At 57.1% G+C, this 88029-nt stretch carries 85 protein-coding genes, 1 tRNA gene and 4 pseudogenes; 36 read left to right on the forward strand and 54 right to left on the reverse strand.

Going from position 1 to position 88029, the window contains the following annotated elements:
- From AC1D19_RS25995 to AC1D19_RS26045, 11 genes are all read left to right on the forward strand, one after another.
- Positions 1-673 (forward strand): DUF2345 domain-containing protein (locus tag AC1D19_RS25995; RefSeq protein ID WP_477765004.1); only part of this gene is annotated, 673 nt, incomplete at its 5' end.
- A gap of 32 nt (positions 674-705) precedes the next feature.
- Positions 706-3369, forward strand: coding sequence for a hypothetical protein (locus tag AC1D19_RS26000; protein WP_477765005.1), 2664 nt, complete (start codon positions 706-708; stop codon positions 3367-3369).
- On the forward strand, positions 3351-3923 hold the full coding sequence (locus AC1D19_RS26005; protein WP_477765006.1) for a lysozyme inhibitor LprI family protein: 573 nt from the start codon (positions 3351-3353) through the stop codon (positions 3921-3923). The genes AC1D19_RS26000 and AC1D19_RS26005 overlap by 19 nt, the downstream gene beginning before the upstream one ends.
- Before the next feature lie 428 nt (positions 3924-4351).
- Positions 4352-5458 (forward strand): hypothetical protein, encoded by a 1107-nt coding sequence (locus AC1D19_RS26010; protein WP_477765007.1) that lies wholly within the window; start codon positions 4352-4354, stop codon positions 5456-5458.
- A 9-nt stretch (positions 5459-5467) separates the two neighbouring features.
- Positions 5468-8848: an ImcF-related family protein gene (locus tag AC1D19_RS26015; RefSeq protein ID WP_477765008.1), complete on the forward strand. Its 3381-nt coding sequence runs from the start codon at positions 5468-5470 to the stop codon at positions 8846-8848.
- Entirely contained in the window at positions 8845-10431 is a 1587-nt protein-coding gene (tssA, locus tag AC1D19_RS26020) for a type VI secretion system protein TssA (protein ID WP_477765009.1), read from the forward strand. The genes AC1D19_RS26015 and tssA overlap by 4 nt, the downstream gene beginning before the upstream one ends.
- Positions 10432-10454: 23 nt before the next feature.
- A complete protein-coding gene (tssF, locus tag AC1D19_RS26025; protein ID WP_477765010.1) occupies positions 10455-12224 on the forward strand; it encodes a type VI secretion system baseplate subunit TssF in 1770 nt (589 codons plus the stop codon).
- Positions 12188-13285, forward strand: coding sequence for a type VI secretion system baseplate subunit TssG (gene tssG, locus AC1D19_RS26030; protein ID WP_477765011.1), 1098 nt, complete (start codon positions 12188-12190; stop codon positions 13283-13285). Before tssF ends, tssG begins: the two co-directional genes overlap by 37 nt.
- Positions 13266-13802: a type VI secretion system lipoprotein TssJ gene (gene tssJ / locus AC1D19_RS26035; protein WP_477765012.1), complete on the forward strand. Its 537-nt coding sequence runs from the start codon at positions 13266-13268 to the stop codon at positions 13800-13802. The genes tssG and tssJ overlap by 20 nt, the downstream gene beginning before the upstream one ends.
- Positions 13803-13805: 3 nt before the next feature.
- On the forward strand, positions 13806-14246 hold the full coding sequence (gene tssE, locus AC1D19_RS26040) for a type VI secretion system baseplate subunit TssE (RefSeq protein WP_477754939.1): 441 nt from the start codon (positions 13806-13808) through the stop codon (positions 14244-14246).
- A 29-nt stretch (positions 14247-14275) separates the two neighbouring features.
- Positions 14276-15436 (forward strand): OmpA family protein, encoded by a 1161-nt coding sequence (locus AC1D19_RS26045; protein WP_477765013.1) that lies wholly within the window; start codon positions 14276-14278, stop codon positions 15434-15436.
- 307 nt (positions 15437-15743) lie between these two features.
- Here AC1D19_RS26045 and AC1D19_RS26050 read toward each other — a convergent pair whose 3' ends face one another.
- From AC1D19_RS26050 to AC1D19_RS26070, 5 genes are all read right to left on the reverse strand, one after another.
- Positions 15744-16811, reverse strand: a complete 1068-nt coding sequence (locus AC1D19_RS26050; protein ID WP_477765014.1) for an alpha/beta fold hydrolase — start codon at positions 16809-16811, stop codon at positions 15744-15746.
- A 164-nt stretch (positions 16812-16975) separates the two neighbouring features.
- Positions 16976-18334, reverse strand: a complete 1359-nt coding sequence (locus AC1D19_RS26055; protein WP_477765015.1) for an ATP-binding protein — start codon at positions 18332-18334, stop codon at positions 16976-16978.
- Positions 18310-18975 carry a response regulator gene (locus AC1D19_RS26060; protein ID WP_477754943.1) on the reverse strand — a complete coding sequence of 222 codons (666 nt, stop codon included), beginning with the start codon at positions 18973-18975 and terminating at the stop codon, positions 18310-18312. Before AC1D19_RS26060 ends, AC1D19_RS26055 begins: the two co-directional genes overlap by 25 nt.
- Positions 18976-19058: 83 nt before the next feature.
- Entirely contained in the window at positions 19059-19493 is a 435-nt protein-coding gene (locus AC1D19_RS26065; protein ID WP_477765016.1) for a hypothetical protein, read from the reverse strand.
- 27 nt (positions 19494-19520) lie between these two features.
- Positions 19521-20285, reverse strand: a complete 765-nt coding sequence (locus AC1D19_RS26070; RefSeq protein ID WP_477765017.1) for a COG4705 family protein — start codon at positions 20283-20285, stop codon at positions 19521-19523.
- A gap of 217 nt (positions 20286-20502) precedes the next feature.
- On the opposite strand from AC1D19_RS26070, the gene AC1D19_RS26075 reads away from it, so the two are divergent.
- Positions 20503-21012: a cupin domain-containing protein gene (locus tag AC1D19_RS26075; RefSeq protein ID WP_477754946.1), complete on the forward strand. Its 510-nt coding sequence runs from the start codon at positions 20503-20505 to the stop codon at positions 21010-21012.
- Between the two features lie 209 nt (positions 21013-21221).
- Here AC1D19_RS26075 and AC1D19_RS26080 read toward each other — a convergent pair.
- Positions 21222-22276, reverse strand: a protein-coding gene (locus AC1D19_RS26080) for an IS3 family transposase (protein WP_477765018.1) whose coding sequence is annotated in 2 segments (ribosomal slippage) — positions 21222-22051 and positions 22051-22276 — 1056 coding nt in all. Because the reading frame shifts where the segments join, the coding sequence is not laid out codon by codon here.
- A 545-nt stretch (positions 22277-22821) separates the two neighbouring features.
- Between AC1D19_RS26080 and AC1D19_RS26085 the strand changes: the two genes are divergently transcribed.
- Both AC1D19_RS26085 and AC1D19_RS26090 read left to right on the forward strand, forming a co-directional pair.
- Positions 22822-22897 (forward strand) — tRNA-Phe (locus tag AC1D19_RS26085).
- Between the two features lie 496 nt (positions 22898-23393).
- A complete protein-coding gene (locus AC1D19_RS26090) occupies positions 23394-23720 on the forward strand; it encodes a hypothetical protein (RefSeq protein ID WP_477765019.1) in 327 nt (108 codons plus the stop codon).
- Here the strand turns inward: AC1D19_RS26090 and AC1D19_RS26095 are convergent.
- The 3 genes from AC1D19_RS26095 to AC1D19_RS26105 all read right to left on the reverse strand — a co-directional run bounded on the left by AC1D19_RS26095 (position 23623) and on the right by AC1D19_RS26105 (position 25516).
- A complete protein-coding gene (locus AC1D19_RS26095; RefSeq protein WP_477765020.1) occupies positions 23623-23973 on the reverse strand; it encodes a MerR family transcriptional regulator in 351 nt (116 codons plus the stop codon). The genes AC1D19_RS26090 and AC1D19_RS26095 overlap by 98 nt on opposite strands.
- A gap of 266 nt (positions 23974-24239) precedes the next feature.
- Positions 24240-24746, reverse strand: a complete 507-nt coding sequence (gene msrA / locus AC1D19_RS26100; protein WP_477765021.1) for a peptide-methionine (S)-S-oxide reductase MsrA — start codon at positions 24744-24746, stop codon at positions 24240-24242.
- A gap of 173 nt (positions 24747-24919) precedes the next feature.
- The gene (locus AC1D19_RS26105) at positions 24920-25516 is read right to left on the reverse strand and encodes a DJ-1/PfpI family protein (protein WP_477765022.1); all 597 of its coding nucleotides are present in this window, start codon (positions 25514-25516) and stop codon (positions 24920-24922) included.
- Positions 25517-25681: 165 nt separating this feature from the next.
- Between AC1D19_RS26105 and AC1D19_RS26110 the strand changes: the two genes are divergently transcribed.
- Entirely contained in the window at positions 25682-26338 is a 657-nt protein-coding gene (locus AC1D19_RS26110) for a CHAD domain-containing protein (protein WP_477765023.1), read from the forward strand.
- 134 nt (positions 26339-26472) lie between these two features.
- Here the strand turns inward: AC1D19_RS26110 and AC1D19_RS26115 are convergent, their stop codons facing one another.
- Positions 26473-27246, reverse strand: a complete 774-nt coding sequence (locus AC1D19_RS26115; RefSeq protein ID WP_477765069.1) for a ParA family protein — start codon at positions 27244-27246, stop codon at positions 26473-26475.
- Between the two features lie 178 nt (positions 27247-27424).
- Between AC1D19_RS26115 and AC1D19_RS26120 the strand changes: the two genes are divergently transcribed.
- Both AC1D19_RS26120 and AC1D19_RS26125 read left to right on the forward strand, forming a co-directional pair.
- Positions 27425-27712 (forward strand): hypothetical protein, encoded by a 288-nt coding sequence (locus AC1D19_RS26120; protein WP_477765024.1) that lies wholly within the window; start codon positions 27425-27427, stop codon positions 27710-27712.
- A 114-nt stretch (positions 27713-27826) separates the two neighbouring features.
- Entirely contained in the window at positions 27827-28006 is a 180-nt protein-coding gene (locus tag AC1D19_RS26125; protein WP_477765025.1) for a hypothetical protein, read from the forward strand.
- Positions 28007-28027: 21 nt separating this feature from the next.
- Here AC1D19_RS26125 and AC1D19_RS26130 read toward each other — a convergent pair whose 3' ends face one another.
- The 3 genes from AC1D19_RS26130 to AC1D19_RS26140 all read right to left on the reverse strand — a co-directional run bounded on the left by AC1D19_RS26130 (position 28028) and on the right by AC1D19_RS26140 (position 29216).
- On the reverse strand, positions 28028-28231 hold the full coding sequence (locus tag AC1D19_RS26130; protein WP_477765026.1) for a hypothetical protein: 204 nt from the start codon (positions 28229-28231) through the stop codon (positions 28028-28030).
- Between the two features lie 41 nt (positions 28232-28272).
- Positions 28273-28704 (reverse strand): NUDIX hydrolase, encoded by a 432-nt coding sequence (locus tag AC1D19_RS26135; protein ID WP_477765027.1) that lies wholly within the window; start codon positions 28702-28704, stop codon positions 28273-28275.
- Between the two features lie 296 nt (positions 28705-29000).
- Entirely contained in the window at positions 29001-29216 is a 216-nt protein-coding gene (locus tag AC1D19_RS26140) for a hypothetical protein (protein ID WP_477765028.1), read from the reverse strand.
- 411 nt (positions 29217-29627) lie between these two features.
- Here AC1D19_RS26140 and AC1D19_RS26145 point away from each other — a divergent pair, with 411 nt between their 5' ends.
- Positions 29628-30494, forward strand: a complete 867-nt coding sequence (locus AC1D19_RS26145) for a patatin-like phospholipase family protein (protein ID WP_477765029.1) — start codon at positions 29628-29630, stop codon at positions 30492-30494.
- Positions 30495-30859: 365 nt separating this feature from the next.
- Here AC1D19_RS26145 and AC1D19_RS26150 read toward each other — a convergent pair whose 3' ends face one another.
- Positions 30860-32755 carry a sigma-54-dependent Fis family transcriptional regulator gene (locus AC1D19_RS26150; RefSeq protein WP_477765030.1) on the reverse strand — a complete coding sequence of 632 codons (1896 nt, stop codon included), beginning with the start codon at positions 32753-32755 and terminating at the stop codon, positions 30860-30862.
- A 245-nt stretch (positions 32756-33000) separates the two neighbouring features.
- On the opposite strand from AC1D19_RS26150, the gene AC1D19_RS26155 reads away from it, so the two are divergent.
- A complete protein-coding gene (locus tag AC1D19_RS26155; protein ID WP_477765031.1) occupies positions 33001-34824 on the forward strand; it encodes an NAD(P)-binding domain-containing protein in 1824 nt (607 codons plus the stop codon).
- Positions 34825-35537: 713 nt separating this feature from the next.
- On the opposite strand, the gene AC1D19_RS26160 is transcribed toward AC1D19_RS26155, so the two are convergent.
- Positions 35538-36155, reverse strand: coding sequence for a nucleoside/nucleotide kinase family protein (locus AC1D19_RS26160; protein ID WP_477765032.1), 618 nt, complete (start codon positions 36153-36155; stop codon positions 35538-35540).
- On the reverse strand, positions 36076-36318 hold the full coding sequence (locus tag AC1D19_RS26165; protein ID WP_477754948.1) for a hypothetical protein: 243 nt from the start codon (positions 36316-36318) through the stop codon (positions 36076-36078). The genes AC1D19_RS26160 and AC1D19_RS26165 overlap by 80 nt, the downstream gene beginning before the upstream one ends.
- A 130-nt stretch (positions 36319-36448) precedes the next feature.
- Between AC1D19_RS26165 and AC1D19_RS26170 the strand changes: the two are divergent.
- Positions 36449-36550, forward strand: a pseudogene (locus tag AC1D19_RS26170) (cupin); the annotation flags it as partial.
- Positions 36551-36602: 52 nt separating this feature from the next.
- Here the strand turns inward: AC1D19_RS26170 and AC1D19_RS26175 are convergent.
- From AC1D19_RS26175 to AC1D19_RS26190, 4 genes are all read right to left on the reverse strand, one after another.
- Complete coding sequence (locus AC1D19_RS26175) at positions 36603-37502, reverse strand: LysR family transcriptional regulator (protein WP_477765033.1); 900 nt, start codon at positions 37500-37502, stop codon at positions 36603-36605.
- 114 nt (positions 37503-37616) lie between these two features.
- Entirely contained in the window at positions 37617-38759 is a 1143-nt protein-coding gene (locus AC1D19_RS26180) for an FAD binding domain-containing protein (RefSeq protein WP_477765034.1), read from the reverse strand.
- 53 nt (positions 38760-38812) lie between these two features.
- Positions 38813-39925 (reverse strand): alkene reductase, encoded by a 1113-nt coding sequence (locus tag AC1D19_RS26185; RefSeq protein ID WP_477765035.1) that lies wholly within the window; start codon positions 39923-39925, stop codon positions 38813-38815.
- Between the two features lie 37 nt (positions 39926-39962).
- A complete protein-coding gene (locus AC1D19_RS26190; protein WP_477765036.1) occupies positions 39963-40607 on the reverse strand; it encodes a DsbA family oxidoreductase in 645 nt (214 codons plus the stop codon).
- 286 nt (positions 40608-40893) lie between these two features.
- Here AC1D19_RS26190 and AC1D19_RS26195 point away from each other — a divergent pair, with 286 nt between their 5' ends.
- The 3 genes from AC1D19_RS26195 to AC1D19_RS26205 are packed head-to-tail and all read left to right on the forward strand — an operon-like array spanning position 40894 to position 44881.
- On the forward strand, positions 40894-42159 hold the full coding sequence (locus tag AC1D19_RS26195; protein ID WP_477765037.1) for a cytochrome c: 1266 nt from the start codon (positions 40894-40896) through the stop codon (positions 42157-42159).
- Positions 42160-42164: 5 nt separating this feature from the next.
- On the forward strand, positions 42165-42629 hold the full coding sequence (locus AC1D19_RS26200) for a (2Fe-2S)-binding protein (RefSeq protein ID WP_477765038.1): 465 nt from the start codon (positions 42165-42167) through the stop codon (positions 42627-42629).
- The gene (locus tag AC1D19_RS26205) at positions 42626-44881 is read left to right on the forward strand and encodes a xanthine dehydrogenase family protein molybdopterin-binding subunit (RefSeq protein ID WP_477765039.1); all 2256 of its coding nucleotides are present in this window, start codon (positions 42626-42628) and stop codon (positions 44879-44881) included. Before AC1D19_RS26200 ends, AC1D19_RS26205 begins: the two co-directional genes overlap by 4 nt.
- 231 nt (positions 44882-45112) lie before the next feature.
- Here AC1D19_RS26205 and AC1D19_RS26210 read toward each other — a convergent pair whose 3' ends face one another.
- The 13 genes and pseudogenes from AC1D19_RS26210 to AC1D19_RS26270 all read right to left on the reverse strand — a co-directional run bounded on the left by AC1D19_RS26210 (position 45113) and on the right by AC1D19_RS26270 (position 58265).
- Positions 45113-46450 (reverse strand): OprD family porin, encoded by a 1338-nt coding sequence (locus AC1D19_RS26210; protein ID WP_477765040.1) that lies wholly within the window; start codon positions 46448-46450, stop codon positions 45113-45115.
- A gap of 136 nt (positions 46451-46586) precedes the next feature.
- Positions 46587-48242 carry a cation acetate symporter gene (locus tag AC1D19_RS26215; RefSeq protein ID WP_477765041.1) on the reverse strand — a complete coding sequence of 552 codons (1656 nt, stop codon included), beginning with the start codon at positions 48240-48242 and terminating at the stop codon, positions 46587-46589.
- Positions 48239-48601, reverse strand: a complete 363-nt coding sequence (locus AC1D19_RS26220; RefSeq protein WP_477760246.1) for a DUF485 domain-containing protein — start codon at positions 48599-48601, stop codon at positions 48239-48241. Before AC1D19_RS26220 ends, AC1D19_RS26215 begins: the two co-directional genes overlap by 4 nt.
- Before the next feature lie 31 nt (positions 48602-48632).
- On the reverse strand, positions 48633-49853 hold the full coding sequence (locus AC1D19_RS26225; RefSeq protein ID WP_477765042.1) for an FAD binding domain-containing protein: 1221 nt from the start codon (positions 49851-49853) through the stop codon (positions 48633-48635).
- Entirely contained in the window at positions 49850-50332 is a 483-nt protein-coding gene (locus tag AC1D19_RS26230; protein ID WP_477757014.1) for a VOC family protein, read from the reverse strand. The genes AC1D19_RS26225 and AC1D19_RS26230 overlap by 4 nt, the downstream gene beginning before the upstream one ends.
- A 289-nt stretch (positions 50333-50621) precedes the next feature.
- Positions 50622-51227: a TetR/AcrR family transcriptional regulator gene (locus AC1D19_RS26235; protein WP_477765043.1), complete on the reverse strand. Its 606-nt coding sequence runs from the start codon at positions 51225-51227 to the stop codon at positions 50622-50624.
- A 205-nt stretch (positions 51228-51432) separates the two neighbouring features.
- Positions 51433-52350 (reverse strand): LysR family transcriptional regulator, encoded by a 918-nt coding sequence (locus tag AC1D19_RS26240; protein WP_477765044.1) that lies wholly within the window; start codon positions 52348-52350, stop codon positions 51433-51435.
- Between the two features lie 115 nt (positions 52351-52465).
- Complete coding sequence (locus AC1D19_RS26245; RefSeq protein ID WP_477765045.1) at positions 52466-53677, reverse strand: MFS transporter; 1212 nt, start codon at positions 53675-53677, stop codon at positions 52466-52468.
- A 514-nt stretch (positions 53678-54191) separates the two neighbouring features.
- Positions 54192-55382 (reverse strand): MFS transporter, encoded by a 1191-nt coding sequence (locus AC1D19_RS26250; RefSeq protein ID WP_477765046.1) that lies wholly within the window; start codon positions 55380-55382, stop codon positions 54192-54194.
- A 115-nt stretch (positions 55383-55497) separates the two neighbouring features.
- Positions 55498-55686, reverse strand: a pseudogene (locus tag AC1D19_RS26255) (SAM-dependent methyltransferase); the annotation flags it as partial.
- A gap of 83 nt (positions 55687-55769) precedes the next feature.
- Positions 55770-55896: pseudogene (locus tag AC1D19_RS26260) on the reverse strand (hypothetical protein); the annotation flags it as partial.
- Positions 55897-55970: 74 nt separating this feature from the next.
- The gene (locus tag AC1D19_RS26265; protein WP_477760242.1) at positions 55971-56588 is read right to left on the reverse strand and encodes a LysE family translocator; all 618 of its coding nucleotides are present in this window, start codon (positions 56586-56588) and stop codon (positions 55971-55973) included.
- A 249-nt stretch (positions 56589-56837) separates the two neighbouring features.
- A complete protein-coding gene (locus AC1D19_RS26270) occupies positions 56838-58265 on the reverse strand; it encodes a GGDEF domain-containing protein (protein ID WP_477765047.1) in 1428 nt (475 codons plus the stop codon).
- 346 nt (positions 58266-58611) lie between these two features.
- Here AC1D19_RS26270 and AC1D19_RS26275 point away from each other — a divergent pair, with 346 nt between their 5' ends.
- Positions 58612-58971 carry an NAD(P)-dependent oxidoreductase gene (locus AC1D19_RS26275; protein WP_477765048.1) on the forward strand — a complete coding sequence of 120 codons (360 nt, stop codon included), beginning with the start codon at positions 58612-58614 and terminating at the stop codon, positions 58969-58971.
- Between the two features lie 147 nt (positions 58972-59118).
- Positions 59119-59307 (forward strand): CopG family transcriptional regulator, encoded by a 189-nt coding sequence (locus tag AC1D19_RS26280; protein ID WP_477757018.1) that lies wholly within the window; start codon positions 59119-59121, stop codon positions 59305-59307.
- 21 nt (positions 59308-59328) lie between these two features.
- Here AC1D19_RS26280 and AC1D19_RS26285 read toward each other — a convergent pair whose 3' ends face one another.
- Complete coding sequence (locus AC1D19_RS26285) at positions 59329-60990, reverse strand: SulP family inorganic anion transporter (RefSeq protein WP_477760240.1); 1662 nt, start codon at positions 60988-60990, stop codon at positions 59329-59331.
- 175 nt (positions 60991-61165) lie between these two features.
- Between AC1D19_RS26285 and AC1D19_RS26290 the strand changes: the two genes are divergently transcribed.
- The 4 genes from AC1D19_RS26290 (at position 61166) to AC1D19_RS26305 (ending at position 64470) form a co-directional block, all read left to right on the forward strand.
- Positions 61166-61396, forward strand: coding sequence for a hypothetical protein (locus AC1D19_RS26290; protein WP_046043128.1), 231 nt, complete (start codon positions 61166-61168; stop codon positions 61394-61396).
- 243 nt (positions 61397-61639) lie between these two features.
- A complete protein-coding gene (locus AC1D19_RS26295) occupies positions 61640-62584 on the forward strand; it encodes a chromate resistance protein ChrB domain-containing protein (protein ID WP_477765049.1) in 945 nt (314 codons plus the stop codon).
- Positions 62577-63935 carry a chromate efflux transporter gene (gene chrA / locus AC1D19_RS26300; protein ID WP_477765050.1) on the forward strand — a complete coding sequence of 453 codons (1359 nt, stop codon included), beginning with the start codon at positions 62577-62579 and terminating at the stop codon, positions 63933-63935. Before AC1D19_RS26295 ends, chrA begins: the two co-directional genes overlap by 8 nt.
- 82 nt (positions 63936-64017) lie before the next feature.
- Positions 64018-64470, forward strand: coding sequence for a chromate resistance protein ChrB domain-containing protein (locus AC1D19_RS26305; RefSeq protein WP_477765051.1), 453 nt, complete (start codon positions 64018-64020; stop codon positions 64468-64470).
- Between the two features lie 20 nt (positions 64471-64490).
- Here AC1D19_RS26305 and AC1D19_RS26310 read toward each other — a convergent pair whose 3' ends face one another.
- The 6 genes from AC1D19_RS26310 to AC1D19_RS26335 form a co-directional block, all read right to left on the reverse strand.
- The gene (locus AC1D19_RS26310) at positions 64491-65645 is read right to left on the reverse strand and encodes a nickel/cobalt efflux protein RcnA (protein ID WP_477765052.1); all 1155 of its coding nucleotides are present in this window, start codon (positions 65643-65645) and stop codon (positions 64491-64493) included.
- A 7-nt stretch (positions 65646-65652) separates the two neighbouring features.
- Positions 65653-65946 (reverse strand): metal-sensing transcriptional repressor, encoded by a 294-nt coding sequence (locus tag AC1D19_RS26315; protein WP_477756175.1) that lies wholly within the window; start codon positions 65944-65946, stop codon positions 65653-65655.
- A gap of 276 nt (positions 65947-66222) precedes the next feature.
- The gene (locus AC1D19_RS26320) at positions 66223-66954 is read right to left on the reverse strand and encodes an MBL fold metallo-hydrolase (protein WP_477756176.1); all 732 of its coding nucleotides are present in this window, start codon (positions 66952-66954) and stop codon (positions 66223-66225) included.
- Positions 66955-66962: 8 nt separating this feature from the next.
- Positions 66963-67721, reverse strand: coding sequence for an amino acid ABC transporter ATP-binding protein (locus AC1D19_RS26325; protein WP_477765070.1), 759 nt, complete (start codon positions 67719-67721; stop codon positions 66963-66965).
- Positions 67722-67770: 49 nt separating this feature from the next.
- Positions 67771-68451, reverse strand: coding sequence for an amino acid ABC transporter permease (locus AC1D19_RS26330; RefSeq protein WP_477765053.1), 681 nt, complete (start codon positions 68449-68451; stop codon positions 67771-67773).
- Between the two features lie 11 nt (positions 68452-68462).
- The gene (locus AC1D19_RS26335; protein WP_477756179.1) at positions 68463-69284 is read right to left on the reverse strand and encodes an ABC transporter substrate-binding protein; all 822 of its coding nucleotides are present in this window, start codon (positions 69282-69284) and stop codon (positions 68463-68465) included.
- Between the two features lie 137 nt (positions 69285-69421).
- Here AC1D19_RS26335 and AC1D19_RS26340 point away from each other — a divergent pair, with 137 nt between their 5' ends.
- Together AC1D19_RS26340 and AC1D19_RS26345 are read left to right on the forward strand one after the other, a co-directional pair.
- The gene (locus tag AC1D19_RS26340; RefSeq protein ID WP_477760236.1) at positions 69422-70327 is read left to right on the forward strand and encodes a LysR substrate-binding domain-containing protein; all 906 of its coding nucleotides are present in this window, start codon (positions 69422-69424) and stop codon (positions 70325-70327) included.
- 434 nt (positions 70328-70761) lie between these two features.
- Positions 70762-71667: a LysR family transcriptional regulator gene (locus AC1D19_RS26345; protein WP_477755691.1), complete on the forward strand. Its 906-nt coding sequence runs from the start codon at positions 70762-70764 to the stop codon at positions 71665-71667.
- Between the two features lie 8 nt (positions 71668-71675).
- Here AC1D19_RS26345 and AC1D19_RS26350 read toward each other — a convergent pair whose 3' ends face one another.
- The 3 genes from AC1D19_RS26350 to AC1D19_RS26360 form a co-directional block, all read right to left on the reverse strand.
- Positions 71676-72098 (reverse strand): VOC family protein, encoded by a 423-nt coding sequence (locus AC1D19_RS26350; RefSeq protein ID WP_477765054.1) that lies wholly within the window; start codon positions 72096-72098, stop codon positions 71676-71678.
- A 69-nt stretch (positions 72099-72167) separates the two neighbouring features.
- Positions 72168-72887 (reverse strand): hypothetical protein, encoded by a 720-nt coding sequence (locus AC1D19_RS26355; protein ID WP_477765055.1) that lies wholly within the window; start codon positions 72885-72887, stop codon positions 72168-72170.
- A 188-nt stretch (positions 72888-73075) separates the two neighbouring features.
- On the reverse strand, positions 73076-73606 hold the full coding sequence (locus AC1D19_RS26360; protein WP_477755686.1) for a DMT family transporter: 531 nt from the start codon (positions 73604-73606) through the stop codon (positions 73076-73078).
- Between the two features lie 580 nt (positions 73607-74186).
- Between AC1D19_RS26360 and AC1D19_RS26365 the strand changes: the two genes are divergently transcribed.
- Positions 74187-74501, forward strand: coding sequence for a hypothetical protein (locus AC1D19_RS26365; RefSeq protein ID WP_477765056.1), 315 nt, complete (start codon positions 74187-74189; stop codon positions 74499-74501).
- Between the two features lie 25 nt (positions 74502-74526).
- Here AC1D19_RS26365 and AC1D19_RS26370 read toward each other — a convergent pair whose 3' ends face one another.
- Entirely contained in the window at positions 74527-75096 is a 570-nt protein-coding gene (locus tag AC1D19_RS26370) for a DJ-1/PfpI family protein (protein ID WP_477765057.1), read from the reverse strand.
- Positions 75097-75457: 361 nt separating this feature from the next.
- Positions 75458-76363, reverse strand: a complete 906-nt coding sequence (locus tag AC1D19_RS26375) for a hypothetical protein (protein WP_477765058.1) — start codon at positions 76361-76363, stop codon at positions 75458-75460.
- Positions 76364-76930: 567 nt separating this feature from the next.
- On the opposite strand from AC1D19_RS26375, the gene AC1D19_RS26380 reads away from it, so the two are divergent.
- Positions 76931-77983: an alpha/beta hydrolase family protein gene (locus tag AC1D19_RS26380; protein ID WP_477765059.1), complete on the forward strand. Its 1053-nt coding sequence runs from the start codon at positions 76931-76933 to the stop codon at positions 77981-77983.
- Positions 77984-78134: 151 nt separating this feature from the next.
- On the opposite strand, the gene AC1D19_RS26385 is transcribed toward AC1D19_RS26380, so the two are convergent.
- Entirely contained in the window at positions 78135-78476 is a 342-nt protein-coding gene (locus tag AC1D19_RS26385; protein ID WP_401116737.1) for a winged helix-turn-helix transcriptional regulator, read from the reverse strand.
- A gap of 97 nt (positions 78477-78573) precedes the next feature.
- Between AC1D19_RS26385 and AC1D19_RS26390 the strand changes: the two genes are divergently transcribed.
- Complete coding sequence (locus tag AC1D19_RS26390) at positions 78574-78900, forward strand: nuclear transport factor 2 family protein (protein ID WP_477765060.1); 327 nt, start codon at positions 78574-78576, stop codon at positions 78898-78900.
- A complete protein-coding gene (locus AC1D19_RS26395; RefSeq protein WP_477765061.1) occupies positions 78900-79679 on the forward strand; it encodes an SDR family oxidoreductase in 780 nt (259 codons plus the stop codon). The genes AC1D19_RS26390 and AC1D19_RS26395 overlap by 1 nt, the downstream gene beginning before the upstream one ends.
- Positions 79680-80026: 347 nt before the next feature.
- On the opposite strand, the pseudogene AC1D19_RS26400 reads toward AC1D19_RS26395, so the two are convergent.
- The 7 genes and pseudogenes from AC1D19_RS26400 to AC1D19_RS26430 form a co-directional block, all read right to left on the reverse strand.
- Positions 80027-80155 (reverse strand): annotated as a pseudogene (locus AC1D19_RS26400) (arginine N-succinyltransferase); the annotation flags it as partial.
- 115 nt (positions 80156-80270) lie between these two features.
- Positions 80271-81209: a citrulline utilization hydrolase CtlX gene (gene ctlX / locus AC1D19_RS26405; RefSeq protein WP_477765062.1), complete on the reverse strand. Its 939-nt coding sequence runs from the start codon at positions 81207-81209 to the stop codon at positions 80271-80273.
- Positions 81210-81443: 234 nt separating this feature from the next.
- Complete coding sequence (locus AC1D19_RS26410; protein WP_007974731.1) at positions 81444-81923, reverse strand: Lrp/AsnC family transcriptional regulator; 480 nt, start codon at positions 81921-81923, stop codon at positions 81444-81446.
- 12 nt (positions 81924-81935) lie between these two features.
- Positions 81936-82697, reverse strand: a complete 762-nt coding sequence (locus AC1D19_RS26415) for an ABC transporter ATP-binding protein (RefSeq protein ID WP_477765063.1) — start codon at positions 82695-82697, stop codon at positions 81936-81938.
- A 56-nt stretch (positions 82698-82753) separates the two neighbouring features.
- Positions 82754-83464 (reverse strand): ABC transporter permease, encoded by a 711-nt coding sequence (locus AC1D19_RS26420; protein ID WP_477765064.1) that lies wholly within the window; start codon positions 83462-83464, stop codon positions 82754-82756.
- The gene (locus AC1D19_RS26425) at positions 83461-84186 is read right to left on the reverse strand and encodes an ABC transporter permease (RefSeq protein WP_477765065.1); all 726 of its coding nucleotides are present in this window, start codon (positions 84184-84186) and stop codon (positions 83461-83463) included. Before AC1D19_RS26425 ends, AC1D19_RS26420 begins: the two co-directional genes overlap by 4 nt.
- 59 nt (positions 84187-84245) lie before the next feature.
- On the reverse strand, positions 84246-85025 hold the full coding sequence (locus tag AC1D19_RS26430) for a transporter substrate-binding domain-containing protein (RefSeq protein ID WP_477765066.1): 780 nt from the start codon (positions 85023-85025) through the stop codon (positions 84246-84248).
- 530 nt (positions 85026-85555) lie between these two features.
- On the opposite strand from AC1D19_RS26430, the gene AC1D19_RS26435 reads away from it, so the two are divergent.
- Positions 85556-86602 carry an ornithine cyclodeaminase gene (locus AC1D19_RS26435; RefSeq protein ID WP_477765067.1) on the forward strand — a complete coding sequence of 349 codons (1047 nt, stop codon included), beginning with the start codon at positions 85556-85558 and terminating at the stop codon, positions 86600-86602.
- A 144-nt stretch (positions 86603-86746) separates the two neighbouring features.
- On the opposite strand, the gene AC1D19_RS26440 is transcribed toward AC1D19_RS26435, so the two are convergent.
- Positions 86747-87859, reverse strand: a complete 1113-nt coding sequence (locus AC1D19_RS26440; protein WP_477765068.1) for a CapA family protein — start codon at positions 87857-87859, stop codon at positions 86747-86749.
- Positions 87860-88029 lie beyond the last annotated feature (170 nt).

The raw sequence follows: 88029 nt of genomic DNA on the forward strand, positions 1-88029 counted from the left end.
CAAAGCCCAGGGCCAGGTGCTGGACATGGCCGCCGCCGTCGGCCGCCTGCAACAGGCCGGCGAACAACTGCAACAGCTGTCCACGGACGCCCAAACCGCCCACGCCGACCCCGCGGATGTGCCCGCGCAACTGGCGCTGATGCGCCAACAACTCGACGAACTGAAAGCCGCAGTGCTGCTGCTCAGCGCGCCCCAGGGCATCGCCCTGACCAGCGGCCAGCACCTGCAACTGGCCGCACACGACAACCTGATGCTCAACGCCGGCGGCCAAGCCGACCTCAGTGTGGTCAAGCGCCTGTTCATCGGCGTGGGCCAGGGCCTGAGCCTGTTCGTGCGCAAGCTCGGCTTCAAGCTGATCGCCAACCAGGGCCCGGTCAGCGTGCAGGCGCAAAACGACCGCCTGGAACTGATCGCCCGGCATGGGCTGGACATCACCAGCACCGAAGATGAAATCCACATCACCGCGAAAAAGAAAATCGTCCTCAACGGCGGCGGCAGCTACCTGCGCCTGGAGACGTGTGGCATCGAGTCGGGGACCGCCGGCGATCACAAGGTCAAGGCGGCGCACTTCGAGTACAGCGGAGCGGCCAGTCAAACACTGGAAATGCCGGTGCAATCTCGATTGACCGAGCACCCAACCACGTCCTCGGACCTTTCGGATTTTTCTGCCTGATCCCTTTTGCATAACAAGGAGCGACATACAACATGGCCAGCTTGCTTGCCCGACTGTTCGGCCTGCACAGGTATTCGCAGCCTACGCTGCCTGCGGTACCCCGCGCACCCATTCTGCCGACGCCCGATACCCGGTTCGTTGCAACGCCCGCGAGCCCGGTGCCGCTGAAAAACTGGTGCCATCCGTTCAAGGACAAGCAGCGGTCCAAGGACACCCGTAACCCACTGGAGCAGCTGACTCACCTGGCCAAGGCCGCCGGCGGTTACTACCCGGTCGGCCGCAGCGGCCTGTTCCACGGCGGCATCCATTTCGACGGGGGCACCGCCGGCACCCTGGATCAGTCCAGCGTGCGGTGCCTGGCCGACGGTGAAGTGGTGGCGTACCGCATCGACACGCACGCGCCGACTACGCGTTATTACGTTGGTCAAATGACCGTCGACAAACCCTTCTCGCGCAATTTCGTCCTGGTGCGCCATCGCCTGCAGCCACCCAGGATTGAAGGCAGCGCGGACATACCGCCCAGCCTGACTTTCTACAGCCTGTACATGCACCTGCAGGATTGGGCGAAATACGAGAAAGATGACGCCCTCGAGCGCCCGGCGTACTGGCCCGCGAGTCCGATCCTGCGGGTCCCGCAGACCGCCAAAGACATTCGCCCCGGCACGCTGGAATACGGCTTGAACGTGCGTCACCAACCTTCACAAGGCAAGGTCATTGACTTCCTGCCGCGCGGTGCAGAAGTGTCCGTCAGCGGCACGGGGGCTTACCGCCGCCTGGAAAACCGCCAGGGTCCCGCCAAGTTGATCACTGCCGAGGGCTCACTGGCGGGTTACCTCGCCGCCAGCCTGCTGCAACCCGTCGGCGGCAGCGAGTACCGCGTCACCTCGTCGCAACCGTCGGTGAATGTTCGCGCGCAGCCAAGCCTAACCAGTGAGGTCCTTTTACAGCTGCCGACCGGCTCGGTCGTCACGGTCAGCGGCGAAGGGGATTTCCGCAAGCTGGAGCGCGTCAACCAATACGTGCATTTCGCCTCCCTGGAAAGCGAGCTCGCTCCGCAGGCCACGGACCGCATCGTGGTGCTCGACCAGCCGGTGCCGATCCAGGCCGGCGCCTTGATCGGGCACCTCGGCGAGTATCAGGACATGCGCGCGGAGCGACCCGAGGAAAAACTGCACCTGGAAGTGTTCACCGGCGATGACGTCGATCTGTTCCTCGACGCCAGTCGGGCCTGGGCCGAGCGCCTGCCGGCGAAAGAGCGCACCTGGCTGAAGCTGGTCGAGGGCACGCCGGTGGTGCCGCATGAAGAGCCGGCCACGGCCGCCCGCCTGCAGGCATCGAGTGACGCCAGCCCACGCAGCGCCGCCGACCTGCTAGTCCCCAAGAGCGTGCTCGACAGCCTGCCGTCCGAGGGCAAAATCCACGTGCCGGCGACCGGGTACCGTAAGGCCCGCAACTGGTATCGCCTGAACCGGCTGCTGCACGATGCGGACCATAACCTGCTCGATGGCTGGGTGTGCGAAGAAGTTGGCGTCACCCCGTGGCTCAGCCCGTGGTCGTGGGAAGGTTATGGCGTGATTTTCGACTACAGCACGCCGCGCCACGAAATGGCCTCGTTTTTCAGTGCCGTCGGCCGCTTCAACGACGCACAACGCGAGCGCTTTCGGCCCCTGGCCGAGAAAAACAACCAAGGGCCGATGAAAAGCCGTCTGTACGCCATCATCGACCGCAACCGCGACGGCAAGATCACCGCCGAAGAACTGCAGGCAGCCCTGCGCCTCCCGGCGCTGGCCCAAGCCATCTCGCAGATGATCCTGCGCAAGGAAAGCGAGTGGTTTCACCAGACGCCGAAATGGGACGCACTGGATGAACTGCTCGGCCACAGCGGCTCGACGCCGCACTGGAACTGGGAGGCGGAGAAGCAGCGGATCGAGCAGATCAGTTGGTGGGGTGAGGTGGCGCAGACCGTGGGGTTGCCGGCGTGGGGGAGGCCGTATCACTTTCATCCGGTTGGGTTGGCAGTTAGGTTTAAAGGTGAATGTCCTAAAGAATGTACTGTTGAAACCTACAAGCTGGAGAGCGCGGATGGTTTACTTGTAGTCTCTAAAGAGTCATTTGAGTTGATTTTGGAACAGGAGGGATATAGTGAATATCCCTATGTGCCAGCAGGTGCAAGTGGAGTTACTGTTGGCTATGGATATGACTTGGGGCAGCAAACGATAGCGCAAGTTCGTCATGATCTTGCTGACGTCTATAGTCAGTTGGATATTGAGGCTTTGATAGCTGTTGTCGGAAAGCAAGGTGAGCAAGCTAGGAGCGCGTTGGGCTTTGTTGGTCATATATCAATAAGTAAAGAAAATGCCCTTGTTCTTGCAGTAAGAATGAAAAGGCGTTATGCGCAGTTGGTGATAAGTGTTTACCCCGGCGTATTGGCCTTGCATCCGCATTGTCAAGGCGTACTTCTATCTATTGTGGTTAATAGGGGGAATTCTTTCACTCAGCCAAATGCCGATTCCCGTTTGGAGATGAAACAGATAAGTGATGACTTATTGGGCCTTGTTCCAGAGAAAATTCCATTTAGGATTCGTTCCATGAAAAGACTATGGGAAGGAAAGGTGGGGCTGAGAGGTTTGATAGTTCGTAGAGAAGAAGAAGCTAAACTTTTTGAGAGGGGCTTGAAATGCGACTGCTGGGATTGATGGTGTGTTGTGCTGCTATGTATTGGGCTTCGCTGGCTAATGCTGATAGCGACTGCAATCCAAATAGTTCACTAACCAGAGAGATTTTGAAGTGCGCAACTGCCTCATATAAGCGAATTGATGAGAAGCTTAATGAGCAATACAGGATTTTGGTGTCGAGTCCTCAGTTTGTAAATAAAAAATTGCTTTTGGAAGGGGAGCGAGCGTGGATTAAATATAGAGACTTCAATTGCAGTAGCGCTTATGGCTCTTTCTCTCTGGGTGAAGAGTCTGAAATTGAGAAAGTAGGGTGTCTTGTTTCCTTGACGTCATCAAGGTTGGTGGAGCTGATTTACTTGGAGATAGGTACGGTAGGTGATGGTTTCTATAGTTCGCTCTCTATAATTGGCGGGATTTCCTCAAGGACGAGGGAGGAGGTTTTGTCATATATTGAAGCTTATGATTGTTCTCCTGAAGAGGTCGGATATTATGAAAAGAACTGTGAATTGACGGAGGTTGTTTATGCGGAAGAAAAAAGGAGCTGCTTGGCTCGTATGAAGTTTCAAGCAATGTAAAAAATAAAGTTGGTTGGTTAAGTGGGCGGGGTGTTGTGAGGGGTGTTGTTTGTTTTGAGGTCGGTGTGAGTGGGTCGCTGATAGGGGGTTCGCTAAGTGTTTGGATTTTAAGTGTGTGGTTGTGTGGTTAAGCACAGTGTTGAGTTTTTTTGAAAGGAGTAATGTATGAAAGGAAAATCTGCATTGGTGACAATCATCACCAAGGGTCACGCCGTGTCTAAAGACAACTCTTCGACTATGTGTGATGGTCATTCTTGCTCCAGTTGCTCTGCATTAATGTCCTTGCTACCTGACGCAGGGGTAAGTTAATCATGTCCGTCAGACTGGATAATCTACCGCCTCCCGCGCTACGCCCTGCACGACCTCGCCTCTGGCTTTGGCTCGGTTTGCTTTTACTGTGTCTTTTGCTCGGAGTGGGAGGGAGCTTGTTGTTCGGCGACGAACCATGGCGTCAGCGGCCTTATGATTTCTGGAGCCAGGCCTTAGGCCTGTCGTTCCTGGGCTGGAGTGTACTGGGCTTCGGGCGAGTGCTATTACATATCGGCGAACAGGCTGCTGCCGATGGTTGGGATGACGCCCGCGAAAAAGACCTGAGCCGCAGGCTTCGTAAAGGTCGACGCTCGCAGCAGGTTTTAGGGGTGAGCTATTACACCGCACTGCGGGATCCAGCGGCCGAGCCCGCGTCGCAACTCGACGCATTGCGGAGCGGGACAGAGGCGCTGAAAGCGCAACCGTTCAGGATGGGCGGTGCACCGTTGAGGCACAGCCGTTTGCTTGAAGACCCGGATGAAGACCTCGAAGCGGTGTTCTTGAGTGTATTGACCCAGGCGCTCGCTGACTTGGCACAAATCCTTTCACAAGCGCCTGACGATAAGCCTCTGGCCCTGTTATTGGAGGTCGACTGCAGATTGCCCGAGGACCAATGGCGTCCAGCATGGCAAAAGGCATGGCGAGAGTCCGGCATCCGTCAATCGACGGTCCCCGTCGAGGGCAGTGGATTGGCCGCGGTGGATCGCTGGCTGGATCAGCGCATTGACGATCAGGCGTTGCTGATGGTGTTGGCAGTGCAGCTCGCACCGGACCAGCCCGAAGGCACGGCAGAAGTGGCCGTTGGGCTGTTGTTCGGCAACCGGCTTACGCAGTCGGTCTTACCGCCTGTTGCCTATCTCCACCGCCCTGAACAGCAGCGCGAGCCCACCGATGCCGGTTTGCTTGGTTCCGCGCGTCAGGCCCTCGACTGGGTGCCGCTGCAAGCACACTCGATCGAACAGGCCTGGCGGGCTGGGGTAGGCGCGCCACGCCATGTCGAGAGCGTGATGCTTGACGTCCCCATGCCGGTCAAGCCGCCGCAGAATTTTTGCAACCTCGACACGTTGCTTGGACAAGCGGGGAAAGCATCACCTTGGCTGGCTGTTGCCGCCGCGGCGCAGACCATTGAGCGCGGCGCCGGACCGCAGTTCATTTTCAGTGGCGGTGCTGCCGCCGATGGCCTTTGGAGCACGGTGTTGATGCCCGTGTCACCCCTTTTGAAATAGGAATATCGAATGCAGTTTCGACGCTCTGTAGGGTTGGGTGTGCTGGTGAGTGTGTTGTTGCTCGCTGGAGTGGTCTTGAGTGTGCTGCTCTGGCGTCACCCCGAGTCGTTGGGCATGGCATCGGGTAGTACCCGGCAAACACTTTGGCTTTCGGTAAGCTCGGCGACCACCCTTGTCGTGATGGTGTTCCAGGGTGGGTATCATTTGTTTGGCCAGTGGATAGGGAGTGCTTCTTATCAACCGTTTGAGTCGGATGATGTGCCCCAGCCTGGGCAAATGCCTTCTGCAAATTCGACTGGCGCTCAGGACAAACAATGGTCTGCCAGGATTAGAGCCTCGCTGCGGGCGCGCCACGGCCGCTTCTGGCGCCAAAAAATCCGCCTCCTGCTGATCGTCGGCGAACCCGAGCAGATCGACGCCATCGCCCCCGGCTTGACCCGCGACCATTGGCTGGTTGACCAGAACACCGTGCTGCTCTGGGGCGGGAGTGTGCAAAATAAACTGGACGATGCGGTGCTTGAGCGCTGTCGCGTCTTGACCCGCTGGCGTGCTCTCGACGGCGTGATCTGGGCGCTCAACACCGCGCAGAGCGCCGACGACGGGTCGATGCGTCGCGGCGTGAATCACCTGCAGGGCCTGGCGCGCACCCTGGGCTGGTCGTTGCCGCTGCACCTGTGGCAGGTCTGCGCCAGTGGGTGGAAGCAGGACCAGCGCCCGAGCCAGGCGGTCGGCTGCGCGCTGCCGTCACGCCTGAGCGCGCAGGCCCTGGAAACGTCGCTGCACAGTCTGCTTGCGCCGCTGCGCAGCGAAGGCTGGGCGCAGATGAACACGCGACCCGATCATGATTTCCTGCTGCGCTTGGCGCGAGACCTGCAGGTCGAAGGCGTGGCCCGTTGGCGCCAGGCACTGGCGCCATGGTTCGGCAGCTTCCGGCAGGATGTGGCGTTGCGTGGGCTGTGGTTCAGTCTGCCGTTGCCCGGTAAAACCCAGGGCACGGAAGAGCACTTCTGGCCCATGGACCCGGCCTGGCACGGCGTGCTCGGCGAGCAAAAACTGCCGAGCCGTCGTCTGGGCTGGAGCACGCCGCGCGTGGCTTATGGATTGGCACTGGCCGTGGCCCTGGTCTGGGGTGCCGGCCTGTTGTTGTCGTTCATCGGCAACCGCCTGCACATTGCCCAGGTGCAGACCGCGTTGGTCTCTCTCGAACAGTCGCAGAGCCCCGACGAACAACTGCTGGCGTTCAACGAGTTAACCCGTGAACTGGGGCGCCTGGACTACCGCGCCGCGCACGGCGCGCCCTGGTATCAGCGCTTTGGCTTGAATCAAAACGATGTGCTGCTGGCCGTGCTGTGGCCGCGCTACGTCGAGGCCAACCAGCGGCTGCTGCGCGACCCGGCCGTGACCAAGCTGCAGCAGCAACTCAAGGCTCTGATCCAGCTGCCACCCGCCAGCCCCGAACGCGCCAAGCGTGCCCCGGCCGCCTACGCGCAGCTCAAGGCCTACTTGATGCTGGCGCGCCCGGAGAAAGCCGACGCGGCTTTCCTCGCCAAGGTGCTGGTCGAGACTCAGGCGCAGCGCGCCGACATGACGCCGGGGCTCTGGCAGGGCCTGTCACCCGGCCTCTGGCAGTTTTATGCCGAGCACCTGGCGGCCCATCCGGCCTGGCGCATCGAGGCCGACCCGACACTGGTGGCCCAGGCCCGCCAGGTACTGCTCGGCCAGTTGGGCCAGCGCAATGGCGAAGCCAGCCTGTACCGCCGGGTGCTCGATGCGGCGGCCAATCACTACCCGGCCCTGGGCTTGCAGCAGATGGTCGGCGACTCCGACGCCCGCGCTCTGTTCGCCACCACGGCCAGCGTGCCCGGGGTGTTCACCCGCCAAGCCTGGGAGGGCCAGGTCCGCCAAGCCATCGACGAGGTCGCTGAGGCTCGCCGCGAGGAGATTGACTGGGTGCTCAGCGACAATCCCGCCAGCCTCGCCGCCGACTTGAGCCCGGAGCAACTCAAGGAACGCCTGACCGAGCGCTACTTTCAGGACTACGCCAGCGCCTGGCTGGACTTGCTCAATCGCCTGAACTGGCAACCGACAGGCAGCCTGGATCAGGTGATCGACCAGTTGACCCTGATGAGCGACGTGCGCCAGTCGCCGCTGATCGCGCTGATGAACACCTTGGCGTACCAGGGCCAGGCCGGCACTCGCGGCCCGGCCCTGGGCGCGTCGTTGATCCACTCCGCGCAGAAACTGATAGCCCAGGACAAGGTGCCGCTGATCGACCAACAGGCCCCCGGTGCGAGCGGCCCGCTGGACGCCACCTTCGGTCCGCTGCTGGCCCTGTTGGGCAAGGAGGCCGAAGGCAAGAACGACAACGACCGGCTGAGCCTGCAGGCCTTCCTCACCCGCGTCACCCGGGTACGCCTGAAACTGCAGCAGGTGAGCAACGCCGCCGACCCGCAGGAAATGACCCAGGCCCTGGCACAAACCGTGTTCCAGGGCAAAAGCGTCGACCTCACCGACACCCGCGCCTACGGCAGCCTGATCGCCGCCAGCCTGGGGGCGGAGTGGGGCGGGGTCGGCCAGACCCTGTTCGTGCAGCCGTTGGAACAGGCCTGGCAACGGGTGTTGCAACCGTCGGCGGCGAGCCTCAACCGCCAGTGGCAACGGGCGATCGTCAGCGACTGGCACGGCGCGTTTGCCGGGCGTTATCCGTTCGTGGCGACCACCAGCGATGCGTCATTGCCGATGCTGGGGCAAATGATCCGTGCCGACTCCGGACGCATCGAGCAGTTCCTGCAACAGCAACTGGGCGGTGTGTTGCGCAAGGAAGGCCAGCGCTGGGTGGCCGATTCGCGGCACAGCCAGGGCCTGCGCATCAACCCGCAGTTTCTCGCGGCGCTCAACCAACTCAGCCACCTGGCCGATGTGCTGTTCACCGACGGCGGCCTCGGCCTGGGGTTCGAACTGCGGGCCAAGCCGGTGCGCGACGTGGTGCAGACCACCTTCATCCTCAACGGCGAAAAACACCACTACTTCAACCAGAAGGAAAGCTGGCAGCGCTTCAGCTGGCCAGGCTACAGCGACCGTCCGGGGGTGAGCCTGACCTGGACCAGCGTGCAGGCCGGCGAGCGTCTGTTCGGTGACTATCAGGGCACCTGGGGCTTGATCCGCCTGCTGGAACAGGCTCGGGTTACCACGCTGGACGACGGCGACAGCCACTACCGCATGGTGCTCAAGGCCCCGGACGGCCTGGGCCTGACCTGGCACCTGCGCACCGAACTGGGCGCGGGACCGCTGGCGCTGCTCAAGTTGCGTGGCTTCAAGCTGCCGACGCAGATTTTTCTCGGCGAGGGCAACAACGCCGAGCCTTATGCACAGAACGGGGAGGTGCCATGAGTTTGCAAGGATTGATCAGCAGTTGCCTGGGCGAGCGCGATGCCCTGGCACTGGCCCGGGAAACTTCAGGGCGCTGGCAAGCCTGGTTGCAACCCATCAGCGCAGATGCCCCTGTGGGTGAAGATCCCGGTTACGACGATGATTTCCAGCGCATGCGCGAAGAGGTCAACAAGTTGTCCGGCGCGGACGCCGAGCGGGTGGCGCAACTGGCTGAAAAACTTCTGCGGCAAAGCTGCAAGGACCTGCGCGTCGCCACTTACTACCTGTGGGCCCGCTTGCACAAAGACGGCGAGGCCGGACTCGCCGATGGCCTTGGCCTGCTGGCCGCGCTGGTCGGGCATTACCCGCAGCAGGTGCTGCCTGTGCGGGCCAACAGCCGCAAGATGGCCCTGGAGTGGCTGGCCGGCAGCAAGGTGCTGGACAGCCTGTCGCTGTATCCGGAGGTTGTGCGCAGTGAAGCTGAGCGCACGGTCGCGGCGCTGGCCTGGCTGGAGCAGGGGCTTGACGCTTGGCCGCAGGATCAGCGCCCGGCCTTGGGCGCGCTGTATGCCGCGTTGTCTGCACGGTTGGCGCAGTCCGGCGGGGTGGATGCTCTGGTGCCGCAGAACAGTGCCAGTCATGAAGCAAACACCCCATCGGATGTGCCGGGTGTCACGTCCATCAAGTCCGGGCGCGATCTGTTGGACAGTGGCCGGGCCCTGGCGGGCTATCTGCGTGAACAACCCCAGGGCTGGCTGGCGGCCCATCGGCTGATGAAAAGCCTGCGCTGGGACACGCTGCATCAGCCGCCGCCTCAGGACATCAACGGCAATACCCGTCTGGCCCCCCCACGTGGTGACTACAAGGCACAGCTCAAGCGACTGCACCTGCAGCAGAACTGGCAGGAACTGCTGGATCAGGTCGAAGGGATGTTCGCCGAGGGCGTGAATCATTTCTGGCTGGATCTGCAGTGGTATGTGTACCAGGCGTTGAGAAAGCAATCCGCGCCGCTGGACAGCTGGGCCGATGTGGCCAAGCGCGACCTGGGGATGTTCCTTGAGCGGCTCCCGGGCCTGGAAGCCCTGTGCTGGAGCGACGGCACACCGTTCGCCGACGAGACCACTCGCGAGTGGATCGCTCAGCATGTCAGCGGTAATCAGACCCAACAGTGGTTGCCTGCTCCGGCGACGACAGCCATCGAGGCAGATACCGGGATCCTGTCCCTGGAAGCCCAGGCTCTGGCGCACGCCGACAGCGATGGGGTGGAGGCGGCGCTGGCCTGGCTGGCCGCACGGCCCGACGTGCACACAGGCCGTCAGCGCTGGCTGCTGCGCCTGTTGATGGCGCGGGTGGCCGAGCAGTACGGCAAGAGCGACCTGGCCATTCACCTGCTGGGTGAACTGGATGCCATCGCCCAGCGCCAGGCTCTGGCGGAGTGGGAGCCGGACCTGAACTTTGAGGTCAAGGCCCGTCTGCTCAAATTGCTGCGCCTCAAAGCGCAACGCAATGACGCGGATAAACCCGCGCTGGCCCGGCGCATGGACGCGTTGCTAGCGGCGCTGGTAGCCATCGATCCGGTACGCGCCGCAGTGCTCTGCGGCTGAACCTCATTTATCAGGATTTATTTGTGAACACGGAAAATCTGACGCTGCGTTATTTCGACGCGGAGATGCGTTACCTGCGCGAGGCCGGCAAGGAGTTCGCAGAGGCGTTCCCCGACCGGGCCGCGCAACTGAACCTGGATAAACCAGGGGCGCAAGACCCTTATGTGGAGCGTCTGTTCGAAGGCTTTGCCTTCCTCATGGGACGGCTGCGTGAAAAACTCGACGATGACTTGCCGGAGTTGACCGAAGGGCTGGTCAGCCTGCTGTGGCCCCATTACCTGCGCACCATCGCTTCGTTGTCGATCGTCGAACTGGCGCCGGAGCTCGCACAGATGAAGCTCAGCGAACGAATCGGCAAGGGCTTTGAAGTGCTGTCGCAGCCCATCGGACCGCAACGCACCCGATGCAGTTACACCACCACCCAGGACCTGACATTGCACCCGCTGGCCATGGCGTCTGTACGACATGCCCAGGAGCCGGACGGGCGCTCGGTGCTGCGCCTGCGCTTTGCCTGCGGAACAATGACCGACTGGAGCCAGGTCGACCTGAGCTGCCTGCCGCTGTATCTCAATGCCGATGCGGCGTTGGCCAGCGCGTTGCATCAAGCGCTGACCCTCAAGGCTCAGGCGCTGTACGTGCGATGCGCGGGTGATTCGGATCGCCAGGCGCTGGAGGGCCATTTTGCGCCCAAGGGATTTGCCGACGAAGATCGACTGTGGCCCAAGGGCGACAGCGCGTTCAGCGGCTATCAGTTGTTGCTGGAGTACTTCACGTTCCGCGAAAAATTCATGTTCGTGACCCTTTGCGGACTGCAGCACCTGAACCTCAAGCCAGGTACACCCTGGTTCGAGTTGGACGTGGTCCTCGGCGAGGCATGGCCGCATGGCTTCGATCTGAGTGTCGAGCACATTCGCCTGCATGCCGTACCGGTGATCAATCTGTTTGCGCTGGAAGCCGATCCACTGGAACTCGCCCCCTTGCAAACGGACTACCTGCTGCGCCCCATGCGTCTGCAGGACGGTCACACCGAGATCTATTCGGTGGATCAGGTCACGTCTTCGAAGAACGCCGAGCGGCATGACTATGTGCCATTCAGCAGTTTTCGCCACAAGGGCGGCATGCTGCGTGACGAGGCGCCAGAGCGTTATTTCCATACGCGTTTGCGCCAGGGCGCCAATGGTTTGCATGACACCTGGCTGATTCTGGGTGGCGAAGGCTTCGATCAGGACCGGCTGTTTCAGCGTGAAGGCCTGTCGTTGCGACTGACGGGTACCAACGGGCAACTGCCGCGCAAGGCCCTGCAAAGCACGCTGCTCGATACCGTCGCGCAGTCCGCTCAGTCCCGCTTGCGGGTACGCAACCTGTGTGCACCCACCTTGCCGTGCTATCCGCCGAACCGTGACCGTTTCCATTGGCGGGTGCTCAGTCACCTGGGTTCGAACTTCCTGCCGATGCTCGACAGTGCCGAGGTGTTGCGAGGCACTCTGGCGCTGTATGACTGGACGGGCAGTGAACTGAACCGGCGGCGCCTGGAAGCGATCGTCGAGGTCAGGCATCACCTGATCCAGCGTTTCGAGAAGGGTTTTCTGCTGCGTGGGGTGGATATCGAAGTGACCCTCGACGCCAACGGCTTCTGTGGCGAAGGCGATATCAGCCTGTTCGGCGAAATGCTCAATCGCTTCTTCGGCCTGTATGCCGACATTCACCTGTTCAACCAGCTCACGCTGATCCTTCAACCGACCGGGAAGTGCTTGCGATGGAACGAGAACCACAGTCAGCGTATTCCCGGTTGAAAGCCGGCGGTTTGCTGCAAACGCTGCAGGGGCGGGTGGCCGAGGCCAGTCTGTATCGTTTCTGTCAGTTGCTGGAACAGTCATTGCCCGGGCATCCGCCTTTGGGGAGTACCGCGCGTGTGGCGGATGATCCGGTGCGGTTTCGACCGGATCCCGGCATGGGGTTTCCGGCCGGCGAATTGAAGTCCATCGAGGTCGATGAGGAACATCCGCAACGCCCGGCCACGGTGCGTACCCGCTTGCTGGGTTTGTACGGTGTCGATTCACCGATGCCCACGGCGTTCGTCGACGACATTGCCCAACGCCGGGAAGGGCACGAGGCACTGGAAGCGTTCCTCGACATTTTCAACCACCGGATCTTCACCCAGTTCTACCGGATCTGGCGCAAGTACTCGTACCCGGCCACATTCGAATCCGGCGCGACCGACAAGACCTCGCAGTGTTTGCTCGGCCTGATCGGCCTCGGCATACCCGGCACCGCCGGGCGGATCGCCACGCCGATTTCGCGTTTTCTCGCGTTGCTCAGTGTCATGCGTCTGCCAACCCGAAACGCCGAAGGCATCAGCGCATTGGTCAGGCTGCTGGCACCGAACACTCAAGCGCGGGTGACTCCACACTGGCCTCGCAAAGTCCCTTTGCTGCAACCGGCCGGTCTGTCCGCAAGCCACCCCGTCAGCCTGTCCCAAGGCATGCCACTGGGCCATACCGGACACGACGCCAACAGCCAGTTGCTCCTTGGACTTTTCACCGAGGACACCCGCGAGGCCAACGGCTGGTTGCCGGGGGGACAGTTGCACAGTGACCTGCTGGTGTTGCTGCGCGTGTACCTGGGCTGGCGCTGCACTGCGCAACTGCAGTTGCAGCTACCGATGCGCAGCCAGCCAGCGCCGGTATTGGGCCATGCGCAGGTATTGCTTGGCATGACCGGCGTATTGGCGCAGGGCAGTGACGCCTGTCAAACCGCGCAGCACGACACCATCACCATCAACCTTGGTCGCTACCTGGGCCTTTCGCAGAATCCACGGAACAGGGAGGTACAGCATGTTGCGTACGCTGGGTAATTCATTGGCATGGGTGACGCTGGGCACCTTGCTCGGCGGTTGCGGGTTGACCCAGACCGTCTCGGACAGCACCGCCTCGGCGGCACGGGCCGTGTTCTACAAGCAGGTCACGACGCTGCACCTGGACTTTTCCGGTCGAGCGGCGAACAACACCGATGAAACGGACATGAGTGCATTGTCAGTTCCGACCCTGGTGCGGGTGTACCAATTGCGTGACCGCAAAGCCGTGGAGCAGGCCAGCTATGACAGCCTGCTCAGCCATGGCGACAGCAAACTCAGTGCCGATCTGCTGGACGCGCATGCCGTGGTGATCAAACCCGGCGAGGGTGCGTTACTGAGCGTGCCCATGAACAGGGACGCAAAATTCGTCACGGTGGTCGGTCTGTTCCGTCAACCGGACACCCGAATGAACACCTGGCGCCTGACCCTGGCCCGCAATGACCTTGAACCGGACCAGCCTCGGGTGATCGAGCTGGGAGACAACCGATTGACATTGCGGCCATTGGCGAAGGAGTAGGCAATGACCGATCTCAACCCTTCGCTGTATGAAATGCTCCTGCAGAACTTCGATGGCGAACTGGAACTGTATCGAGTCGGCGAAGAAGACCAGCAAATCCTGTCGGTGCTGGACAATCTGCAACGCATCCTCAATAGCCGCGCCGGCACGCTCAGCCACCTGCCGGACTACGGCTTGCCGGACATGGGCGTGATCCTGCAGGGATTGCCCGCCACGGCCCATGACCTGATGAAGACGATGAGCAAGACCCTGCTCAAGTACGAACCGCGTTTGGCCGCAGTCAGCATCGATTTGTTGGCACAGGTGCTGCCGGGCCATCTGGAGTATGCCCTCGACATGCAACTCAAAGGCGGCAAACGGGTGACCTTCGGCACCACTCTGGCGCCTGAAGGCAAGGTACTCATGCGTCACCTCAAACGGCAGAGCTACCTGTCGACGCCGTGACATCGGACAGGCAAAAGGAAGGAAAGGAAATGACCGGGTTGTTTGCGATTCATGTGCGGGCAGGTGGTGATCCACGGGACTTTGACGAGTTTGTCGCACTTCGCGATGAACTGGCCCATCTGAGCCATCCGGCGTGTCCGGACTTGGATTGGGGCCGGATAGAGCAGTTGTGCCTGGCGTTGTTCCAGAAAAATGGCGCGGATCTGCAAAGCGCTGCGGCTTTCGCGTTGGCAAACGGTCAACGCTATGGCCTGGATGGCATGGTGCAAGGGGTGTCACTGATCGAGACATTGCTCGGCGATTGGGCGGGTGTGTGGCCACCTCTGGAGTCTGCGCGCCTGGACATTCTGGCCTGGCTATTCGGTCAACTGCAGGCTTTGCTGCGGGGTGTGGCCATCAGTTCGCGGCACTTGCCGACGCTTGTCCAGTTGGGCACCGAGCTTGAGCGATTGAACGCGCGCCTGGAATGCAGGGGGCTGATTGCTCCGCAAACGCTGCTGGCATTGGCTCAACAAGTCGGCAATTTCCTGCAGCGGACGCAGGCAAGGCGCTTGTCGAACGCACCGGGGCTGCCTTCGATCAGGGAGTACGTGCCGGAATATCTCATGCCGGTGATAATCATTCCCAGCCCACCGCTGCCCGATTTATCGGGTTCAAAACAGCGAAAAAAAACGCGGCGTATCCGTCTGTGGGTGTCTGCTGTGGCCACCACCTTGATTCTGGTTTGTGGATTGTGGTGGCAGGGCTGGGTGACAATTTCGGTTACTGAGGGCGGGCCCCGCCATCTGGCCTTTTTCCAGCACAAGCAGGACATCGGCGAACCCGTGCATCTGCGCAGTCTGTCACTGTTCGAGGCAGGCAGTGCCACGCTCAAGCCCGGCTCGACCAAGGTACTGATCAATGCCTTGGTCGACATCAAGGCTCAGCCAGACCTGTTGATTGTCATCACCGGGCACAGTGATGCCACGGGCAATCCTGAAGAGAACATCAGACTGTCCCAGGCCCGCGCCGCCAGCGTGCACGACTGGATGCAACGCATGGGTGACATCCCGGCCAGTTGCTTTGCCGTTCGGGGGGCTGCCGCCAGTCAACCGATAGCCAGCAATGACACCGAGGCGGGGCGGGGAGCCAACCGTCGTGTCGATATTCGTCTGGTACCGGAAAAGGGCGCCTGTCAGTCGTCGACCTGAGGTTTGCTTCGGAAGCGGATGCCGGGGGGAGCCGATGTCCGGTTTACAGTATCAAGAGAACCTTCTTTTATTGTGGCGCTGGGCTGGACCTACCCGAACAAGGCTGAAAGGGGCATTGAACGCTGGATGACTGATCAGGTGCATACCCTGTAGGAACCGGCTTGCCGGCGATGGACTCAAGTGCACCGCGTTTATCCAGTTCACACGCGTTATCGTTTACGACCATCGCCAGCAAGCTGGCTCCTACAAGGGACCGTGCCCACGAAGGTGGTTATTCGGCAACAGCAGGCGAATGCCGGATCGGCCCTCAAAGATGATCCGCATCGATCACCGCCTTGGCGAACGCCTGCGGATCTTCCTGCGGCAGGTTGTGGCCGATGCCGCCGCTGATCAGCCGGAATTGGTACTTGCCGGTGAAACGCTTGGCGTAATCCTCGGGGGCAGGGTGGGGCGCGCCGTTGGCATCGCCTTCCAGGGTAATGGTCGGCACGCTGATGGACGGCGCCGTGGCCAGTTTCTGCTCCAGCGCTTCGTATCGGCTTTCGCCCTGGACCAGGCCCAGGCGCCAGCGGTAGTTGAACACGGTGATGTCGACATGGTCCGGGTTGTCCAGTGCCCTGGCGCTGCGGTCGAAGGTGGCGTCATCGAACGCCCATTTCGGCGAAGCCAGTTGCCAGATCAGCTTGGCGAAGTCGTGGGTGTTTCTCTCGTAACCGGCGCGTCCGCGGTCAGTGGCGAAGTAGAACTGATACCACCACTGCAATTCCGCCTTGGGTGGCAGCGGGTTCTTGCCGGCTGCCTGGTTGCCGATCAGATAACCGCTGACCGAGACCAGTGCCTTGACCCGCTCCGGCCACAGCGCCGAGACAATATCGGCCGAACGCGCACCCCAGTCATAGCCACCGAGCACTGCTTGTTTGATCTTCAGGGCATCCATGAAGTCGATGACATCACTGGCCAGCGCAGCCGGCTGGCCGTTGCGCTCGGTTTCTACGGACAGGAAACGCGTATCGCCATAGCCGCGTGCATAGGGCATCAGCACCCGATAGCCCTTGGCGGCCAACAACGGTGCGACCTCGTCATAGCTGTGAATGTCGTACGGCCAGCCGTGCAGCAGGATCACCACCGGCCCGTTGGCCGGGCCGGTTTCGGCGTACGCCACGTTCAGCAGTCCGGCGTTGACATGCTTGAGCGGGCCGAAGGGCAGGGGCGCCGCCTGCGTGGTAGCGGCAGGGGTCGCCGCTGGCTGCGTGGTGGCGGCCGTTTGCGCGTGGGCCGCGCCGAGCACGCCGAACAGCGTAAGCGCGAGGATCGAAGGGCCGACCAGGTGGCGGCGAGTGTTGCGGGGGTTGCTGTTGCGCAGTGCCATCTTCATGGGATGTCTCCATTACCAGCCATGGGTCAGGGGTCCGGTCCGAGCCCCTTCAAACCTGGCTTGCATTGAAACGCGGCAATGTATCCGGCCTGTGTCGAATCGCAGGCCCGGATGAAAGTCAGTGTATCGAGAAGTCGCACTGACACACTGTAATACATAGACATTTAGCCTGAGCCTCCTTTCAACTCGATCGAGACACATAACCCGCGCTTGTTCGTCTCGTCCGAGAAACTCAGGCGCACGCGAGCGTCGGTGCGCTCGGCGATGGCCCTGACGATGGACAAGCCCAGCCCGGAGCCTGCCTCTTCGGTGCCCACACTGCGATAGAAGGGGTCGAACACGCGCAGTTGCTCATCGGCGGTGATGCCAGGGCCGGAATCCTTGACCTGAAGGATCACGGTTTCCTGTGCGAGCTCCACCGACAGGTCGACGCGTCCGCCGCAAGGGGTGTAGCGGATTGCGTTGTCTGCCAGGTTCTTGACCAGGATCAGCAGGTCCATTTCGTTGATGACGACCTGCACGTCTTCGCTACTATCAACACCGATGTCGATGTTCTTGCGTTCCGCCAGTGGTAACAGGTCCTCCAGCACCCGTCGATAGACCTCATGCACCGACACCCTGGTCTGCGGCCGCTCGGCGTTCGATTGTGCGGCGGCCAGGGCCAGCAATTGATCGATCAGCTTTCTGCTGCGCTCTATGCCGCGAGACAGCGGCAGCAGGCGCTCGACGGCTTGCGTCGGCATGGGTGTGGCTTTCAGTCGCTCGGCTTGCAGGGACAGGGCTGTCATGGGCGAGCGCAGTTCGTGGGCGGCGTCGGCGATGAAGCGGCGCTGGGTTTCCATGGACTGTGCAACCCGTGCCAGCAGGCGATTGATGGCCACGACGAAAGGGCGGATCTCGCTTGGCAGATGGTTCTCGTCGATAGGGTGCAGGGGGTGTTTGTCGCGTCGGTCTATGTCATCGGAGAGGGTGGCAATGGGGCGAAAAAGCTTGTGCACCAGATCGCTCACCACCAGCAACAGCACCGGAAACAGAATGAGAAACGGCAGCAGGCTGCGCCAGGCGCTCTCGCGTGCCTCTTTGTCGCGGACATCGGCTTCCTGGGCGACGACGATGCGCTCGCCCCGGGCGGTGGTCCTGACCAGAATACGAAAGTCTTCGCCGACGATATTCAAGGTCGACAGACCATCGGCCAGCGTCGTAGGGAAGGGCAGCGGTATGACGCTGTCGTCAGTGTGGCCGGCGGCTTTGCTGCTGTCGGCCAGGTATTGCACGATGACCCTGGATTCTTCGTCGTCGCCGGCGATTTTTTCGGCAGCGAGGTAGTGCAGGGTCATCTGCTGCCGATCGAACAGCACGGCCACGTGACGCAAGGTTTCATCCTGCATTTCATGGGCTTCGTCGAGGGCCGAGACGAATGCAAACACCCCGGCCAGCACCGCCACGATCAGGATGGCCAGCGACAGCGCGACCGACAGCCGTACCTGCACCGAGTCGATCAAGCGCTTTTTGAAACCATCCATCCCATACCCCTGACGTTCTTGATGACCTGGTTGCCCAGCTTGCGCCGCAGCGAATGAATCAGAAACTCCACGGCGTTGCTTTCCACTTCGTTGCCCCAGCCGTAGAGGCGGTCTTCGAGTTCGCTGCGCGAGAGGATCGCGCCCGGGCGGATCAACAGGGCCTGTAACAGGGCGAACTCGCGGCTGGACAGTTGCACGTCGGGGTTTTCGGCAGTGCTCGCCTGTTTCGACACCAGGTCCAGCGCCACCACGCCGTTGTCCAGCAATGACTGGGCGCTCCCGCCGTTACGGCGCAGCACGGCGCGCATGCGGGCCAGCAACTCGGCCAAGTCGAAGGGCTTGAGCAGGTAGTCGTCGGCGCCACCGTCGAGGCCGCGCAGGCGATCGTCGAGGCTGTCCCGTGCAGTGATAATCAGCAGAGGCACCGGGTTGTTGCGGGCGCGAATGCTGTCGAGGACATCGAGCCCGTCCTTGCCGGGCAACCCGAGGTCCAGCAGCACCAGGTCGTAGGGCTGGGTCTCCAGCGCCGAGAGTGCGGTAAGGCCGTTTTTCACCCAATCGGTCGCGTAGCTCGCATCACTCAGTGCGCCCTGGATGGCGTCCCCGATCATCGGGTCATCTTCGACCAGCAATATGCGCATGTCCCGCTCCGAAAAAAGGCGCGGCGGTGATGACCGTCGCGCCTGTATTGAAGCACCTGTACCGGCGTTTGTCCGCTCGGTTATTACGCGCTTTTCATCGAATCGAAGGCCTTCATCAGCTCGTCCATGCGGGCCTTGCAGTCGCTCTGTTGCGGGCTGCCGGCGCGCAAGGCGTCGAGCGCGCGGTCAATGGCCTTGTCCACGACATGCCAGTCGCTGGCGGCACGAGGCTTGATCCCGGCTTCGGCCGAGTCCCAGGCGCTCTCGAGGTCCTTGATGCGGGCTTTCGCGCCCGGCAGGTCGTTTTTATCAACGATCGTGGCAACGTCGGCGGCGATGTTGCGAAACTCGGACAGGTCACCCAGTTTTGAACCGGATTGGGTTTGTGCACTCATCGCACCGGATTGGGCGCCCGCAGTGGGCTTGTCGGCGGGCTTCGAGCAGCCGGTGGCGATGCCAAGCAGAAAAATCGACGAGACAATGGCGACGTGGCGAATGATGTGTTGAAAAGGGCGCATGACGATTCCTTGATGGACTAATAAGCGTTACTGAGTGACGGGTTTGCGGTTGCCGACGCTGATCTGCGCGACCGCCACCAGCAGGACGATGACGCACAGGAAGATCGCGCTGGTCCAGGTGGCGCCCATGCCGAGGCCACCGTAGGTCTTGGATTGGGTCAGCAAGTCGCCAAGAGAAGCACCGAACGGACGGGTCAGGATGTAGGCGATCCAGAAGGCCAGTACCACATTGGCGCCCAGGCGCCAGGCCACCAGGGTTGCAGCGAGCAGCGCGGCGAAAATCACGGCGCCGAGGGTGAAGCCCAGGCCCAGTGCTTCGGTGGCCAGGTCACCAGCCGCCGTACCGAGGGCAAAGGTGCAGAGCACGGTCGTCCAGTAAAACCATTCCCGTCGAGGAGTGACGATCTCGCGGATCGACAGGTTGTGTTCCACCCGGTACCAGACCAGAAAATTGACTGCCAGCAGGACAGAAAACACCGCCGTGCTGGTGTACAGGCTGACGTCGAGAACGTCGGTCAGGATGTCGGTAAGCTGCGTTCCGACGATACTCACCAGCACCACGGTCAGCCAGTAGATCCAGGGCGAACAGGCGGTTTTGCGCATCTGTATGAACAGGGCGATGGCCAGCAATGTCGCCATGCCGAGGCTGGTCCAGCCCAGGCCGAGGCCAGCATCGACAGCGAGAAAGTCCGCGCCGGTTTCACCCACCGTCGTGGACAGGATCTTGATCACCCAGAATGACAGCGTCACCTCGGGTACTTTGTTGAGCCATCCGGCTGTATGGGGTTTCATGGGCGGGTTGCCTCTCCTGTGCAGCGCCGAACTTGCGCAAGGGAGACGATACGCAGCGAAACTTAGCTGAGACTGAGGGGCGGGGAAGTCGAGCGGTTTTCTGGTACGGCTTCGAGCCAGAGTAAAAGCCAACTCGACTAAAGCACTATTTAGTCGAGTTATGTTTATAAATGCTGCGAATGTGTCACTAAAATCACCAATGAGAGGCGCGCGGCAAATGAATCAAAGCACCCTGCAAATTGGAGAAATGATCAAGACCCTGGGTCTTGAGCCCCATATCGAAGGTGGATTCTTTCGCAGAACCTACCAATCGGACGACCAGAACATGGTTGTAACTGCGGGTGGCCAACGGCATTGCATGACATCGATTTTTTATCTGTTGACCGAGGATTCTCCGATAGGTCATTTCCATCTCAACCAGTCAGACATCGTTCATTACTATCATCTGGGCGATCCGATTCAGTACACGCTGATTTTTCCGGACGGCACGTTGAAAACCATCGTGATGGGTCACGACGTTCTCGCCGGACAATACTTGCAGCTGCACGTGCCCGGTGGAATCTGGAAAGCTTCGCAGGTGATGCAAGGCGCTGCAGGATTCGGCTTGATCAGTGAAGCGGTTTCGCCAGGATTTGATTTCGCGGATATGGAAATGGGCGACCGGCAAGAGCTCGGTCAGCAATTTCCCGAGCATTGGGCGCTGATCGAAAAGCTGACGCTTGGATGAGGTGGTTGCGTGCTTCAAGATCTGTGTGTCAGGGTCAATTCGGCAATATGGCATTGCGTGTAATGTATATTATGTTAAATTATATGTCTGGGTGGAACTTCTACCAAAGGTTCTTTCAAGCTACCAATCTGTCAGTGTTGAAAATTAAATGGACAGCCTTCCGATGAACTCAACCCCTCTAGCCTGCCTTTTCCATTTGCTCCGCAGATCTATCGCAATCGATTTCGAAATTTAAACACATCACTACGAGCATCTTCCCGCGTCGTATAGATTTTCCGCTTGATTCGCTCCCGCTTTAGAAGCTGGAAAAAGCTCTCGGCTACGGCGTTGTCATGACAGTTGCCTCGGCGACTCATGCTGGCCACCAAATTGTTCGCCTTCAAAAAACTGCGCCAATCGGAGCTGCTGTACTGGCTGCCTTGGTCGGAGTGAACCATCACCTCCTGCTTCGGCTTTCGCCTCCAAACCGCCATCAATAACGCATCAATGGCCCAATCACTGGTCATCTGCGACTTCATTGACCAGCCAACGACCTGACGAGAAAACAGATCCAGCACCACAGCCAAATACAACCAGCCTTCATACGTACGAATGTAGGTGATGTCGGTGACCCAAACCTTGTTGGGTTCCACGACATCGAACTGGCGTTTCAGCAAATTGGGTGAGGCGACCGCTGGCTTACCGCCGTACTTTCCAGGGCGGCGTCGATACCCTGTCTGAGAGCGCAGACCTTCAAGACGCATCAGCCTCGCCACACGATGCCGACCACAATCTTCACCGACCTCGCGCAGATCGTCATGGATTTTGCGATAGCCATAAACGCCGCCGCTCTCCAGCCATGAATGCTTGATCAAACCCAACAGTCGCTGGTCGTCTTTGGTGCGCGCAGATTGTGGCTCAGACAACCAGGCGTAATAACCACTGGGATGGACTTTCAGCGTCAGGCAAAGCCGTCGAATCGTATAGTCGCCCGCGCGCTGCTTGATAAAGGCGTACTTCAGCCGCACTCCTTGGCAAAGTACGCGGCGGCCTTTTTTAATATGTCTCGCTCTTCTGTGACGCGCTTGAGTTCAGCTCGCAGGCGTCGCAGTTCAGCATGCTGATCATCCTCCTGCTGCCGCTCCTCTTGAGGTTTTCTGTAGCGCTTTATCCAGGCATAGAGGCTATGTGTCGACACACCAAGACGTGCCGCTACCTCAGCGACAGGCAGCTTCTTTTCGGTCACTTGATTGACCGCTTGGATTTTGAATTCTTCGGGGCTCATGGCACCTCCTAATTGGCCTCAGTTTAAGGCAAAGAGGTGTCTATGAAACCCGGGGCGATTCAGAGCGATAAAACGATCAGCGTCTCTTTTGAATGAAGCGAATGACGAAACTCAAATGACGACTCCTCTCTCCAGTTGACCGATAAAGTCGAAGACAGCATTCGTTTCCGACCTCGGCTTTCCAGCTTGATGATGCGTTACGTCGAGCCGGGCCTCTTCGGCCCGAAGGTGCGATAGTAACAATCAGCCTCAGCTTCCAAGTGCAGCGCGATGGAGCTCAAACACCTCCCCCTCTCTAGTCGACCGATCAGATAGAGGACTGCTTCTGTCTCTACTCTCGTGCCCAGCATTTCCAAGGGACACCTCGAACCCAGTCCTTGCACGGGTGACTTCATACTCGCTCATGACCTGAGCCAGATAACCACCTCCAACTCACGGTTTTTGAGTTTTCCACATTACGGGAAATCGTAAGCATAGGTATTCATTGGTTTTTTTTGATTTCGTGCTTGACGCCTCAGCCGTAAAAAACGTTTAATTCCGCCGCGGCCCAGATAGCTCAGTCGGTAGAGCAGGGGATTGAAAATCCCCGTGTCGGCGGTTCGATTCCGTCTCTGGGCACCATTACTTCTAAACCCCCTGATTCCTTATGGCTTCAGGGGTTTTCTATTTGTGGGCACCGCAAACGACGATTCGAACACAACATTACTCGAACACCACCTCTCCTCTCTTCGCCCCGCAAGCGCCACCAGGTAATGGGAGGCGGGACGCTCGGCATCCGCGAAGTCTATGGTGCCTGCAGTCAGTCATGGAGCGAGAGCTGACTCGATCAAGCGCGCGTTAGGTATGGCTCGACGTACGTTTTCTATAGCAATCTCAATTGCGTCATGTGCAAAGGTTGCTTCTCGGACAAACTCCAACGCCAGGCGGCCTGCCTGTCCAACTCCGACCAACGCATCATCACAGCCCTCTTCCGCCATGCTAAGCAAATGAAGGAGAGAAACACCTTTTCGAGCCGCCTGACTTTCAGGGAAAGGTCACTCATTGAGTCCTTTTGCTGCTTTCTCCCTAAAGACGGTGCAAAGTACCTCCCATTTTTTCCTTTCCAAAGGAGCCCGCTATGCCCTTGGGTAAACGTGAACTTGCGCGGATCGAGCGCCGTTTAGTTACAACGCTTACCGATGCCTGCGAAACCGCAAAAGGTGAAATCAAAGGCTTTACCTGGCTCACCCACACAACTGACTTGAACGCCCTTGCTCAAACGCTGAAGGTGACTTGGGTGTTCGAAACGGTGACCGACAAAAAGCTCGCCCAAGCTAGCGCGAAAGCGCGGATTTTCGAGCTGACGGCTATCGCGCTGTTCGAGGCAAACGTTGTTGCAACAGCGTTAGTTGCTGCTCCCGATTCTGCAACGCCAAGATCTGCGCTTGCAGCTCTAAGCGCTTGACCTCGATGCCCTGATTGGCCAGCGCCAGAGGAAACGGTGCCTGATGTTGCTTGGCTGCCAGCAGCTCGCTCATCTCCCCCAGTTTGAACCCGACCACCTGGGCGGTGCGAATCATTTGCACCAGCGTCAAGTGATGGGCCGAGTACAGCCGATAACTGCCAAGGCGTTGTGGGGTCAGCAGGCCCAACTGCTCATACAAACGAATGGCTTTGGGAGTACACCCCGATAACTTGGCAAGCTCACCTATGTACATACAACACCCTCCCCCTCACCCAGCTCCAGCCCGCAGTTTAGTGGCTGTGGCTGGATGTTGTCTTGGTACAGCCGGCGTTCGTACAGATTCTGTCAGTGACACCGTCTTGTTAATTGAGAGGGAAGATTTGTTTTCCATCCATGGTTCGACCACTCTTGGCCGATATCTGCAGATCTTTATCGGCAATTTTTGGTCGTTTTCCGGCCCATCGCAACTGGCGTCTAACGGCAAGAAGCGGTCATCTCTGCGCCTAACAAGCGCGACTCTCAGGCGCGCTTGGGGAGCTTCCAGTTCGGGCGGATGAAGTGGCATGTGTAGCCATTCGGTATACGTTCGAGGTAATCCTGGTGCTCCGGTTCCGCTTCCCAAAAGGGCCCTGCCGGTTCGATTTCGGTGACTACTCGGCCTGGCCACAGGTGTGAAGCATCGACATCGGCTGTGGTGTCCTCGGCGATGTCACGTTGCTGTTCGCTGAGATAGTAGATCGCCGAGCGATAGCTAGGGCCTAGGTCATTACCCTGACGATTTGGCGTGCTGGGGTCGTGTATCTGGAAGAAGAACTCAAGGATCTGCCGGTAGCTAATCACGGCAGGGTCGAAGACGATCTCGATGGCTTCGGCGTGATTGCCATGGTTGCGGTAGGTGGCATTCGGCACATCGCCGCCGGTGTAACCGACCCGAGTGCGCAGCACACCGGGATAGCGCCGCAGCAGATCCTGCATGCCCCAGAAGCAGCCGCCGGCGAGAATGGCAGTTTCGGTTTGTCTGGTCATGGTCTGTCCTTCCTCTCGGGGACGTTGGGTATAGCCATTGTTATGAGGGCGTGTCGGCCAATTCCAAGGTTTCGCGCAAACAGAGCTGGAATGACCGCATTTGGCCGTCAGCTCGGGTCGGTTTCCGCCGGTCGCTTCAGGTAGAAAACGGCCAGAAGCGGTCACTGCTCGCATTAAAGAAACCGCGAAATATTCTCCATCGCACGCGTTATGTAAATATCCTTCTCACCTACCGGGGCAACGTAATGAAGCGCACTGCGTGCGGCCTCCACACCTGCAAGACGTGAAATGAACCAAGCGGACAGATACTGCGACGACAAGCACCCGCCAGCGGTTGCGACATTGCCCTTGGCCACGAACGGTTGATTGAGTACCGCCACACCGGCCTCTTCAACCCATGGCCTGGTGATCAGATCCGTGCAGGCCGGAACCTCGTCCAGCAGGCCCAGCTTTGCAAGTATGAGCGTGCCCGAGCACTGGGCGCCCAGGAGTTGGCGCGCAGGATCAAGTTTCAGGCGAGACATTAGCGCGGCATTCGCGACGACGTCCCGGGTCATTCTCCCACTACCCACCAGCACAGCGTCCGCGACGCATGCGTCCTCCAACGACATCTGCGCCTCGATCATCAGGCCGTTCATCGACAGCACCTTGTCCGTGGGGCTGGCGATAGACACTCGCCAACCTGGCTGTTGAACCCGGTTGAGGATGCCGAACGAGATGAGCGAATCAAGTTCGTTGAAACCTTCAAAGGTAAGGATGGCGATGTGCATTGTGAGCCTCGTACCAGAGAAATCTTGTGGCCCATCGTAAAACTCAACAACCAATGCACTCAAAAAATTGTAATGGATACACTCTGACTCACTACGGCAATATGGCAGTAACAATCTGCATCACCGACTCCCAGTAAAGATCTACGCTCTGTACTGATTACGAACGTGGGCACAGGCGAATCTGATGGCATTCATCGACAGGGTCGGCTGACAACACCGACGCGGGATCTGGAAGTAATGGCCAGCGAACTTGAGCTTCGGGGCATGCCTGAAGCGGCGGCCACCAGGCGTTCTCGCTTAAAAACAGATTATCGAAAAATACTCAATGATCCCGCGTTGGATGGATTGTTCGCAACCTTGGATCAATGGCCTTTTGCATTCAGGGCATCAGCGCCAGGCAATGATTCAAGGGTAATGAAACAGGTCATCGTCAAGGCGCTGACCAAGCAAATCGATAAGCTCCATCGCGCTTTGGACGATGAGCAGTTTGACCGGCACGAATTAAGAATTTTGGTAAAGCGCACTCGCTACCTTACCGAAGCATTCCCAGAATTGTCCCCGCTGTCGACGACGGCGGCGAAATCCTTGAAGGCGGTGCAATCAGCACTGGGATCCTGGCATGACCATTTCCAGTGGTGCCTCAAGGTAAAACTTGAGCCTGACCTTAAGTCGCTGGAGCACCTGTGGGCGGAGGCTTCCGTCGGAGAACTTCAACAAGCTGAAAATGAAATGCAGAAGCTGAAAATGCTGCATCCAAAAATCTCTGGCAAAAAAATGGCCGTCCCAAAGGCGGCCAAGAAAACAGGAGTTGATTCGAAGTAAGAGCTAGCGATTGCGCGCGAGCTATCGTACTGGCATTTCGATTTCAATTTTATGTTCAGCGCACGGAATCAGATGGGGAACCAAGGCGCGCTATCCCCTCGTCAGACGCTGAACTTTCAACCTTGCTGTTGCGATCAACCGGCTCGTTCCAAAGCGGAAAACAGGCTGACGAATTCCAATGACAGCTTATGGCGTGGCGCCAGATGGATCATGGGCACCGACGTTTCATGGGACTCACGCATTTTGACCGTGCTGCTCAAGTAATCCGGTAACACGGGCAAGCCTTCGGCCACCAACTCGTCGATCAGCATCTGGTGCAAGCTGGCACGTGCCACAAATTGGTTGACCACCACGCCTTCCACGATCAACGACTCATTATGGTCGGCTCGCAACTCGGCCACTTGTGCGATGACACTGTAGAGCGCCTGTCGAGAGAAGCTGTCGCAATCAAACGGAATCAACACGCGGTCGGCGGCGATCAATGCGCTGAACGTATAGAAACTCAGGGAAGGCGGCGTATCGATATAAATACGTTCGTAATCTTCGGAAAGCTCTACCAGCAAACGACGCAGCTTGTTGAACTTGAATTTGGACTCAAGCTTTGACTGCAGGTCAGCAAGCTCGCGACTGGCCGTGACCAGGTGCAGATTGGCATAGCGGGTAGCAGTGATGGCCACGCGACTCCTCTTGCTGGCCGGGCCGCTGGACAGGGTTTGCTTGAAGAAATCAGCGATCCCCATGGGGATGTCGTCACCTGTCAGCCCCGTCAGGTAGTGGGTCGAGTTAGCCTGGGGATCGAGATCCACCAGCAACGTCCTGTAGCCTTCAGCAGCGCTGACAGCCGCGAGATTGCAGGCGATGCTGGATTTGCCAACGCCCCCTTTTTGATTGAACACAGCTCGACGCATGAGGGAGGTAACCTGAAAAAGATCCCCCTCGATCATAGGATTGAAACATTTCAGTAATATTTCTACGCGACAATTTTGTTTCATTTTTAAGACAGCGGCTGCCATGCCCTGACTGCGTCACCCGACTGCAGTTAACGAGAGGCGTGTCTGTACTTACGGCAATACAAGGAAGTCGACGATGCAATGCTCGCCGGCTGAAATACGGCACCAGATCCTGGACGCCGAACTCGTGTTGAAACGACTCGATATCGAGATGGAAGGGATTCAGTTTGATCCGCTGGTGCCTTCAAGCGTCACTGCTGCCTACGCCAAGGTAGATCGGGTGATTGAGCATCTGTTGGCCCGGTTCAAAGCCAACCCCATCCTGGGGCCGTTAACAAAAGAGCTGAAATCCCAGTACCTTGACGGTATCCAAGCGAAGGTAGCGAACGCCAGAAGGTGCAATGATGTCTTGTTGGATGCCTAAACCAACATAAAACTGAAAACAACTGAAAGCATTGATCTAGAGCCTCTGTTTCATTTTGATACGTCTTCAAAATGCATTACTCTCTGCCGCACTAAACGCAAAGGGACTCTGCCAATGAATGTCAAAATCGAAGTGAATGAGCAAGGAAGCGGATGCAAGGTCTGGCTCGACGACAAAGCTGTGTCATTTCAGAACCTGGAAGAAGCGCAGGCCTATGTTGCTCAGCTGCAAGGGCGTATTGAGGCAGCATCCAGTTCGTTCGCTTTGAGGGATAAGGGCTCTGAAAACGCCTAAGTGCCGTACAGATGCAGCGCATCAGCGCAGGTGCTGGTTGTCGAAGCAGTACCTGCTCCATGCCGCGCTCGCTACGGTTACTGCATTGCGGTAGCGATCATGTTCAGCCCAATCATCCTCGTTAGAGGGGTACGGCGTGGATTCGATGTGCTTGCGAAACGCGGCGTAGGCATCTGCAAAGTCCTGTTCAAGTCGCTGAGATTCAATCCGATAGTCGCTGCCCATTGGTAGACACTCCCAGGTTCGATACTCGTTCAACGTGGACGCTAACCAGCGGCGTGAGTTGCCAAGTTATGGCCCGAGTCAGACGCGAAGTGTTTGAGCAACGACCTGATTGCCCCCCGAACAGAACGCTTGTCCAAATCCTTTGCGCTGAACCAGCGGCAATCATCAATCTCGTTGCAGGCACGAGGCTTCTGATTGAACGTCCGCCGGGCCTCGAACAAAAAATGAATGACCTTGTCGTCCTCGTACTCACAGACATAAGAGATTTGATCGATAGCCAATCCTGTCTCCTCTGCCATCTCCCGTAAGGCCGCTTGCAAAGGCGTCTCGCCCTGTTCGACTCGTCCACCCGGTAGATTCCACTTGGCGTTGCGTTTGCGCACAAAAAGGATTTGCTCATCCTGGCGTAGGATGACTGTCGCCCGTCGTTTAAGGTCTTTGAAATTCGCGTCAGTGGAGTGCTGGCTGCCCATGAGTGATGCCTTCAATCTGTCCCTTGGCGAGGTAAGTCAAATCACGCACGGATCAATGACTCTAAAACCATCCTCCCTCATGTAGGTGTCAATATCATGACCGACACCACACTCTAACGGGCAACTGCCATTCCAAGCGGAAGGCGCGCTCGCGAATATGTACCTACAAAACACTGCAGACTTTCTCGATGCCATCTATTGGAGATAATGAGTCAGAAACGTCCACCGATGTTTCGGTAACGTGACCCTGGTTTGACGTGAGCGCGTATCTACTTCTTCGCCCGCCGGTGAAGACGTCACGCAAACTTGATGGATCCGCCTTGGATATCGTCCCGCGCCATTCGCAATTCATTGGCGTCTTGGTTGAGCCGATGAATCAGGTTGAGTAACCGCTGGCGAAGCACTTCGTCTTGCAGTTGCTCGGCCGCACGCATCACATCCAGCGCCGCGCTCTCATTGTTGGTGGCGACAGCATCGAGCAGTTTGCGCATGCTTCTTGATGGCCGATTCATCTCCAACCCTCCTAGGTTTCGGTGGTGCGAATCATATGGCCGGAATGTTTCGTCAATGTTTCAGCTGCACGAACTGGTTTTGAATCACCGGCTCCGGCTGGTTTCCCGTTCCAAAAGTACGTTTTGAAGGCGCTCCAGGTTAAGTCGCTGACTCTCAACCTCGGCTTCCTCTTGAGCCTGATAGGTGTTCTTGAGACGTAGTTTCTCTTCGTTGTCATAGACGTTCATTCCTATGGACGGAGTCTCGCAGTAGAACCGCGCTCCGTTGCGCATTGATCCCGTTTCCATTGGGATTCAGTATCGTCCGGAACTCCAAGCTTGCGACGTCTCGATCATTTGGCGAGCACCCGGAAGTAACGCCGACCCGCCAGCTACACTGATTCGATACATTTCTGCACAGAGACTTCGACCATGGCGACCAAAACCGCAATCGTATTCGCTGGCGGCGGCAGCTTGGGTGCTGTCCAAGTGGGTATGTTGCGGGCCTTGGTCGAGGCCAACATTCGATTCGACATGGTGGTGGGCGCTTCGGTGGGTGCCATCAACGGTGCCTATTTTGCCGCAAGACCCGATTCCGAAGGCGTCGAGGCGCTCGCAAATTTTTGGCGGGGCCTACGTAAAACAGACATCTTTCCCCTGTCCTGGCTCGATACCTGTAGAGGACTGATCAAACGGCGTAGCTTTCTGTTGCAGCCGGCGGCTTTGAACCAACTGTTGGATCAGGCACTGCCTATACACCGCATTGAGGATGCGGCGTTGCCCCTGCACATTGTCACCACTAACCTGCTGAGCGGTGCCGAGACCGTTCTGTCCAGTGGCGAACTCCGACAGGCATTACTGGCCAGCGCTGCCATCCCGCTGGTATTCCCCTGCGTAAAGATTGCCGATCAATTCCTGATTGACGGTGGCGTGGCAAGCAATACACCTATTTCAACTGCCGTAGCCCTGGGCGCCACCAACGTAGTGGTGGTTCCTACAGGAATGAGTTGCGCCCTACCACAACCGCCCCGAGGCTTGATCGCCTTAGCCCTACATACCGTCAACCTGATGAGCATGCGCCAGTTGGTGAGTGACATCGAACACTTCCGCACTCTCACCAGCCTACACATCGTCCCGCCCTTGTGCCCTGTGGATGTCTCGGTGTTCAACTTTGACCAGACCGAGTCTTTGCTGCAGCGCGCCTATGAGCAGACCCTCCGGTGGCTGGAGCGTGGGGGGCTCGAACGCACCAAGGTACCTGGTGCCCTGACCATCCATTCACATGCCCATGAGCATTGAGTGATGGCTCAATGCGTGCTGCGCTTAATCGCCAGGGGCATTTCGGATGGGCAGGCCGTACTACTTATGACCGTCCAGAAGGACGCCATCTGTACCTCCATCAGGAACACCAAAAGCTTAGCCGGGCCCAGTTGGCCCGAAGTAGCGACTTTAGGAAACTGGCGTGGGCGCTTTATCAGCTACCAGCGAGGCAAGAATACCTTGGCTAAATCCCATATGAAGGCCACATATGTGTCATACGGAGCTGGCATCGTGTCGTGCACGAACACATGGTTGCTTCTAGCATTAGCGCCCTCTCCTGCTCGACCTCTATCGCCTCAGTCCAAGTCCACAGAGGCAGGAAACGCGACGATGTCATTCTGCATTCAACCGGGTCGTGAAATACCGTGATGGCGCAGTTTGCGATAGAGCGTATTGCGGCTGATCCCTAGGCGGGCGGCAACATGGGCGATATGCCAGTGTTCCGCCTCAATCAACGTTAGCAGCGTCTGCCGCTCGGATACTCCAAGCGGATTTTCGGCCAGCGCGGCTGTCGCTGGCGCTGCCGGCAGCAACTCCGCCAAATCGTCCAGGGTGACACGCCCCTCCAAAGCCAACGCTACCAGTGTGCGCAGACACGTACGTAGCTGCCGAACATTGCCTGGCCAAGGCTGCGCCAGCAAGCGCTCTCTGACACCCGCTTCCAGCCGAACTCTTGCCCCTGCTGTCTCCTCGCGCAGCAATAGGTCGAGCAAACTGCCCTTGTCTGATCGTTCGCGCAGCGGCGGGAGCTGCACGGCGAACCCTGCAACTCGATAGAAAAGATCTTCGCGAAAACGCCCTTCGGCCACACAGGCGTGCAGATCCTGGTGGCTGGCACTGATAAGGCGTACGTCGAGCGGACGTGCCGTCGCGCCGCCTAGCGGCACCACCTGACGCTCCTCCAGCACACGCAGCAGGCGAGTCTGTAACGCCAGTGGCATATCGGCGATCTCATCGAGAAATAGAATGCCGCCATGGGCCTGCTCCAGCTTACCGATCATCCCGTCCTTGCGTGCGCCGGTGAAGCTGCCGCCGCGATAGCCGAACAGCTCGCTCTCGATCAGCGTTTCTGGAATGGCCGCGCAATTGATCGCCACAAACGGCTGGTTCGCTCTGGAGCTGGCACGATGCAGCGCCGCAGCAAAAGCTTCTTTGCCGGTACCGGTTTCGCCCTGTAAAAACACCGGAACGTCACGCTCCAAAACACGCAATGCGCGAGCAAAGCCGCGTTGCAGGCGCGGGTCTTCCAGACACACGTGCACGTCGTTAATTTTGGGGATTGCAGGAGTAACTAAAGGCACCTGGCGTAAGGGTTCTCGCAACTGTCCGTAGAGCAGGCGTCCGTCCACCAGCCGCATTGGCCAACAGACACTCGGCTGAGAGCTGGCCTGACTCATCACCTGATCGATAGGTGTTTCCAGCAGCATCGTCAGAGATTGCCCAACCACCTGGTCACGACTGAGGCCCAGCAGATCCAGCGCAGCATCATTAACTGAACAGATACGGGCACTCTCGTCGAAACTGAGCAGACCTTCACCCAGCAGCCCAACGAAGCCTGCCTCAGGGTGGAAGCGCAGCAAGTATCGCTGCGGATCATGCCCTAAGAAAAAACAGCTCTCGATCAACTTGGCTGACAGGTTGGTCAACGCCATGGCCTTGAAGCGTTGCTGAAGACTGTGTTCCTCCCGCACAGAGGAGAGGTTGAGCACGGCAAGCAACTCTCCGTTCGCATCAAATATCGGGCTAGCCGAACACGTTAAGCCGACGTGCTTACCACGGAAATGTTCATCACGACGGATGGTTACGTGCTGTCGCTCGACCAAGCAGGTGCCGACACCGTTGGTACCCTCGCAATCCTCGCTCCATACCGAACCGAGCCACAGTCCGGAACGCTGGAACTCGGCTCGTTCGGTTTCGTTGAACACACTGTCAATCGCCACACCGCGGGCATCGGTGAGTAGCACCACGTGGCCGTCACGCCCGAGTTGTTGGTGCAAACTGCTCATCTGCCAGTGCGCCACGGAGATGATGTGTTCCAGTGGCGCGCGGTGATCCTGTAAGCGTGGGTGCTCAACTACATTAGGCGCGCGGCGGCTGGCGGGATCGAGCTGATGCTGATCCAGGCACCGGCGCCAAGATCGTGTGATGGCCAGGTCAGCAGTATGGCCGTGGCTGGCGGGAGTGCCCTGCACGGCTTGTAGCACTTGTTGTGCATGGGCGTTGATCAAGGCCGGCTTCATTGTTCTTGTTCTCCGCTACGGTTAGGACACGGGGCTATTCGCAGCTTATATGAAAAGACTGCAACGAGCGCTCTTTGCGCCGCGTGACACTCTGTCATCCGCCGTTCCCAAAATCGTGACATAGATCCGAGTCAAAGCCTGAATACTACTGTGGCAGCCGCTCTGCAACGGGGCTTTCATGAAGATGGCCCGGGCCTTGCTCTAGGGCAAGTTGTTACAAAAACAACAAGATCGGGAGAGGCTCCATGAACATCGCTATCGAAACACCTCTGCAAACGCCAACTGCTCAACTCGCGGCCTGGGTCGAAAACCTCGGCGAGCGTCTCGCCCAACGTGATTTGGACGGTGCGCTGGAATTATTTGCCGAAGAGTGTCACTGGCGTGACCTGCTACTTTTCAGCTGGAACTTAGTGACCTTGGAAGGCAAGCCTGCCATCCGAGACATGCTCGAAACACGCCTCGACCGGACTCGTCCTGAGCGATGGAAACTGGAAGGTGAGGCGACGCTGAATAACGGTGTGCTCGAAGGTTGGATCAGCCTGGAAACCAATGCGGCGCGAGGTAAAGGCTACGTGCGTCTAAAGGAGGGCCTGTGCTGGACGCTGCTGACGACCATGCGCGAGCTCAAAGGCTTTGAAGAACCCAGCGGCCGCCGTCGTCCAATGGGTGCCAATCATGGTCACGCCCATGCCGACAAACGCAACTGGCTAGAGCGCCGTCGTGATGAAGAAGCTTCGCTAGGCATCAACACCCAACCTTACTGCCTGATTGTGGGCGGCGGCCAGGGTGGGCTGGGGCTCGCTGCGCGGCTCAAGCGAATGGGCGTGCCAACTCTGATCGTCGACAAAGCCGAGCGTCCTGGCGATCAGTGGCGCGGTCGCTACAAGTCGCTGTGCCTACACGACCCTGTCTGGTACGACCATATGCCTTACCTGCCCTTCCCCGATCACTGGCCAGTCTTCACCCCAAAAGACCAGATTGGCGACTGGCTGGAAATGTACACCAAAGTCATGGAGCTCAATTATTGGCCGCGTACAGAATGCGTGAGCGCCAGCTTTGACGAGCAAAGTGCCACCTGGAAGGTTGAAGTGCAGCGCGATGGCGAGCGTGTGACTCTACAGCCTACCCAGTTGATCCTCGCTACCGGCATGTCAGGCGTACCCAATGTTCCTAGTTATCCGGGTGCCGAGGTTTTCCATGGCCAGCAGCATCATTCCAGTCGCCATCCCGGCGGAGACGCCTGGAGCGGCAAGCGCGCGGTGGTCATCGGTGCGAACAATTCGGCTCACGATATCTGCGCCGACCTGGTGGAGAACGGTGCCGAGGTGACCATGGTGCAACGCTCGAGCACCCACATCGTGCGTTCCGACAGTTTAATGGATTTCGTCTTCGGCGGGCTCTACTCGGAAGACGCCCTGGAGACGGGTTTGACCACGGACAAGGCCGACATGCTGTTCGCCTCTATCCCCTACAAAGTCATGCCAAGCTTTCATCAACCCATCTTTGACGCGATCAAGGAGCGTGATAAGGACTTCTACGAGCGCTTGGCCAAGGCCGGCTTCATGCTCGATTTCGGTGACGACGAGTCTGGCCTGTTTATGAAGTACGTACGCCGTGGTTCTGGTTACTACATCGACGTCGGCGCATCCGAACTGATCGCTAATGGCACGATCAAGCTCAAGAGCGCGCCTGGCCTGGGTGTCGAACGCATCGAAGCAGATGCCGTCGTACTCAACGATGGCAGCCGACTCCCGGCAGATCTGATCGTCTACGCCACGGGCTATGGCTCAATGAATGGTTGGGCGGCGAAGCTGATTTCCCAGGAAGTAGCTAACAAGGTCGGCCGCTGCTGGGGCTTGGGTTCTGGAACCACGAATGATCCTGGCCCGTACGAGGGCGAACTGCGGAACATGTGGAAGCCAACACAACAGGAAAACCTCTGGTTCCACGGTGGCAACCTGCATCAGTCACGGCATTATTCGCTGTATCTGGCGCTGCAGTTAAAGGCGCGCTTCGAAGGTATCGACACATCCGTCTATGGCCTTGCCGAGAGTCACCACATTGGCTGAGTCAAATGGCGCCCAGCCGTAGTTGGGCGCCGTTCCACAATGTCCCGGACGCAGCCTGGATAACAGTGCACCACGCCTAAGCGCAAAGGACGTGGGCAAAGCCCGCATAGAGCTTGATTCCAAAGGTGAAGACCAGTGATAACAATGGCCGGGGTGTTCGCCCCGGCCGCTAACGCCACCTCGTAATATGCCGTTATCGCTGCAAAAAAATAAAATATGATGCTGAAAATGGTTTGACGTTTCAGGCTTGTACGCTGCCGGTGTTATCCCTTGGTATGAAGCCAATGTTACTTCACCGATATTTGAGTGAATTTCATTGACGTGAGAGTGAGCATCGACGCCATTAATGGGGCGAACGGCTTACGGCTTGTGCGGATAAAGATGCCTACATAGAGTTTAAGCGGCTGAATTAGAACGAGATTTACCCGGTTGATCTAGAGATCCTCTCTATACTGTAATTAACCGGAAAAACTGCGAAATATTCGTTGTTTTTTTCCGGCTAATTGCAAAAAATTGACCGGTAAAGTCTTATTATCAATAAGTTAGCGGTTTCCGGTTAATAAACGACGCTGACACTACCAATCCCCGATCCCTGTTCGAGCCAACTCAATACCCCAGCTCCAGCAAACTTCGGCTCAGAGTTCGATGACAGGCACCCTGATCAAAGCATCAGCCGGCTACCGCTGCGGCGACAAATCAACCCTTCGATCCTGCTAACGATCTATATCTACGGCTATCTCAACCGCATCAAGGCCGGCGCAGCGAACTTCGCCTACGGGGCATCGAAGGACGCTATAGATCTCAGAAATCACCTGCATCGTTGCGTCTTCGATCGTTCCTTCATTACGGCATAAAACCCAGCCGTGATCTGCAATCGCTCGCTCGAACGCCTTGGTACAAGCAACATGTTCTTCCAGCTTATGGATCACAGTACTGCTCAGCCCACGCCGTCGTGCCGCTGCCCTCGCCCATGAAATTTCAGGGGCGGTGACAACCCCGACATGCAGGTCTGGCACTCGCACGTTTCGATCGATGTTCAACTGTAGAATCTCTGCAAACGGGACTATCCGGCGAAACGCGGCATCAGACGGGTACCAGCGATCGATCAAGATAATGCTGCCTGGTGGCTGTTTAGCCAGCACGTGCTGGGAAATCCAGGTACGGCTATCAGCAAAGCGCTCACAAACCTCCAACTCCAAATCCCGGGTGGGATTTCTGACGAGTTTGTTCACAAGGGTCATTGTTTCACCCCTATAGGGATCGCTTTTTTTCTCGCAAAGTCGGATCACCTTTTTGTTGTCTGCCCTCAGTACTTTCGTAACGGCTTCCAAAAGTGTGGTTTTGCCGGCTCCCTTGGGCCCATCTAGAGAAACAAACAGCGGACGATTCATTTTTCACATAACGATTGATATACGGTTTTTTTGCCCTGTTCGTTCGCTGGAACCGCTTGGCGCGACTACGCGAATCGAGTGGAGGGCCCTTATGAACAGACATTGATGAACACTCTAACCCGGTTTCTGGCTAACGGGTCTCAAAATCCAGGGTTACAGCCGCTTATGAACATCGGTCATCGCCCATAAGTTAAATGGTGTACTGAGACAGATCCCCACTGCAGGTTCTGAGGCACGCTCATTTCAACGAATCGGATCATGAAGCATTTTTGATCCCCACTCAGGATGCCGGCTTGCAGACCTATCTTCGCGCACTGGACATTCGGCTCAGCTGAAACCATGACACCGATGACGCCCGGGCTGGCTTGCCAAATGCACAGGACGTGCTCAGGGGGCGAGTATTTCCTGAAGAAACTCAATGAACACATTGATGCGACTGGAACCACGATGATTGGGCAGGTACAGCGCATTGATACAAGTGCTCGCACTGCCAGGGTTGACCTCATACTGCTCCAGCACGCGCGTCAGGCGACCTGCGCTGACATCGTCTCGCACCAGCCAATCAGCCAATAGCGTCACCCCACCCCCGGCCAACGCTGCCTCGCGCAGAATGTCGGCGTTGTTACTTTGCAGCCGTCCCTGCACATTCAAGCGAATGATTTCCTCATCGCCCTGGAATGTCCAACTGTGGTGGCCCGTACAGTAATCAAAACGCAGGCATTGATGCTCCAACAGATCACGGGGGTGTCGGGGCAGTCCGGTACGCGTCAGGTATTCGGGACTCGCCACAACCCAACGCTGGAAATCGCCCAGGCGCTTGCTGACGATGTCATCACTGACGACCGATGAACCAAGACGCACTGACACATCTATTTGCTCGCTGAGCAGGTCACTGACCTCGTCGCTCAGCGAGAGGCTGATCTCCAGGCCAGGATGACGATCCAGCAGTCGCCCCAGATGAGGAGCGATGATGCGTCGGCCGAACTCCACCGGGACGCTGGCCCGTAAGCGTCCTTGAGCTTTGCTGCCACGGTCGGTCACGACGGAATCCGCTTCGTCGATGGCCTCGAGGATCACCACTGCCTTTTCGTAATAGTTCTGCCCCGCCACCGTGACGCTTGTGTTGCGCGTGGTGCGGTTCAACAAGCTGGCGCCCAGCTCGCTTTCCAGCCCCGCTACCTGCCGAGTCACAGACGAAGTGGAGATACCAAGTTTGCGCGCCGCTGACGAATAACCACCACAGCGTACGGTTTCGACAAACATTTTGAGCGCCAGCAACTTATCCATAAACGGCGTCCGGGATAAAAAAGGAAAGGTAGCGACTGTGCATGACCAGGCGTCGTACGTCTTGCATGGCTGTGCTCAATCAGTAGTGGATCAAGCCCGATATGAGCCGCTGAATCAGGATGGAGTGATGCCCATGATCCGATTGCCCATGCTCACCCCCCTGTCCCCCATGCGCCTGCCTTCTGCAAGTTGCTGTTTTTGCCAGGCCTGCAGGGCTTTATCGAGGTCGCCAATGTTGTCGATTGCTTGCGCCAGGAACAGTGCATTGCGGGCCGCCTTGGCCGTGCTTGCGGCGGTATGAGGTCGCGGCACAAAAGCGGCATCGCCGGTCAACAGCACACGTCCGAACACCATTTGAGGAACGTTGAGATCAAGGATCGCCTGGACAAAAATGTCCTTGGTCTGGCGAATCAATTCGCGAAAAGCCGGGTTCGCATGCCGCTCCGCCATTTCCCGTATGTAAGCCTCCTGCTCCGCAGCCAAAGCCCCCGGTGGAATGGAGTGGCTACGCCGCTGGCCGTCGCGATCAGTGAGCACGGCGTCCAGTTCCGGCCCTTGCGCGGCTTTCAAATACCACAGCCAGTTGAACCGGCGCTCGCCAGGATCAACGGAGCCGTTCAAGCCCGGCACCATGTATTCCAACATCAGCGATCCAGGGTCCTGTTGAAAAACAAAATCCTGGTAAAGCTGCGTCTTGGCGAAGTCAGGAAGTCGGTCTTCATCGACAAGTCCACGCCAAACCACATAGCCCGAATAGCTATGTTGCGCCCCGGGCAACACTATATTTCGCACAGATGAACCCGCACCATCGGCCCCCACCAGCAGGTCTGCCTGGGCACGACTGCCGTCGGCAAAAAACGCGGTCACTCGGTGCTCATTCTGAGCCAGATCCACCAGCGTCTTGCCACGGTGATAATGCTCGACAGGAAATGCAGAAAATAACGAGCCGTACAGTGTGTTCCAGGACGTCTGCGTTTGCGGAGTCGGTTCTTTATGCACGACGGTACCGGCTCGATCCAGATACAAACGATCATGGGACCGGACACCTAGCGCACGGGTATGTTGGATGCCCGCATAGCGGAAATGCTGCAAGACATCCGCTTGCAGAACAATGCCACCGCCACGGCTATCCATTGCCGCGGGGGATCGCTCGAAAACATCGACTTGCCAGCCAATCGCCCGCAACGCCGTGGCGGCAAACAGTCCTCCCAGAGAACCACCGATGACCAGGGCCTTTGGTACATCCGGACTCTTCATTACCCTTCTCCTTGCAGAGTGGTGATTCCCACACCAACCGGTTTTGAGCTGCGTTATGGCAGCGCCGGATAGTCGATGTACCCCTTGGCATCGCCACCAAAAAAGCTGTTACCGTCCGCCAGGTTGAGCTCGGTACGCCCGCGCAGGCGGGCGGGCAAGTCGGGGTTGGCAATGAACGGGCGACCGAAAGCGATGAGGTCGGCACGCCCCTGCGCGATGGCCAGTTCAGCGGTTTCTCCGGTGTAACCACCCGCCAGCATCAGAACGCCGTGGAAGTCAGTACGCAGCTGTTTGATGATGGCTTCCCAGCGCGGATCATTACTTTCATCGAGCACCGTGCCGACCATCATCGGTTCCACCAGGTGCAGGTAAGCGAGATTCCATTGATTGAGCCGGGAAGCAATGTAGCCAAAGGTCTGTTCCGGGGTGTCATCGCCCATCCCCATGAAACGTCCCATCGGTGTCAGGCGCACAGCAACGCGTTCGGCACCTATTTCTTCGGTCACCGCTTGCACGACTTCGAGCAGTAGCCGCGCACGGTTTTCAATACTTCCACCGTAGCGATCGCTACGCTGATTGCTATCGCTGTTGATAAATTGGTCCAGCAGGTAGCCATTGCCCGCGTGGATTTCCACGCCGTCCATACCGGCCAGAAGCGCATTGCGCGCGGCCTTGCGGAAGTCGGAAACGATCGCTTCGATCCCCGGAATGTCCAGTTCCTGAGGTACAGGTACATCACCCCACACCCCCTCACCCTTCTCATTCAGGATGAAGGTCTTGCCGGGGACCGGCTGTGCGGTCGGTGCCACCGGTAAGCCGCCGTCGGGTTGAAACACGGGGTGTGACACCCTCCCCACATGCCAGAGCTGCAGGAAAATGCGCCCACCCTCTGCATGCACGGCTTCGCTGACCGCTTTCCAGCCGTGAATCTGCTCGTCGCTATGGATGCCGGGCGTCCAGGCGTAACCCTGACCCTGCTGCGAAATCTGAGTAGCCTCGGTAATGATCAACGCGGCACTGGCGCGCTGGCGGTAGTACTCGACGTTCATCGATGTCGGTACGTTGCCGGGCTGCCCCGCCCGTGAGCGAGTCAGAGGGGCCATGGCGACACGGTGATTGAGGTTGAGTTGGCCGAGTTTGATTGGGCTGAACAAGTGACGAGACATGATGATTTCCTGAATGGATCGGGATTGAACAAGCGGCTCAAGCTGCCTGGTTTCGTTTCAGTATCTGGATCATTATTTCGGTGGGTTGCGCGCCACTGATCACGTCATCCGCGATCTGAATACTCGGCACCGAGCGCACCCCGGACGCCTTGATTTGCTCTTCGAGTTTCAAGACTTCAGCAGTGCCTTCATCGGTGTTGAGAAAGTCGACAATGGCCCCTCGGTCCAGCCCTGTTTCGCCACCGATATCGGCCAACACATTAAGGTCGCCGATATCCCGCCCCTCGCCGAAGTACGCCTTGAAAATGGCCTTGACCAGGAATGAAGCGTCTTTACCCGCCTGTTGCTCCCGCCATACCAACCGATGCGCTGCCATGGTGTTGGGGGTTGTTTCGACACGCTCATAATGGAAGCCAAGGCCGACGGCCTTACCGGCGTGGGTGACCTGCGCGTCCATGGCCTGGCTGCGCGCCCAACTGCCGAATTTGCCAGAGCGATAGGCTTTACGATCCATGCCTCGAACAGGCATGTCCGGGTTCAATTGGTAAGGCAGGAAACTGATTTGGCGGTCAGTTGAAAAAACCGAAGCGGCAAGCGCGCGTTCGAGATTCACCTCACCGATCCAGCACCATGGGCAGATGAAGTCGTAAGTCACCTGAATAGTGGATGAGTGCAAACTCATGACGGTCTCCTTGGTTGAATGTTTTCACATCCCCAAGGTAAGCGTCCGGCGCCCCCCGGAGAATCCGCCTGCCACGCAACGTTGCTTTTCGCAAAACGCAACGATGAGGTGATCTGCGCGCCGGCGCACTGCCGTCGTTGCGCCCGGCGCAATGTAGCGTTGCGCCTTGATGGGGTACTCCATCACAAGCGCCCTGTTTAAGCTCTCTGAGCAGAAAGTCGCCGTACGCCAATCGCACGCGGCGGATTGAAAAATCTGTCGTTTACTCAGTTCGAGAGGTTAGGCGATGAAGCGCAAGACGATCATCGGTGCCGTTCTGGCGCTTGGCGTGGTGGGGATAGGGTTCGCGTTCTGGATGATGTGGAGGCCGGAAATAGCTACTGCCGGCCAGCCTCAGAGTGCCGGACGCGAAACCCTGGACAGAGGCCGGCGCATCGTCGAAGCGGGAGACTGCGCGGTCTGCCACACGCGGCCAGGAGGCGATTACATGGCGGGCGGATTGCCATTGAAAACGCCCTTCGGAACACTTTTCACCACCAACATCACCCCGGACCGGGAAACCGGTATCGGCAAGTGGTCGCTGGAGGCCTTTGAACGAGCCATGCGTGAAGGCATCGCCCGCGACGGTCACTTTCTCTATCCGGCTTTCCCGTACGTGCATTATCGAAAGTTGAGTGATGCCGATATCGCGGATGCCTACGCCTTCCTGATGAGCGTGGACCCGGTCAAATACACCGCACCTGAAAACCATATGGTTTTCCCCATGAACTTCCGTGCGCTGGTGTCTTTCTGGAACTTGCTGTTCCTGCATGGGGATCCGTTGGAACCACTTCCCGACCGGTCAGCGCAATGGAACCGCGGACGCTATCTGGTCGAAGGCGCGGGACACTGTTCATCCTGCCATTCGCCCCTGAATCTGATAGGCGGCGAGAAGAGCAGCGAACTGTTCAACGGCAGTATCGTCGACGGCTGGACGGCCCCCTCCCTGCGCGGGATGGCCGAAGCGCAACACCCCTGGAATGAAGCCCAATTGGTCGCCTATCTGACGGGCAAGGTCGCCGAAGATCACAGTGCGGCGGCGGGCCCGATGTTGCCGGTCAGCCTGAGCATTGCGCAATTGCCGGTGGAAGATGCCCATACCATCGCCCGCTATATTCTTGACCTCAAAAAAACCTCTTCGGACGTGACGTTACCGCCCTGCTCCCCTGAGGCCAAGCCCAGTGCCAAGGCGTTGCCGGGTGCGTCGCTGTTCGACGGTGCCTGCGCAAGTTGCCACGGCTCCGCCGCCCCCATGCGCGCCATTGAATCGAGGCCCGCTCTGGCAAACACCAGCGCAGTGACGGCGGACTCGCCACGTAACCTGATCCAAACCATCCTGCAGGGCATCCCGATGTCCACCGCCGCTTCCAGCCACTACATGCCTGCGTTCGCAGACAGTCTGGATGACTCCCACCTCGCCGCAATTGCCGAGTACTTGCGCAACGAGAGCTGCCCGACCAGACCCTGGACGGACCTCGACAAGACAATCAAGAGCATTCGGGCTCAGGAGTAGCAACCGTGATCACACTCGACATCAACGGCAAGACGCATGAACTGGACATCCCGCAAGACATGCCGCTGCTGTATGCCCTGCGCAACCAGGTAGGGCTCAATGGCACGAAATTCGGTTGCGGTTTGGGTCAGTGCGGCGCTTGCACCGTTTTAGTGAACGATAAACCGGTTTTTTCATGCCTGACACCCTGCGGCGCGCTGGCGGGCAAATCAGTGCGCACAGTGGAGAGTCTGGGCAGCGCCGACAACCCGGGGCCGTTGCAGAAAGCCTTTATCGACGAACAGGCGGCCCAGTGTGGTTATTGCATCGCGGGGATGATCGTACGAGCGCAGGCTCTATTGGAGGCGAACCCTCATCCGGACGATGAAACGATCCGTCGCCACATGGCTCCCAACCTGTGCCGCTGTGGCACTCATGTGCGGATCCTTGCCGCTATCAAGTCGGTCATCGCGCAGGGAGACAAGGTATGAAATCCTCTGCGCAAAACGTCGATCTGAGCCGCCGCGCCTTCGTGATAAACGGCACGTTGGTGATGGGATTCGCAATGCTCCCGGGTATCCCGCGTGCCTTCGCTGACACCGAAGTGGACACCTTGGGGACGGCGATCCTGGCGCCGGATCTGCCAGGCAGCCTGCGGGCCACGCCCAATCTGGACGCCTGGATCCGCATAGACGCGAAAGACGGCATCACCGTCTACACCGGAAAAGTGGAGCTGGGCACTGGCGTCAAGACCGCGCTCCTGCAAATCGCCGCTGAACGCCTGGAAGTATCACCTGGTCTCATCCGTTTTCTCACTGCCGACACTGCGCTGACACCCAATGAGGGTTATACCGCCGGCAGCCATACGATCGTCGACAGCGGCACTGCATTGTTCAACGCCGCGGCCCAGGTGCGTCAGTTGTTACTCGAATCCGCGGCACGCCAATGGCGATGCAACATCGACAGCCTGAGCACGCGGGACGCTGTGATCTACGATGGGCAAGGCCGCAGCATGACCTACATACAAGCGGTGGTCGGGGTTCAATTGCATCGCTTCGCATCGGCGAGTTCCCCCTTCAAGCCAGCCAGCAGTTTCACCCTGATCGGCAAATCATTGCCTCGGCTGGACATCCCGGCCAAGGTCAGCGGCGGTGCGGCCTATGTGCAGGACATGCGCCTGCCCGATATGCTGCATGCTCGCGTGATACGTCCCCCCCGGCGCGGCAGTCAGCTACTGGACATTGACGAGGCCGCCCTCAACAAACTCCCCGGTGTGGTGAAGCTGGTCCGTAACGGCAGTTACCTCGCCGTGGTCGCCTCCGATGAATGGCTGGCGGTCAAAGCGATGCGCGAGGGCTACGGCACTGCCCGCTGGACAGAAGGTAATCCGCTACCTGACTCGACACATATCCATCAACTCCTCACCGAGCTGCCAGCGCGGCGCTACCCGGTGAGCGCCAAGGGTAACCTCACGCAACCTGAGTCGCGTGCGTACAAGGCACGGGTGACCAAGCAATACCTGATGCACGGTTCCATTGGGCCGTCTTGCGCTGTGGCGTGGTTCAAGGATGGGACGCTGACCGTCTGGACCCACACCCAGGGTGTTTATCCTCTGCGCATGGGCATCGCCGAGATGCTAGGTCTGCCTGTGCAGCAGGTACGCTGCATCCATGCTGAAGGCTCCGGCTGCTATGGTCACAACGGCGCCGATGACGCCGCCGCCGATGCCGCGTTGATCGCCATGGCCCTGCCTGGCAAACCAATACGGGTGCAATGGATGCGCGAACAGGAAAATCTCTGGGAGCCCTACAGCTCGGCAATGCTGGCCGAAGTGGAAGCGGGACTGGATGACAGTGGGCGTCTTCGTGACTGGAAATACGAGCTCTGGAGTACTCCGCACAACGAACGCATCATCAATGCCGGGCGTCTGTTACCGGCGTGGCTATTGGCCAAACCCTTCACCCCTGCCCCTTCAGTCCCGATCGCCCAACCCGAGGGTGACGGCGACCGTAACGCGGTTCCGTTGTATGAGATACCCAACCTGCAGGCTGACCTGAATTTTGTGCTGACCATGCCATTCAGGACTTCGGCCATGCGTTCGCTCGGTGCTCATATCAACGTGTTCGCCATCGAAAGTACGGTGGATGAACTGGCGGCTCGGGCCGCTGTGGATCCGGTGCAGTTTCGCCTGAATCACTTGAGCGATTCGCGAGCACGGGCGGTGGTGGATCGCGTGGCCAGTGCGTTCCGCTGGCCGCAAAAAGCAACAGGCCCCGGCAGTGGAATCGGCTTCGCCTTCGCACGCTATAAAAATATCATGGGTTACTGCGCCATCGCCGTGCAGTTGCATGTACAGCGCCAGACCGGGCAAGTGACGATTGATCGGGTGGTTGCCGCCGTCGATGTGGGGCAAATTGTCAGCCCCGATGGGCTGCTCAATCAGATTCAGGGCGGCATCGTGCAGTCCGCCAGCTGGACGCTCTATGAACGAATCCTCTATGACGCCGGTGGCCTGCATAGCTTCGATTGGAGTGGCTATCCGATCATGCGTTTTCCCGAGGTGCCGAAACAGGTCGAGATCCACATGATCGATCAGCCGGATCAGCCATTTCTCGGTGCCGCGGAAATCGTCCAGGGCCCCATGGCCGCAGCGCTGGGCAACGCCATCAGCGCTGCCACCGGCAAGCGTTTGCTTGATCTTCCGCTGGCTCGACGTGGCTGGCAGGAAGCGTTGGGATCATGAGCGATCCTGACGTGCTGAATCGGTCGCCTATCGCACACTCGGAATAAAAAAAGGCGGTGAAGGATCACTTGCACCGCCCTACCCCAATCAAGGGAAATGTTTCTCTTCTATAAAACATGCCGTTGGAAGAGAACGGCATGTACACGCAACACTCCTGAAAGCGCTGCCTGTCAGTTAAGCGGGCCGCTAACCCGCTGAATATACTTTCACTTCCGTTCTATCGGATAACGCCTAAAACAATGCCAATCGGTAATTAATGATTATCCGATTTTCGTCTTGTTGGCGGGTGTTTGGGATGTTGTTTCGTACCATTGCGTTTTTCCACATGACGCTAATGCCTTTTAACGGTCCCGATTGCACGACATAGGCCAGCGTTATATCGCGTTCCCACTCACTGGAATTGCTGGAAGCGATGGTATTGATGTCATCACCTTTAACGTATACAACCCCCGCCGTCGCACCGGGCAAGCCCAGTTTCGCGAAGTCGAAAGCGTAGCGTGCTTGCAAGGACTTCTCGCCAGCGTGCACGAACTTCTGAACCTGCATTTCCGTGATGGTGTAAGTGGTTGGACCGTCACCCTGGTTTAAATAAGGGAAATCGCTTTTTCCGTTGCTGACCTCATAGCCGGCTCCGAAGGAGTGACCGGCAACGGCATAGGTAAATAATCCACTGAACAGGTTATTGTCGACTTTGCCTTTTATCGTATTACCGCCGTAGTAGCCTGTCGTAAAGTAAGCAGGGTCATGGCCGTTTGCACCATCATCTTGGCTATTGAAATATCGAATATCACTGGTCAGAACGCCCGAACCTATTGCCCAGTTATGAATCAGCCCTAGAAAGTGTTGCTTATAAAAATCTTCAAGGTTGCCGTAATAATATTGCAAGGTCAGATCTTTGGTCAGTTTGTAATCGCCACCCGCATAAATGAATTTATTGCTGAAGCGACCGGTGACAGGATTGTTGGCACCCGCAATTGACATGTTTTCGTTATTGCTGGAGTTCCGGCCCTTGACCCCGTCAATTTGCCCTCCTACCAGGGTCAGATCCTTGATGTCCGCGGAGGTAACCTGGGTTCCCTGCCAGGTTTGCGGCAGCAAACGCCCGTCATTACTGAAGATAACCGGCAGTTTCGGGACCAGAGTACCAAGCTTCAACTCGGTCTTGGATATCTTCACTTTCCCGGTCAATCCCAGGCTGGAAAAATCGTCAACCGCATGGTTGCCGTCGCTTGGAAACACCACACCACCGAAGTTGGTACCCGTTGGATTGCCATGTTTGCCGGCGCTTGAATCGAGCTTTACGCCCAACATGCCTAAAGCATCGACACCGAACCCTACAGGGCCTTGGGTGTATCCGGAGATGAATTCCAGCTGGAAAGCCTGTCCCCATTCCGCTTGATAACTTTGATTGGCGGCTTTCTGCGCGGGTGTTGCAGAGTCACGATAATCGCTGTTGATATAGTAATTACGCAGTTTAAGCGCAGCCTTACTATCATCAATGAAACCAGCCGAATGGGCTTGCTGCGCCAATACACACATGGCAGCCGCAACGGTAAAAGAACATTTCATTTATGCGCACCAAAGTTGAGGTTATTATTTTTGTATTAACTATTCAGCGATTTTTCAGGCACAAATTTCCAAACAGCGCACGGAGCATGAGCGCTGTTATTCATAAATTATTTATTGCAGGCAGCCACTACATGGATCAATCAGCTTTGAGTTGAGCCTTCCATGTTGCCGGCGTACCCAGTTCAGAGTCGACCAACTGATTTTCGAATCGATTGCGCTCACTGATGGCACTGGCGGAGCGATCGGTAATGGAAAACCAGAAAATACCGATGAATGCTACGGCCATTGAAAACAGGGCCGGATATTCATAAGGGAACCAGGCTTGCTGATGATGAAGGATCTTGACCCAAACGGTTGGACTGAGAATGCACAGGGTGATTGCCGATACCAGCCCCAACGATCCGCCAATTACGGCGCCACGGGTCGTCAAGCCTTTCCAGTAGATCGATAACAACAGTACCGGAAAGTTGGAACTTGCGGCGATGGAGAACGTTAAGCTCACAATAAAGGCGATGTTTTGCTTTTCAAATGCAATCGCCAGGATGATCGACAACACACCCAGTACGATGGTCGTAACACGAGAGACGCGCATTTCGTCACGGTCGCTGGCGGTGCCGCGGCGCAAAGCATGTGCATAGAGATCATGAGAAACAGCTGACGAGCCAGCCAGGGTCAACCCTGCGACTACCGCCAATATCGTCGAGAACGATACCGCACACATGAATCCAAGGAAGACATTACCGCCGACGTTATGGGCGAGGTGAATGGCAACCATGTTAACGCCACCCAATATTCCACCTGATGCATCGTGATAGGCAGGATTGCTCGCAACCAGGGCGATGGTGCCAAAGCCAATGATGACAATCAGCGCATACCCTATGCCGACAAGACCGGAGGCATAAAGAATGCTTTGGCGCGCGGCTTTAACGTCACCGACCGTGAAAAACCGCATGAGAATATGTGGAAGACCCGCCGTACCGAAGACCAGTGCCAACCCCAGGGAGATGGCGGATACTGGGTCGGTAATCAAACCTCCGGGGCTCATGATTGCCCCATGGGATGGATGAACCTGAGTGGCTTGAGCGAACAATTGGTTCAGGCTGAATCCGAACTCGGATAACACCATGAGAGCCATGAAAACACATCCGGTCAGCAGTAACACTGCCTTGATGATCTGAATCCAGGTAGTTGCCAGCATTCCGCCAAAGAACACATAGATGACCATCAGCGTACCGACGAGCAGTACAGCCGCGGTGTAATCAAAGCCGAACAGCAGTTCCACCAGTTTTCCAGCGCCTACCAGTTGAGAGACCAGGTAAAGCAGCACGATCACGATAGAGCTGGACGCCGCAAAAGCTCGTATGGGTCTTTGCTTCAGCCTGTAGGACAGAACGTCCGCCAGGGTGTAGCGCCCAAGGTTGCGCAATGGCTCCGCGATCAGGAACAGAATGATCGGCCAGCTTGCAAGAAAGCCGATTGAGTAGATCAGCCCATCGAAGCCACTGGTAAAAACCAGGGCGGAGATGCCCAGTAACGACGCTGCGGACATGTAGTCTCCGGCGATGGCCCAACCATTCTGGAAACCGGTAATTTTGCCGCCTGCCGCATAGTGATCGGCAATACAATTGTTTTTACGCGCGGCCCATCGTGTGACAAATAGAGTGAATACGACGAACGCCAGGAACATGCCTATGGCAATGGGGTTATGTTTGGGCACCGCGGCAGGGACATCGCTCGCGTATACAGTTGCCGAAGTAAGGATGGCCGAGAAGGTAATAAGAAGACGCTTCATTTTTTGAAGCTCCTGATGATTGTCTTTATTTTTGGGTCGTAGCAGGTGTTAGTGCGCCATACGTAGACAGCAACGAGAAGAACCGTAAAAGCGAGCATTGCGAAGCCAATCGGCACGCCCCACGTCATGGGTTGACCTTCGGTGATAGGTGTACCCAAGCGGGCAGGAATAAAGGCCAGCGAAAGAATAAAGCCGAAATATACCGCCAGCATGAGAGCAGTCATGCTCCACGAAAATATTCGTCGCTGTTTTACCAATGCACGAAACTGCGGGTTTTCGAGAATCGGATTTTGAATAGTGTCTTCAAGCTGTTCAGCGGACACGGCCGGGCCACCGTCTTGCGGATATGCATGTTCCATGGTTCTCTCCTGCGAAGGGCGTGTAACTGAATTAAAACTTCACGGGCACTGCGGTTTCACGCATCACGGCTTCTGGAGTCCGGTACAACTCAGCCATTTCGCGCTCTTCCTCGCTTTTCAATTGCGCCTGCATATACGCGCCAAGATGCCTGGCGTGCTGAACTATCGAGGCGCCGAAACGGCAGCGTTGTTCGCTGTAGTCCACCAAGGCATCTTCAACGGATGCATGTCGCTCAAGTGCTTCGACGATTGCCAAGGCATCACCGGCCGCCTTGGTGACACCCATCCCGCAATGAGGACGGACCACAAATGCAGCGTCGCCGAGCAGAGCGACTCGTCCGAAATTCATCTTCGGCACTTCCAGGTCGTAAATCGGCTGGAACAGCGGTTGCGTTGCTTTCTTCACGACTTCGGCAAACTGCGGGGCAAGTAGCGTATCGGCGGACTTATACATATTGGCGAGCACATCACGACGTATCAGTGCCGGAGGAATTCCACCTTCAAACTGTTTACCGCTCTCATCCCGGAGCAGATCCTTCAACTCATCGTCGCCGCTGGTGCGGTACCAGACAAAATTGTAACGACGCTCTCCTGCAAGGGTGCTGTTCGACTGGCCAGCAACTGGATACCCCAAAATTTGCTCGCGCGGGGGTAAACAGAACGCAAATTTATCGAAGAGCGATGCGTGGGCGGAGTCGGAAAGAACACCTTCATCGACCAACCCGCGCCATGCGATATAGCCGGCGTATTGTAGGTGTAAGTCAGGTAAAAGCTGCTGGCGAATCGTCGACCGGAATCCATCGGCAGCAATAATGATGTCCGCTTGATGAGTTGTGCCATCAGCCAATGTGACACTGGCATGGGACTCCGTGCTTTCGACCGAGACGACGCTGCCACCGCAACGATAGAGCGAGTCTGGAAAAGCGGCGCGAAGAACCTGGTACATCTTCCCCCACGCAGTCAGCGTTTGCGGGAGCGCGTTCTCGAGTACGACATCGCCGTCCTGGTCCAAAGTGACGCGCAACAGCACATCGATACCTACCGACGCATCGAGTGGGATACCCGCAGCAGCCATCGCCTCGAACAATTCAGGATGTGTAACGATCCCTGCGCCACGTCCAGCGAGTTCGTCCGGAACACGTTCGAAGACTTCTACATCCCAACCTTTGCGTAGCAACATGTTCGCTGCAAACAGACCTCCCAGCGATCCACCTACGACAATAGCGCGGCGCTTGTTCGACATATTAATCATGGCTGCACCTCCACAGTCGCAGCGGCATAGGCGGTGTAGGAGCCGACGGCTTCAATCTCGGAGGCCGGGAAGTTGAGTTCGATGGTGACACCTGAAGGATCTTCGATGAAGACCTGATGCAGGCCCAGGCTCGGAACGGTGCGATCACGCCAGGCAATGCCTTGCGCTTTGAAGACGCTCCAGAACTCAACCAGGCCTGTTACCAGAAAAGCAATGTGATCAACGGTTCCAGTGCCCTTCAACGGGATTTCTTTGTCGCCGAGATACTTCTTCAAACCCTCGGGGTTGGAGGGATCGATCCCGATAATGTGGACCGTACCAAAGTCTTGCTCATCCCCTCCCATGTACAACCACACGCCAGGAAAGTCGAACGGCGGCCGGTAACCGGGGGTGAAACCGAGCACCCTTTCATAAAATTGGCTGGACTTTTCCAGGTCGAACGACCGGATCGAGTAATGAGCGAGTTTTCGGACTTGCATGGTGCCTCCAACTGTTTTTGTAGTTATTTATCAGTCGATAAACAGTAAGGCCTGACGAAATTGAAGTAAATAGCCGGAGGACCAAATTTTTTGAGGACTGCCCCTGAACCACGTCGTGGTGTCGTCTCGGCAGGGCGAGTTCCAGGTGTTTGGAAAGGGCTTTTCAGAGCGAAATAGCGGGGTGCGCGCCCTCCCACCACCTATCCAGCTAAAGGCTGAAACAGGTGATGAGTGGTCGACAAAAAAGAAGGGTGGCAGCAGGATGTCATTAGGTGGGCAAGCGGAAAAATCAATTCAAGCGAGGCATTTCGCCGAGGTCGTTGTCGACTTGAGCCAATACATGGGGACCGCCATTGAGGAACGCATCGACCATCTGCTCTATCAGCGCGTCAATGTCCTCGGTCACTGGAAGATCGTAGATCCATTTGCGCACGCCAATATAGAAAATGCTGGCATGCAAACTCCAGATCAGTTCGAGCTCTTTTTCATTGATCGTTTCACCGGAGGAAGGCGCCAGACCATGGGCATGGCGAATTTCCGCAATAACAGGAATGAAGACTCGCTCACGCAATTTGGCCAGATACCGATCGTTGATGCCTTCACGGGTCAACCCGGCGAAAACGAAAATGCGAATCCATTCTCGCCGCAGAATCACGTTTGCGTATGAGGTATAGAAACGAACCAGGCGAGCCTGAAGGGGCTGCGAACGATCCTTGATCATCGTCTCCCAAGAGGCATCCCACTGATATACCTCGTCGTAAACACGGTCAATCAATGCTTCTTTGCTGGGGAAATAGCGATAGAGCAACGGCTGGGTAACGTCCAGTTGCCGCGCCAGCTCACGAGTACTTCCCGAGAATCCGCACGTCGCAAAGTGCTCGATGGCTTTCTGCACGATCTGCTTTTCCCGGACCTCTGGCGAAAGGCGCCGAGTCGCCGCTTTGACGGTACCCTGTGAGTTCGCTGATTTTTCCGGCGCTTTCTCGTCTACGTTTTTTGAGTCTTGCATAACGCCTCACTAGAGCTTCATCGAGGCATCATACAAAACAAAAGAATGCGCTGGCTATGAACCCGCCCCGGCTTCTGAGGACGCCAGCAGATCAATTCCTGGGGAGGTGTTCAGGCCCCAGTAATTCACAGATGAAATCGATAAAAGCATTGACGCGTTTGGAGCCGCGATGATTGGGAAGATACAGCGCGGAAATGGCCGAACTTGCATCGTTGGGATTGATCACAAAAGACTCGAACAACGACGTCAAGTTGCCGCTGTCGATATCATCGTCGACAAGCCAATCAGGTAACAGCGCCACCCCACCGCCGGCCAGTACAACTTCGCGCAAAACCTCCGCATTGTTGCTTTTGAAGCGGCCTTCAATGGGTACTCGCGTCTCCTCACCGTCCTTTTGGAACGTCCAAACCTGCTGCTTTGACCCGTAACTGAAGCGCATGCACTCGTGCTGCAGCAGGTCCAGAGGCTGTTCGGGAAAGCCATGCGTATTCAAGTACGCGGCGCTGGCAACCGCCCGACGCCGAAAATGACCGATGGTACGACTGACCACACCATCCATCGCTGCTGCCGATCCCAACCGTATCGATAGGTCAACGCGCTCGCCGAGCAATTCGACGATGTCGTCAGAAAGTGTCATGTCCAACACCAACTGCGGGTAACGCTTCAACAGCGAGGCGATATGCGGAGCAATGAGACGACGTCCAAGCGCCACCGGCACAGAAATACGCAGATGCCCTGCAGGGACTTCCCCACGGTCAGTGACTGAGGCATCCGCTTCGGCCACAGCATTGAGCACCTCCCGCGCTTTCAAATAGTAGGCGGCACCGGCATCTGACAATGAGATTTGACGGGTGGAGCGGTTAAGCAGGACAGCGCCCAGTTCAGCCTCAAGCCCATCGATCATCCGAGTTACAGATGACGTAGCCATGCCTAATTGTCGTGCGGCAGAAGAAAAACCCTTCGAATCCACCGCCTGGACGAACATTTTCAATGCGAGCAGCTTGTCCATGACACTCCTTGAGTTACCGGGCGCTGATTGGGAACGGTGCGCCTATTTCACTGATTGGATTTGATAACTAACTTGGGGCGCCCTCCCCAATCACTTGTCCAGGCGACGGATTTACTCAGTGGGTCTGCCCGCTTCTACGGGACACCATCAAGAACGCGGTCAGAGTGGCCAGTGACAATGCACTTCCGACGGCGGCAATCGCCAACCAGCTGAAGTGTTCATAAAGCGAGCTGGCCACCGAGGAGCCGATCGCCCCGCCAATGAAGATGCTGATCATGTACAACGCATTCAGACGGCCTCGGTTGGCAGTGCCCAAGGCGTAGACGGCTCGTTGCCCAAGCACCATGTTCATCTGCACGGCAAAATCCAGCGCGATACCCGTAACCGCTAACCCGATCACACCGTAAAAAGGATTGATGAAGGCCGGCAGGAAACTCACTGCGCCCAATATCATGGCCAACTGTGAGGCTCGTCGAGTGTACCCTGCATCGGCGAGTCGACCACTGATAGGTGCGGCGATTGCGCCGATGGCGCCGACCAGAGAGAAAATCGCAATCTGACTTTGCGTGAGGCCGAACTCCCGGCTCAACACCAGGGGGACAGCAGTCCAGAACAAACTGAACGCGGCAAACATCAACCCTTGATAGAGCGCTCGCTGACGCAATACAGGCTCGCGGCAAAACAGTTGTCCAAGGGACTTCAGCAACTGACCATACGACGCGCGATGGGTCGGTTGCCATTTCGGCATGGTCATCCCGATCACCATGGAGATGACGAGCATCAACGCAGCCGCGCCGATAAATACTGCCCGCCAACCAAAATGGTCAGCAACCAGGCTCGACAGCGGCCGCGCAAGCAGGATCCCCAACAGCAAGCCCCCCATGATCCCTCCCACCACTCGGCCGCGAGACTCTTCCGGCGCCAGATGCGCGGCCAATGGAATCAGCATTTGCACGGAGACCGAGCTGAAACCGATGAGTGCCGAGACGACAAGAAACACACTCGGCTGCCTGGCCAAACCAGCGGCGATCAGGCTGAAGATTGTAACCACGATCGTCGCGATCATCAGTCGGCGGTTTTCCATGAGGTCCGCCAAGGGAACCAGGAAAAACAATCCGAGTGCGTAACCAATTTGAGTCAGCGATACGATAAAGCTAGCGCTGCCATTCGACATGCCGATATCCGGGGCGATCAAGCTGATAATGGGTTGCGCGTAATAGATGTTGGCCACGATCGCACCACAACAAAACGCAAAGAGGAGCACCATTCCCCTCGTCATTGAAGCTTTTGTTATCGCCGCTGCTGTGCCGCTTGTTGAAACGCTCATGCCATGAACTCCTGAGGTTCGACAGCGGTGACTTTCCAATAAAGGTCACCCGCCTGATGTTTGTCAGGTCACAAAATAGGCGGCACGCCCCAACGAGAGAATATGGACATGGCGCAACGTCATGTTGCGTCGTGCGCAAAAGCTGCCTGGGCGCAATCAACGCCTCCCGTGTGCATCATTGGCGTAAATTGCCCGCACTCACCTTTCCAGGTCGATGCCCATACGGCACCTGTCCTTCATGTGATTGACCTACCCCCCCTTTTCAACGCCCATCGACAAGCCGTTCGTGTTGAGCGCAGACTATTATTAATCGGTCGATTATTAATGCTTTCAACCCAAAAACACTCCTCTCCCTTCTTAACCGCTTCGAGTGTGGGTCGTCGATTTCGAGCTCACGAACGGGCGTACTTCACCGCTTTGGATAGGCTCCGTTTTGGAAGTGCGTGCCTATCATCCCCTATCCCTTGTCACGCTGACGTCGACACTGACCGATGTGAATACACCACGGGACACCTTACTGCTGCTTGAACAACAATATGAGCAGAGCCGTTGCGGCAAGCAACGCCCCCATGAGGAACGTGCTGCCTGCCCCAAAGTGCTGCCATAGCCAGCCCGCAAGAACACTGGCGATCAGCATGCATACACCACTGACCAAATTGAAAATACCGAACGCGGTGCCCTTGAGTGCATGGGGGGCATTGTCGGCCACCAACGACGCAAGAATGCCTTGACTGAACCCCATATGAAGCCCCCACAAGGCAACGCCCAGCATCATCATGATTACAGAACTGGATTGAGCCAGTAGCAGATCCGCCAAGACGAGCAAGACCATCCCCACGTAGAGCAACTTCGCTCGACTGATCCGATCGGATAGCCAGCCGGCCGGGTAAGCGGACAACGTATAGAAAAGCGCCATGACCACCATCACCAGCGGAATCCAGGCGACCAACAGGCCTGTCTGTTGCGCTCGTAGTACAAGAAATGCCTCGCTGAAACGAGCCAGCGTAAACACCCCTCCAATGATGACGATCCACCAATACCCGGAAGAGAAGTCGTCAAGGACTCTCCAGTGAATTGGAGATCGAAATGTGTGTTCGGTCGGGAGGTGTGTGGGTTCTTTTACTCCTGTGACAATGAGAACCACCGCCACTGCTGCCGGAATAACTGCAAACCACAGGACTAGCTGTATATCTGCGAGCCATAACATGAGCACGATGGCCAGAGCAGGGCCAAGAACAGCCCCGACGGTATCCATCGACTGCCGCAGCCCAAAACAGGCGCCACGGATTTCTGGTGGCGCCACATCTGCGATCAGAGCATCTCGTGGTGCCCCTCGAATGCCTTTGCCAATTCGATCCAGAAAACGCGCTGTAAAGAAAACTTCAACCGAGTGAGCGAGAGGAAAAAGGGGTTTGGACAACGCGGCTAAACCATATCCAAGCAAAAGCAATCCTTTGCGCCGCCCGATAAAATCGCTGAAAGCACCGGAGAAAATCTTGACGAGCATGGCGGTCGACTCGGCAATCCCCTCGATCACCCCGACGGTCAATGCACTCGCACCCAATGTCGTAACCAGAAACACCGGCAGCAAGCTGTGTACCAACTCAGAAGACAGGTCCATGAAAAGGCTGACAAAACCCAACGTCCAGACAATGCGAGGAATACGAAGACGCTCGGCGTTGGTGTGAGGACTTTCGGTACTCATATTTTCAACCTGAATCGTCCTTGCTGCTGTAGACACAAATGACCGGCAGCCTGGGTCGGTTTCTGCCCGTCACGGTAGGCAGAAACCGGCCAGAAACTGTCTGTCGCGTCCAGGTTCAAACCATTTTGCACGTCAACCAAGCACTCCAGAACAGGCTGCGGAAGAAACGAGTCGCGTCCCCGAATCCGGCGTCGTGTAACAGTGTTTGAACCGCCGCCTCAGAATGTGGAGGGTCAGCGCCTTGGAGGATTTCCCCCAGCTTTACCTTCACTTCATCCGGGCTGGCTCCATGCTCCCAGCGCCGGACTCGCCGCTCCGTGCTCGGTGTGCGCTGCGGTTTAATGGCGCAGTCGGAGCCGACGTTGGTGACCTCATGCGCAACGATCAAATGTTGAGTTCGTCGACGAAAACGTCGACTACACGCACCGGATTGGTGTCGCTGACGTAATCGTCGAGGCTCGACGGAAGCAAGGTGCCTTGACCCCCGATGTTCACCTTGAATAAAGCGCTTCATGGGCGATCCTTGCGATGAAATCCTCAGAAATCATAGCAAGGGTATTCGGGCTGGATAGATACTCAATCGTAGACTTATTGAACCAGCTGCCGGATCCCTAGAGACAAAATCAAACCACCGCATAATCGATCAATAGCTTTTTTCCTCCTTCGATACGCTGAAGCGATCTCAGGTTGCGAAAGAGCGATTGCGACCACTCCATACCAAGTCATCGAAACCACCACTACGACTGCCAGCATCGACAAAAACGTGCTTGGTGAAACGTGGGTGGGGGCTGCCGCTGAGAAAATAGCGGCATAGAAGGCCATGGATTTAGGGTTGCCAATGTTCGTAACGACCCCCTGAATAAATGACTGCCGAAAGTTTCCGACGACAGCATTATTACAGGGGGCAAGCGCGCTCTTCCCGGCCTTGAGCAGCAGTCGGAATCCAAACCACATCAGATAGGCTGCCCCCAGAATTTTTACGATCAGCGCCGCCCAAGGGAACGCAGCAAATACAACGCCAATACCTGCGATTGCACAGGTGGCCCAGAATAAATTGACCAATACGATGCCTGCTACCAAGGCCAAAGCTTCTGACCGCGTAGCAGCTACCGCTTTGTGGACTACTGCAACGAAATTTGGCCCTGGAATAACGACACCGGCCAGGTAAACCAAAAAGACTGTCAAAACGGCGGGACCATCGATCATCTGCATTCCTTGCGAGTGTTGTGGCTAGGGACGGTCTTTCAGATCAAGGTCTCCCGCGGACTCAACGTACAACGAAATAATCATTCGATACAGGGCTTTTGAGCGTAGTTGTGTTTTTACACGCTCTCGGCCAAAAGCGGTCGTATGTTGTGAATGGTGCGCTCAGAATGTGGAGATCGAACAACGCCCGATCCTGTGACGCAAAGCTGGGTATCGGTGCCGACGCTTTCAGCGACGTCGAGATAATGGTCAGGGCAGAGGTTGGAGGCTGGTTTTGACGGTAGTGACCACACGGTTACGGCCTTCGTGTTTAGCGTGATACAGGCGTTGATCGGCTGTACGCAGAATTACCTCGATAGTGTCGCCGTCGCGGCCAGATTGCGATACGCCGATGCTAACTGTGACCACGGTTGACCGCGGCAGGCCATGAGAAGAACTATTTGCAACGGTGCTTCGCAGACGCTCAGCGATTACGTGCGCGCCCTCAAGTGAAGTCTGAGGTAGCAGTATCATGAATTCTTCCCCGCCCACTCGGGCTACGCCGTCATATGGCCGGATCGAATCGAGGCATATCTCCACGAAACTCTTCAGGATGTCATCGCCAACCTGATGCCCGAAGCGATCGTTGATGGACTTGAAATTATCCAGATCGAGTGCCAACACGGAGAACGGCGCACCGCCGCGCGCGGTCCGGCCAATTTCGGCTTCGACTCGCTCCATGAACCGACGCCGATTATCAGCACCTGTCAGTGGGTCGGTCGCCGCAAGGTGCCCGAGTTCTTGATTGGTGCGCTGGAGTTCCTGCAGGGCGCTCTCGGTGTACGCCATCGCTTCGGCAAGACGCACCATTAACTCCTCTTGGCTGTAAATCTTCGAGAACGACCGCGTGGTGAGGAACGCTTGCACTACCCCATAGCTCAACATGAAAAATCCACCGGCGAAGATCGCATGAGCGAGCCACCACATATGGTTCCACGGACGTGCAAGGATGAAGGCGAAAGATGACAGCGCGAACGCGGTAACCGAGATGACAAAAATCATCATCAGCGGCGAACGGATACGGCGCAGCAGGAGCATTATCACGGTCAATGTGGAAAGAACGAGGGAACCACCTTCCATCGAGAGGCGCACCGCGAGATTGCCGGCGATCGACGAGTACGCAACGTACGCCACTGCCACGTCAACCAGCAGGAACAGTCCTATCCAGGTCAACCACGGGCGGGCCTTCATTCGTTGGTCCGCGACATCTGGTGGGCGGTGGTACGACAGCATTCCAACTAACAGCAGAATCGACATGACCAGTCGAGAGGCCGGTCCATAGAGCAGGAAGAGCCAGATATTGTGGTGCGCTTGCCCAGTGAACGCACCATGCAACGCGTAGATCAGTACAAAACCGAGAAAACCAAGCGTCATCCATCGCAGCAGCGGATCTCCCGATGACTGATAGCAGCGCCACGTTACGTAAGTAACAAACAAGCCTGCCAAGGTGGCTGTCGTGATCGCAACGATATGGAACAGGTGATTCTCGAATGTAAGGCTGGGGTCTTGAAAGAAGTATAAGTAGCCAATCAGATAGGCCGGAACCAACGCAAATCCCGCGAGCACCAAGTAGGCGTAAATCTTGACTATGAGGCGAACGGCTTCAGGTGGCTCGCCGGTGGCGATGAGATTGCTCATGGCTCCCTCCAATTTTAAATCCATTTAGCCAACACCGGTCCGGTGTTGGAGGCGCCTACATGCCAACGGTCCCTCGCATCATTACGGACCGACCTATGGAATTTCAATTTTAGACTCCTTACCAACTTCTGCTGCACAAGCAGGTAAAAATGTTCACGCGAACGCAATCATCTAACAACGAATGTCTCGTTATTCTCATCGGCCAAGGGTTAGCTGTCCTTCCTGAAAATCAGGTGGACACCATCCCTGGACTAGCGGAGTCAGCCAGATGACTTTGCCGGACGCGTACAGTTAATTGCCCCAGTCTCCCTAGCCACAGGAAGGTGGCACCGGTAGCGGACCGGCCATGCCAAACGACCTTCCCCCCGCCCTGCTCCACCGCCTTAAACAGAACATCATGGCCCTGGGTTGTGCCGTTGAAGAGATCGGTATTTGGATCGATCAGCGCGGCTCGACGATTGATCGTGAGTTGAACCTGATCTTTCATCCGGATGCGCTATCGCTGGTCAAGGCCGTCGATATCGTGAGTCTCCAGGTTCCGCTCTACCCCTCCAAAGAAGATCTACTCAACAAAAACACACTTGCCCAAATGAAGCGAAGCACCGACCTCATCAATTGCGCACGCGGAAAACTGGTGGAGCGCGATGCTGTCGTCCGGGCTTTGGAAGCCGGACATATGGCAGGGGATGGGGATTATCCACGCTGAGTCGAAGCAGATCCGACTCATCACCCACCGTGAGAGCCAAATCTTTTCTTGTGGGTAAAGTCGAAGTAACGAGCAGCACAGTGACAGCACGGGACAAGGCAATTACAATTTGATTAACATCTAGCGACTTGAGCGATTGAATACCCTATGGAAAGCAAGACTGCGCGCCTCACTGTGCTCATTGATCCCGTCAAGAAAAAAGCCTTCGAGGAACTCTGTGCAGCACAAGACCTGACGCCTTCGCAGGTAGTCCGTCAACTGATTCGTGACTACCTGGACACCCACGGTGCCAGCTATTCGACCAAAAGTAAGCATGCTGCCACTACCAAGTCATAACCTGATACGGGCGGTAAGCCCCTAGAGGGTCGACGGGCCCTCTGCAATACTGACCGCTTTAGCCAGCGCGGTGTTGAAGTCGGCGTGGTAATGCTCCGTGCCGATTTCTTGCAAGATACCTACCCTATCGAGCTTGTGGAGCACCTTCGTGTTCGCTTCGCAGAGTTTCACCACGATGTTGCGTTTGTGCAGTTGCTGAATGACCTCCTCCAGCACCTGCAAGCCAGTGATATCCATAAACGGTACACGCTTCAAGCGAATAATCAGCAGACGTGGATCGGTATGGGTCTGCGCCAAGACTCGCTCGAAGGTCTCAGCCGCACCAAAGAACAATGGCCCTTCAATCGTATAAATCAATGTCCCTGGCGGCAGGCGAGTGTGGCCATTGGCCCTCAGCTCTTCTTCAAGCTCGTGCTCGATTACCTGTTGCACCTCCACAGATGAGGCCATGCGGCGCATGAAGTGCAGCATCGCAAGAATGACGCCGATATTCACGGCGATCACCAGGTCACTGAACACTGTGAGGCTGAAAGTGATGAGCAGAATAGCTACGTCTGCGCGTGGAGCCCGCTGGACCATGCGTTTGAAGTGCTTCAACTCGCTCATGTTGTACGCGACCACGAAAAGAATGGCGGCCAGAGCGCACAGTGGGATGTTTGAGGCCAGAGGTGCCAGAAACAGAATAATAAGCACCAAGGTGACCGCGTGCGTAATGCCGGCCAGCGGGCTCGTGCCGCCGTTACGGATATTGGTTGCAGTACGGGCAATGGCTCCGGTAGCTGCGAAACCGCCAAACAATGGCGTGACCAGATTAGCCACTCCCTGACCGATCAGTTCCTGATTGGAATCGTGCTTGGTGCCCGCCATGCCATCGGCCACCATTGCGGACAGCAGCGATTCGATTGCTCCAAGCATGGCGATAGTGAACGCCGGACCAATCAAATCGATGACGCGAGACAACGTGATTTCAGGCAGGCTCAACGCTGGAAGGCCTTGAGGTATGCCCCCAAATGCACTGCCAATCGTGGCTACCCCCTCGAAATGAAAGGTTGACTGTATCGCTGTAGCTACTGCCATTGCGACTAATGGGCCAGGTACCCGTTTGAGTCCGGGAATTCTGGACGCGGTTGTGACCAGCAAAAGACTAAGTACCGCCAGCAGGGTCGTGGCCATGTGAAGATCCGGGAGCGCCTGGAGCAAATGCCAGATCTTTTCATGGAAATGCTCTCCACTGATCTTCGGTAAACCGAAAAAGTCTTTCCACTGTCCGACCCAGATGATCACGCCGATGCCCGCAGTGAATCCGACTATCACCGGGTCAGGGATAAACTTGATGATTGCACCGAGGCGGGCCATCCCCAGCAATAACAACATGACCCCCGCCATCATCGTGGCGATTTGCAGACCGTCAACACCATGCTTGGCCGTGACCCCCGCCAGAATCACGATGAACGCACCTGTCGGCCCGGCAATCTGCAAGCGGCTTCCGCCAAAGAGTGAAACCAGCAGACCACCGATGATTGCGGTGTAGATGCCTTGCTCAGGTTTGACGCCAGATGCAATGGCAAACGCCATTGCAAGGGGGAGCGCCACGACCCCGACGATCACGCCAGACACCAAATTGCGGAGCCAATGCTCTCGCCCCAACAACCCCGCCTTCCATGCCTCACCTATTGCAATCATGGCTAGCTCCTGAGTGGATGCATGTGCATAATATTAACATACAGTGATAATTTAAATGCCCTTGATCCACCGCTTCGTGCGGCTGGAGATGTTTATAGTGAAAGTTCAGATGGAGCTGGGCGGGCATGCACTGCAAATAGAGAATCTTGAGAGCGCGCGTAGCGTGGTGACTGACATGAATCGTAAAACCGTGAAAAGCAAACACGCCGAAGGCGTGACCTTTGACACCCATGTGATCGCGAATCCGACCAACCCCAAGGAGTGGATCGTGTTCTTCAAGAAGGACGCCGGGAGAAGTTATTTCCTGGTTGATGACAACGAGGAAGTGGAGTCTTTCGGGCATCTGGATGACCTGATCGCCGAGCTTCGAGACTTGGGCCTCAAGACCGCTGAAATCCATTTCTAAAAATCAATGCCTTTCTGGTAGTGCCCATATCGCACACCCTGCTTACTCCCGTCTCAAGCCAATTCGCCAAAATTTCCGTCATGAAGGCAATGCTGTTCAGTTAAGGAAATTGTAGGAGCGAGCTTGCTCCTACAGAGGACCACATTCGCTTAACTGAACAGTATTACGTCATGAAGGGGGCTTTTCGACCGCCCGAATCAGCGCTACTGTAAACATCACTACAAAAAAACTAGCGAGCTCTACATGTTAAACTGGCTAGCGTTGATTCTTGGCTTACCGACAGCGAATGCCACCGAGCGCATGCGCGCTTGGCGTGCACTGAAAGCTTCTGGTGCGGCGGTTCTGCGTGATGGCGCCTATCTGCTGCCTGATACCGGTGTCTGTCGTGAAGCGCTCGCAGCTGTCGAACGGGACATCCTGGCCATCAATGGCACCGCATTTATCCTGCCTGTCATGGATCCTGACGGTGAGCGTTTTGTCGGGTTGTTCGACCGCAGCGAGGACTACGGCAAGCTACACGCAGAGATCGAAGAATGCCGTGGGCAGCTCAATCCTGAAAACGCATTGGCCCTCACGAAACAGGTTCGCAAACTGCGTAAAACCTACGACCTGCTGACCAACATCGATTACTTCCCAGGCAAACCGAAGCAACAAATCGACGCTGCTTTGCAGGAGTTGGAGACAGCAGTCAGCAGAGTCCTGTCCCCAGACGAACCGCACAGCCACAACATACCCATAACGGTGCTCAACCGTGACGACTTTCAGGGGCGACTCTGGGCAACCCGCAAGCGTCCTTGGGTTGACCGCCTGGCTTGTGCCTGGCTGATCCGTCGCTTCATTGACCCCAATGCTCAGATCCTCTGGCTGGACACGCCACAGGACTGTCCGGCCGATGCGTTGGGCTTCGATTTCGATGAGGCGACTTTCAGTCATGTCGGCAACCGCGTGAGCTTCGAAACCCTGCAAGCCAGTTTTGAGCTTCAAGAGTCCGGTCTGAACCGCATTGCGGCCCTGGTGCACTACCTCGATATCGGAGGCATTCAGCCGGTGGAGGCTGCCGGTGTCGAGCGTGTGCTGGCAGGACTGCGCGAAACCATTACCCACGACGACCATTTGCTGGTCGCTGCGAGCGGCATTTTCGACGGTCTGCTCGCCGGGTTTGTGAAAGAGGAACAACCCAATGAGTAAGGATTTGGCACCAATGGTTGAAGACGAGCTGTTGAGGCCGGAAGCGATCAGTTTGCGTGAAGCGTTCCGGTTCTGGTTGAAGCTCGGCTTCATCAGCTTCGGCGGGCCTGCAGGACAGATCTCGATCATGCATCAGGAGTTGGTAGAGCGGCGGCGCTGGATATCCGAGCGCAGATTCCTGCATGCCCTCAACTACTGCATGTTGCTCCCTGGGCCAGAGGCTCAGCAGTTGGCAACCTATATCGGCTGGCTGATGCATCGAACCTGGGGCGGGGTGATTGCGGGCGTGCTGTTTGTGCTGCCCTCTTTGTTCATCCTGATCGCTTTGTCGTGGATGTACATCGCCTTCGGCGAAGTGCCTGTGGTTGCGGGGCTCTTCTATGGCATCAAGCCTGCCGTGACCGCCATCGTCGTGCAGGCGGCCCATCGAATAGGCTCTCGGGCATTGAAGAACAATTGGCTATGGGCGATAGCGGCAGCCTCATTCACCGCAATCTTCGCGTTCAATGTGCCGTTCCCTTTGATCGTTCTGGGTGCCGCACTGATCGGTTATGTCGGCGGACGCCTGGCACCCGAAAAATTCAGAGCCGGGGGCCATAGCGCCGCAAAAAAATCCTTCGGCCCGGCCTTGATCGATGACGACACTCCGTCCCCGGAGCATGCCCGGTTCAGCTGGTTGAAATTGGCATCGCTCGCACTGATTGGCGCCGCACTATGGGCATTGCCAATGGGGATTTTGACCGCACTCTTTGGCTGGGAAGGCACTTTGACCCAGATGGGCTGGTTCTTTACCAAAGCGGCGCTGCTGACGTTTGGCGGGGCCTACGCGGTACTCCCATATGTGTACCAAGGCGCGGTTGGTCACTATGGCTGGCTAACTCCGACACAAATGATCGACGGATTGGCGTTAGGCGAAACCACACCAGGGCCGCTGATCATGGTGGTGGCTTTCGTCGGCTTTGTCGGGGCCTATGTCTCGCAAGTGTTCGGTGCCGATCAAATGTTTCTGGCTGGGGCTGTCGCCGCCTCCCTGGTGACATGGTTCACCTTCCTGCCCTCGTTCCTGTTCATCCTCGCGGGTGGCCCGCTGGTGGAGTCGACCCACAACGAACTCAAGTTCACGGCACCGCTAACTGCCATTACAGCGGCAGTCGTCGGCGTGATCCTCAATCTGGCGTGTTTCTTCGGTTATCACGTGCTATGGCCGAAGGGCTTCAGCGGCAACCTCGATTGGCCCTCAGCCCTGATCGCCATTGCAGCGGCAATTGCCTTGTTCCGCTTCAAGCGGGGCGTTATTCAGGTGCTGATGACCTGCGCACTCGTCGGCTTGGCAGTGCATCTGTTGCGCTGAAAACACGAGCTGGTTAACAGTCTATGGCGGGCACCGGGCTCGCCAGATCACCCAGCCTACCGAGCTAGGCAGGAGGTGTTCCATGAGATGGATTACCCGTGAACGACCCAAGATCGACCGCATCGCCTGCCCTTGGTTGATCGCTCGTTTTATCGATCCGCAACCCGAGTTTTTGTATGTGCCCAGCGCTGATGTGCTGCGGATAGCCGCAGAGAAAAATGCTGCACCTTACGACATTCCCGGCGTTGAGCTGACCCATGAGGGCGAGCTGTGCAGCTTCGATGCATTTCTAAAGAAGTACCGGCTCAGTGAACCCGCCTTGCAGCATCTGGCCAGGATCGTGCGCGGCGCTGATACCTCTCGCCTGGATCTAACGCCGCAATCGGCGGGGTTGTACGCCATCTCACTGGGACTGTCGAAGTGCTTTGCGAATGACCATGAGATGCTGGTACACGGCCTGATCCTGTATGACGCACTCTACGCATGGTGCAAGGAGTGCCAAGGTGAAACGCATAACTGGCCTGCGCAAATGTGAAGAGTCCCGGTTACACAGCGTTATGCGGTCAGGCCGATCCAGCCATGGAAGCCTACGTACAGACCTACACCGATGATCAACACGCTCGACAGGTATGGCGCTCGACGAGCCACGGAGCCCAGCCATGGCCAGCGATTGGAAGCTTGTTTAGCGCCAATAGCCGCCGCCACTCCCACCGCCACCAAGGTAATCGCCAAGCCAATGCTGAAGCACAGAACCAGCATCCCACCCAGCGCCACTTCTTTAACCTGAAGGCACAGCAGCAGTACGGTGATGGCCGCAGGGCACGGAATCAAACCGCCTGTAAGACCGAACATGACGATCTGGCCTGTGGTGACCTCACGGTTGGTAAAGCGCTTGCGGATGTCGTTGGCATGCGCACGTTCATGCGCATCCTGATAGCCATCAATCGACAACTCCAGGCCTTCCGGCCCGGAAGGCGCATGCCCGTGATCATGCTCCTGATACTCCAGATCGTAATCATGGGAATGCCCCGCATGCCCAAGACTCAAGCGAGCACTGAATTCATGCGGCTCCGGGATATCGACTGCCGACTCCAGGAAGCCTTCGCGCTCGACAAAAGAGAAGGATTGCGTGCTGCCGTCTGGACGAGTCGTCATCAGGCGAACATCTGAGGCAGCCCAGGCATGTCCGGTCAATGTTTTCAGGCGCCAATGCGGTGGCATGTCTACTTCGAATATCGACAGTTCGACACGGCCATGGCCGGTATCGATTCGGTGGGTTTCATCATGATGGTCATGGTCATGGTCATGGTCATGGTCATGTTCGCTGTGGTGGTGGTCATCACCTTGCTCGAACTTGAACATCTGCTCACCGCGCCAGGTACGCCACAGCATCCAAAGCGCAATCACGATGATCAGTGCGCAGGACGCCATCTGGAAGTACGGCTCAGTGGTTTGAGCGTCGAGGCCTTGGCCCAGGTACATGCCGCCGATGGCGACCAACCAGACCACTGCGGTGTGCGACAGCGTCGCGGCCAAGCCCAACAGAACGGCCTGTTTGACCGAGCCGCGGATGGCCACGATAAAGGCCGCCATCATGGTTTTTGAATGGCCTGGTTCCAGGCCATGCAAGGCACCGAGCAGAATGGCGCTCGGGAAATACAGCCAGGCGTGAGCCCCGCCTTGTTGCAGCAGTTCAGCGAAATTGGGCATGTCAGACCTAGAGGTACTTGGTGATTTGCTTGAAGGCTTCCAGTGGTGCGCGCTCGCCATTGTTCAACGCCGAGACAGTGTCCTCCAGGCAGTGATCAATGTGATCCTGTATGAGCGTGCGCTTGGCTTGGCACACCGCTTTTTCAACAGCATGCAGCTGCTGGGCAATGTCTACGCACTCACGCCCCTCTTCGATCATGGTGATGATTGCGCGTAAATGGCCGTCTGCCCGCTTGAGGCGTTTGATGATCGCCTCATGACTTTGGTGGACGTGTGGGTGCGCGTGTTCGTGCTCACTCATGATTTGAGTCTTCGCGATTAGAGAATTACGCGAATCTTATCCCCCCTGGGGGGATACAAGCAATCTAGAATCCGTCTGCACCTGGGTATAGATCCGGGCGGTTAATTTCTGGCTACTGCGACAGGCAGTTATGGGTCGGTTTCAGCCCATCGCAACAGGCGATAATCGGCCAGAAGCTGCCCTTCATGAACGGCAGCAATGGCCAAAAGTGGGCAATCGTTTACGGTGAAACGATGCTCCAGACGGATATAACACTCTATTCGATAACCCGCCCGATCAGATCGTTGCCTTGGCTGATGTGCCGTGAAGATATTGCCTCGCAATAGCCTTCATCTGCTCGGAGGACATGACTGCGCCATGTCCTCCGTGAATGCACTGCACCTCCAGATCGATCAAGCGTTGCATCGTCTGACGGTAAAGAGCCTGGTTCGAGCAGGGCAGGTTATCGACCAATCCACCGATGTAGATGACATCACCACTGAAAAGCACACCTGCAGATTCGTCGAGTAGGCCGATGGAGCCATGAGAGTGACCGGGTAAATGAAGTACCCGTAGCTGTTTGTCTCCCAGATCGATGATGTCTCCCTCCTCTACGGTCTGGGTCAATGGAGCCGGCCTGATGCAGTAGTGCTCCGGCGACCAGTTCAGGCAAGGTGATTGCGTCACTGCGCCCGGCAAGCTGCGAAACACATGAGCCAAGGTGTCCTGATCAACCATGCGGGCAAAATCTTCCGCCTCAGCTGGGTGCCCGAGTCGTGTTTCGAACTCATGGAAACCGCCGACATGGTCGGCATGAATATGGGTCGCCACCGCAATAAGCCGCTTACCTTCTTCTAGAGCCAGGGCTGGTCGTAACGGAACCAACCCCATGCCGAAATCAATCACCAGATCGGCATCGCGCCCTCGCACGTGAAAGAGGTTGGCGGCAAAGTAGCGGTGCACATAAGGCTCGCTCAAGCACGTGATGCCATCGCCCAGGTCCTGCCTTTCGTACCATTCATCCCTCATGGAGCACCTCAATGCAGAAGCTGGCCAAGAAAGCGCTGGGTTCGTTCGTGGCTCGGCTGGGTAAATATTTGATCAGGCGAACCACACTCGACGATTTGACCTGCATCCATGAAGACAACTTTGTCAGCCACCTTGCGAGCAAAGCCCATTTCGTGGGTAACACACACCATGGTCATCCCCTCTTCCGCCAGTTGAACCATGGTGTCGAGCACCTCTTTGATCATCTCCGGGTCCAGCGCTGAGGTTGGTTCATCGAACAGCATCACTCGGGGGTTCATGCACAAGGCTCGTGCAATGGCAACTCGCTGCTGTTGGCCTCCCGACAGTTTGGCGGGATAGCAGTGGGCTTTGTCCGGGATGCGTACCCGCTCCAGGTAATGCATGGCCAGTTCCTCTGCTTCTCGACGAGGCATTTTGCGTACCCAACGTGGAGCCAGGGTGCAGTTTTCAAGAATAGTGAGGTGAGGAAATAGATTGAAATGCTGAAACACCATACCCACTTCACTACGCACCCGGTCGATGCGTTTGAGCTGACCGGTAAGTTCCACGCCGTCGACGACGATGCGTCCTTCCTGGTGTTCCTCCAGGCGATTGATGCAGCGAATCAGGCTGGACTTGCCAGAACCGGAGGGCCCGCAAATGACCACCCGTTCGCCCTGCTGGACATCCAGATCAACATTTTTCAGTACTTGGAACGTCCCGTACCATTTGCCAAGCCCCCGAATTTCCACCGCAGTTGGCTGAGTCTTGGCAAGCGCGACTGGCATATCAATGGACAGTTTCATGGTGTCTCCTGTTTTGCCCGGAAAACCGCCCTTAGCGGTAGCCATTGGAAAGAACGCGCTCGACGCGCATCTGCAAGCCCGTCAATACCGAGACCAGCAACATGTAGTAAACCAACGCAGCGCTGTACCACTCCAGGAACTGAAAACTCGTGGCAATTGCAAACTGGGTGGTGGTCATCAATTCATTCAAAGAGATGATGGTCGCCAGGGAAGTCGCCTTGAGCAGCGAGATGAACTCGTTAACCAAAGCAGGTAGCGCAATACGTAAGGCTTGCGGCAACACCACCAGCATGAACACTTGCCATCGATGCAGGCCCAATGCCGCTGCGCCTTCGCGCTGGCCGCTGCTCACCGCAGCAAATGCACTGCGAAATATCTCGGTCAGATAGGCGATCTGTATCAGCGTCAGAGCAATGAATGCCGCCAGAAAAGGCGTGAACCAGCCACCACGAAAACTGGGGAACAGTTGCGGTAGCCCATTCCAGATAAACAGCAAGACCAGCAACGCCGGAGCACCACGGAACAACCACACATAACTGGCCATCGACCAGCGCACGCCGCGCCGCGACGAAGTTGCACAGGAGCCGGTGAACAGCGAAACACCCATCGACAACGCCATCACGCCAACCGACAACACAAGGGTCAGCAACGCCCCTTTAGCCAGCGGCCAGCCGAATACTGCGTCCAGGAATAACGAAGAATCAAACACCATGACGCTCACCCTTACTGCTGAGCCAATTGGACGTCTGTCGACTGGGTTGGCAGATTCCACTTGGCGAGCAGCGTTTTCAGTTCACCACTTTGCTGCAAGGCACCCAGCGCATTGTTGAGTTGTTGCAAATCGGCAGTGTTCTTGCGCAGGTAAAGTCCAAACAGGTCAGCGTCTGGATAGGTGTAGGTAATCTGTAGTTGCCCAGGTACCTGGGTACTGCGATAAGCCGCCGTTGTATCCTGGGTGATCGTCGCGGTTGCTCGCCCTACGAGAACCTGCTGGATGACCGCCGAAGCCGACGGGTACGTCTGCATGCTGATGGGCTTGCGACCGTTTTCTACCAGCTGTTTGTTGAGAGCCTTTACCGTGTCCTCGTAGGTGGTGCCCGCCTCGATAGCGATCACCTTGCCGCTCAGATCTTCCGGTTTGCGGGTTTGCTCATCCCGTGCCGACGTCACCATGACCTTGGACGATTTGAAATAGCCAACACCGTCGTAGCGCTTCAAACGTTCGCTGGTAAGGGTCATGCCGCTGGCAACGACATCACAACGTTCTGAGTCGAGAGACGGCAACAGACCTTTGAAATCGCCCACAACCAACTGGAGTTTTACGCCCCAGTGTTTGGCCAGCGCAGCCATGACATCCACCTCAAAACCAACCATCTGGGTGTCGCCGGGCTTGGCGTAGAACTCCATCGGTGGAAACTCGCCGGCCGTACAGACTTTTAATGTGTCGCCCTGAGCGAACGAAGGTTTCGTGCTGCTCAGATCAGCTGCAACGGCCAAGCTGCTGGCCATACCCAAACCCAGAAAAATTGCGGCTACTTGTCTCATGACATTTCTCTTGTTGTTTTAGTGGTTTAGAGGAGGAATGCGGTAACGCAGGGCAATGGTGCTGGCGACAAAGAGGGCAAACAAGCTAAACTTTTTATAGGGTTATTCTTTAGAAAAACTGAAATATAGGCACGGCAATGGCGCTCCCACCTCTCCATAGTTTTCGGGTATTCGAATGTGTCGCACGACTGGGGAATATTGCCGCGGCGGCGGTGGAGTTACATGTCACCACGGGCGCAATCAGTCAGCAGCTTCGGGTTCTGCAAAGTGGGCTGGGTAAGGAGTTATTCGAGAAGCAAGGTCGACGACTGGTCCTGACCGACAATGGCCGTCTCTTGCAACATCGGGTAGCCAACGCGATTTGCGAAATCCAGGATGGGGTGCGACAGCTGTCCAGTGAACATGAGGGAGAACGGCAGAAAATCGAACTGACGCTTTCTATTCCCAGCGTGCATGGCGTCACTTGGCTTGCCACGCGGCTTTTCGCGTTCATGGATGACAATCCGCACATCAAGTTGAATGTCATCACCGCAAGTTACTTCAATACAGTTGATTGGCGACGAGCCGATCTGGCCGTGATTTACGGCGTCCCTCCCTGGCCTGGCTTCTGGTGGCGATTACTGCACGGCATCCGCATGACACCCGTATGTAGCCCCCAACTATTGCGCGGCCCCAAGGCCATTCGAAGCGTGTCCGACCTGGCTCATTATCGATTGCTTCATGAAGACGATGGCGCCCAGTGGCGACGCTGGCTGTCCGAGGCACGCTTTGGACAATCGAGTGACTCGGATATTTACTTCGATGATTTCGGCATGGTTCTGCAAGCTGCTCGCGATGGGTACGGCGTGGCACTCAGCGACGAGGTTGTGTCCGCCCGCGATCTGGATGAAGGCCGACTGGTACAGCCTCTCGCCCTTGCCGTGCCAGCTTTGCAGAACTATTACTGCGTGTGCAGCGAAGGTAATCGCGATCGTGAGGAAGTGAGCAATTTCATCGAGTGGTTGATTGCGCAATCGCGACTACCTGTTACGCCTCAGGTGTAAATTGCTTTTCGTAGGGAGTCGGATCATACGACAGCATGACGGCTTCAACCCGCTGACTTCGAGTGTGAGCGTCCGTATGGGATGTGGATTCAACCAGTCGATGTAACACTCCTGTTTACACAGAATCCAGTGTGTTGCATCCACCGGCTGAATCCACGGTCGAGTACTGCCTCTACCTCTCTGGGGGCGCTCAATGCAGCTGAAGTGCGGACCCGCCGAGAGCTTGGCGCTGATATTCGTTAACAGCAGCAAGCAGCGCTGTAACCGTCCGGGTAAGACACCTGTCGTTTCCCGCCACAAGGGCGCATTGGTACTAGCTCCTGAAATTGCGGTAATGCTCCGGGAGTAGTCACCCTGCTCCTGTAGAGTGATCTGTCATCGCTTACGACAGTTTGGTACGCTGTCCTGACGCACCTGACAGATTCGAGCCCATGCTGGAAGAGCTACGAAGAATCGACCTAAATCTATTGCTGACCCTTCATGCATTGTTGTTGGAGCGGCACGTGACTCGGGCATCGGTTCGACTGCATAAAAGCCAGCCAGCTGTCAGCCATGCCCTGGCTCAACTTCGAGCGCACTTTGACGATCAATTGCTGATTCGTCGCGAAGGGCAATTGGTGCTCACCGCCAGAGCTCAAAGCTTGCTAGGGCCTCTTGAACAGGCGTTAAGGCACCTCAATGACTTGCTGGGGGCTTCTGACTTCGACCCCAGCAGCTCTCAAGCACGGTTCCGGCTATCGCTGTCCGACTATGCCACTCGCCGGGTACTGCCTGGCTTGGTACGGCATGTTCGCAATGTAGCGCCTGGAGTGGATCTGGCTGTCAGCCAAGCGAGTCGTGAAACCATGATGGCCCAATTAGCTGATGGTGAGCTCGATGTGGCGCTTGGTATCTTTCCGGAGTATCCGGATGGCATCCATGTGCAGGAGCTTTTCCCGGAGCATTTTGTCAGCCTCGCCGACGAAAGCGCCCTACCGGAATGTGGCTGCCTGACGCTAGAGGAATGGCTGGAGCGTCCGCATGTGATGCTTGCCCTTCGGCCTGATGCGAATGACGAGATCGAAAGAGTGCTGGCAAGCATGGGACTGCGTCGAAGAATCGCTGTGGCACTTCCTCATTGGAGCGCCGCAATCGAACTCATTGCCGGCACAGACCTTATCCTGACCGTTGCGAGCTGGGCCGTCAGTGGGCTCGACAGATATCCAACACTCCGAACGTTCGATGCTCCTCTAGATCTTCCCGTCCTGTCCTATCAACAAGCATGGCATGCCCGTAAAGACGCAGACCCTGCCAACAGGTGGATCAGGGAAGCAATCTTGAAGTGCAGCCAGAGCACCTGAATCTTGACTTAAGCAGCTCCCGACTCAGCGGGGCCTTTGAGCTCAACCTGATTACCGTCAGGATCGAAGCAGTAAATCGATAGACCAACGCCTTCGGCCCCGTACCTAGTCACCGCCTTATCAGCAACGATGTCAAAAGCTTGCAAGTGGGCAAGGATCGCCTGCTCATCGAAGGGTTCGACTCGAAGGCAGAAATGATCGACATTACGTCGTTCTTTCCCTGGCGCCCCGCCGCCCATGGCACCCAAGGGGCCATTAACGTCCACCAGATCGATCATCGAGCTTCCCGCTTTAAGGTGGATCATGGCGTACTGGTCATTGCGCTTCTTAATTGAGCATCCGAGAACCTGGGTATAGAAATCGACACTCCGCTCCATGTCCTCAACTCGCAGGACAACGTGGTCGATGTGCTGAACTTTGAAAATAGACATTCAATCGTCTCCTGAGGCAGAAAGCGAACCTCCGTTGCCAAATGGTACGGAGGCTCGTGAGCGTTAGACTTAGTGAATCTTGTCGAACAGAGTTGGCATGTCGCCGGAGAAGTCCACCCAGGGATTGGTGTTCAACAGATACGCATGGGGCGCAGTAGGCTCATCGTAGTGGACTACGAACTCTTCGGGGCCGTGAGCATATGCCACGATCAAGCCCTGTTTCGCATCCATGTATCCGGCGTGAATGCCCATGCCTGGATAACTCAAGCGAATCGCTGTTTCCTCACTGGCTGGGCCAACGGTGAGCCGTACTACAACTCCTTCGGGCAGCACGAACATCCAGGTGAAGGGGCCGCCCGATACGACGGTCATCACTTCATCGATACCTACACCGTTCTCGGCCATGTTGACGTGGAAGCGACCGAAGCTCTCCAGAACGCCGGCACGGTGTTCGTCAGGGATGGCCAGCATGTCATAGACCTTGGGATAGGGGGCAACGCCAGGCTGATGGGTGGAAAGAAGGCCGCCACGTGGCGTCTCGGGCACACGGCCAGCCAGTTCGATCTGCTCAAGCAACTCTGCGCGGTTCAGGCTGAAGAGCCTGGTCAGTTCTTCTTGCTCGGCCTCGGTGACAGTGCGGGACTGCGATGCTTTCAAAATGGGTTTGGCTGCGTCCGGAATGCTCACGGTGCTTGCACGAACACCTACGCTCCGAAGCACGGCGTTTACTTCTTCAAGGCCAACAGCGTTCGGACGGCCATCACTGAATTGCAGTTTCACGATATTCATAAATAACACTCCGATCTTTCTACGAAAATATAGTGCTGAACTTCCGTTCATATGCACCTCATGTCAGCCGAGAAAGATTTCTCGGCTATTCGCACACAAGCCGCGTGCGTTGGTTCGACTAGAGGGTCGACCTGAATAAAAAGGGCTGGCTACCAAGAGCGACCACCAGCCGAAAGGGAGGCTCTGGTTTATTTGAGGTTCGCGTTGACCGTTGCGGTCTGAATCAACTTTCCGGAATTAGCGGGCTCTTTGTTTGAGCCCACTTGAACCACGATCAATCCGAAGAAGATGATCAGCACCCCTGCAACCCGAACCAAGTTGATTGGCTTCGCGGTCAGGCCGAGGAGGCCAAAGTGATCGATTAGCATCGCGGCTATGACCTGACCCACCATCACGAACAAGATGTAGTTCGAAGCGCCAAGCTTTGGGGGCAGGAAGGTGGCCATTGCGACGTAAATGGCCCCGCTGAATCCGCCTATCCAGAGCCACCAAGGCCCCTGCAACGCTCCCGCAATGTTTGGCTGCGGTATGCGAAGAACCACGATGGTGGCGATCAGCACAGCTGAGCTGACGATCAGCGAAGTAAGGGCAGCCCAGAGTGGATGACCGAGCTCGCGGCCAAGGGCGCCATTGCTGGAGGCTTGTAAAGGAATCAAGGCGCCGGCAATCAGAGCCAGGCCCATTGGAACAGTTGCAAGAATCGAGATCTTCCCAAACATGACCGTAACCTCTCGTGTTTCGGTGTGGATGGGGAGATATTGATGTATGGGTATTATGAATGGAAATCGACAATACGCACACGTCATATTCGCCTGACGAATGCATCGCGTTAAGTACGTGCCTAGGTGGGCAAGCTTCTCCTCATGCCAATTTTGGTTAAGCGGGTATCGCTTGGTTGATGTCATTCCAGTGATACCTACTGAGACAGGGTCAGTACGTAACGGTGCCCGTTTCTATTCCAGCACAGTGTCTTCTGGCTTCAACATCTACGACAACAAGGAAAAGTGTCGCCTTCCCCTTTCATTTCCAACGCGAGCGGAAGCAGATGCGGTGTGTAACGCGAAAAACTCAAAGCAGTTATTCAGCTCAATGGATTGATCGCGAATACCGAAAGTGGCTTACAGGTCACTAAGAAAGACTAGCGGACACTCGGGCCAGACAATCGATCGTGCCTATTGTGATCAGCCATTGAAACGCACCGCACTGACTGACGTTAGCCCCACGCTCAGGAAGCAATCGGCCGCCGTCATAAATCACCATCTAACTTCTCCCCTTTCGTATTAGATCGATTGGCAGATTATGGTTGAGGTTCCAGAAACTTTAGATCGCTATTGGCCGATTTCTGCCTATGCTGACAGGCTGCTGGGTCGTTTTCAGCCGGTCGCCACAGGCAGAAATCGGCCGATTCTGTTGAAAAAGTCGGTTCGCCCAAACAGCCTGGTCATTGACTGGTTAAAACGCCTTTTTTGCACACTGCTACGTGAAATCCGAGTCCGGAAGCCTCTGCCAAAAGTAAAGATTTCAATCTCGGACGCGTACTTTTCCGATGCGCAAACCATGGCCGACTTTTTCAACAGAATCGGCCAAAAGCAGCCACTCGAACACATCACCTGATCGGCTGTTTTGCAGGACGACGTGGTCACCGATGTTCCGCTGCCAACATTGACCTGAACTGAGAAATGATCTCTGAAGATAGCCCGGCACCTTCGAACACTGCGCAGGTGAAGCTAACGGGTGCTGGGCCTGGAGCAGTTATGATGCGGTCTGCAACCACAGCTACTGGACTGCTTCGATAAAGCGTGCGCCCTTCATAACCTACGGCATTTTTTTGTAAGAAGTCAGCGCTGTTCGAGGTATGAGGAACCGTGTCGAGAAGCCCGGCCCTCGCAAGTGCCAGCGTTCCCCCACAGATACCGGCAATTGTCGCTCCACTTGAACGACTAGCATGAAGAAAGTCTCGAATATCCGGTGCTTCTGCACGTTCCCAGACCATTCCTCCAATGACGACGACAACGTCCGGTTTCCAGTCCAGACATTGTTGCAAACTGCTATCGACAGTTACAGCCAACCCACCCTGCGAGCGGAACTGCCCCGTAGCAGAAGCGAAAAACCTGACGTCGATCCCGTAAAACGGGGACGCAGTTCCAGCAATGAAAGCATATTCCCAGTCCGCAAAACCGGGTGTCAGTATCAATCCCACTCGTGCCATCAGTCAGAATCCTCCATGAATGCCAATAACATATGGCGACAACAAACATACATCAAGGGAAGGGCTGCTTTGGGTCCAGGCTGTGTGAAAACACGCTGAATGCGTTGAAGGCTGAGAGTCGCGAGGGTTGCCTGTGGAATCAGCGGGGTGGAAGCGCGAATTACCTTGGTCAGCTACATAGATGTTCGTAATGCCGTTTGGGCTGCGTCAGCGGCCCAAACGGCTACTCACGGGCGAACAAGCGGCCGGATTTACGCCCTGATCGCCTCAAGCAGTCCTGCGATGCCGAAGATGCTCATCATTCGTTTGAGGTTGTAGGCCAGCACGTGAAGGCTCATCTCGGTGCTTACCGGCGCCAGCGTTAGGGCTCTGCTGGCCGCAGATAGGGCTCGATAAAGCCGCAGCCAAGGATCTCGTTCAGGCGTTGTGCATCGTTCATTCGGCGAAACAGTCCAATAGTCTTCCACGGCGCGTGACCATCGACATTGGGCGCTCCCAATCCGGCCAACAGGTCGGCGATCAGTATTGATCGGGTCTCGAAAGAGATGCGTGTCAGCCCGGTGCTATTGCCGACGCCGGTATGGGCATGAGCCCCGGAAAAGGCGATCAGGCTCCCCGGAGCGATATCGACGGCAATCCCCTCCCGCGGGTCGATCGCTTCCAGCAGATGCGGAATGGCTTCGTCGGCATCCACGGCATTGCGGCCGTCTCGATGGGATCGCTGCAAAATGGTGCGCATATCGAAATCTGCGCTCGAATTACCCAGCGGTCGCTGCCAAAGGCCTGGATACAAGGCGACGGTACGCCCTGCCGCGATGGGATAGATGGGCGCCCACCAGTTGGTTTGTGCATAGATATTCGACCCCCAGGTATCGCGGTGAAACGCGATGGTGGCCGTCGTGCGGGCACGCGGTATCGACTGCCCTGGCTCGCAATGCGGCTGAAAACGCAAATGCAGGCGATCGCACGCCAGGGTATCGGGAGCGATGCCAAGGCTTTGCACGACGTCCTGCCAGCGCTGCTGGACCTCAGCCGAGCCTGCGAAGTCGTTCTGAATTTTCGCAAAGCGCTCAGTCTGTTCAGGGTGGCTCAAATAGCGATGGATCTGTTGCGGCGACCAGGGATGCAGCGCGTCTTCGAGGAACGCACGCGTATATTCCACCAGCGCCGTCATGGGCTGCAGGTCAGTGAAGCGAATGATCTCGCCAGCATAGATCCGGTCATGCAATTGGCGAGCGGTGCTCGGTATGGCAAGCGAGCTGTACATGACTGGAAGTCCCCTGAAGGTGCGCCCCTGACTTTAGATCCACGCCGATTGTGGCGAAAGTGGCAGGTGGGGTGAAAAAGCGCGGATCAGGCCCTGGGGCCGTGAGCAACAGGCGACCTTCAAGCCATGAATGGGGCGCTTATGGCAGTTCTTAGCAGGCAGTTAACGGCCGATTCTGTTGAAAAAGTCGGTTCGCCCAAACAGCCTGGTCATTGACTGGTTAAAACGCCTTTTTTGCACACTGCTATGTGAAATCTGAGTCCGGAAGCCTCTGCCGAAAGTAAAGATTTCAATCTCGGACGCATACTTTTCTGCTGCGGAAACCATGGTCGACTTTTTCAACAGAATCGGCCAATAGCGGCCCTTCGGACTTGCCCCGAAAGCCCGGCTGCTGACCGGTCAATGCAGATAACGAAAACTATGCATGTCAGTCGGAGTATCGGCTTTAATGTCGGTGCAGATTCACCTGCTCACGGCGCTGGCTTTCTATAATTTGCGAGATGTGATGCACGCTATCAGTGGGTTTCAGGTTCTGAACCCCTATCTAAATCAAGGAAGACAACCCCATTGAAAACAGCTCTCGGCGCCCTGCTTTTAACCTGTCTGACGACCAGCGCTCTCGCTGACGTCAACTCTGTCGGCTTCCAATCCTCCACCCTGCCGGACCCACACAATGAGCGACCGCTGGAGATGGTCGTCTGGTATCCCAGTACAACGACCGTCACCCCACAGTTGATCGGCGACGATGTGGCGTTTGTCGGTGCTTCTGCGGTTCGCAACGCGCCACCCTCTGCTGGCGAGCACCCATTGGTGGTGCTCTCCCATGGATTCAGAGGCAATTGGAACAATCAGAACTGGTTGGCGAGTGCATTGGCCCATAAGGGTTACATTGTCGCAGCGGTCAACCACCCCGGCACCACGACCCATGATCGCAGCCCGCAAGCGGCGGCGCAGTTATGGCAGCGGCCCATTGACCTGCATCGGGCCATTGAGGCGGTCACCACTCAACCTGAAAAATTTGGCGTGGTCGCAAAGCGTCAAATTGCTGTAGTGGGCCATTCACTCGGCGGCTGGACTGCAATGGAGATCGCCGGTGCTCGTTTCGACCCGGCCCTGTTTGCCCGTGACTGCAAACTCCATCCGCAGTTATCCAGCTGCACAAATTATCAAAAGATCAACCCTGAGAGTACTCCGGCATTAAAGGCTGGTCTGGCCGGCGATTTGCGCGATCAACGCGTCACCGCTGTGGTTTCTTTGGACCTGGGACTCTCTCGCGGGATGACCGATGAGAGCCTTGCGGCACTGCCGGTGCCGGTGCTAGTTATCGCTGCCGGCGCACCGTCGGTGGAACTGCCTGCTCAGTTGGAGTCCGCCAACCTGGCTACACGCCTGCCCCAAGCGTCCAGCCGCTATATCGAGATCAGTGACGCCAGCCATTTCAGCTTCTTGCCGATTTGCAAACCAGGTGCAGTGGCATTGCTCGAAGAGGACATTCCTGGCGATGGCATCATTTGCGGGGATGGCGACAATGCTCGCCCGCGCGAGGTAATCCAACAGCAGGTTACGTCACTGATCACCGAGTTTTTGACGCAGTCCGCGAACAACAAAGTGGAGCTCTAGGATTGCTGGCACTCGGCAACTCAGCAGACCTGAAATTTGCGTAGGAGCGCAATTTTTGTGTCGAATCCAGCCACCTATTACGATCAAAAACGTTTTTACACAGCCTCGGCCAATAGCAGCCTCTCATGTGAGGCTGCGAAACCTCGGGGGCTCAAGCATCTGGATTGAGCGTCTCCCTAAGTTCCGCCCATTGCAACAGTGCATCCAATGCCGGACACAGCGCCTGGCCCCACTCTGTCATGCGATATTCCACTTTAGGCGGTACTTGCGGATAGGCGGTGCGATGCACGATGCCATCCGCTTCCAACTGGCGTAACTGCTGAGCGAGCATCTTCTGGGATATCTCGGGGATTAGCTTTTCCAGCTCGGAAAAGCGTTGCACCTGGCCACCGAAGAGGTGGAACAGGATCACCAATTTCCAGCGGCCTTCGAGTTGCCGGAGCACTGCTTCCACGCTGCAGGCCGCGGTCGACGGGGTATAAATCTCTCTCATATTTACCTAACTTACTTTTTCGTGGGTTCTTGCCATTTGGTAAGCCTACAGCGAGCATGTGGGTGAAGCCATCCTCACATCAGCGAGGAAATACGCCATGAAAATCGAATTGCCTGAATCAATCGCCAGCTACCTTGCAGCCGAAAAAAATACCGACATCGAGATACTGGAGCGCTGCTTCGCCACAGACGCCACCGTGCGCGACGAAGGCCACGCCTACAAGGGACTGGAGGCTATCAAAGCCTGGAAGCAAGCCTCGCAGGCCAAGTATCAATACAGCATCGAGCCATTGAGTAGCTCGCAGAAAGGACTGACCGTCACCCTGCTCGCTCGGCTAAGCGGAAACTTTCCTGGTAGCCCCGTCGAGCTCACCTACACCTTTGTACTCGACGACAGCAAGATCGCATCCTTGGAGATCCGCTGATGAGCATCGCACTGGAACTCGAAGGCCGCCAGGCATTGGTCACCGGAGGAACCAAGGGCATTGGAGACGCCGTCGTCAGCCGCTTACGCGAGGCTGGCGTAAAAGTCCTGGTAGCGGCGCGTTCGCGTCCCGAGCACCTGCCCGAGAACATCTTCGTCTCGGCGGACATCACCACCAGCGAGGGATGTGCCAGCGTCATTGATGCCGTCCATGATCGTCTCGGCGGGCTCGATATCATCGTTCATGTCGCAGGTGGATCATCGGCTCCCGCCGGTGGCTACGCGATGCTCGATGACCAGGAATGGCAGCGGGCTCTGGACCTGAACCTGCTCTCGGCAGTTCGCCTCGACCGAGCACTACTGCCCATGCTGCTCAAGCAGGGTTCGGGCGTCATCATCCATGTCACTTCTATCCAGAACCAGCTGCCGCTACCTGAATCCACCCTGGCGTATGCCGCTGCCAAGGCCGCGCTTTCGAACTACAGCAAGGGTCTTTCCAAAGAGGTCAGCCCCAAGGGCGTGCGTGTGGTCCGGGTGTCACCGGGATGGGTGGAGACGGAGGCCTCAGTCGCCTTTGTGAAGGAAATCGCGAGGCAGAACGGCACCGATTATGAGGGTGGCCGCCAAATCGTGATGGGCTCGCTGGGAGGTATCCCGATCGGACGCCCCGCCAGGCCAAAGGAAGTCGCTGATCTCATCGCATTCCTTGTCTCGCCGCTTGCGAGCTCCATTACTGGCGCCGAATATGTGATTGATGGTGGAACAGTTCCGACCGTGTGACGCTGTTCTTTAGTCAGCATGAATTGTGGCGTGCCCCGTACCGGCTTGCCTCCACTTTTCTGAGTGAAAGACAAAGCGTGAAAGTGAAAAAAGTAAATCTGTGTTCTGTCGCTTGAGCGTCTGCAATGGGTCGGTTTCAGCCGGTCGTGGAAGGCAGAAGTCGGCCACAAGCAATCGTTGGGCAGTGGCAAACAGGTGCTCCGTGTAGAAATCGAGCAGGAGGCGGATTTACATCCGCCGTCCTCTCACACCGTACGTACGGGTCCGTATACGGCGGTTCAGGCTATGCGGCTAAGCCGGTTTATCATATCCAGAGCCGCCCGAAGTCCAGCCGGCGCAAGCTCCATTCACCGCGCTCCCCCCGCACTCAAGTCCAACGCCTTGGCGACTTGAGCGTCGACAATCAGCGTACCGACTGCAACTCGCGCCACTGCCGCAATGATCCGGCAATCGGCAAACTGACGGTTATGGATCAAACAAGAGTGCCGTCCCAGAGCTTCTCAGAACGGTGAAACCCCCTCTTCGTCCGAGTAATCGCGCATTTGCGCAATGACCTGGTCACCGAAGCGCCGGCGAAACTCTGGCGGACGATCATCGCACTTGTTCCTGGCTGGACGAATGCCTGGGCAGAAACACCTCGGCCAGCATGCAGCGCGCGCTGCCGCCACCGATGCGCTCGATGGTGTCGATGTTCACCGGCAACGGCGTGGTGTGAGCTTCGATCAAGCGACGCTGATCGGCGTCCAGCGATTGCCAGGCTGTGCGCGACATCACCAGCAGCGGCTCGCCCGCTGCGTTGTGCACTTCCAGCATGTTGCCGGCAAAGGACTCCAGCTGCGCCCAGTTCAAGGCGATGACCTGTTTGCCGCTGGTTTCGAGCCGGTTACGCAGCGCCGCACGTTCACCCGGATGGGGCACGGACGCCAGGCAAACCACCGCCACACGGGTGCCGACACTCATCATGACGTTGGTGTGATAAATCGCCACGCCCTGGCGGTCCACCGCGTTGAACGCACACAGTTCATAGCCCAGATGGGTGACCAGTTGATCCAGGGCCCGGGCGTGGGTGCGGGTCGAGTACCCGGCGTAGCAGATCCTCTGTTGCCGATCCAGGACCATGCTGCCGGTGCCCTCGAGGAAAACCTCCTGTTCTTCGAGGCTGGACAGGTCCAGCAACTGCTCGACCCGGTATTCACCCAGCAACCCGTCGAGTACACCTTTGTCCCGCTCCAGACGCCGGTTGTGGCCCTGCATCGGATACAGGACCAAGGTGCCATCCGGGTGGCTGCTCCACCAGTTGTTGGGGAAGATCGAGTCCGGGGTATGCGGCGCTTCGCGATCGTTGTGCACCAGGACTTCAACGTCGTGCCGACGCAACGCGTCAACATAGCCATCGAACTCGGCCAGGGCCTTGAGTTGTACGTCTTCGGCAACGGTTGCCGGACGCTGGAAACGGTTGTTCGCCGCCGTGTCCTGATTGAAGGAAAAACGTGTCGGGCGAATCATTAATACCGTATTGGTGGTTTGCATGGGCACAGACTCAATGAGGGTCGAGAGAGGCTCATTGTCTGTTTCGAGGTGGGAAAAACCCGGTTGATAAAGGCTTTTGCGCTGATGAAAACGGCTGAAGATTGCTGGTTGCCCAGCCGATTCGGTGAGGGCCGGAAAGCAAAAGATCGCAGCCTGCGGCAGCTCCTACTTTGGAATGCGTATCCTTGTAGGAGCTGCCGCAGGCTCGGGCCGCGTTCGGACGATCTTTTGATCTTACTCCATGGTGGTCTTGACCATCGCCAGCTCCGGGTGGCTGACCAGTTTGTCGATGTGCAAATCCGGGTCGTCAAACCAGACCTCGGTCAACACCCGGTAATGCTCCATGTCACGGCAGCGCATGCGCAGGCTGTAGTCGAACGCGCCACTGATCAGGCGACATTCCAGCACCTGCGGGCAGGCCCGAACCTTGGCTTCGAAGGCCTTTTGCGCCGCGCGTCCGCTTTGGTTCGACAACGCCACCAGCACCAGCAACGACAAGCCCGGCGTCAGTTTCTTCTCATCGAGAATCGCGCCATAGCCGCGAATGACCCCAAGCTGTTCCAGCTTGCGTACCCGTTCCAGACAAGGCCTGGGGGTCAGGTGCACGCGCTCGGACAGCTTTTGGTAGGTGATGCGCCCTTCGTGGCGCAACACTTCAATGATTGCCTGATCGATACGATCAAGCACGATCGACAGATCGCGGATATCCGCCATGTACGCCTTGCCTCACTTCAAACGACCCGATAGAAATTGCTGCAAACGTTCACTGTTTGGCCGGTCGAGTATCGTAGCATCGCCCTGCTCTTCGACCCGCCCCTGATGCAAGAACAACACTTGGCTTGAGACCTGCCGGGCAAATCCCATTTCGTGGGTCACCATCAACATGGTCCGGCCTTCTTCGGCCAGCGCCTGAATCACCTTCAACACTTCACCCACCAGTTCCGGGTCGAGCGCCGAGGTTGGCTCGTCGAACAACAGGATTTCCGGTTCCACCGCCAGGGCACGGGCAATCGCCACCCGTTGCTGCTGCCCGCCCGACAGAAACGCCGGGTACTGATAGGCCACCCGTTGCGGCAAGCCGACCTTGTCCAGATACGCCCGTGCGCTCTCTTCGGCGGCCTTGCGACTCATACCCAGGACTCGACACGGCGCCAGTACGATGTTTTCCAGCACGGTCAGGTGGCTCCACAGATTGAAATGCTGGAACACCATCGCCAATCGCGTGCGCAAGCGCTGCAACTGCTTCGGGTTGGCGACACGCATGCCACCGACGCCCTGACGGGTGAGGACTCGCTCGCCATCCAGAGCAATAGCGCCTTCGTCGGCCCGTTCCAGAAAGTTGATGCAGCGCAGCATGGTGCTTTTACCCGAACCGCTGGCGCCGATCATGCTCACCACGTCCCCTGCCCGCGCGTTCAACGAGACGCCCTTGAGCACTTCGTTGTCACCAAAACGTTTATACAGATTTTCAACCGTTAGTTTGTACATGCGAATACTCCTGGAGCGGCACACTTATCGGCGCCGCTCTGGATAAATGATGGAAATCAGTGAGCCGGACCGAGAAAGCTCAGCCAGCGCTTCTCCGCCAGGCGGAACGCGCCGACCAGCCCGAACGACAGCACGAGGTACAGCAGACCGGCGATACCGAAGGCCTGAAAGGTCATGAAAGTCGCGGCGTTGGCGTCCCGGGCGACTTTCAGGATGTCCGGAATCGTTGCGGTGAACGCCACCGAAGTCGCGTGCAACATCAGGATCACTTCGTTGCTGTAGTACGGCAGCGCGCGGCGCAGCGCCGAAGGCAGGATCAGTTGCAGGTACAGGCGCCAGCCACTGAGGCCATAGGCATGTGCCGCTTCGATTTCACCGTAGGGAATGCTGCGGATCGCTCCGGCGAAGATTTCCACGGTGTAGGCGCAGGTGTTGAGGGTGAACGCCAGCAAAGTGCAATTCATTGCGTCGCGGAAAAACGCTTCGAGCAATGGCTGCGAACGGACCACAGCAATGCCGTAGATCCCGCTGTAGCAAATCAGCAACTGGATATACAACGGCGTGCCGCGAAAGATGTAGGTAAACAACTGAACCGGCCAACGCAAAACGCCCAAGCGCGAGACGCGCAAAATCGCCAGGGGCAACGACAGGAAAAAGCCCATGGCAATACTCGCCACCAGCAACCACAAGGTCATGGCCAACCCGGTGAGGGTCTCGCCGTCGCTGAACAGAAAGGGCTTCCAGTATTCGGCAATCAACTCGATCATCGCGCCATCCCCCGTACACCCTGGTTGTAGCGCCGTTCCAACACGCGCAAAACGTAGTTCGAAGCGCTGGTGATCAGCAGGTAAAGCGCTGCGGCCAGCAGCAGGAAATCAAGCATGTTGAACGTGCTTTTGCCGGCCTCCTGCGCGATTTTGACCAGGTCCGACAAACCAATGATCGATACCAGCGCCGTGGCCTTGAGCAGCACCAGCCAGTTGTTGCCAAGGCTCGGCAAGGCGAAACGCATCATTTGCGGGAACACCACGAATCGAAAGCGCTGCCAGCGGTTCAGGCCAAAGCACGCCGCGGCTTCCTGTTGCCCGCGCGGCACACTCAGAATCGCCCCGCGAAAGGTCTCGGTGAAATACGCACCGTAGATGAAACCAAGGGTGATGATGCCGGCCACGAACGGGTCGATTTCCATGTACGACCAGCCCATGGCCTCGGTCAGGGCGCTGAGCCAGCCTTGCAGGCTGTAGAAAATCAGCAGCATCAGCACCAGGTCGGGCACGCCACGGATCAGCGTCGTGTAAAAGGTCGCCGGTAGATTCAACAGCTTCAGCGGCGACAGCTTGGCCGCCGCGCCGAGCAGCCCCAGCGCCATGCTCACCAGAAGCGCGAGCGCCGACAGTTTGAGGGTGACCCAGGTGCCGTGCAGCAACAAAGGGCCATAGCCTTGCAGGGCCGAAAAGTCGAGCCCCAGAATATTCAGGAAGGAATTCACGCCAGTCACCTGTCTTGATGCGCCCCGGTCGCTGCGACACAGCGACCGGGGCGCGAGGATCAGTTGTTGTAGAGGTCCAGATCACCGAAGTGTTTCTGCTGGATCTGCGCGTAGATGCCCTTGTCGTGCAGGGCCTTGATGGCGGTATTGAGCATGCCTTTGAGCTCTTCGTTGTCCTTGCGCACACCAATGGCGATTTCTGCCGGCACCAACGGGTCGCTGATGCCCTCACTGTTGTGGAAGTCCGCCCCTTGTGGCGAGGTCAGGAAACTCATCTGTGCTTGCAGCTTGTCCTGGATCGACGCATCGAGACGGCCAAATACCAGGTCGGCATAGACCTGATCCTGATTCTGATAGGCCCGCAGTTTCACCCCGCCCGGCGCCAGTTTGGCCTTGGCGTAGGTTTCCTGAATCGTGCCCTGCATGTAACCGATGGTTTTGCCGCGCAGCGACTCGGCGGTCGGCAGCAGTCCGAAGTCTTTGCGGGTAACGATGGCGGTCGGTCCGGCGTACAGGCGATCGGTAAAGTCGATCTGTTTTTTGCGCGCGTCGGTAACGGTCATCGAAGATTCGATGGCATCGAACTTGCCGGCCTTGAGCCCCGGAATCAGCCCGTCGAAATCATTGCTGACCCACACGCAGGTCAGCTTCAGCTCGGCACATATTGCATTGCCCAGATCCACGCCGAAGCCCTGGACCCCACCATCGGCCGTGGTGGATTCAAAGGGTGGGTAGCTTGGGTTGACGCCAAATCGCAGCTCCTTCCATTCCTTGGCACTGGCGCCCGTGGTGCAGCAGAGCAACGCGAGTGCCGGCAAAGTCAGCCATTTGATGTTCATCTTCTAGAGTCCCGGATTATTTTGATTTATAGCGATCCGGCGCTTGCGTCGGACCACACTTTTTTGACAGGGGCAGAGAGTCGATGCGGTCTTCACCGCAGCCGTTTTTGTTGTTGTTTTCGACTGGAAGCAGCCAGTCGTCGGAGTTGTACTCCATCTCAAGCGGCGAACGACAAGCGCTTGAAACGGACCATCAGAATGCCAATTGCCGGGACGGTGCTGGTGTCGTAACCCCGGGTTCAAACAGCGTGCCTGTGCTGAACGAATGGCTTTCACAGCCGATGCTGTCGTCGCAGCAAGTCACTGTGTCCCCGCTTTAAGGGAGCGGCACAGGAATGTGCTTGTCTTTGCGGCCTTCTTCATCTGCATGACGATACTGCGGTGACTGTCACTTCGCCGATTGCGCTGTGCGCTCGCTGTTTTTCGACTTCTCTTGCTGTATCCAGGGTCAGTATTGGCCGAAATCTTCTCTGAATTGCCTCGACAATAGTCCAGACCGGCACACCAAAAATCGCCCAAAGGAACCCAATATGACCCGTTACATTGACGTCAATGATCTGAGCTGCCTCGTCCAGGAAAAAGGCTTGCCTCGTTGCCTGATCGAAATGGCCGAGTACATCCGTCAAGACTACGTACGCTGGCCGGATTTCGAAAAATGCGCGCGCCTGGCGAACCACTCACCCGAGGGCGTCATCGAGCTGATGCCCGTGTCTGATGCAGCGCTCTACGCCTTCAAGTATGTCAATGGACATCCGAAGAACACCCACAATGGCATGCTGACGGTCATGGCCTTTGGTGCACTGGGAGACGTCGATACTGGCAAACCTGTGTTACTGAGTGAAATGACGCTGACGACCGCCATTCGCACCGCTGCCACTTCTGCGCTCGCAGCCCGCTACCTCGCCCGACCGGACAGTCGCCGAATGGCACTTATCGGCAATGGCTCACAAAGCGAATTTCAGGCCCTGGCATTTCATACACTGCTAGGCATTACTGAAATCAGTCTCTACGACATCGATCCTGCCGCGACGGCGAAGCTGGTAGCCAACCTGCGGGCCTACCCCGCCATTCAGGTGACCGTTGCCAACACCGTCGCGCAAGCGGTAAGGGGGGCCGATATCGTGACCACGGTCACGGCCGACAAGGCCTACGCAACTATTTTAACCCCTGAGATGATCGAGCCCGGGATGCACCTCAACGCAGTGGGCGGCGACTGCCCCGGCAAGACCGAACTGCACCGGGACATCGTCGAGCGTGCGCGGGTCATGGTTGAGTACGAACCGCAAAGCCGCATTGAAGGCGAAATACAGCAGATGCCCGTTGACTCACCGGTTATCGAGTTCTGGAAAGTCATCAATGGTCAGACCCAAGGTCGCCAGCATGCCGGGGAAGTCACCTTGTTCGACTCGGTCGGCTTCGCCATCGAGGACTACTCCGCCTTGCGCTATGTGCTGGATGTTGCACGAACGCTCGACATTGGCAGCGACATTCAGCTGGTACCACAGCTGCAGGATCCCAAGAACCTGTTCTCGTTGCTGCAGCCTTCAGCAACTGACGATGTAAGGCTTCGGGCTTAATACCTAAACGCTGCGCCCCTGTGGGAGCGAGCCTGCTCGCGATAGACGTTAACGATAACGCGTGTTTCTGAATAAACGCGCCGTCCTTCAGTCCATCGTCGGAACGCCGCCCGAAGCAATCGAGTGTCGAGCCGCCAAAGGGGCTCACCAACGCAACTCAAAGGCATTTTTCGCACCCGGCTGGATGCTGCTGCCCAAACGTGCGCACTCGCGAGAAAGGGTGTCGTGCAGCCATTGACGGTCATCCCCTTCGGCGCGACAGATGCGAAAGCGACACAGGCGGGTGGGTATCAAGTCCAGCGACTGCAGGTGCCCGCCCGGGTCAAGCGAGGCAAAGTATAGAAGCCCCAGGTCGCCGCGAAAGGCTGTGTAGCCCTCGATGCCTTCGTAATCGTTCAGAAGATCACCGCAGCCATAGAGAATCAGGTGGTCGCGGTACACCTCGATGCCTTTGACGTGGTGTGAGGAATGCCCGTGCACCACGTCAACTCCGGCCTCGTCGATCAAGGCGTGGGCGAACCGGACTTGCTCGCGCGGGATATCGAACCCCCAGTTGTCGCCCCAGTGAATGGAGGCGACCACCAGATCCCGCGGTTTTTTGCCCTCGAGAATCCGTTTGGCCACAGGGCGCAGGCTTTGCATCGACAGATCCTCCAGCCGCGCGACGCCCGCGCGCTTATCCGTGGCGGCCCAGTCTGACGCTATGCCGCTGTCGGGTGCGCCGAGGCCAAACACCAGCAAGCGCCGCCCGCCAGGCAGCAGCAACACGGCGGGCGCTTCGGCAGATTGCCGGTTGTGCCCGGCGCCGGCGCTGCACATACCATTGCTCGCCAGGGTATCTAGCGTATCGGCCAGGCCGGCAGCCCCCCAGTCCAGCACATGGTTGTTGGCCAGCACGCAGCAGTCGATGCCGGCTGCGCTAATGACCGGGAAGTTCTCCGGGCTCATGCGGTAATTGATGCCCTTTGGCTCCGGTCGTCCGCGGCGGGACACCGCAGTTTCCAGATTGATGATGCGTGCGTGTGGCTGGCGAAGCTCGAACTCATCCAGCGCAGCGCCCCAGACATAGGTGAAATCGACTGGGCGGGGAATCGAACCATTGACTCGTTCTGCCAGCCGGACGTAATCGCCGGCATTCTTGACGTAAGCTTCGTAAAGCCGCGGATCGCCAGGATGCGGCAGTACTGCGTCGATGCCGCGGGCGGTCATGACGTCGCCGCAGAGAAACAGCTTAAGCGTATCGGTAACAGCTGCCATGGCACCCTCCCGAATATAAGTCGGGGGGGATGTTTCCATCCCCCGGCTTATTATTGGTTCTTCACGCAATCCCGGGGAGCACATATAACGAAATATCTGTAGGGGCTGCCGAAGGTTCGGGCCGCGTTCGGACGATCTTTTTGATCTTAATCTTCAGTAATCTCCAGATC

Source organism: Pseudomonas sp. P1_C12 (assembly GCF_056406435.1).

Bases quoted from the DNA above. Each gene is read 5' to 3' on its own strand.
- AC1D19_RS26000 (WP_477765005.1), top strand. From the start codon at position 706: ATGGCCAGCTTGCTTGCCCGACTGTTCGGCCTGCACAGGTATTCGCAG.
- AC1D19_RS26005 (WP_477765006.1), top strand. From the start codon at position 3,351: ATGCGACTGCTGGGATTGATGGTGTGTTGTGCTGCTATGTATTGGGCT.
- AC1D19_RS26015 (WP_477765008.1), top strand. From the start codon at position 5,468: ATGCAGTTTCGACGCTCTGTAGGGTTGGGTGTGCTGGTGAGTGTGTTG.
- tssA (WP_477765009.1), top strand. From the start codon at position 8,845: ATGAGTTTGCAAGGATTGATCAGCAGTTGCCTGGGCGAGCGCGATGCC.
- tssG (WP_477765011.1), top strand. From the start codon at position 12,188: ATGGAACGAGAACCACAGTCAGCGTATTCCCGGTTGAAAGCCGGCGGT.
- tssJ (WP_477765012.1), top strand. From the start codon at position 13,266: ATGTTGCGTACGCTGGGTAATTCATTGGCATGGGTGACGCTGGGCACC.
- tssE (WP_477754939.1), top strand. From the start codon at position 13,806: ATGACCGATCTCAACCCTTCGCTGTATGAAATGCTCCTGCAGAACTTC.
- AC1D19_RS26045 (WP_477765013.1), top strand. From the start codon at position 14,276: ATGACCGGGTTGTTTGCGATTCATGTGCGGGCAGGTGGTGATCCACGG.
- AC1D19_RS26050 (WP_477765014.1), bottom strand. From the start codon at position 16,811: ATGAAGATGGCACTGCGCAACAGCAACCCCCGCAACACTCGCCGCCAC.
- AC1D19_RS26055 (WP_477765015.1), bottom strand. From the start codon at position 18,334: ATGGATGGTTTCAAAAAGCGCTTGATCGACTCGGTGCAGGTACGGCTG.
- AC1D19_RS26060 (WP_477754943.1), bottom strand. From the start codon at position 18,975: ATGCGCATATTGCTGGTCGAAGATGACCCGATGATCGGGGACGCCATC.
- AC1D19_RS26065 (WP_477765016.1), bottom strand. From the start codon at position 19,493: ATGCGCCCTTTTCAACACATCATTCGCCACGTCGCCATTGTCTCGTCG.
- AC1D19_RS26070 (WP_477765017.1), bottom strand. From the start codon at position 20,285: ATGAAACCCCATACAGCCGGATGGCTCAACAAAGTACCCGAGGTGACG.
- AC1D19_RS26075 (WP_477754946.1), top strand. From the start codon at position 20,503: ATGAATCAAAGCACCCTGCAAATTGGAGAAATGATCAAGACCCTGGGT.
- AC1D19_RS26090 (WP_477765019.1), top strand. From the start codon at position 23,394: ATGCCCTTGGGTAAACGTGAACTTGCGCGGATCGAGCGCCGTTTAGTT.
- AC1D19_RS26095 (WP_477765020.1), bottom strand. From the start codon at position 23,973: ATGTACATAGGTGAGCTTGCCAAGTTATCGGGGTGTACTCCCAAAGCC.
- msrA (WP_477765021.1), bottom strand. From the start codon at position 24,746: ATGACCAGACAAACCGAAACTGCCATTCTCGCCGGCGGCTGCTTCTGG.
- AC1D19_RS26105 (WP_477765022.1), bottom strand. From the start codon at position 25,516: ATGCACATCGCCATCCTTACCTTTGAAGGTTTCAACGAACTTGATTCG.
- AC1D19_RS26115 (WP_477765069.1), bottom strand. From the start codon at position 27,246: ATGCGTCGAGCTGTGTTCAATCAAAAAGGGGGCGTTGGCAAATCCAGC.
- AC1D19_RS26120 (WP_477765024.1), top strand. From the start codon at position 27,425: ATGCAATGCTCGCCGGCTGAAATACGGCACCAGATCCTGGACGCCGAA.
- AC1D19_RS26125 (WP_477765025.1), top strand. From the start codon at position 27,827: ATGAATGTCAAAATCGAAGTGAATGAGCAAGGAAGCGGATGCAAGGTC.
- AC1D19_RS26130 (WP_477765026.1), bottom strand. From the start codon at position 28,231: ATGGGCAGCGACTATCGGATTGAATCTCAGCGACTTGAACAGGACTTT.
- AC1D19_RS26135 (WP_477765027.1), bottom strand. From the start codon at position 28,704: ATGGGCAGCCAGCACTCCACTGACGCGAATTTCAAAGACCTTAAACGA.
- AC1D19_RS26140 (WP_477765028.1), bottom strand. From the start codon at position 29,216: ATGAATCGGCCATCAAGAAGCATGCGCAAACTGCTCGATGCTGTCGCC.
- AC1D19_RS26145 (WP_477765029.1), top strand. From the start codon at position 29,628: ATGGCGACCAAAACCGCAATCGTATTCGCTGGCGGCGGCAGCTTGGGT.
- AC1D19_RS26150 (WP_477765030.1), bottom strand. From the start codon at position 32,755: ATGAAGCCGGCCTTGATCAACGCCCATGCACAACAAGTGCTACAAGCC.
- AC1D19_RS26155 (WP_477765031.1), top strand. From the start codon at position 33,001: ATGAACATCGCTATCGAAACACCTCTGCAAACGCCAACTGCTCAACTC.
- AC1D19_RS26165 (WP_477754948.1), bottom strand. From the start codon at position 36,318: ATGTCTGTTCATAAGGGCCCTCCACTCGATTCGCGTAGTCGCGCCAAG.
- AC1D19_RS26175 (WP_477765033.1), bottom strand. From the start codon at position 37,502: ATGGATAAGTTGCTGGCGCTCAAAATGTTTGTCGAAACCGTACGCTGT.
- AC1D19_RS26180 (WP_477765034.1), bottom strand. From the start codon at position 38,759: ATGAAGAGTCCGGATGTACCAAAGGCCCTGGTCATCGGTGGTTCTCTG.
- AC1D19_RS26185 (WP_477765035.1), bottom strand. From the start codon at position 39,925: ATGTCTCGTCACTTGTTCAGCCCAATCAAACTCGGCCAACTCAACCTC.
- AC1D19_RS26190 (WP_477765036.1), bottom strand. From the start codon at position 40,607: ATGAGTTTGCACTCATCCACTATTCAGGTGACTTACGACTTCATCTGC.
- AC1D19_RS26195 (WP_477765037.1), top strand. From the start codon at position 40,894: ATGAAGCGCAAGACGATCATCGGTGCCGTTCTGGCGCTTGGCGTGGTG.
- AC1D19_RS26205 (WP_477765039.1), top strand. From the start codon at position 42,626: ATGAAATCCTCTGCGCAAAACGTCGATCTGAGCCGCCGCGCCTTCGTG.
- AC1D19_RS26210 (WP_477765040.1), bottom strand. From the start codon at position 46,450: ATGAAATGTTCTTTTACCGTTGCGGCTGCCATGTGTGTATTGGCGCAG.
- AC1D19_RS26215 (WP_477765041.1), bottom strand. From the start codon at position 48,242: ATGAAGCGTCTTCTTATTACCTTCTCGGCCATCCTTACTTCGGCAACT.
- AC1D19_RS26220 (WP_477760246.1), bottom strand. From the start codon at position 48,601: ATGGAACATGCATATCCGCAAGACGGTGGCCCGGCCGTGTCCGCTGAA.
- AC1D19_RS26225 (WP_477765042.1), bottom strand. From the start codon at position 49,853: ATGATTAATATGTCGAACAAGCGCCGCGCTATTGTCGTAGGTGGATCG.
- AC1D19_RS26230 (WP_477757014.1), bottom strand. From the start codon at position 50,332: ATGCAAGTCCGAAAACTCGCTCATTACTCGATCCGGTCGTTCGACCTG.
- AC1D19_RS26240 (WP_477765044.1), bottom strand. From the start codon at position 52,350: ATGGACAAGCTGCTCGCATTGAAAATGTTCGTCCAGGCGGTGGATTCG.
- AC1D19_RS26245 (WP_477765045.1), bottom strand. From the start codon at position 53,677: ATGAGCGTTTCAACAAGCGGCACAGCAGCGGCGATAACAAAAGCTTCA.
- AC1D19_RS26250 (WP_477765046.1), bottom strand. From the start codon at position 55,382: ATGAGTACCGAAAGTCCTCACACCAACGCCGAGCGTCTTCGTATTCCT.
- AC1D19_RS26265 (WP_477760242.1), bottom strand. From the start codon at position 56,588: ATGATCGATGGTCCCGCCGTTTTGACAGTCTTTTTGGTTTACCTGGCC.
- AC1D19_RS26270 (WP_477765047.1), bottom strand. From the start codon at position 58,265: ATGAGCAATCTCATCGCCACCGGCGAGCCACCTGAAGCCGTTCGCCTC.
- AC1D19_RS26275 (WP_477765048.1), top strand. From the start codon at position 58,612: ATGCCAAACGACCTTCCCCCCGCCCTGCTCCACCGCCTTAAACAGAAC.
- AC1D19_RS26280 (WP_477757018.1), top strand. From the start codon at position 59,119: ATGGAAAGCAAGACTGCGCGCCTCACTGTGCTCATTGATCCCGTCAAG.
- AC1D19_RS26285 (WP_477760240.1), bottom strand. From the start codon at position 60,990: ATGATTGCAATAGGTGAGGCATGGAAGGCGGGGTTGTTGGGGCGAGAG.
- AC1D19_RS26290 (WP_046043128.1), top strand. From the start codon at position 61,166: ATGAATCGTAAAACCGTGAAAAGCAAACACGCCGAAGGCGTGACCTTT.
- AC1D19_RS26295 (WP_477765049.1), top strand. From the start codon at position 61,640: ATGTTAAACTGGCTAGCGTTGATTCTTGGCTTACCGACAGCGAATGCC.
- chrA (WP_477765050.1), top strand. From the start codon at position 62,577: ATGAGTAAGGATTTGGCACCAATGGTTGAAGACGAGCTGTTGAGGCCG.
- AC1D19_RS26305 (WP_477765051.1), top strand. From the start codon at position 64,018: ATGAGATGGATTACCCGTGAACGACCCAAGATCGACCGCATCGCCTGC.
- AC1D19_RS26310 (WP_477765052.1), bottom strand. From the start codon at position 65,645: ATGCCCAATTTCGCTGAACTGCTGCAACAAGGCGGGGCTCACGCCTGG.
- AC1D19_RS26315 (WP_477756175.1), bottom strand. From the start codon at position 65,946: ATGAGTGAGCACGAACACGCGCACCCACACGTCCACCAAAGTCATGAG.
- AC1D19_RS26320 (WP_477756176.1), bottom strand. From the start codon at position 66,954: ATGAGGGATGAATGGTACGAAAGGCAGGACCTGGGCGATGGCATCACG.
- AC1D19_RS26325 (WP_477765070.1), bottom strand. From the start codon at position 67,721: ATGCCAGTCGCGCTTGCCAAGACTCAGCCAACTGCGGTGGAAATTCGG.
- AC1D19_RS26330 (WP_477765053.1), bottom strand. From the start codon at position 68,451: ATGGTGTTTGATTCTTCGTTATTCCTGGACGCAGTATTCGGCTGGCCG.
- AC1D19_RS26335 (WP_477756179.1), bottom strand. From the start codon at position 69,284: ATGAGACAAGTAGCCGCAATTTTTCTGGGTTTGGGTATGGCCAGCAGC.
- AC1D19_RS26340 (WP_477760236.1), top strand. From the start codon at position 69,422: ATGGCGCTCCCACCTCTCCATAGTTTTCGGGTATTCGAATGTGTCGCA.
- AC1D19_RS26350 (WP_477765054.1), bottom strand. From the start codon at position 72,098: ATGTCTATTTTCAAAGTTCAGCACATCGACCACGTTGTCCTGCGAGTT.
- AC1D19_RS26355 (WP_477765055.1), bottom strand. From the start codon at position 72,887: ATGAATATCGTGAAACTGCAATTCAGTGATGGCCGTCCGAACGCTGTT.
- AC1D19_RS26360 (WP_477755686.1), bottom strand. From the start codon at position 73,606: ATGTTTGGGAAGATCTCGATTCTTGCAACTGTTCCAATGGGCCTGGCT.
- AC1D19_RS26365 (WP_477765056.1), top strand. From the start codon at position 74,187: ATGGTTGAGGTTCCAGAAACTTTAGATCGCTATTGGCCGATTTCTGCC.
- AC1D19_RS26370 (WP_477765057.1), bottom strand. From the start codon at position 75,096: ATGGCACGAGTGGGATTGATACTGACACCCGGTTTTGCGGACTGGGAA.
- AC1D19_RS26375 (WP_477765058.1), bottom strand. From the start codon at position 76,363: ATGTACAGCTCGCTTGCCATACCGAGCACCGCTCGCCAATTGCATGAC.
- AC1D19_RS26385 (WP_401116737.1), bottom strand. From the start codon at position 78,476: ATGAGAGAGATTTATACCCCGTCGACCGCGGCCTGCAGCGTGGAAGCA.
- AC1D19_RS26390 (WP_477765060.1), top strand. From the start codon at position 78,574: ATGAAAATCGAATTGCCTGAATCAATCGCCAGCTACCTTGCAGCCGAA.
- AC1D19_RS26395 (WP_477765061.1), top strand. From the start codon at position 78,900: ATGAGCATCGCACTGGAACTCGAAGGCCGCCAGGCATTGGTCACCGGA.
- ctlX (WP_477765062.1), bottom strand. From the start codon at position 81,209: ATGCAAACCACCAATACGGTATTAATGATTCGCCCGACACGTTTTTCC.
- AC1D19_RS26410 (WP_007974731.1), bottom strand. From the start codon at position 81,923: ATGGCGGATATCCGCGATCTGTCGATCGTGCTTGATCGTATCGATCAG.
- AC1D19_RS26415 (WP_477765063.1), bottom strand. From the start codon at position 82,697: ATGTACAAACTAACGGTTGAAAATCTGTATAAACGTTTTGGTGACAAC.
- AC1D19_RS26420 (WP_477765064.1), bottom strand. From the start codon at position 83,464: ATGATCGAGTTGATTGCCGAATACTGGAAGCCCTTTCTGTTCAGCGAC.
- AC1D19_RS26430 (WP_477765066.1), bottom strand. From the start codon at position 85,025: ATGAACATCAAATGGCTGACTTTGCCGGCACTCGCGTTGCTCTGCTGC.
- AC1D19_RS26435 (WP_477765067.1), top strand. From the start codon at position 85,556: ATGACCCGTTACATTGACGTCAATGATCTGAGCTGCCTCGTCCAGGAA.
- AC1D19_RS26440 (WP_477765068.1), bottom strand. From the start codon at position 87,859: ATGGCAGCTGTTACCGATACGCTTAAGCTGTTTCTCTGCGGCGACGTC.